The following is a 115,343-nucleotide window of genomic DNA, read 5'->3' on the forward strand; positions in this document are numbered from 1 at the left end:
TCCCTATTTAAGTCTAATATGATGACACCTATTATTTCATTTGTATCAATATTTAGTTATATAAACCTGAAACAATTACTATATGTTGCTAATAGTAAACACTATTTGGCTAGAATTCAATCTTTTTTTCAAATTTGTTGATTCTTTATTATGAAGCTACTTCTTTACTCAATAAAAAAAGGATTGCTCCTAAAGATTTACCAATCCTTTTGGACAACCCTTTTTTTGTACAATTAAAATGTCTGTGCTAAATCTTTTGCTCGTGCGATTGCATTTTCTTTAATCTCTTGAGCTTTATCAGGCATAGCTGCGTGACCTTCAACAAATAATCCTTCAAACGAAGGTACACCGTAGAATTGCATCATCACATTTAGATAACGATGCCCCATTTCCATTTCAGCAGCTGGCCCTTCAGAATAAATTCCACCACGTGCTTGAATGTGTAAAGCTTTCTTATCCGTTAATAAACCTACTGGACCTTGTTCTGTATATTTAAACGTTTTACCTGCTACAGAAACGGAGTCAATATAAGCTTTTAACACTGGCGGGAATGAGAAGTTCCATAATGGTGTAACAAACACATACTTATCTGCAGCAATAAACTGCTCACATAACTCAGAAAGACGGCCGACTTTTGCTTTCTCTTCGTTTGATAGCTCATCGAACCCTTTTCCAGATTGTAGCTTACCCCAACCGCTAAATACATCGACATCAATTTGCGGAATATGTTCTTGATATAAGTCAACGTTAATCACTTCATCATTCGGATTCGCTTCCTTATACGCTTCAATAAAAGCCTTCCCTGCTGCCATACTGAAGGATTGTGTTTCATCGTGTGGGTGTGCTGTAATATACAATACCTTTGCCATTTTTTAACCTTCCCTTTCTTTTCCTAAAATATTTTAGTGTTTTTCATAATAAACTAAATAATGTTTATTTACTTTAAATAATATAGTTCATTACCGAATTTATTTTACTCTAAACCATTTCTTTTTATCAACAATCTTGCTCAGTATAAACAAAAAAAAGAACTTGCCTTTAGTTTTAGACAAATTCCTTTTTTGATACATAAAACAAATCTCAAGAAAAAGCCAGTTACATAGCAACTGACTTTTCATCTTACCTTAGTCAACAATCGACTTTCCTTCTTTAGCAATGACTTGCCAGTTAACACCATTGTCTATTGTTCTGTAAAGGTCTCCTTTAAATGTTCCAACTGCAAATTCTCCTTCATTTACAGGATGAACCGCAATATGAGCGACAGCATCATCATCAAATTGTAAATTTAATGAGGTCCACGAGCTACCAAAATCTGTACTTTTCACTAACCCATTTTCGTTTTTCCCTTGAACGTAAGCAACAATGGTACCCTCTTGTTCATAGGCGGCTTTTGCACTAATCAACGTTTCCTCATCCGTAGCAAGTCCCCATGTCTCCCCACCATCGTCTGATTGATAAATACCGAATTTAGTACCTGCTAAAAGAGCGGAAGGCTGTCCAGGATTAGAGACTAAGGTATAGATATCCTGTGGATTCTCTGGTAATCCCTTTGCGCGAACAAGCTCCCAGTTATAACCAAAGTCCTCTGAACGATAAAAACCAGACATATCAATCCCATATAAAACACCGGACTGACTTGCATTGACTTCAAAGGTATGGAAGTCTACTTCGCCGTGAAGCGCAATTGGCTCCCACGTTTCCGCCTGATCTTTACTAATTATCACACCAATTGGATTTTTGAGATTTGATGCCTCACTTGGATGCCCACTCGAAATCATCGTCTCTTCATCTAGAAACGTAAACCCCATTACATCATGACGATGCTTATTGGTCCCCAACCATCTCCAGACATTATCGGGATTAATGCGAAAAACACCATGATGGGTACCTAGATGTAAATCATATGGTTCACTTAGCTCATAAGCAAGCCCGTGGACATGCTGGAACATCGTCTCTTTCTTCTCATGCTCATGCTGATGCTCTGTCTCTAAATCAACTTCAACCTCGGCATCATTTTCTACTTCACCAGTTTGCTCATTTTCAATTCCTTGTTCTTCCCCTTGAGCGCAAGCTGTCAATAATGACAACAATAATACAATAAGTAACATGTTTATGTTTCGTCTAAATAGCATGATTTAATTCCTCCAATAATTAATGACCACATTGTAATATAACGGGATAAAAATGAAAAACTAAAATGACCAATACGTCATCGTATCAAGAATCCCTAAAAAAATCATAACCCCTCCGGCAAATCGTTGAATAAACAGTCCAACTTTTCGACTTTTTTTCATAAGCGCACCACTTAATCCGAAATACCAGATGAGAAAAATGGCGATTAGAAAAGGAATCGCCGTACCGATTGCAAAAATACTCGGGAGTACGAAACCGTAGCTTGTTGAGAGAACCATCGGCATTAATAACATAAAAAACAAAAGAAACATCGTTGGACAAAATCCTAACGAGAAGCTACTCCCCAACAAAAAAGCTCCAAGCTTATTCCTTGGTTGACTCCTTTCTTTTATAAATCTAATTGTCCAAGAAAATCTAATGACACCCATTAAGTACAAACCAATAAAAATTAAAAGTGGTCCTAAAAATTTACGAACCCAAGGCAAGTAGCCTGTAAGCTCGCGCTGAAATTCTTCACCAAGTACCCATACAATCAACCCTAAACCTGAAAAGACAACGATCTTTCCTAATATATACGCAAATACTTCACCCCAAGGGATCTTATGTTGAAAAGAACGATTTCCATATAGTGTAATGGCACTTATATTTCCCGTAAATTGACACGGTGCAGCAGCACCTAATAGACCAATAATAAGGGCAGATAATAGAGGGATATGCTCTGTGCCATATGATAAATTCGTTAAAGGACCATAAAAAAATTGACTAATCGCATTAAAGAAATCATACATATTGTCCCCTCCTTTCATTCCCTTTTTACTGGACTAGTGTAACATTAAAATGTGTGCTAATTGTGAAGAAATGCTTTTCCAATAAAAACGAGGTTGTCCAAAAGGATCATTATGAACCTTTTGGTACAACCTACTACAATTAATATTCAGTTGTAATAATTGGTGTTCCAATCGTTACATCTACTGTTTCTTGTTCAGAAACTCTAAGTCCAACCTGTACATTCATCTCCTCAGACTGTCCAATTGGTACACTTATTGCCCAATTTGGATTATACGCTGATAGCGACACAAAGCCATCCTCTATTAGACCTTCCTTAATTTCTGCAGATAGTCCAGCAACAAGAAGCTGAGCTAGCTCTTCTAATTCTATTTTCCCTGTTTGTTTTTTGCTTCCTTTTACCGTGTAATAGATCGTTTCCCCCTTTAGGCTGGATGTAATTTTATTTAGTGTTTCATCTGTCCAACCCTTCCCATCTAGCTGATGAGTAACTGTAATATGATACAATCCATTACTTTCATATGTAGCAATCACGATTCGTTCACGAACACTCTGATCAGACTGATTTTTTACGCCAACTTCCTTTTGATAATGACCGTTCTTCGGAGTTTCATTGCTCCATTGATAACCGGTCTTCTCCGTTATTAATTCCTTCACTACTGCTTCAGCCTTTTGATGGTCCTCAGCATATACAGTGTCTTCCTTCATATATACTGACCATGACTCTATGCTAATATCTTGCGCTTCGGTCATATTTATAATATCCGTTAACTCATTTGGTTTTGCTGACTCACTATTCGCTTGATGAAATGTATATAAAGTAAAGAATAAACTCGCGACTATCATCATAGCTAGATTTTGTTTTCTCATCTCACTCACCTCCCTATTAATCATTACCAGATTGCTAGAAAGTATACAGTCTGCTTTAATTTAATTTTTTATACAGAAAAAAAGGATGTCATAAGAAAGGGCATTAAAAAAGGGTGCTTTTCCCTTTTTTAATGCCCTCTAAGCAATGCGCGAGCCGTTGCCATTACTGCTTCCTAGCGTGACTTTCAAGGGGTTTTTCAATGCCCTCGAAAACCAACCTTTTCAGTCGTCTTTCATCCACCTATTGTTGTACCTTTCGATCAGAACTCATCGTAAAGCGCATAGTGAACGAAGCGATTACACTTTTTTTGAATTTAAGCAGCTCTGTTTTTTTTAAAATGTTACATTGCTACGATAAATAATTGTGCAAAAACTATCCATAAATCATCTTCTAATTTTAAGTAATATTATTCCGACTCCTTTTAACCAGTCCTTTTCTAAACACAACAATCACAGCGAGTATTATTAAGCTAATAAACACAAAAATGGTTCCTGTCAGGCTATTGTCTTTACTAGTTCCAGCTTTGCTAGTAGTTAAATTGAGTACCTCACCAGTTTCTTCTACCACCTGAAATGTTGCTCGAATCCTTTCATCCCCTGTTTCAACGGGACCAATTCGAAGGGTATTGTTGTCATGATGATACAAATATAATGTTTCATCGTTATAAGCCTGAAAAGATACAGAATCGGAATCCCCGAGCCCTTCTACGACTTTAAAGGTTACTTCCTGTTCGAAGCGCTTAGTCCCGTCGTTCTTAACTAGTTGCGTGAATTCTCCACCTTGTTTCAAATAATATCCAGCTTTATTCTCTGCTTCAAATGAGATATATTCCGCTCGTTCATCAGCCAAGCCAGAAACTATATGCCACTTAAAATCGGCATTGTCTTCTTTTAACGGTCCGATTCGAACAGCATCACGTAAATGACGGATATAGTGCTGACTTGAAGTTTTAATCGAGTAGCGCTCCTCTGCTAGACCTGATGCAGTCGGAGTCACCTTATCAATCGTCCCATCGTCATTATGAACCAGCTTTTCTATTGACGTCGAACGTTTATAGTTCCCCCCTGTCGGTAAGGCTCCAGTGTGATAAATCAAATACCACTGCCCTTTGAACTCTAGAATTGCTTGATGGCTCGTCTCGGAATCTTCCATTTTATCTAATAGAACACCTTGATACTCCCACGGCCCCTCAGGTTGATCGCTCGTTGCATAAGCAGTTAGCTCTGGAAAGTTCATTGCAAATGACAGGTAATATGTTTCATTATGTTTATGCAAGTATGGTGCTTCCGTAAATGTTCCCGGCATATTGTCTATCGTTACTCGCTCGATATCCCCATCGATTTCAACCATATTGCCCTTAAGCTTCGCATAGTAAAGATGGGTGTTGCCCCAGTATAAATAGGCTTGACCGTCATCATCGATAAAGACGGTCGGATCAATATCATCCCACGTTTGATTTTTGTCCATAAATCCTGGAGCCTCTGTCATGTCACTGCTTATTAACGGTTTCCCTAATGCATCCTTAAAGCCTTCTGCTGGCTTATCGGATACGGCAACACCTATCGCATAGCCATTCTTTTCAGGATCGGAATCCTTATTTAATACAGTCACATACCAATAAAATTTCCCGTCACGTTCGATCGCTTGTGAGGCCCATGCAGTATCCTCTCTTGCCCACTCAAACTCTGTCCGAGACAACGTACCTTCTAGCTCCCAATTAATCATGTCGGAAGAAGAATAGACATTCCATTCCTTCAGAACGTAAAAATGGTCGATTTCTCCTGGCTCCCCTGCTTGATCCCTTCCAACGTATAAATACACCTTGTCATCATGAACGAGTGCAGCTGGGTCAGCGCTAAATCTTTCTTGAATAACTGGATTTCCCCCTAAAACACTCACAGGAAAATGAAGAAGCAAATATAAAAGAAATGCAACAGAAACAAGTTTATTCATCTTACTCTCCTCTCCTTTAACTTTTGGCAAAAATACAGCCGACTTGCTCAAATGAACAAATCGGCCGTATTGTTGTTTTACCAGAATAATTCTTCCATCGTTTCATCATTGTATTGATTAATCATATCTGTTAAGTTTTGAGAAATATCATGTGGATTAACTTCGCCATTAATAATCGCTTGCTCCACATTCCCATACTCTCCACCAAGATAGACTTCATCTAAGAACGTTTGGAAACCAGGTAATGAAGACCCACCAAGTGGAATTGGCTCCTTCGCTCTTTCTAAGAAATTAGTCACGTACTCATCTTGCGGAAGAAGTGCTCTAAGTCCATCCCAAATCTCTTGATCTTGTGTTAATGGAAGACCGTCTGGATGCTTGAAAACTAGTGAGCCATCTTCTGTTTTTAACGTTTCAAATGCTTGTAGTTTCGCTGACCAACCTTCTTTGCCCCATCCAAAGAACTTTAATAGCTCATATGCTTCACGTGGGTGCTCCGTTGCAGAAGATAACGCACCAAAGTCAATAAATGCAGGTTTATGCTGTGTTGAAGCATTATCTCCTTGTGGTACTGTATAAGGAACCCATTTAATTCCTTTGTCTACAAACTCAGGCTCTGCGAATAAGCCCATTGTCCACCAAGCATCTAATTGCATTGCTAGACGGCCAGAGCTTGCTGCCCATAACAATCTGTCACCAAATGCAGCTTCTGCTTCATCTGTATCAAAGAAAGGAGCATGAACGCCACTTCTAACAAACTGAGCATGTTGATTAATTGCATCTGCCCAATCCTTTGTTAAATCAAAGTTTTCGCCATCCCAGCCAAATTCGCCATAAGCATCTTGATTAACAATTGGTGCCATTGTTACTAATTGTGTGAACGTATTGTAGCCAAAAATACCTTGTTCAGGAACCGTCATTTCTTGCATTAAGTTAATCATTTCACTATATGTCCAATCAGCAGAAGGCATATCAACATTTAGTTTCTTAAATAGGTTTTCATCTAAATAAATCGTGAACGGATAGTAATTGGCAGGTGCAGCAAGCTTTTTCTCACCGTCAAAATATCCAGGCTCCTTCATTGTTGTTAAAATATTGTCAGACTCTGGGTCATTTTCAAAGTACTCGGTCATATCGCCTAACCAACCATTTTTAATCGGAACGTCTACATTTCCTAAATACCAAAATACATCAGGCAGTTGTCCTGTACTTGCTAGGTTTGTTAAATGGTCATTCCAGCCATCAAATTCTAACTCAACAAGCTCAACTGTAATGTTTGGATATTTCTCCATAAACTTTTCAGCCATAAACTTATTAAGCTCACCATTTGCCCAAGAAGCATACTTAAGCGTAATGTTCTCAGTTGTCATCGGTGGTAGTGCTGATTCTTCAACTGGAGCTTCACTATCATTTGTTTTAGGCTCATTTGTTTCTTCTGTTACACTATCATTGCTAGAACAAGCGACAAGCAGTAGAACCAAAAAGAACATCGTTAGTAAGCTAAATAAAGACTTCCTTTTCATTTGATTTCCCCCAATATTTTAATTTTTTTTATATTACGGTGATTATTCACCAGCAATACCAGTACGATCGACACTTTCAACGAAGTATCGTTGTAAAAAGAAGTACACAATTAACAATGGCAACACACTAATCATTGTTCCAGCCATTTTAATGCCCTCATTAATTTTGTTCGGGCTGTTTTCTGTTACTGGATAAATTGCTTCATAGTTTTGTTGAAACTGTTGCAATTGTAGCAATACTGTTGTGATATCAGTGGACTGGCTCGTTAAATAAAGTGTCGTTAAATACGTTTCGTTCCAGTACCACACAAACGAGAATAAAAATGAGATGATAAAGGCTGGTACCGCCATCGGAATCGCAATTTTAAAGAAACACGTAAATTGGCTAGCACCGTCTACCTCCGCAGCCTCATATAAAGATTGAGGCGTTTGCTTAAAGAACTGATAGAAAATCAAGATAAAAATTGTACTGTTTAACCCTTGACCTAAAGCCGCTGGTACGATAAAAGCATTTAAAGAACCTGTCAAATTCAATTGATTGAACAACTGATATGTTGGCATCATTAAAATTTGAGGAGGAATGATAAAGCTAAAGAGCATTAATCCAAAAAATAATTTTTTTAATGGGAAGTTATATCTCGCAAAACCATATCCAACTAGAGCCGAAACGACCACCTGGAAAAGAGTAGGTACAGTTGCGATTAATAAACTACCTGAAAGAGAATGCTTAATATTCATGACAGAGTAGGCTTGCTGATAGTTGTTACTATAAAAGCTTGAAGGAATCCAGCGAATCGAGCTATCAAGTAAATCCTCCAAAGATTTTATACTCGTAATAAACATGTATAGCATCGGGTATAAATACACAAAGCCAATACAAACTAGCAACGTATAGATAGAGAACTTCAATAAAAAGCCTTTTCGATTATTAAAACCAAATAAAAATCGAACTATTTTCCCTTTGGCTATACTAAATTTTTCTTTTGTGCTCAACCCGTCATCTTTCACAAATGTCACTAGGTTGTTCATTTTTGGAATTTCCATCGTCCCCCTCCTTTCTAAAGCGTTCGTTTAGGTCCCTTTTTCTCTCGGAACACTAAGAAAATAATGATTAACAAAATCGAGATAATGAGTGCATACATCCAGGCCATTGCTGAAGCAAACCCATATCCTCTAGTGGCCGAGAACATATTCATGTAAATCAGACGAATAATCTCGTTTTGATTACTGTTTGCTAATGAAACGAGCGTGTACACAAAGTTAATTAAAATAATCGGTTTAATGGTTGGTAACGTAATCTTCCAGAAGCATTCCCATCCCGAAGCACCATCAATTTTCGCCGCCTCGTACATCGATGAATCAATTTTCTGTAGCACTGCAAGGAAAATTAAGATTTGAACTCCTGAATACCATAGGATGATAATAATTTGGTTAAACAACCCTCCAACTACTTGCGCAAACCACATCGGGAACACTTGGGTTAATACTCCCATAATGATGCCTTGGTCAATCAAGGGGACGGTTGTTGCCCCTTGGCTAATCAATTGATCGATGACCGGTCCACTTGCCACGATAACTGGTAAGAAGAAAATCGTTCGAAATGTCCCTTGGAACTTCACTTTTTGATTCAGTAGCATGGCAATAATTAAAGCAAACACGACAATAACTGGTACTCTTAGTGCGATGTTTAGTGAGAACTGAAACAGCTCTTGCACAAAAAACATGTCTTTTAACCAAACATCTAGGTAATTGTTAAATCCCGCATATTTAAATTGAAGTCCTACTGGCGTAATTCTCATATTGTTTAAACTGAAATAAAACGATTGAATCATTGGCCATAAAACGAGCAATAAAAATCCGAACATCCAAGGCATGATAAATAAATAGCCGTACATACTATTTCTTTTCATTTTCAACGGTCTTGCACCACCTTATAAGACAAAGCGTTAATCGTCTGTCCATCAATCGAAACATCATAATCTCGATAATTCACGTAAATGATTGTTCCGTTTTCATACGTTACTTTTGTTACATTATTGGACCGTTCATATCCTACAATGATGGAACCGTTTGTTACGTCATGGACTTCCTTTAATTCCGTATAATATTCCCTAATTACGTCTTCGTAACGTTCAAATTTCGAACTGTAAATATGTGAAGAATTCGTATATAAAAGATTAGACGGATCTTCATGCGTGATATAGAATGATGGGTTTAAACCTTGTTCGACTAATTGCAAGAAAAACTCCACTTGGTTGGCTTGAAAATTAATATACTCGGAATACATTGGGACAATCCCTTTTAACGTTAGCGCAATAAAAGGAATATCTTCATCTGTAAAAACGTAATCCGATGAATTAGCAGGTAAATCAATAAAACTTGTTGTATTCTCCCATAAATAAGCAAATGGCTGTTCTAATAGTAGATTAAAGTTATCATGATAATCTGTAATAATCGATTCATAATAAGTTTTCGTTGAAATACGGTCGAACTCATTGCTTTTTTCACTATAAGAAAACAATTCATTTGAAATGCCGCTAATCATCACATTTTCAACATCATTCTTTGTATAGTTTTCTTTCATCCTTTCCATGATGTCTTCGGACGATTTAGGATTTAGATAATTAAAGGTACGGTATACTTTTCCGTAAACATCATCTGTATGAGTTCGTTTGTTAAACTTCCTCATCACTTTATATTTTGAATTCTTGAATTCATCCAAGTTCATTCTTAACGCATCATGATAGAGAAATAAATCGATGTTGCGTTCCTTACTTTCTTCTAACAAGCGATGAAGACTTTGCTCATTCTCTAGCACGGACGCTGGTTTAAAATCGTGAATCGGCAATCCACCATAATAGCCTTTATCCTGCCAGCCTTTATAAATAGATAATATTTCTTCAACACCGTTATCTTGTAGCTGCTGATAAATATGACTTGCTTGACTAAAAGTCGTCATCGGAATGTCCTTCTTAAAGATGAGCCCTTTTTCAACATCAGCACCAAACATATCAACACGGACTTTAAAATCGTCTTCTTTTTTCGTAATTAACTCATTATCAAGTAAATAGTTACGATACTTATCCGCAAGACCAAAATAAGTAGCATTATCCTCGGAAACGAACTCATATCTTACTCGAATATCAAAGTCGTTCATATTCTTCTGACGAATGACCATCGTTCCAGAATCTTGGCTTGTCGGTTGATTATATACTTGTCGGTAAATAAACTTTGAAGTAATCCAGTTATATGGAAGCACAGCACCACTAGGGTATGCTTCTATTTTCGCACTATATTGGCCTTCTTCAATAATACCGAGGTAGCCTATTTGCGTATCCGTTTGCACCATTCCGAATACCGGTGCTAATATATTTTCTGCGTCATTATAGGGATTCATTCGGTTAAAAAGCGATAACACATACGAATCGTCAATCCCGACATTGTCACCGTACACCATTTTCGAATAAGGCTGTCTGTAGCGACCATCATTATCCTTCAAATGAATTAACGCTCCAGATCCATCCGGGATAAACATATACCCTTCGCGTTCTCCAAGTTTTGAATATCCTAAAAACGGGTAAACATAAAAGCCGGACACTTTATAGCGATTGTTGTTTTCTTCAATTTTTTCTTTTGGAATTTCTGCTACAATTCCTGATTCTGTTAAAGTAACGTTTAGTTCATAAGAGATTTCAAGCTCTGGGTAACTTATTTTCGCATCAAACCCATCATTTCGATACGTTACCTCTTTGCTAGGATTGCCTGAATACATGTCAGCTCGATACGTTACAATATTCGTTCCAACAAGGTATTCCATCACAATCGATGATTTCATAAAATTCGTCCATTCTTCATTACTTTTCACAGGCTTCTCAATCGTAGAGTACATGACGGCACCCGTACGCTTATCTCTCATAATGACCGAGAGATTTTCTTCTTTTACATATAGCTCGTAGCGGCTGTTCTCTAGTAGAAAAGCATGACCATCGATTACTTCCTGTTTCGATTCAATGATTTGTCGCCGTTTCTCTAAACCATCATCCTCTAGCCCCATTGGCTCTGGCGGCGGTTCTACTAGTGGTTCACCTTCCACCACGGGTTCCTCAGCATCCGGAGCAGGCTCTTCTGGTACTGATTGAGGAACGGTCGGAGTGTTGATAAGCTCCTCTGCAACCTCAGAATCATCATTTAGAACAAGAATAAAGATGGTTGAGACGATGCATAAAAACAAGATGAGTTTAATAGTCGTTTTTAAATTAAATTTAAAATTAACCATTTTCAACTCGATACACCCCCTCATTAAAGATAGAAACAAAGAATGATAACATTTGGGTAATTAGAACATAGATGATAAAAATCAACAATACTCCTATTAATATCGTAAACAGTGTTAAGAAGATAACTTTAAACGTCTCTCTCATTGAATAATCATTGATTTCTTTAATCATCACGATAAGCAATATCGCAACCCACGCATGCGTGAAGAAATTTGCAAATTGCAGCAAATAAACCTCATTAAACGTTAAGACGTTACTTATTACAATGACGAAAGGTTTAATAATGAAGTAAGGAGCAAACGAATAAATAAAGCCACAATAAATATGCTTGAACTTACCTTCTCCATCATTAATCGTACTTACTAAGTAGTTCGAAACGATAACTAATAATAGAATTCCCGTGAAGACGAAGAAATCAGAAACGATAGCAAACTCGCCCTCTTCAACTGTCCTAAAAATGAACCCAGAATAATATTTTTCAAGAACATAAAGGATAAAGAAAACAAACATATATATTGTTGCTGATAGCACACTCGTTTTATTCTCATGCTTGATACTATAAAAGCTATCAATCGGATGACGAATAAAGTTTTTCAAGAAAACGAGGTCCTTTAGCAGCTTCAAATTATACCTTTCATCCATTTTCTTTTTAAATCTATACCAGTACTGATGCTTTCGTTCGAACCGACTCACTACCTTTTTCAATATGACGAAAATAATCACCAGGTAGAGGATGTTAATAATGTTCTCTCTCATCCACTTGTTTCGTAGTTCCCAAAAGGAATCTGAGTAGCCAGACTTATATTTTGCTAATCTAAATGACGCTAATGCATCTTCATAGCTTTCTTCTTTAAAGTACGCTTGACCTAATCCTAAATTAGCAAAGTCAAATAAACTATTTAGCCTGATTACCTCTTCCCAAGGCCCCTTACTCGCTGCATAGTCACCATTTTGATAAAGTGTTAATGCTTCATGAACGAGATTGGCAAATTCGGTTGGTTGGAATATTTGTATTTCATTCTTCTCTGGGTCAAGTGCATAAATTTGGTCATGTTGATCTAATGCAAGAGCGGAAATTTTATTAAAAAGACCGACACGTTGTCTTCCATTGTCTCTACCACCAAATACAAATAGTAAGTTTCCTTCACTTGTATATTCGTAAATGAATCCATTTTCACTAGCAACGAATATGTTATCCAATGATCCGATATCGATTGAAGCAGGGAAAGGATCATAAGCATTCATATCGATAATGTTTTGTCCGGCCATGTTTAACTTTTTTATCGTTTCAATTCGTTCCCCTTGGGTAACCGTGTAGACAAGTCCCTTCTGATCAATATTAAGATTAGAAGCAGTAGGAGGAACCATATTAATCATCCTACTCAGCTGTTCATCAGTGAAAATCGCCTTTCTAAATATCGTTAATGGCGTTACGACCGTTCGGTTAGGTGAAAAATAACCGATAAACTCTCCCGTATTTGCATTAATTTGAATAATCCCATTTGAGTTTCCTCGTGAAATAATGTAAAGATTATCTCTACGATCAACGACAACTTTTTCTGGTACAAACGTCGTTGCTTTTCCAAATAAAATGCTATCTGGTTTCCCAAACTCAGCTAATAATTCACCCTCTAGAGAAAAGACAAAGACTTTCGCTTCTACTTCATCAGCGACATATAATTTGTCATCTTCAGATATGAAGATTCCATTTGGTTTTGTTAAAACATCTTCGCCAATGATTCGAACTAACTCCCCGTTTCGATTACCAACGATAATTCTCTGGTTCCCTGTATCCGAAACATAAATGAGCCCATCTTTTCCTATTTTCAAATCGGATCCTTGCCTAAATAACTCGTCACCAAATTTAACAATTGTATGACTCACCGTGTATGCAGTCTGGGTTTCTACATAATTTCCATATCCATCTTCTGTATACGTTTTATAAGCCGTATTCGCTGAAACTGGCGTTAGTTCAGCAAAGAAAAAGATAGATAAACAAATTAATAGTGCTATAGTTTTCATCTTTTTTATCATTTTCACACCTACTTTAACCCAGAATGTGACATCGTGTTCATCACCATACTTTGTAAGATAATAAATAAAATTAAGTTCGGTACAAACATAATTAAGGACGCTACCGCTGCCATCCCTTGCCCAACGACGACGTTTGTATTTGCAACAAGTGTGTTCATGAAGAAGGCAAGCGTTCGCATATTTTCACTCGTCGTAAAGAGTACAGACGTCTCTAAATCATTCCATACCAGTTGGAAGGCTAATATCGCCGCTGTAGCAATCGCAGGCTTAATTAGCGGTAAAATGATTTTCCAATAGATTCTAAAATCACCTGCACCATCAATAACTGCAGCTTCAATTAAGGAATCAGGAATTTGGTCGATAAATTGCTTTAATAGAAACAATCCAACCGGCATAGCTAGTAACGGTAAAATATGCGCGAAGAATGTATCTTCAATCCCTAAATGAGAAACCGTTAAAAATCTTGGAATCATGACAGCGATTGGCACGAACATTAATGCAAGGTTGTTAATTTCAAAAAATGTCTGTTTCCCCTTAAACTTCTTTTTTGATAAAACGTATCCAGCCATTGATGAAATAAGGACGGATAAAAAGACAACAGCAGATGTAACGATGATACTGTTAAGCACATATCGACTTAACGGAATACCCGATGAATTTGCTAATTCAAACAAATTCCCAAAATTTTCAAATGTTGGTTTTGTTACAAAAAACTGTGGCGGAAACGCATATAACTCATCAAGTGGTTTAAATGCATGGTTAAAAATAAACACGATTGGTAGCATCATAAAAATCGCAAATGGGATTAAGAAAATATAAAACTTCAACTGACTTTTATGAAACCTTTTTGGGTTTGCACCATTAACTTTCAAAGCCATAAAATCTTCCTTTCTAGGATTCGCTAAACAGCTTTTTCGAAATGTAGGAGAACATATAAATAATCATTAACAGCACAACCGATAACGCTGCTGCATATCCCATTTCAAATCGAATAAATCCGTAATCTTCAATATGGTTTACAATTAATTGACCGGCATAGTTGGGCGTAGGGTTAGAGCCAGTTAACTGGACCCCAATCACTCCTGTCGCAAATGTGTTTACGATTGCCATAACTGCTCCAAACAGCATTTGAGGCTTCATAGACGGAATCGTAATATAGATAAGTTCTTGGAACCTGTTTTTAATACCATCAATTGCACCAGCTTCATAAAGAGATTCATCTACATTTAAAACCCCTGCCAGCATCGCCAAGAATCCAACACCCATACTACTCCATAGCGCTACAATAATCATAATTAACAAAATAAAGCGGGTGTCTTGTAGAAACACTATTGGCTCGGTAATCAATCCCCAATTTATTAATAGACTGTTCACGTATCCTGACTGGTTCCCACTAAATAGGACCGTCCAAACTACAGCCATCGCTACCCCTTGGGTCATAGATGGAGAATAGAAGATTAATGCGAGAATCATACGCGGCTTTGCTGTTATTTGAGCTAAACACCAAGCCAGGAGGAAGGCTAAAATATAGCCTCCTGGTCCAACAATAACTGCAAACAATACGGTATTCGGCAATACATATTGCATAAAGATTTCATCTTGCGTTAACAAATTAATGTAGTTTAAAAAACCTATAAAATCAGGGCTTTCTATCGTATTAAAATTTGTAAATGATAGATAGATTGCCATAATAATTGGAATGATGATAAAAAGTGTAAACATTAGAATATAGGGAAGCAAAAAGAGATATGGGGTCTTTTTGTCCCTTTTGGCTTTTTGCAAATTCCTTTCTGGCCTTTGCATACCGCCTTTCACCTCTACTAACGGCTCGCCCATTTTATCTACCTTTTGCATTAAATTGCCCCCTGTTACTCAATATTTAACTCTGGATTCGGATAGTGTTGAATCACTTCTCCATTTTCCATATACCTGAATTCCTCCAGCTTTCGGAACGTTTCTCGGTTAATACGTTTACTAGCTAAATCAATCGCTGTCCTTAGATTTTCTCCATCTAAAATAATCGAATTATAAGCGTTACTAATTTCCCGTTCTAGCATATAACTACCTGGAACACGCGGTACCTCTGTTAACCATTCTGTTTGTGCCAAAATGACTTTTTTATGATTTGTCTTCCAAGGCAACCCTTCGTATGCTTGGATATTTGCAGTGTTCCAAATATATTCCTCTCCATAAGTCGTTTGAAGAGTATTCCCAAACGTAATTTGAGCTTCCTTACTTGACCACCATTTCAAGAACTCCCATGCTTGCTCGGTCTTATCAGAATCTTTGAAAATGATGTTACTCTCTGCTCCTCCGGCAGACCATCTCTGAACTTCCCCTTCTCCATTTTCAATTCCCGGCATTAAGGCGATATCCCAAGAGTTTGCAATCTCAGGTGCTGCGTTCAAGATAAGGTTATACATGAAATAATCAGAGATTCCGATTGGCAACGAGCCATCTCTAAATTGCTGATAGAAACTCGGCACATCATACGGAGCATTGTAAATCGTAAACAGCTCTGTCAATTGTCTCATCCCTTCGATTGAAGGGTTTTCATTTAAGTTCGTTCTGCCAATCGTTTCCCCATAAAACTGTCCACCATTTTGATAAATAATTGGCATAGTTCCTTGGAAGAGCTTAAGACCGGGCATACCGGCTGTCGGATAAAAGAAATTCATGCCTTTTCTTTGCAATTCAGGCAGGTAGGTTCTTAGTTGGTCAACCGTTTCTGGAACTGGTAGACTTAAAGAATCCAAAATGTCTTTCCGATAAAATAACACCCAGAAATTCATCGTATCTGGCAAGGCATAAATCCCGTTCTCTACTGTCGCGGGAACATGTAGTCCTGCAGGAAATCTTGTTTTCACTTCCTCGAAATCCTCAAACTCAGTTAAATCCTGTAATGCTCCTCTTATTGCAATCTCAAAAGGAAGTGCATAATTCACACCTACTGCAACATCCGGGGCTTCATCGGCAGCATTCGCCAAAATCAATTTATTTTGATCAGGCATAATCGATAAGTCAACCTTGATACCCGTTTCAGGTGTAAATTGTTCATCAATCATCTGTTGAATGATTTCAATATATTGTCTAGGACGGTTTATCCACACTTGAACATGATCTGGATTTTTATTATCGACGGAATAATCTTGTTCACCGAAGGACCGGACTAAACGCTCTACTTTAGAATATTGTTTATAGAAAAAGCTTTTCTTACTAGGGATATCATCCGAATTTTGATAGAAATAAAATTCATCTAGTGCGACCCCATTATCATTTATATCTTGTAGTAAATTTCCTAAATAAGCTGTGATAGAGTTCGTTCCTGTTGATAATTCATTTTTTCTTACGATTAATTTATCCACATCACGAGCCAAGCTTCTTAGTTGCTTTTCAGCAATATCCAATGATGAAAACGCACCAATTCCATCCACCGTTGGATTAAATGTTTGCATATTTCCGTATAGTTCTCCCATCTCATCTGCCCATGCAAGTAACTGCTCGGTAACACCTGGAACAAACTCTTCAACATCAATATCTCGATTTCGGTCTACAATAGGCCCCGCCAAGTTGTTTAATTCAAGAGATAATAATTGAATTTCACTGATTAAGCGTTCTACCGCTTCTATCGTAGGTTTAATGTGGTCTAGACTAATCGCAAAGCTTATTGAATGCTTGCCCGCGTCTAAATAAATTGGAATGTTCTCTCCTGTTTCCGGATTCTGAATCGTCGTATTCGTAAAATCCGATACATAATCGAACGGATAATGCTTAAATTGTTTAAACGGGATCTCGTCATCTATTAATATATTCATAAAAACTGGGAAGTCGTCTTTAGCTTTTTGTCTATAATTCATTCCTAAATAATAATATCCATCTTCTTCAATCTCGAATTCATATGTGACCATGTGCCCAGGGTTTTTAAATGAATTATCGTCTAAATAATTCAGGACTCGCTTACTAGAGCTATATGGAGTCAAATCAACATTAAAGGAGGCACCAGCTCGAATGGATGAATCATTTCGGTAGGCAATATCTTCTCCCTGAACAAGCACAAATCTATTTCCTGAAACTTCTGAATTTTTATAGTCTTCTAAACTTTCAGGAGAGGAAATCAATAAGGATTGAATGACGATATTTCCTTCAATCACCTTAAGAGCTATCTCATTTTCACCTTTATCTAACTGAAGTAAGAATGGCTCACTTGAACGGTAGCTAGAATCTCCAATGAATTTATCTTGCCACTCAATCACTTTCATTGGCTGGGGAACGATTTCGTTTCCATACTTATCTTTCGGAATAATTTCTGGTGATCTCCATTTACTTTCAAAAACAAGATTTCTCAACTCATAAAAAGGGAATTGGCCATTTAGTTTCATTTCCATCTGTGTAGGTAGTACATTTTCATTATCACTTAAGTAGGTGACCCCTATATAATACAAAGCACTCTCGGGAGCATTGATTCGTAGTATCGCTTCCTCATTTTGCTCGATTCTAACAACACTTGTTCCATCATACTGATCTAAAAATGATGAATCCGTAACGAGGTCCCCTACGTTTTCTAAAACAATGTCATTCCCTGCGTACTGATTCATCTTTGCTTCCGTTATATACGTACTGTACTTTTCTGTTAAACTAGATGAAGGCTGTTCAGATGTACCTGAATCTTTTGCTGCTGTATCTTGATTTTTTAAATCTTCAGCACTTACATTTGAAATCAGGATTTGTGAATTTATCAAGATAGTAGCCAATATTATTAAAAACATTTTTCTTACCTTCATACGAATCAAAACAATCCCCCCAACCATTCACTCATTATGGCTCTTTCATTTTTAAAATAGTATTGTTTAATAATACAAGACTAAGTACGGAATCTTACCATTCTACCCAATTATCTAATCCAAAGCTCTTTACTTCAAAAACCATTATAAAGCGCTTACATTTAAGGTAAAAAAGAACGTTTGATTAAAGATTTAGATTCCAAAAACCTAAACATTAATAAATAGGTTTATTTATTAGTTATTATATTTATTAATGTTTGAAGTGTCAATAGAAATAATCACACCTCTATACATTTTTTTCCTCACTCTAATTTCCATGATATAGTCAAGTATTTCATTCGTAATGCTAGCTTTCATATCAGAATTCAACCGTTAATCAGTTTCGTTTTGCTATTTACCATACGTTTTAAAATCAGCTATCCCGATTACTAGATTTGTATATATATTAATATTTAAACTAATCATTTGTTTATATTATTTTAATGGCTACTATTTTATTTAACACTATATTTTATTAAAATAACACCCCCCATTTTAAGGATAAAAAAAATGCGCTTTTAAAGGGGAATATCACCTTTAAAAGCGCTCATTTAATTATAAAAACACGGTTATTATATTAGTTTATCTTTTGAAACTAATATACCATCTCGATCAATATAAGTATAATGATTCGGTACCCAGTCAACTCCAGCAAAATGAACTGGAATATCTTGCTCTCCTTTTCCTTCGTTCACACTTAAAATTGGATTCGTTCCAATAGCTAGGATTCCGATATCCATTTCATTAATTAGGGCTATATCACGAATACATCCATAGATTATAATTCCTGATACACCTCTCATGACGGCTGCCTCTACTAATTCCTTTCCAACTAAAGCAGAACGACGAGACCCCGAACCATGTACAACGACGACACTACCCTTTTCAGCAGTTTCAATCAGCTTTTTCACAAGGCCAATATCTTCATATACTTTAACCGTAACAATTGGACCTGAAAAGACCTTATGTTTTCCGTAGTACTCTAATAAAGAACCTTCAGCTACAACAATAGTTGATCCGTATTTATCACATAATGCAGAAGTAGTGAAACTCAAGCAAAGCCCCTCCTAATATCATTCATCCTATTTAAAAGAACGTTCATTATCCTTACACGAAGCCTATTCGCTCCATACCAATGATCAAAACACTACCTTAGTTAATCTTGCTTCCCCAAACTGCAACTCCATCTGTTGATAGCGTTGTAAATGTCAACACATATCGTTTTGAGCTTTCATCCCATTGGCGAACAAAGACACCATCATAGGTTACATCATCGATGACTAATTCCACCCTGTTTTCATCAATAAGCTTCCACTCGCCCACTGCTTCACCTGTAATCGTACGATCCTGTTCTAGTTGAATAACCGTTGATTCTTTTATGTCTGCTGAAATGTCTTTGCCATGATTAATGAATTTATAATCTCCAATGATATCTTGTTCCGAAATTTCTTCTAGAACCTCGCCCGCATAACGATACGGGGCCACCACCGGCCATCCTTCTTCGTTCATAAACATTTGATGAACTCGAATTTCATGCGTTTCTCCTCTTCCAGGGAAACGTGTATGGAAAATTAGGAATTGCTGTCCAGTCTCTTCATCGTAATAAGCTGAATTATGTCCTGGAGAAACATATCCTACCTCTCTACCTGTACCTTCTTCCTCTGCCTCACGCTTAAAGAGGAAATTCCCCATTAACTTCACACCATAAGGCTCAATTGAACGGTCATCAAATAGAGGTTTATTAGGATCAGCCTTTACGTTGATCATGTCATTCCCTTCCGAATCATAGTATGGTCCATCAGGGTTTTCTGAACGAACAACACGCATATTATAGCCACCTACCTTATCAAGACCACCATAAGACAGATGCATATAATAATAGTCAGTTTCTGGACTATAAATAACAAACGGCCCCTCAATTCTACTATGGTTACCACCTAATAGCTTCTTACCATAGCCTTGGTCCGGAAGCGGGAAACCTGTATCTTTATCCATTTCAAGGATGAAAATACCACCAGAATAAGAGCCATACATCATCCAAAGCTTTCCGTCCTTATCAAAAAACGTATGCGGATCCACTACATTTGGATGAATCGTAGCATCGTAAATTTTCCCATCTTCACTCGCTTCTCCCCACATTCCTGATTTCAAAAAGATCCCTAAGTCTTTATAAGGACCTTCAATATGGTCAGAAACAGCAACGCCAAGCGCCGAACGAGGTGAATCTCCACGGCAGGCATTATAATACATATAAAATTTACCATCCTCAAGCTGAACAACATCAGCTGCCCAAAGAGTATCACTTTCAGCCCATTCGAATGTTTCCTTCAATTCCTCAAGAGGATCTTCAATAAGCGGATTCGTTTTATTTACACCCGAAGCGACTTGATCCCACTGCATTAGATCAGCCGTTTTTGCTGCCGCTAAATGTGAACCAAAGACATAAAAGGTATCGTCTACTTTTATAACAGACGGATCATGAACGGATGCATCTCTAAACACTGGCTCTTCCCCTCGCGTTTCTACTTTCGATTCTTCAGAAACAATTTCTGTTTTTGTCAAGTAAACGATTGCAATAATAACTATGATAAAACTAATGACTAGTACCCATCGTTTACGCGTTAACGTTTTAACCAAAACTTTACTCATCCCCTTTTAAATAAACATATATATTAACTAGGTTAATAGAAAGTTAATTATATTGCAAATGTATGTTTGTTGAAATTAATAGAGAAACAACAGCAGCCATTAAATGCTTTCTACGAATTCAGACTCTAAAAACAATATCCAAAACATAAAATCCCCTTTTTCGTAACATAAAGTTTAACGAAAAAAGGGGGTTATTCCAAGGGCACTGAAAAAGGGTGGGTTTCCCTTTTTCAGTGCCTATGTCATGAAGAACGATTTTCTGGTGGCTCTTTCGAATAATATAGTCGGAAAACGATGTCATTATTGTAGTTACCAAAACCAGATCCAAAGATCGTAACACCGCCGACGTTCTTAGCATCTGCATCAACCGCTATTCGAAATACCCATTGCTTGTTCGCAATTTGAATATCATCAATCGTCACATCCGAAATTTTGTTTCCATCAATATAGGTACCATCCAATGTAACCCGTAAAAACTTCATAATCCCATACTGATTAATAACCCTAGGCCACCAATCAGGAGTATACTTACCAGGTGAATCTCCAAAGTCACCCGGACTCGTCCATGTGCCCAATGTTACATTGTTTAAAGTAAACGTAATATCCGAAGGCCAATTATCGTTCGTAAATGGCGCTTCCGAGGACAATTCAATCGAAATCTCAAGCTCCTCCGGAATCTCCGTAGCTAATAAAAAATTCGCTACCTTATACTCTATATACCCTTGACCAAACCAAAGGATTTTCGCATTTACCCGCTGAGGATCCAAAAAATACCGTGGTTCATCAAATTCACCTATAAACTTTTCAACTGTAGCTAAGCCACAGGTAGGTGTAACGAAGAAGTCCGTATAATGACCAACAGATACCTCTGTTTGATGAAATTCCTTCACTAACACTTGCTGAGATGGGAACGTAATTTCCAATTTGTCTCGACATAAGATACATAGCTTTTGAACACCAGCTCGACCTGGAATCATTTCAGTACGGATAATTCCTGCATTTTCGAGTTTCTTAATATGCTTAGTCATAATTGCACTACTTAACCCTGTTGCTTCAGCCAATTCTTTGATATTCATAGATTTAACCGCTAACAACTGAATAATGGTCAATCGTACCTTACTAGCAAGCGCCTCATATACAGGAAGGGAATCCTTGGAAATATCTAGTTGCATATACCACCTCCGTCAAGTATGTCATTAACCTTTATGTAAATGATATTACAATGTTATTAACTTTTTAACAAGTCTAAGTAATAAAAAATTATTCTTATATGCAAAACATTTATTAGACAGGACTTTTCTCTGATTTTTTAAAAATAGTAATTTATGATGAAGGAATTAACAACTAGACACTTCAGTTTTTGTCGAAAAATAACAAACCTTTTTACCTATCATTACAAATGAAATAGTGATACCGATTTTTTTAATAGGTCTAAATAACTTAGTGATTTAAGTTTTCGTTAATCGAGACCTCATAACACGTACGAAAATGGGATTTGCTACTTATGTGATAGGATTTTAGAATTGCTATAATTAATTGAAGTTATGAAAATATTGAAAATGGAGGATAAAACATGAAAGTCATTTATCTATTTTTAGCAATCATTCTTATACTACCCGTTTTTAGCAGTTCAGTTCACGCGAGAGAAAAGTACTCTGATATCAACAGCTCACATTGGGCATTTGCCGAAATTAATTATTTAAGTGCAAAAGGTATTATTAACGGACATAGCGACGGTTCATTTAAACCAAATAAATCAATTAATCGCATTGACGCAGCAAAAATGATTGCTCTTGCATTAGATTTAACTATAAAAAACAGACCAAACCCTAATTTTTCCGATATGAAGCCTGGTGATTATGGCTATGAATACGCCGCGACTCTTTCTGATGAGGGTATTATGACAGGAAGACGAGGAGAATTCAAACCACACGAGCCGTTAACTCGTGCTGAGATGGCGAAGATTATTACGATTGCTTTTAAACTTACCTTCTACCATGATGCTAAGTTTAAAGATGTACCTAATGACTACTGGGCTTTTGATTATATTAATATTCTAGCCGCAAACGATATAACCCTCGGCAAAGAGCGAAACATCTTCGCTCCTAATGATTTTACAACACGTGCAGAATTTTCTGTATTTATGGCTCGAGCTCTTGATGATAATTTCAAATAGAAAACATTAGTATCTTTCTCTAGACGAGCTAGCTTTCAGATGTCCCAGAAGCTCAAAACTTTTTGGGAGAAACGACTGAAAAAGTTAAAAATTAACCTTTTCAGCCTCTCGATTAAATAGCAATAACTCCGCACATTGCTTCGAGGGCATTGAAAAAAGGAAGCACCCTTTTTCAGTGCCCTCTTTCGGGACATTTAAAACAAAGACTTCCCCTTTTATTAACCTGCTTTCCGCCGTTGAACAATACGCAGTCGCACGAGAAAGCCTATTGCCGCACAAGTCAAACCGAGAGTTATCCCAACCCACAAACCAAACGGACCTAAGCTAGTAAACATCGCTAACCATATACCCACGGGTATTCCAATAATCCAATATGACGTAAAGGCCGTAATAAACGGAATCTTCACATCCTTATAGCCCCTTAACACTCCCTGCAACCCAGATTGGGCCGCGTCGGATAGTTGATATACAATCGCAATAAGAAAGAACTGCTTGGCCATCTCGACAACAGCTCGATCCTCTGTAAAAAGGTAAGCGACTCTCTCTCTAAAGAAATAAAGAAACACAGCCGCAACAGCTAATATCATCATCCCTCCCACAACACCTAGCCGTCCGTATTGTTTCGCATCACGTAGCTTCCCGCCACCAACTGAGAAACCGACGACAATCGTTAATGCCATGGAAATGCTTAACGGAATCATAAAAATGAGTGACGTAAAACTAAGTGCAATTTGATGGGCGGCAACCGTTACGGTTGTAAACATCGTCCCAATTAATAAAGTGACGACAGCAAAGATACTAGATTCGAAAAAAATCGAGAGTCCAATCGGTATACCAATCGCCAATTGCTCCTTCCATTCTCGCCAAGAAGGCCTCACCCATTTTACAAAAATTCGATAACGTCGAATAATCGTAATTCGAAACGTCATCCAAATACTCAAAAATAAGATAATCCAATACGTAAGCGCCGTTGCATAGCCTGCTCCAATTCCACCAAGAGCCGGAAAGCCAAACTTCCCGAAAATTAAACAGTAATTCAATATCACATTAAAAGGTACTGCCAAAATCGTAATCACCATCGTAATTCGTGTAAACCCTTGCCCATCGAAGAAATTCCTTAGGACATTAGCTAAAAATAAAGGAATTAGTCCAATTGATAAGCCCATTAAATAATGATAAGAAATATGATAAACACTTGCCTCTAGCTTCATTAAGTCTAATATCGGCTCAAGAAATACAAATCCACCAATAGCCACAACAATAGCAAGGAGGATCGATAAATAAATAGCTTGAGTGACAGAACTTGAAATTTTCTCGCGCTCATTCGCTCCGATTAACTGAGCGACAATCGGCGTAACCGCTAATAGAACTCCATTAATCCCTGTAAAAACCGGCATCCATAAACTAGAACCGATCGCAACACCTGCTAAATCATTCGTCCCTACCCGCCCCGACATCATCGTATCCACTAAATTCATCGCATATAAACTAATTTGAGTAATCATAATCGGCCATAAAATTGAGAGAAACAAGCGAACTTTTCCCCTCAACGTTTCTGCATAATACATATCGACACCCTCACTTATCTTTTCACAAAACAAAATGCCAGCCAATTCTATCAGGTATCCCCTTCACTTTCAATCGGCACAAGAATCCGCCTAAAAAAAGAGGATATCCCAAAAGCTCAAGGTGTGCATAAAGGCTGTGCCAAAAGATTTTAAAAAAACAACCTATCGGCACAGCCCCCCATTTTTCTTAAACTAACTACAAAACAGTTTACTCTTCCTAAAACTGAGTTTTTAACAACTCATAGTAGGATAATTCATTCCCACCATAATGTTTATCAATTAAATAGTTAAATCCAAGCCTCTCTATTACTTTTTTTGAATGCACGTTACTAACTTTCACCCTTGCCGTTAACTTGTTAACCTGGAGATTCTTAAAAGCATAGTAAATAGTGGCCATTGCTGCCTCTACTGCAAACCCATTACCCCAATATTCAGGTGATAATGCATAAAGAATTTCAACATCACCGTCTGGATCATCAACATACCGTAATCCACAATGACCCAGATATTCTTTGGTAGAATGATGAATGATTGCCCACACCCCAAAGTCATATCGAGTCCAATGTTGTAGAAATACATTTACATAGTCCGTTGTTTCGGTTAGTGACATCCCTTTACCTATCGCTAACCACATCCCTACTTCCTCATGCTTCACGACATTAAATACGTTCTGCACATCCATCAGCGTTAACTTTCTGAGTCTAAGTCGCCTCGTTATAATTTCTGCTTGATTATTCGTATTTATCTCTCCTAATCTTAATCTCAGCTCTTCTCTTCTCACCTTAACACACCTCTTTTTATTCCTTCATAAAAGCGTTGTTAACATCCTTATCAATTCGATTATGTTCTACATTCTTCATTACTCCCTACCATAACCTTTCGCAAAACGAAAGTACACCCTGAAACCCCGAAAGGAAAATACTGTATTTTATTATAAGTGAATCCAAAAACTTAGTGAAGGATAAAATTCCCAAAAAAAAGACTTGCTATATCCGGTACTCATATATAAAATAAAGTTATATTTGTTAGATAAAAAGAATATAGTTCACCAATAACAAAAACAGAAATAAAACTTTAATTAGTTTTTATTTCATAATAATTTGTAAGCGCTTAACCTACAATATTAATACTTTATATTCATAATAACCCTTTTTTATTTTCCTAGGACGACTTTTTTTGCGATTTGTTTTGTTAGTTTAGTTATTATTAAATCATAATAGATTTTTCGACAAAAAGTATGGATTGGTAATCAATAGTCGAATCGGTCCTTATTCCTTTTTTAGATGATTTTACTTTAACTACGAAACTAACGAACATCGTAAAGTCGAAATAAAGAAGATATTCACTAAGGAGGAGAAGTAATTGAAAAAAAGCGTGAGGTCATTACTTGTTACTGTTTTAACTGCATCATCGATTCTAGCCGCTTGTTCAAATGAAACAAGTAAAGAAACAGAAGACAAAACAAGCGACGAAACCGGTCCATTTGAAGTAAGTTTAGCACTTATGGGAGGACCCAAAACTCCTGATGCTTGGACAGAAACCGCACTTGAAGAGGATTTAAGTGCACACCTTGGTAGAGAAGTTAATGTCGAAAACGTGTTTTTACCTGGTTGGGAAGATGCAAAAACAAAAATTAACCTTCTGATGAGCGATAAAAAGTCAATGCCTGATGTTATGTGGCATTGGGATATGAATAAGGAATTCAATACTTGGGTTCAAGCTGGAGCTGTCCACGATTTAGTTCCGCATTTACAAGAAAACGGGAAAAATATTCTTAATTACTATTCGAAAGAAACACTATTCTTCCATTGGGATCCTAGCGGTAAAATATTCCGTATCCCTGGAGATGTTTCAGAGCCAGGGACGATGACGACGATTCTTCGAAAGGACTGGTTAGAAAACTTAAACCTAGAAGTGCCAACTACAGTCGAAGAATATATCGAAGTCCTTCGCGCCTTCACGAAAGAGGATCCAGACGGAAACGGCAAAGATGACACGTACGGCCTTTCAGGAGAAAACCTTTATCGGGCATTCGCACCATTCTTCTTAGCCTACGGAGTAGATCCGGATCAGTTCATGATTCAAGAAGACGGAACTGTAAAGTATGGCTCTACGATGCCGGAAGTTCGAGAAGTGCTAGAAATATTAGCAGGACTTTACGAAGAAGGAATTATTGACCCACGCATGCTTTCTCCAATCGAGCAAGCAAAGGTGGACGAAATTATGGCGAGTGGAAAAATCGGTTCTATTTATCGTTGGGTAGCCTTCTTTAACCCAGATTTCAATCACCACATGTCATTTAAAGCACTTAACCCAGATGGTGAATATATACCGATCGAACCAATTAAAGGACCTGACGGATTCGCTTCCGATCTTCCGGCAGATGAAATCGGTTGGAGCTATTTATCTGTGACTGCTGCCGCAGAGGAACCAGGCGAAGTCGTAAAAGTACTCGACCGAATTGCTTCTCCTGATACGTATAAGTTAATTACGTACGGTAAGGAAGGTGAGCATTATGAGATTGTTGAGGGCCAATACAAAAGCTTAATAGACCCTGACGAAATGAACAAATTAGGATTAGGAAATTACAACTGGTATGTTCAACGTAAGGATGAAGCAAATATCCAAAACACCCCTGAAGTCATTGAATTATTTAATAAACGAGCCGAAACAGCTATGCCTATTAGAGAAAAAACCGTATTTTTCAAATCATTATCACGTCCAGCTTGGTCTGAATACGGGACAGATGTGAATACGTTGCGGGACGAAACATTCTGGGGAATCATATCCGGAAATCTACCTATTACAGCGTTTGACGAGTTCGTCGAAAAATATCCCTCACTCGGTGGAACTGAAATCGATAAAGAAGCAAACGAACTATATACAAAACAAGCAACAGAATACGCTGAATTCGAAAAATGGTATTCCGAGAATATCGAGCCTTACAAATAAGATTGTTTAAGGAGGTGTCCCTAAAGGGTAGATTTTTACCTTTTTGGGGCACCTCTGAAGCAATGTAGAGGATTGGAGTGCAAAGGATGCAAACACAAAAACCGCTAAACGTTAACACGGATACTAGCTTATCCCCATTAGGAAAAAAGCCGATATTAAAGGATCTATTACGTGATAAATATTTATATTTGCTACTTCTCCCTGGTTTACTTTATCTCATTATTTTCAAATACGTCCCTATGTACGGCATCGTTATCGCTTTTAAAGATTACAACATCATTATGGGTATAAAGGAAAGTCCGTGGGTTGGGTTCGAGCAATTCCAAAGATTGTTTAGAACACCTGACTTTATGCAAATCTTTATGAACACATTGATTATTAGTAGCTTAAAATTATTATTCGGATTCCCTGCCCCTATCATTCTAGCTTTACTATTGAACGAGCTAAGACATATGGCATTCAAGAAATTTACGCAATCGGTTGTCTATTTGCCGCACTTTATATCTTGGGTCATCTTCTCTGGGATTATCATTATTTTCCTTAATCCTGTTGATGGATTGTTCAATTTTATCATTCAAGCCTTCGGTGGTCAGCCGATTAGTTTCTTAACAAGCCCAGAGCATTTCCGCGAGATTCTTGTTATCTCAGATATTTATAAAGAGATGGGCTGGGGAACAATTATCTATCTAGCTGCCATGACAGGAGTTAACCCTGATTTATATGAAGCCGCAAGAATGGACGGCGCCAATAAGTTTAAACAAATGTGGCATGTTACTTTGCCGTCGATACGACCAGTTATCCTAATCATGTTGATTTTAAGCCTAGGAAATATTCTGGAAGCTGGATTCCTACAAATTTACCTTCTATATAGCCCTCTCGTATACGATGTAGCTGACGTTATTGACACGTATGTATACCGTCGAGGCATTCAAGAAGCAAATTATAGCCTAGCGACAGCAGCCGGACTATTTAAATCACTCATTGCCCTTGTGCTCATTGTAACTGCTAATAAAATCGTTAAAAAATGCGGACAAGATGGATTATGGTAGGAGGGGAAATTTAATGGTAGGTATATCTCGAGGAGAGAAAATCTTTTTATATTGCAACTATTTCTTTATGTGTTTGCTCATTATTATCATGCTCTTCCCGTTCTGGTATTTAGTGATGGGTTCACTAAGTGATGCAAAATTAGCAGCTGGAGGAGGACTATTTTTACTTCCTGCCGGCTTTTCACTTGATGCTTACAAAGCCATTTTACAAAACGGATCTTTCTTAAGCAGCTTTAAGACAACAGTGATTGTAACGGTTGCCGGAACATTATTCGGAACCTTTTTCACAGCAACAACAGCTTATGCAATTTCAAAAAAGCGACTTCGCGGCGCTGGCTTTGTCTCCTTTTTAATTCTTTTTACGATGCTGTTTAACGGTGGATTAATTCCAAACTACCTATTAATTAAAGAGCTTGGTATGATGAATACACTATGGGCCCTCATCCTACCTAACATGATTAATGCATTTAATATCTTTGTGATGAGGAGCTTTTTTAAAGGCATTCCTGAAGAATTAGAGGAAGCCGCTAAAATTGATGGGGCCAATGATTTATTTATTTTCTTTAGAATTATATTACCACTTTCAAAGCCAGTACTCGCAACAATCGGATTATTTATCGCCGTCTTTTACTGGAATGACTTCTTCTCTACAATCTTATATATCACTGACAAAGATAAATGGCAGCTACAAGCCGTTTTACGTGACATGATTAGCAACACTGCGCAAATGATGAAAGCAACTGGAACAGGCATGGGAGCTCAACAAAGTATATCAGAATTCACCGTTAGAATGGCTTCGATTGTTGTTGCGACACTTCCCATTCTAGTCGTCTATCCATTCTTACAAAAGTATTTTGCAAAAGGGGCAATGATTGGCTCAATAAAAGGATAACCTAAAAAAGCGGCCTGTCTTATAAGCTTAAAGCGTGCATGAAGGCTGTGCCAAAGATTAAAAAACAACCTTTTGACACGAGGCGGCTGAAAAGGGTGGGTTTTCCTTTTTCAGTGCCCTTTATGTAATGTGCGGAGCCGTTGCCCGATTTTTAAAGCCTTGCTACGAGTGGCTTTCTCATAGCAGGGCGCGCAACGTGCGAAGCCATTACTTCTTCTTTGAGTTACAAGAAGTAGTAGTGGCCTCGCTATGAATGAGTTTCTCATAGCAAGGCTCGCAACGTGTGGAGCATTTGACACAGTCTCTTTTTCGTACTTCCTAGAACACTTAGCTACGTAACCGAATAGTTGATTCACGTAACATAATCGCCCCTGCCAACAATAGCTTTTCAAAAGGGGCATCATGTTGTTGAATCCGCCTAATTAACATCTCAACAGCCCTTATCCCAAGGTCCTGCTTCGCTACATCGACCGTTGTTAACGTCGGAGACATTGTGTAAGTAAATTCCATATTATCAAATCCAGCAATTGAGACATCACCAGGAACCCTATAGCCCGCATCCTCCAACGCCCTTGTAACGCTTTTTGCAATATCATCATTTGCACATACAAATGCAGTTGGTAGCGACTTTCGGTTAACCTTACTTAGCCAAAGATCCATTTGCTCTACCACATGCTCTGCTTCAACACCGACTAACACATCCTCCTTATTAAACGGTAGATTGTTACTCTCTAACGCACTCCTAAACCCTAAAAACCGATCGTAAAAACTACGTGAATATTGCACATCTCCGACAAATTGAATATTCGTGTGACCAAGCCCTATTAAATGATTCGTCAAATTCATACTACAATCGAAATTGTTATTAAAAATCGTATCACAAGGCAGTAAAGGGTCTTCATGATCAATCATCACTAAAGGGATCCCCATTCGATTCACTTCTAGCAAAAGAGCTGTTGAGACAACCCCAACACTAACAACCCCAATAAAACCTTTAGGGTTTAGAGCATGCGATAAATTCTCGACATTGTTTTCAGTGACAACAACCATGCCATATTTTAAGTTATCTAACGCAGAAGAAAGACCATCAAGAATTTTCCCCCAATAACGTGACTCTCTATTCTGAAACCGAATATTAGGCATAAGCACTAAGACGCTCTGCTTTTTATCCGTTCCGCGGTCGAAGCGCTTTTCACCTTGATCCAACTTAATTTGGTTTACTTTTTTGTTCTTTTGAGCAAAGTAGCCTAATTTTGAAGCTGCCTCAAATACCTTCTCACGTGTTGTCGCATTTACACCTTCTTTTCCAGATAGAGCTTTTGATACTACGAATTTTGACACACCTAAATAATCGGCAATCTGTTGCATCGTTACCTTTTTAGCCATCGATAATCACTCCATCAACATTAGAAAAACACGATATAAAAGCCAATGTAAACTTTTTCGATATCGTGTTTCCTCCCTATCAACTTATTATAGAATCGTCAAATTTACATTTTTCAACATAATTCTATCATACCAAAATAAGCTATCTGTTATAAAGAGAAATCACCATAAATGAAGTAATATTAAACACTACTTACTTGTTGTACTTCTTAACGACAATCTTTCTAGTTTCACCAGCAGATAAGTCAAAGTAACTACCACTAAAAAAGCAGCCTCCTCATCAAAGGAATGCTGCTCATACGCTATCATTTATGCTTTAATTTAATAACATCCTGCTCGTCGTTAAATTTAATAATTAGTTTGTATTCATCCTCAATGTAAGTCTCTTCATTGACCGTACCAACTAAAAATGAAATTGTGTTTCCTTCTATTCGATTCTCCATTTGCCCTATATTCCCCGTAATCAAACCATCACGGCTCTCTAACTCAATATCGATCTTGTTAACATCTAAATTTGATGACTCATCTTCTATATAGTCAATTTCAATCCAGTTCACGCCTTTTCCATTTTCTAAGTCAGGATTATAAATGTAAGTAGCATTCCAAAACTGTCCTTCCCCTTTAAAGAGTACCTCCTCTGTCACAACAGTTTGGGATGCGCATGCTGTTAAACAGCTGAAAACCATTAGATAATAAAGCATGCTAATCTTTATAGGAAACACCCTCTTTGCAGCTATTTTCTTGTTTTAATATCGACGTAATTTGAAAAGCGCCGGCCAAAAGAAGCATAATCCCCACGTTTCATCCTGCACCTCCCCTACTATCTTAACATATTATTCCAAAAAGTTGCCCGTAAGAATCATACATTAAAAAACGAGAAAAAAGGGATGTCCCAAGAGGTTCGTTCTTAACCGTTTGGGACATCCACGTAGCAATGTGCGGAATTCGCTACTTAACCTAATTTTCTGTACTACTCCAAGAAGTATACAATTCCGAGGGTCAATGAAAAAACCGTTAAAAAGATTTCGAGGAAGCGGTAATGGCTCCACACGTTGCGCGCCTAGCTATGAGAAACCCATTCATAGCGCGGGCACTGAAAAACCTTCTTAAGTAACTCAAAGAAGAAGTAATGGCTTCGCACGTTGCACGCCTAGCTACGAGAAAACCACTCGTAGCTAGGCTTTCAAAACCAGGCAACGGATACGTACATTACTTAAAGGCCGTTGAAAAAGAAAATCCCCCCTTTTTCAGCGGCCTCACAATTCCAGTTTTGTTAGTGTCGTGCCATCAAATTCATATGATTATGAAAGTACAAAATCCATAATCTCTAAAACTGTAAGAGCATGTGTTACCCATTACTTACCCTCGATGCTAGAAACTATGTTCGTTGATAACCTACATCTTAAGATGCTACTCCCTTAGAAAGTTTTTTCTCCTTCAATTTTTCAAACTGTGCCTTGCAAGAAATAGTGAGAGCAATGAAAAAAATAGCTATACCACTTATTGTTACTAATGACTGAACCTCGTTTACAACACCCAAATCAGTGAACAAAATCCGGTAAATTCCTTCAGCTACATATGTTGCCGGAAGAAACTCACTTAGTCCCTCGTAAAAATTTGTAAGAAATAGTTGCGGTACAAGTGTTCCTGATGTCACGAGCTGTGCTGATAACAAAAAGATGTTAAAAGCCATACCTAATTGACCAAATAGAACAACAAAAAAACTAGTAAGTAGCATAAAGGTTAGTAAAGTTATCGTCTGGAACATCCAAAAGGAAAAGAAACTAAAATCATTAATACTCAATTCACTAATTAATACGAGCAAACTAGAAACAAGCCCTATGAAGAGTGAACAAACGACATTAATAAGTAGCCAAGAAAGGTATAGCCTCCACTTACAACAATTTCTTGTTTTTAAATTTGTTACAGATTGGTTCATAAACATGGCCATAACCATTGACCCAGTGAAAGCAGCTAAAATCATCATCAATGGAATCATTTGCTCCGAAAATGTATTTATTTCGTTTAGTCTTGCCTCACTTGAATTTACTCCTTTTGTTATCACATTTACAATATTTCCTTTATTCTCATCTTGCACATTTAACTGTTCAACTACATAATTTGCATTACTAACTTTGACTAAATCATTGACTGTTGAAGTAAAAGTCGCCTCAATCCTATTCGTCACACTACTTACAATAAGTGGATTAGCATCGTTTACATAGTAATTAATAACAGGCGATTCTTGTGGATTCATTACGCTTTGTGCGAATTCATCTGTTAGATGTATTAATAAATAAATCTGTTTATCTTGAAGAGCTGCCGCAGCCAAATCTAGGTGTTCAAAACGTTGAATATTTAAATCCACTTGACTCTCAAAATCAATAACAGATTCCAACTGTTCATTTTCTATTACTACCCCTACAGGAAGATCAATCATCTTATCTTGCACTTGGCTATAACTAGTTAGCCAAACAATCCCAAAAACTAATTGAAAAATTAATAAACTACCTAATGCCATAAGTGACGTCTTTTGTTTAATTAGCTCAAATATAATTTTCATATAAACAACTCCAAACTAATTAGTAACTTCAGTTAAATTTAAATAATGATAGTTCTTAATAACTTCTTTAGAATCCTGAAGCCTCAAATCAAACGATATCGTATCTAGTTCCTTTACATATCCAATGTTCAATTGTTGCACCGATTTTTTTAGCCATACACTGTTTCCTATGAGGTGGAATTTAGGTATCACTTCCCTACCCTTAATCCCAATTCTATTCAGCATGTCATCGTATCTCTCCCATTTATAAATCATATCCATTTCTAAAGGTCGGTTACACAGAGATTGACAGTTTCCAACTTCAGAATCATATAGCCTCACCGCATGACAGGACCTCCCAATCGCCACTAATTGACCATTCATCACACCATTTAATCCAATGTTTTTTTCTCTAAAAAATTTTATCTGTTTTTCGTTTAATAGATATGGATTTACCTCTATTACATTCACATTATAGACTGCTAATAACTCAGACATATAATCAGCTTCCAAATTATTTTCCTGTGAAATTCTTTTTATTAATTCTTCCTCATCTTCAATTATTTTTTCCGACCAAGGTGAGCTCGAATATCCGAAATTTAGTAATTGTCCTAATATGATTTTAGTCGTATTAGTATAGCCTCGCTCATAAAATTCAAATAACGTGCCTAAATCATTAATAATAAACGAGGACACATTGTTTTCAACAATGAACGCCTCTACCATCCTAAATAGTGCCTTCATATGCTTCTGAAACACCACCGGGATTTCAACTATAAGTTTTACTTTTCGTTGGCTACAGTACTCAGACCAAAATTTAACGTCATCATGATTTGGTAGCTTATGAAAACAACTTGGGTTACCTATTACAATTTCATCCCAATGTACATTTAGAACACTATCATTTCGTAATGAGGAATTTGAAACTTTCAGCTGGCGTTTTTGCATATGGCTCCTCCATCATTAAATTAAACATAAGCTTTCGTTACTGGGGTCTCTAAATAAGAGCACCTCTTCTTCTCACAAAAGCGTGGCTTCCACATCATATTCCACATTAAATCCTCATGATCAAGTTCTTTAAAGATTTCAGCACTTGACCTACCCTGCTCTACTTGTGTTATCCATAGTTTGTAAATTTGGCACATTTTTGATGTAGTAATAGGATTAGGTACCTCTCTACCTATCAGTTTTATGTAACGAACTCCTGCATTTTTCAGTTCTGGAATACTACACAAACTACAATCCGTTGCTCCGTCTAAAGCTTGTGTAGTTTTCATAATTTGACCTTTAAAATCACTCACTTTATAACCACTTCTACACCCCTGACCTATATCTAGGTCTGTAGGACACTCGGATAGTCGACAATGACCACAAACATTCCCTCCACCAAAATTTCCGGTTACCACCAAATCTAATTTTGTATGTAAACTCAATTGTTGTATTTCATCTAATTGCATTCCTTGAGGTAGACCAATTCTTTCAACCCCTTGATTCTCAAGAAATTTATAATAGCCCAGATTCGTAGCAGCCATAAAAGAACCTACATCAATAGGCTTGTTAACTTGATGCTTTTTAAGCCAATGAATCGCATTCAAATTTGATACAGTAATCCGATCAATCCCAACTTCTACAGCTCTATTAATATGGGTAATAAAAGCCTCCTCAAAGGATTGTGGAATGTAATGACTATTAGCCATAAAGTTCACGATGACTCCGTTCTTGTGAGCTAATTTTACGATTTCAAGTAACTCCTCCTCTGTCTCAACTTGTGTAGGGATGTTATTTACCGTTTGGTACCGACTATCGAAGGATAAATTTGCAAAATTTAATGGTTTTAATCCTAAATGAACTTCATCTACATCTGCATCCAACATCTGTTTCATCATAAAAACTGAACGGACTGGTGCAATTAATTTTAATGTACTCATAATCATACCCCTTAAACTTTTTGAATAGATAGTTGACGAAGTTGCATTACAGTATGAATCAGAGTTTCAGCAGCATACAAGACCTCTGACTCTTCTGTTTGATAACCAAAGCTAATTCGAACTGAGCTTCTTATTTTCTCGTTTGATAATCCAAGTGCAGTTAGCACATGAGATTGTTTCGGAGAAGATGAACTACAAGCTGAACCTATCGAGATCGAAACATTATAAAAATTTAACATAGTTGCTAGAGCTTCCGCGCGAATATCATCAAATGCTATGTTTAGTGTAGATGGATAAACAAATTCCCCTCCTACATTCAACTCCCAGCCGTCAAGTTGTTCCTCTAGTTTTGACAGAAAAAGTTTTCTTAATTGAACGAAGTGTTCCTTAAGGAACTCATACCTTTCTTTTGCAAGTTTGGCTGCCTCACCTAAACCAACTATCCCAGCTACGTTTTCAGTACCAGAACGAAGCCCCTCTTCCTGTCCGCCTCCATGAATTAAAGGCATGATATCGCTTTTATTAAAAAGATAAAGTGCACCAATTCCTTTCGGTCCTCCAAATTTATGAGCAGATAAGGACAAGCTATCAATCTTTAGTTCTTCAACATCAATACCGACCTTTCCAACCGCTTGGACTGCATCACAATGAAAGTGAATACCGTTTCTTTTGCTTATTTCTCCTACGGAACGTATTGGTTGGATCGTTCCGAGTTCATTATTAATCATCATAATACTAATCATTACTGTATTATTACGAATTTCGTTTTCTAATTGGTTCAATTCGATAATTCCGTCTGAGTTGATGGGGAGATAAGTAATTGAGTAGTCATGTTCTTTTTCTAAAAATTCACATGCTTTTAAAATAGCTGGATGTTCAATCGAAGTTGTAATAATATGCCCTGCTTTTGGTGCTTTTCGGAGGCAGTATCCCATTATAATTGTTGAGTTCGCTTCTGAACCGCCCGAAGTAAAGATAATTTTATTATCTTTTGAGTTAATAAGGGAAGCGACTTCTTTCCTTGCAGCTTGTATGGCTAAATTAGCTTGCTTTCCTAAATCATATAGTGCTGAAGGATTCCCATAGGAATCCTTTAAAAAAGGTAACATTTTCAGCAAGACTTTCTCATGCATCGGAGTAGTAGCATTATTATCCAGGTAAGCAACTCTACACATTGCTCTCACCCTCTTCTACCAAGTATTCTCTGTGTATTCTAATGTTCTTCCAAGGCTCTGAACAATAACGTAATATATTCAAACCAATATCCACACAATGCTGATGTGCAGGCTCTAGTTCTCCAAGCAAAACTTTGACGTCTTCTCTCTCGTACTTACCTATATCTTCAAAGGTTGTTCCTTTTATGATTTCTGTCATTATACTGGCTGTCGCAATAGAACCTGTACATCCATATGCTTGAAAACGAATGTTTGTCACTTTATCATTTTCAACATCTAGATAAAGGTGAACGGTATCTCCACAAATGGGGTTACCTACCTCAACTACATATTTCGGGTTCTCGAGCACACCAATATTCCGTGGATTCATGAAATGATCGCATATCTTATCATTATACATGCTCCATCTCTCCTGCCTTTTCTGCAATTCTTTGTTCATTCTCTTCAATATACTTTTCTAGATTAATTGCACAGCACCCAACTTCCACTCCTGGTAACCTAGAAATATAGTGAAGCATTTGACCAGTACGTCCACACGAACAGTGATGATCGCTATAAATGTAACCAACATCTTCTGTCAGAATAAATCCTGGATACGATGTTGAGGTTGCATCATAAATAGCGATAACCCCTCTTTCTCCCGGCTTTACTTCTTCCAGCACATTTTTTGGATTTCGAATTGAAATATGAATCCAAGGCGGAATATGCTTTTTGTGGTGATTACATTCAATGCCTAACATATTCGTCTCCACCAATCCATACATATCACGGACATTTTCTTGCTTAACTCCAAGAAATTCTTCACATCTACGATTAAATTCTTCACGAGAAATCTGCTGGCCAGTGAACCTTTTCCAGCCCCCTAACGTAACAATGAAACTATTATTATCTAAACTCAACTTTAGATCGTTATCCATTAAATATTTTAATAAACGATGAATTAAGAATGGTGGTCCTACAATATGACGTGTATGCATGCCTTCCCAGCTAGTCAAACGTTCTACTGCTTCTTGGGGATTAAATGAGACCTTTTTAACAAGATTAACACTACCATCGAATAATCCAGCAAAGACGTTTAATACTTTTACCATTCCCATTTCAGGCATTTCTTCTGTTGGTGGAAATAAAAATAATCCCATTCCTCTTGAAATCTTGAAAAATTCACGGTACATTTTTATAATTCCATCAGTAGCATTATCCATCGTCTTGAAGTCTCTTCTAGAGACACTAGGAATCCCGCTTGTTCCGGTGCTTCTCATTTCAAATTCTATTTCATTCATCTTTGAGGTTAATAAGAGGTGAGAGTCACACTGTTTAAAAGTCCCGACAGGAATTAAAGGAATCTTGTGTAAATCGTTAAAGCCATTAACCTCTTCCGGGGACACACCTTTCTTTTCACATGCATCACGGTAAAAGTCATTTTTTTTATAATGCATTTTAAAATTTTCTGCGATTACTTCTCCTTTAAATTTACAAGCTATTTCATAAGGAAGTTGATACAATTCAGACGCACTCCCTATAAGTGTATTAACTGGTGATAATCCTAACTCATTTAAATTCTCAACGAAATTCATTTATAATTCCTCCTCCATGTTTTTATTAAGCAATCTGTGCTTCTTTGATTGTCGTTATGATTTGTCGAATCGTTTTAACATGTTCAAATACGGAATCGTCAATTCGAATCTTAAATTCCTCCTCAGCGGTCATCACTAACTCCAGAAGGTCTGCGGAATCAAGATTTAATTCATCTGTCAAATGACTATCTAGTTGTATATCTTCTCGTTTCAATGGTGTGTATGCTGTAAGGATATCCCTTATTTTTTCAATTAAAATCTCTTCATTCATATTTTCACCTCATTACTCTCGTTATATATTCAGCATCTTGACTAACACCAGTTATTAGTGCAGAGCCTCTCGTATGTTGCCAAGGTAATCCAACAAAATAAATCCCAGGGACCTTCGTGCATCCCCTTTCATGTATCGGTTTATTGTTTTTGTCTAGAATATTTTTTACATGAAGCCATGAATAATCAAATTCAAAACCAGTTGCCCATATAACATTATCAGCGATACACTCTTCCCCATTTTCGAATATGGCTCGATTATCGGAAAAACTCTTAAGTCTTCTCTTCAATTTTATTTTCCCAGATTTCACATATGGTTTATATTCCTTACCAATAATAGGATCATTTCTCTTTAGAACCTTTCCAATCGGACTTTTTACGGTCGCTTTTGAAAGTCCCAAAACATCAAACCACCAAAAGATACTTTTATTAAATATTTTATGAGGTAGATTCTTATTTTTTTTACCCACAGATAAATATACGTCGAACTCCTCACAAAGCTCAGTTGCAATTTGTACACCTGAATTTCCAGCCCCGACAATTAATGTTTTTCCAGGCTTTAATTGTGTTGAATTTTTATATTCGTCTGAATGTAGTTGCACTACTTCTTTGGAAAGTTTAGTTTGAATGTCTGGGATAGATGGTTTTTGAAAAGGTCCAGTAGCAATGACAATGTTTCTTGAAAGATATTCACCCTTATTTGTCACAACCATAAATTGATTCATTTTGACTTGTCTTACAGAAAGCACTTCTGTTTTCATTAATACTGGTAAAGAAAATGTCTCTACATAATTTTTCAAATAGTTTGCTATTTCATCTTTGTTTGGGTAACCATCTTTATCACCTGGTAAAGATATTTCGGGGAGGGAACTATATGCTCGTGGGGTAAAAAGTGTAAGCGAGTCATAACGCTTTGCCCATGAGTCGCCTATCTCCTTATTTTTATCTAAAATCAAAAAATGCTTATCCAACTTCCTTAAGTAGTATCCTGTCACAATACCAGCTTGCCCTGCTCCTATTACAATTACGTCGTACATGGACTATGTAACACCCCTATCCTCTTTTGCAGGTTCTTGATATAAAGTGTTGGTTCCAGGTGGCTGTTTAGCGACTTCTAATAGTTGATTCAAAACATGGATTCTTGTTTCCATGTCAAAAGGCTCTCCACATGGACGACCTAATCTAAACGGCACTTGGAGACTTCTTGGAATTTTTGCCTTTTCTACGATTCCAGGTATGAGGGTAATCATAACTGTAGCAACCTTTGATTCTTCTAAAGCCCGAGCATACAGCCCGAGTACATTATGACATTCACCTCAACCAGGTACTAAAATAGCTAAATCAACTTGATCTGTTTTTAAAATTTCTGCAACCTTAGGGGCCGTAATTTCTTCATGAGGCTTATGGTTGAGTGTCCCACCATTTAAACCAATATTAAAATTCGACACTTCCTTTATCCTGGTTCCTTCTAATGATTTTAGTTGTTCTAATGGGAAAACGATCGAAACATCAGCTTTTGAGTGCCGAGTGTCATAGTAGATATGTGTAACGGACAACTGATTATGCGCTGTTGTTGATGGTATGACTCGATATGAGTAATCCCCTTCTAGTGTTTCGACATTAAAAGGTTTATCTGTTGCTAAATGAACACCCGCACTTGTAATAAGGGCTACCTTGCAGTTATTTATCGGTTTTTGTAATGTAACACCGTTATAATTTTGGTGCTCTTTTGTATTACTTAAAGTAAACCTCTGGTATGACCTTGGAAACAGCTTTGACCAAGATATAGCAACAAACGACCTAATTTTGTAGTAAAGCTTCATTGGTTTTTATCACCTCCTTATGAAAATTCATTTCAAATAAAATATTATACTTCTAACCAACCTTGCATCAACATATTTTTCATAAAATACTAATAATTAACAAATACTTTACGTTTAATTTACCTAATTAGAAAAATGTAATTATGCCATTTTAACTACAAATAAAACAAAAAGACATTTTTGCAATTGTCTTTTATTGTAAAAATGTCTTTTTTGTCCTTTCCTTTTATAAATAGGTATAAATAGCTAATTGTAAAATGATTAAAAAACAGTTCTACATGCCGCGTTGTCCAACAAAATCTCCTTTATTTCAAAACTAATATTCAATTCAGATGACAAAACAGTAATTACTTTTACCTTTTAAAAATTTCTTATATCAGCTTGGATTTATCTATTGGAAAAATTAACAGATCGTTTCGCTAACAGTTCCTCTTTTCACTCACCTAATCTCAACCTTCTCTATCACCTCTGTGATCCCTGATCCCTATCCATAATTATTCCATTGGGAATAACGAATTTATTGTCGTTGGCGATAACTTACCTGCAATTGTTGAAATGTATGGATGGCGTGAAACGGAGGAAATTGTTAATACCTATGCTGAACGATACGCAAATGAACGAGGGATAACAGTAGATGAGTGGCTTTCATCACACGAAGACGCAGCCAATACATTTATGGCCAACGCTATAAAAGACGTGAAAGTAACCCTTGAACGAAACCAACCCTGTTTTTGCGGGGCGGGGAAAAAATTTAAAAAGTGCCATTTAAAACATAAATAAATCCACCATAGCAGCTGACAGCTTTTCGCTATGGTGGATCTTTGCTTATCAATCGTCCAAATCTAATTGGTTCTTGGCTTTGGTCTAACTACCAAAATGACGATGTTAAGTTGTCGTATTTTAATAAATCATGTTATTTATTGGTTCCAGCCGTTCATTGTTGTAAATTGCTCTCTTTGCTTTTTCATTTAAAAAAGGCTGATTTTATCCTAATTAGTTTACTTTATTATCCAAAAACGGAGATAACATAGGTTTTTATCCCGCTTAACCCTTTTTAAAAGGTTATTATCGTTTTATTTAAGTAGTATGCGGTAAAAAGGCTGATAGGGACTGTTAAAAAACATAAAAATATCATAATCCCCTGCCGGATAATACATGTAATAGTCATCATCCAGCTCAGACCATCCCTCACTAACCGGCTGTCCAAGTGTTTGTTTTATTACGGTTGGCGTTTCATTAGTAGCATTAGGATTAAATAATTCCATAGCAATTAATAGATCGTCTTGATTATAATCATCTTCTAAACCATATCCGCAATTTTCATAACCGTAATAATAGGCACCACCAAACCAATATTCACTTTGGGGTCCTCCGATATATTTGCGAATATCACCAGCTGTTACACCTTGATCTAGCATTAAATTACATCCTTGTAGGATACCATGTGATGCTGCCTTTAAAAAGTCCGGTGAAACTAAACGGTTTGGGTTTGTTTGTATAGTAATACGTAAAAGCTTATCCTGACTTTCAACAACAGCTTGTCTAGTTGATTTTTCCCATTTAACAGACTCTCCAAGAGATTCAGAAATGAATCGTAATGGAACTAACGTAGTTCCATTTCTTACAATCGGAGTAGTATCAATAGATTTTTGAACTCCATTCACTAGAACGTTACGAGAACCAATTGTTAGTTGAATGTTATTATCGCCTTTCGTCGCTTTCACCGTTTTGGCTTGCTGATTCCAGGTTACCGTTGCTCCCAGTTCTTCAAAGATCGCACGCATTGGAACAAGCACACGTCCATTATCGTTCATTCCCCCGTTAATAACGATTGTCATTCTTTCTTCTGCTGAAGGCTGATATCCAGGCACAAGTAACAGCAAAGTCAATATGGTGAAAATATAAAGCTTTAATTTCATCCTAGTAATCCCCTTTTTATATGTATTTACTACCTTATTATACCATTTCATTTCATTAATAATGTACTAATGTACTATTTTCATATTAAAAACTTAAACAGTATGTGGAACGGTCTTGACCTAATCCTTTTGTCTGAAACCCATCCTGGCATTGATATACCCTCTATACGCCGTTTGAGGGAAGTCGTTTGAGATGTCATACTCGCTCTGTAAATTATCATAGTGATATAGAAAAAAAGCTGCATGAATTATTATAGGCAGCTTTTTTTCTACAACTTAATCCAATTCACAAATGAGGGACTTCGCAATTTGCCGTTACTGGTTAGGTTTCTATATTTAACATTACTTGTAATTAATATTTTATTCCAGTCGTTATTGGTGGAGCGTTTGTCGACCCGATAAATGGAGTTTGGTCTCTTAATCACGATTCCCTCTTCATGTTGCTGTATTAAGTCAAAATAGGTTTCGCAATTCCCTTGTATGGATTGAATCAGGACAATTAATGGTTGTTTAGATGGGATAACCTTTTTTAAGATTATTTTTTCTTCCCCCCCTAAAAAAAAGACGAGGCACGTATAGGTAGTGGATTCGATTATAAAACAACAAAAAAGGTGATGATAATATGGTTGGAAACAGAGGTACATTAAATTCTGATAGTTCACCCAAAATGAATGACTCTGTTTGGGAGCATATTGTGACAGAAGCCCTCAAAACAGATATGACGGCAGACGAGTACATTGAGTTTATCAAATTCATAAAAAAACTCAGTGCTAATAAAAGAAACATAGATATGCCGATTACTCACTATTTCCAAGTGTTTCACTCAGGAACCAGTCACTAAATAGCACCGGTTCATATTGAATCTCCACAAGCTTACTACATTATGAGGTGTAAACGAGAGCCTTAACAATCTGGTTAATGTCGGTTTCATTTTTAAACATCATATATTGAAAAGGCTCCGCTTTACATATCAGTGATCATCCTTCAATTGAAAATCTTATTAAACCTAGAGCTGGTACGAGCTTATTCTCTTAGAACATTGCATCAAGCTCTAACCTTGTAACCCATTTAATATCAATTTAAAAACATCCCAACGTTCCATCCGGTCCCTCCCACTTCTACCACCTCCATAACATAGAAATCCACCTCATATGATATTATCCGTGTCATGTTTGTAAACCAAGGCAAAACAAAAAGCGACTGTCTCGAAAGACAATCCCTTTTCGTTAAACTTATTGTGGTAAATATTGTAGTAATGCACTGGCAATCGTGAAATAAATGAGCAACCCCATAATGTCATTTATCGTAGTAATAAATGGACCAGAGGCTACCGCTGGATCGATTTTTAATTTGTCGATGATTAATGGGATTGTCGCACCGACCATCGTTGAGAAGCTTAACGTTAAAAACAAGGAAACCCCAACAATTCCTGCTAACAGGATTCCACCATTAGGATATAAAAATGGAACGATCGCAACTAATGTGAGCATACATATGAGTCCGAGCATCATCCCAGTCCCAAATTCACGTTTAAGCATTTTAGTAACCGTGGCGCGATTCACTGGCCCAACTGCTAAGCCACGAACGACAACAGCAAGTGCTTGTGTACCTGTGTTTCCAGCTGAATCCATTATGAGTGGAATAAATACGGAAAGTAAAATCACTTTTTCTAATGTTTCCTCAAATTGACCAATCACCTCTGCTGTGACTAGCCCCAATACCATTAACATCATAATCCAGGGTGCGCGTTTTTTCGCTGCTGCAAAAGAGGAAACATTAGCATCTAATGAACCTCTTGCCGCGGAAATCTCACCGAAATCTTCATCAGTTTCTTCCTCAACAACGTCCATAATATCATCAACCGTGACGATTCCAATCAGAACCCCATCCTCCTTCACGACCGGTACGGCTAGAAAGTCATATTTTTTTATCACATTGGCTACTTTTTCTTGGTCATCGGCAACAGAGACAGAAACGATTCTTGTACTCATAATCTCTTCAATTTTTTCACTTGCTGGTGCTGTAATTAAGTCTCGGATCGAAACAACGCCAACAAGTGTATCATTGTCATCTATGACGTAAAGGTAATAAATCGTTTCCGCATCGGGGCCTTCTTCTCTTAGTTGCTCTAGAACCTTCATTGTTGTGCTAGAAGCCTTGATCGCAATAAATTCTTTCGTCATAATCGCACCTGCAGTTGCTGGCGGATATGCTAATAACTCCTTAACATTATTAGCTCCAACTCGGTCCATGGACGCTAATATTTTCTCTGCTTTCTCCTTACCAATTTTAGAAAGAAAGTCAGCGACATCGTCGGTATACATTTCATTAAACATTTTCGCTGCATACTGTTCATCTAATTCCAGCATACACTCCATTTGAGCTTCTACGTCAACGGACTGGAAAACCTCTGCGAACTCGGCTGGTAATAAAAAATCATAGATTCGGTTTTGCTTTTCTTGTTCTAAATCTAGGAAAATTTCCGCTTGGTCCGTTGGATGCAACTCTAAAAAGCTTTTACGAAAATAGTCTTTCTTCTTTGTATTTAATGCATGAAGTATTTGATTTTTGTATTCTTCTCGTGTTTGTTCTGTTAATCTCACCATCTGAATTCCTCCTCAGCAGGAACCCATTCGAATGATGTGGAATGGATTCCTATGGTTGATCTTGTTGTTAATTTGAATATAAACATTCGCTACCGAGCTAGGTTCAGGACTACTATCCATCCCACATCACCTCCATCACTTAAAAAATAAAAAAAACACCTTCTACGAATGAAGATGTTTACACATACGGAAATAAGTCGTCACGAAAAAAGAGCGCAACACTACTAATCCTACTACCTCCATTCGTAGAGCTTTAGCACTGTGCGGCATAGGACAAAGCCAGCTACATTAAAAACCACCTTATGTCGATGGTTTCTGTTGACCCATTGGCGTCTTTGGACATTTTTGGGCAGCAGCGTATCTCCAGCACAGGAGCCTCACCTAACGAGGTTTATAAAGTTTACATTTTTTAGGGTAACAAGGAAAGAAACGTTTTGTCAAGGCGTTAACGATTGACTCAGTTGTTATTACATACAAATCTATCATTTAATGGTAAAATACCCTTAATAAAGATCGATGGAGGCACACGATTGAACTATTTTATTAATTTTCTTCTCGCCATTTCTTTAACTGGTTTTTCTTATTTTTTCGGTGGTTTACTCATCGGTAAAGACTTAGCTATTTGGCAAGCCCTTATCATCGGCTTTGCTGTTGTTTCATTAGGTTCCCTAACGGAAAAGCTTAAAGCACCAATGTGGTTAATCATTCTCGTCCCGTTTCCCGTTGGTATGTTTTTGCTTTTCCTATTCTTGAATCAACCTATCACCATTTGGTTTACAACCTATCTTCTCACCTTAGTCATTTACACAGTATTCCATATGATCATGAGCTATTTCTTTCAGTTTCATTCTTTGATTCCAGCTTGGAAAATGAATAAAGCGATTAAGTAGCTGCACGCTCATAAGAACCAGGGCGACAATATCCACACAGTTAAAAGAGTTGAGGCACGTTCCCCAACTCTTACAGCACTTACTATTCCTTCGTAAACTCTTTTGTACTTCTTACCGTATCGATAGGACGTACGGAACTTTCAATTTCTTCACGCTTTTCTTCCAAAAATGGCGGTAACGATAGCTTTTCACCTAATGTCTCATAAGGCTCATCCCCCATGAATCCAGGACCATCTGTAGCAAACTCAAATAAAATTTGCGGAGCCACTCTTGCGTATAGTGACTCAAAGAAATAGCGATCTACATACCCTGATGTTTGGAAACCGAAACGTGGTAGACGTTCGATCCACTCTTCTAATACGGCTCGATCCTCTACACGAAACGCGGCATGGTGTACCGTTCCGAAGCCTTGACGAGCGTAAGGAAGAATCACATTATGTTCAACGATGACTTGAGCTCCATTTCCTCCTTTACCGACCTCAAACAAATGGAATGAGCCTTCTTTTGCCACCTCTTTAAAAAGCAATACCTTTTCAAGCATTTCTTTAAAATAATCAAATTCAGCAATTCGAATGAAAATCGGTCCTAAACCCGTAATCGCATACTCAATCGGGATCGGTCCTTTTTGCCACGGTGTCCCCGATGCGACACCTTGATTCTTTTCATCCGAAATCAGTTGGTACTGCTGGTCATCAAAATCGACAAACGATAACGTCTTTTTTCCAAATTGCTCTTTGATTCCTTCATGTTTCACTTCTAAACGTTCAAACCGTTCTACCCAATACGCTAACGCCTCATCACTCGGCACACGAAAGGAGGTTTTTGAAATTTCATTTGTTCCATGTTCTCCTTTTGGAATCCCCGGGAAGTCAAAGAACGTCATATCAGTGCCTGGACTACCTGTATCATCTGCAAAAAATAAATGATACGTTTGAATATCGTCCTGGTTCACCGTTTTCTTCACTAGCCGCATGCCTAAAACATAAGTAAAAAACTCATAGTTCTTTTCTGCACTACTAGTTATCGCTGTTACGTGGTGGATTCCTTTTAATTCATTCATGCTAATTCCTCCTAATCCGCTCTATTAACTAATCGAAAAATCAAATACATCCCTGTTTTTCTAACTATATCTCTTTACTATTCACCGGGCTCTAGTCAAAAACTGCTTCTATTTATTATTATTTGCGTTTTTTTGCTATTTACTTCCGGCCTTACTCCGGAATTTTATCTCGAATCCGAGATAAGTGTATCCTAATTTTCTTTCTCATGTCAACAACATCGCAGTTCTTCATTTGCTACATCTCATCATTTCAATTAAAATAATAAAAGTTTAAATCGAAACCATTACGTTTATAACTCATAAAGGGTAGGTGATTTTTTGAAGACAGATATTTTTATTTTAAGCGGTTTTCTAGGAAGTGGGAAAAGTACTTTACTAGCAAAATTATTAGAGTTTGAGAAGCAGCAAGGAAGACATGTCGGCGTTATTATGAATGAAATGGGACAAGTAAGTATAGATTCAGAGGCGATTCCGAGTGACGTTCCTTTAAAAGAACTTTTAAATGGTTGCATTTGCTGTCATTTGCAAGGAGACTTAAGTCTACAATTGAAAGCATTAACCGAGGAGTATGAACTTGATGCTATTTATATTGAATCAACCGGTGCAGCTCATTTAATTGAAGTGGTCGACGCATGCACCCACCCTTTATTAATTAATACGATAGAGATAAAAGGGATTATCACGTTAGTAAATGCTCAGCAGTGGCGTGATGGAAGGATGAGCATAAAATTAAAAAAGCTTTTACAGGAGCAAATAAAATATGCGAATATCATTATTTTAAATAAACTAGATACGATTGAAGAAGGGGAAGCAGACTCGTTACTAACTAGGATAAGAGAGATTAACCAAAACGGACATATTTTTCCGTCCACTTATGCAAGTATCGATCCAAAAATCATCTTGTCTAGTCAGGCGATTTCAATTGAGAACCGTTCAGCAGAGCAAAATAAAGAGGATCATGTTCACTTACACTTAGAAACCTTCTCCTATACGTTAAGCGCACCGATTGACCGAATTGAATTCGAAAAGGGATTAAACACATTTTCAGGACAATTATATAGAGTCAAAGGTTTTCTTAAGCTTACAGAAACTCCTGGTCTTTTTCTTTTTAATTATTCTTACGGTCTCCCGATGTTCGAGCGCTGCAAAACTAACGCTCCAACCACGCTCGTTTTTATCGGAGAAAATCTTGACCGTCCTAAAATTGAAGCAATGTTGTTAAAAATCCAAAGCAGTTAATCGTTGAAAGGGGATGTCCCTTTAAGTAATGTGCGGAGCCGTTGCCTAGTTTTGAAAGCCCTGCTTTGAGTGGTTTTCTCAAAGCAGGGCGCGCAACGTGCGAAGCCATTACTTCTTCTTTGAGTTACAAGAAGTAGTTTTTCAGTGGCCTCGCTATGAGTGGGTTTCTCAGTGGCCTTCATTCTTACCCTTTTTGGACATCCCCTAGTTCTTTTTTAAACGTTTACCTTCTTAGATATGAAATGCAACGGATTTTGAACATTTCCAAATTCAGATGCATGTGGACGATCATCGTCATCCTCATAGCCATAATCGAGCATTCTGTTCCGGTTTAAGCATAGCTTTGTATATGCTGGTTTAAGTAAATCAAACAAAAGAAATCTCTCTTTTAGTTCAGGAAACCGACTTTGGTACTGTAGGATTGTTTCTCTCAATAACAACCAAAACTTTTCCTCTTCATAGTTATAATAAGTATCCAAAATATCTGACAAATAACGAAAATGACAAATAAATAGCCCTGTAAAAATAAACTGACATAGTCCCTCTGCACCTTCACTCCGGAGCACAGGCTTAAGTTCCTCAGGTAAACATTGTAACTCTGGTAATGGCTCTTCGCTAACATTCACATCATCAACAAAGTCCTTCATCGCTAAACGATGTGGTACATCATTCTTTAACACTAGAACGGTATTTTGTCCATGTGGCGAAAACACCGTGCCATATTTATAAAGATAGTGTAATAGTGGTGGTAATATGATGTTAAAAAGCTTCTCGATCCACTTCTCAACTGTTAAACTGGAGCGTTCAATTAATGCGGCCACATATGGTTTACCTGCACTGTCGACATAAAGAAGAGAAGCTAATGTAATTGGTTGTTCTCCTTCCTCTAAAAATGAATAAATGCTCTCACGCCAAATACTCCCTAACATCTCAAGATATTGATAAGGTGCTCCTGCTAATTTTGAGTAATAAGGATGCTCATAATTTATACTTGCCACTTCCCCTGGCAGGATCATCCGGCACTCATCTCGTAAGAAGGAATCCTGATTACGAATGTTTTGAATATAGTTGGTAATAATCGGCGCAACCACCGTTCGTTCGCCTGGAAGGCCTCGGTATACTAACGTATTTAAAATACTCATCGGTAATTTAACGTGATGTTTGTTTTTATCACTTGTGTTAACAAACGTACGAATTGACTGCTGCGGTAAGTAGTCATCCTTTCCTTCTCCAAGAGGGACGATCATTTTTCGCGCGATATCCTCCGGGAAATATTGTATAATGCTATTACTCCACTGCCATTCATGCACGGGTAAAAAGAAATAAGCTGAAGGCTCTACCTGTGCTCTTCTTAACTGCTCAATAAAATATCCGAACACCTCATACCCTAATTCAGCCTCAATAAAGGTCTCGTAGTCTAATTCAGAAACGGAATGAAAAGTTGCGTAATCCTTATGAACGGCTACCCAAAAAAGCTTCACCTTCTTTTTTTGTTCCGGTGCATAAGAAAGATAATCCTGATAATCAAACCCAATTCTCCCTTTATTGTATGTAATCCATGGATGCCCCTCCATCTCACCCTCTAATTCTCCATAATCCAAATCAAGTAGCTGCTCAACACATTGCGTTTGTTTTTTCTTTAAAATATGGGCATCGGCTACTAACGTATTATTGTATTCCTTCATGAGATGTCCAGTCGTTACGGGGTTCATCCCAACTGTTTTCTGAATATCGAGTATAAATTGAAGTGGATTATAAGCTTGTTTCCATTCGCCATTTCTCTTGCAGCGAATCGTATCTGGATAAATACGATAGCTATCCATCAACCTTTTTTTCCCTTCAAATTGATAGCAAACCTCTTCCTCTCCTTCATTTAGTAAAAGTTGATAAACAGTACGTTCCGCTTTTTCCTCGATCATCGTAGGGTGAATAATCTCTTCATACATAAATTCTGAAATCATTTTTGTTAATAGCTTCAAGCTGACTTCATTCCAACACTCAAGCTGTAAGATTTCCTGTAACTTTTCCATAATTACACTCTCCCAATTATAAAATTACACCGCTCTTTTGTTGAGATCTTGATTCTGTCTCTTACTATGATGAAAAACAGTGAAACGTGCGACAAGCAAAGTCACGGCACTTATCACTCCCGCAAACACTAAGGGAGCTCCTAAGCTGTATGAATGAACCGATGATGATGCAAGCAATGGCGCAACTAGTAAGCCTGCATTTTGAAACGATGATGCAATCGTATAGTTCACGGATAACTGATTTTTACTTTTATGAAATAGGTAAAGCTCTAGTGCCGATTGTGCAAGTGCTAAAAAGAATCCGTAAACGACTCTGCTAATGCATAAAACCAGTAAGCTTGTAGCTAAGCCCTGTAACGTAAGACTGATCGCTAACACAGCTAAAGTGACGAAAAAAACGAATCGTAATTTTTCCGAGAAACCTACTTTTCGTATCACCGGGTAGGCGATGATAGCCATCACACTCGGAATCATAAACAAAATACTGCTTTCACCGACCGAAAGCTGAAAATCAGTTATCGTATACGTTGCAAAATAGGGACGAATCATATTGTTCGCTGTATGAAAGGCAAAAACAATAACCCCAATTGCAGCCAAAAAGCGAACTTGTTGTTTAGTTGAAGGAACGGTGGATTTATTTAACACAGCTCTTTTTTTAGATGAGAGCTTTCTTAAGACAAGAGAACTAAATAGCCAAAGAATCACCTCGACGAAGGCCAATCCATAAAATAAAAGCAAAGGCTGTTCAAGTCTGATTATCCATGCTCCTGATAACGTTCCTAGAATAATCGCGCCGTGAAAGATTGTATGGTACACACCTACAACGTTGGAGCGTTTTTCCTGCCCATTCAGTTCAATTAACAACGGATAAATAAGAAAAAAGCTACTTTTTCCAATAAGCAATAAGACTGTAAATAATAAAAATTGCTGTGCATGTTCTGATTCAGCCATTGCAACTAGCATTACAGCTGAAATCCATTGTCCCGCATACAACAAGTGCCTGACTTCGAAATAGTGAGAAAGAATCCCCCATATCGGAACCGCTATAACAACTGTTAGCCTAGCGATAAAGATATAAAAAGCTGTATAGCTTAAATCTGTAATACCAAATACCTTTTCAAAGAACTGAGGATAAAAAGGTGACAGTGCAACATCGGCATAGACGAAATAGAAAATTAATAGAAATAACACTGTCTGAATCGATTTATCGGACATCAAATTAAACTCCAAATTGCTGGAATACGTGGCGATTCCGCACTGGATAGACTTCCTTGTTACAAAGTTGATTTATGATCATTGAGTTGCGGTATGCACCTAACCCCAAGTCAGGTGCCCCGACCCCATGGGTGTGCATCTCACCATTTTGAATAAAAACTTGATTGGCTATTTCTTTTGTTAACTTAAGCTGATAGTTTTCCTCAACAATATATCTTCCTTTTTCATCCCACGCTATTAGCTGTTTCAGGTTCGAAACAAAGCCTGGAATTGGGTGTTGATAGCCAGTTGCAGCTATAACAATCTCACTTTCATGGCTAAAGGTCTGCTCTTGCTCCCATTGATTACATACCAACTGATATGTGCCTTGCTCCGTTTCTGTGACATTGACCACTTCTGTTTTGGCAAGTAAACGTACAGGGGGATGTGCACCTCCGACGGAATATTCATAAAGAACATCGTATATATCGGCAATAGTCGCTGCACTAATTCCTTTATATAAGAGATCCTGTTTCGGTAGCTGTTCATCCTTTTTTTCCTGGGGTAATTGATAAAAGTACTTCGTATAATCTGGAGAAAAATGCTCCAACCCAAGCTTCGAGTATTCCATTGGAAAGAAGCCCTTTGAGCGTGTAAACCAATCCAGTTGATAGCCATAAAGATGCTGTTCCTTTACGAGTTCAAGGAACACCTCCGCTGCACTTTGCCCTGAGCCTACTACGGTAATCGAATCCGCCTTACGTAACCGCTCACGATTTTGTAAAAATTGGGCCGAATGAAACATACCTTCTCCAGACTGATGGGACATACTATCTGGAATATAAGGAACACTACCGACACCAATAACAAGATGACGCGAATAATAGTAATTAACCATCCCTGTTTCGATATCGGTTGTTTCTATTTTGAAATAACCATTATCATCAGCTAATTCTCCTTCAAACCAACTTACTTCACTAAAATCAGCAGACCATTGCACCGCTGTTACACGCTTTCCAAAGCAACAATTTGTTACTTGTTTAGAAATCCATTGGCAATAATGGTTATATTCTCTTCTTGGAATATGAAACCGTTCAAGAAAGTAAAACTTATACAAGCGGTTATGCTCATATAAATAATTTAGAAAACTAAACCGGCTTTTCGGATCAGCCATTGTCACAGCATCCGCTAAAAATGGTACTTGAAGCGTTGTCTCATCAATTAGAAGCCCCCCATGCCACTCAAAATATGGCTTCTGGTCAAAAAATAGTGACTTCACGTCCTTCATTTCTTCTGTTAAAGCGGCTAAACCTAGATTAAACGGACCGATGCCGATGCCGATTACATCATACATCGTATTTTTGAATGGATTTGACATCCTTCCACCTCCTAAAAAATGCCTCACGCTCACAAAACATAAGTAACCCTCGCTTATCTGGTAACTCAATTTCCTTTTGTCGTTTAAATCCACATTTCTCAAAAATATGAATCATCTTCTCATTGCGAACATCCGGCTCCGCAACTAGTTTTGTTGTTGCCTCATGATTAAAAAGAATGGCAGACATTGCTCTAAGGAACGGCAGAGCCAGCCCTCTCCCTAAAAATGCTTCAGGTCCAAACAATAGGTGAATCCCTTGGTCATCGCTTTTGGCATCATAGTAATTTGCCAAAATGTCATCTTTCGCCCAGTAACACTCCCAATAGCTCATCGGTTCACCATTCACATGTCCTATATAGAGAGTTTGGTGCTTATCCTGTAATAGCTTTATTAAATGCGCCTTGTATTCTGGTAGAGAAAAATTTTGCTTCCAAAATGGAATCACATGCGCTTGATGATGCCACTGATGCAGCCTTTGTAAATCTTCCTCAAGCTCGACTTCACGAAAGGAGAGCTCATAGCCTATTTCTTTATCAAAAAGCTTCACTCGTCATCAGCTCCTTTTGTACTAAAGGATTATCAATCTCAACATAGACCGATTGCGTCTCAAGTGAACCCGTTAGCTCATCCATATCATGAAAACGAGTTAGTAAATTAGCCTTGCAAGGTAGCTTTTCGTATGTTAATAGACTTTTAACGAGGTTTGAAGGACTTGACTCTGGAACCTCCATTTGCGAGATTATATCCTTGAGTTCCTCTAGCAGCATTCTTTCATCAATAAGCTTTGCTACCCCAAATGCATTCACTAAGCCAAGCAAATGATTGTAGTAAAAGTAATAACGTAAACGCTCATCTGCAATGGCATCTGAACACACGGTATGGCTCTTCTCACTAATACCAGGTAATAGCTGGTTAAGCTGCTCATGATAGGATTGGCTATAATAATAGCCTTGATTATCTCGATAATAAAACTTACTAGGATAGCCATCTTTTAGCTGAATCACGCTATTTTGCTGATGAGCTTCAAGAGCAATTCCGTACGTTAAGAAAAGCCAGAAGATCGGCTGCAACGAAATTTCTAAATAGCGACTGAACCACTCCAAGCTCACGTCCTCCGTTGTTCGTCCTTCCTTTTCAGCTAAAAACGTGATAATCTCTGCTAGCCTTGATGTATGCCCATTAATAGAATCCTGGCATAGCGAAGCAATTGGCGTTGCATCATTAGCATGCTCTAAATAGAACGGGTTTTCTCTTAAAATCACTTCAAAGCCCGATTCTTTTTCACCCTCAAGATTCACAGTTAAAAAGGCTGGATCACATATAACCTGAAAATTCGGATGCTTCTTTCTCAAATCGCTTCCAATCTTGCCATCCAATAGTTTTTTAACTTCTACCCCTCGCTCAAGCTCCATTTTTTTATTAGCACGAACTGAATTCGTAATTTTTACATTTAACGAGAATTTGAACATATATTTTTCTTCCGGATGATAAACTGTTCGAACAGAAGACGTTGGATAGAATGCGCGTCCTAGTTTTCCGATTGTTTCGATTAAGCCAGATTTCATGAGTGCTTGTACGTTTGGTTTACGCATCAGGAACTCCGCCTGCCAAGGGTGGATTGGTAAAAGAGCATATTCATCATCATGACAATATTTCATTTTAAATTCGCTTGAAACTTTAGGATCTGCTTTTAGCTGGTTCTTTACAAGCTGGATAGCAGTCTCATCTAACGCCGATCCTTGTTCAACGATTGACGTATGTACACGGAAATAATGTAATTGAAACTGCCCCTTTAGCTCTGGTGAATAAAATGGCGCATCTAGTTCTGATATACCTTGACGACTTTTTGGGGTCGGGTGGAGAAGATGACCAAGTAGTAGTGCTTGCTCAGCTTCTATAAAACTTAAATCTAGACCATAGAGACGCTCACAATCTTCTTTTCGTGCTTGGATAAATCGTTCAATGTTTTGGCAGCTTAAAATCACACGCATCATTAGCTCATCTTGACTTCCGGTCTTATCAAAGCCCATGCCCGCCTTAAGATTTAACTCTTTAATCACAAGACTCGTTAATGTCACATAATCCAGCTCAAATAGCTCGCAGCTTTCTGTTGAAAGAGAATAATAAAGTGGAAATGAAAAAATATGTCTACCTGTTAACGACCAATATTTTAGTGGAATATACAGGTGCATACCTTGGTTTGCAAGTTTGCAATCGATAAGTTGCGTTATTTCTGGACGGTCTGAAAGTTTATCAGCTAGCTTTGTCGTATTCTTTTCTTTTACTGAGTACTCCGCGGTTTCCCTTAAATAACAATTGAGAAAGCTTTGAATGGTTACTTGTTCAGCAATATGTTTCGAATTCATTTTATCCACCCTTCCTATCTTTGCATTTCTAATTCCAGCGCTTTAATTTGCCTTACTATTGATCGCACATCTTCGACCGTTGTTCGTGGATTTAATAGCGTCAATTTCAAGTAAACAGATTCGTTAACTCGGGTTCGTGCCAATACAGCAGACCCATTTTCTAATAGTTTCGTACGAATTATCGTGTTGAGTTTATTAAGCCACTCTTTATCGTTTGATTTCTCCGTTCCTTGTGGACAATATCGAAATACGACTGCATTAAGTTCAGGCTCATTTAGCTTTTCGAAATCCGAGTCCTCATCAAGCAGGTCGGCCGTTTTTTGCGCTAACTCAATCGTATAGTCAATCATTTCGGCAAACACTTTTCTCCCTAAAGCATGAAAGGATATAAAGAGCTTTAATGCATCAAAGCGTCTCGTCGTTTGAATTGATTTTGTTACTAGGTTAGGAATACCTAGCTCCTCGTCATCCTCAGGGTTTAAATAATCCGCATTTAGTTTGATAAAATCAAAGCTCGATTGCTCCTTTACAAGAAAAGCACCGCAGCTAATCGGCTGATAAAACAGCTTATGAAAATCTACTGTGATTGAGTCAGCAAGGTCGATTCCACGTAACTTGTGTTTGTGTTGCTCACTCAAGATGAGTGCGCCCCCATAAGCAGCATCGACATGAAGCCACATTTGATAGCGGTTAGTGCGCTCAGCTAGCTCGATAATTGGATCGATACTACCGAAGTCTGTTGTCCCCGCAGTTGCTACTAACGCAAATGGCAGTAACCCCTGTTCGTTAATTTCACTTAAGCAACGATCCAGACTTTCAACACATATCCGATGATTCGCATCTGTCTCAATCGGAATAACAGCCTGCTCGCCTAAACCGAGTAAAAAGGCAGATTGACGAACAGTAAAATGAGCATCCTTTGAGCATAATATTCGCAGTTTACGAGCCTCTAAAGGCAAACCTTGCTTTTGGGAATCCCAGTTTAATCTTCTTTTCAAATAACGATCACGAGCCAGAAGTAAACCCATGAAATTAGATTGTGTCCCTCCACTTGTAAAGACCCCGTCTGACTCTTTTGTTTTAAAAAATAACTTACTTAGCCAATTAACCATCTTCTCTTCAAGGACGGTAGCAGAGGCACTTTGGTCCCATGAATCCATTGATTGATTCGTTCCACTAATCATCACTTCTGCAGCCAGTGCAGCACTTAAAGGCGGACAATGAAGATGAGCAAGGCACGTTGGGTTTGATACGACGATTGAATGCTTCAAAATCGTATCACCAATGTTTTTGAACAATAATTCTAGCGATGATTGACTCTCAGGCAAAACCTCATTAAATGTTTTAGAAAAAAGCTCCGTACATTCTTCGTAAGAGATGCCACTATATGTTTTATTAGAAGTAGCAAAATGGTCAATAACAGCATTTTGCGACCATTTCATTGCTTCCATATAGTAGTCAATACTTTCATCTTCCCTGTTTAAAAAGTAGCGTTCAAACGGTAGATTCTTCGTTTGCCTTTGTCTCGGTTCTAGCAGACCTAATTGATTATTGCTCATCCTTATACCTCCTGAGTTAAACGCCCTTGAATTGATATTTCAGCTTGCTTAACGGCATCTAAAAAGATTTGGCTTACCGTATCTATCTCCTCGGCTTTAATAATCAAAGGTGGCAAAAATCGAACAACACTACCATGACGTCCACCAAGCTCAATGATTAAGCCACGCTTGAAGCATTCCTGTTGAATGCGTTGTGCTAATTCAGGATAAGCTGATTCATTTCTAACACTGTTTCCGGCGTGTTTCTTATGAACGATTTCAACTCCTATCATCAGTCCACGTCCTCTAACATCACCGATGCAGCTTGTTTGGGCTTGGATATCTTGCAGCTGAGACATTAACCGAGAACCCATTTCAGCGGCATATTCAGACAAGCTTTGTTCTTTTATAAATTTCATTGTTGCTGTTCCAGCTGCAAAAGCCATCTGATTACCACGGAACGTTCCCGCATGTGCACCAGGATTCCACGTGTCTAAATCCTTATGATAAACAACAACTGCTAAAGGCAGTGATCCGCCGATAGCCTTAGAAAGGACGACAACATCCGGAATCACTCCTGAGTGCTCAAATGCAAATAGCTTTCCTGTTCGTCCTAACCCTGTTTGAATTTCATCGACAATGAGCGGAATGTCTTTTTCCTTTGTAATCCTCCTCATTTCCTGAACCCATGAATCTGGTGCAGGAATTGCTCCACCTTCACCTTGAACCATTTCCATAATCATTCCTGCTGGAGGTACGATTCCACTTTCCGGGTCATCTAACAGCTGTTCGATATAGGTACGACCAATTTCATGCCCTTCCTTCCCACCAACTCCAAAGGGGCAGCGATAGTCATACGGATACGGTAGAAAATGAACATCAGGCATTAAACCTGAAATGAGCTTTTTAGGTCCCAAATTCCCCATTAAACTTAACGAACCATGAGTCATTCCATGATAGCCGCCTTGAAAGGCCAACATACTTCTCTTTCCAGTTGCTGTTTTCACAAGCTTTAATGCAGCCTCTACAGCGTCTGAACCGGAAGGACCACAAAATTGAATCCGAGCGTTTCTTGCAAATGATTCCGGTAACGTCATAAATAATTCTTCAACAAATTCTTCTTTTATCGGGGTTGTTAAATCTAATGTATGTAATGGCAGCTTGTCATCCAAAACCTTTCTAATCGCTTCAATGATGACGGGATGATTATGTCCAAGTGCTAACGTCCCTGCTCCACCTAGGCAATCTATAAATTCTTTTCCTTCCACATCCTTTACATAGATGCCATTCGCTTCTCGGATGGCAATTGGAATTCGACGTGGATAAGAACGAGCATTCGATTCACGCCTAGCTTGTGCATCAAGAAATTGCTGATTTTTTAAATTCTGCTGCATTCAGGTCCCCACTTTCTTTTATTATGTGAATCGCTAAAATGATAATGATAACCATTATCAACAACTAAGTATTTTTTAAGGAGTATAGATTCCATTGCAATCCCACTCCTTGATTTAATACATATCTAGTTGCCACAAAACGAAAATGATAATCAATATCAATAACGTTTCTACTGTTTACATGTTATTTAAAATGATAATCATTGTCAATTACATTTTCCATTTTTGGTATATTCGTCCTAAGGAGGAGGTTTATACGAGCTACTAGATATTAAATCTATTATCATTACTACGTTTCATGACAAAGTACTTTAAAAAGAAAGCCTCTGAAAAGGTAAAACCAGAGGGCAGTGAAAAAAGGGGGGGTTCCCTTTTTCACTGCCCTTTAAGTAATGTGCGGAGCCGTTGCCTCGTTTTGAAAGCCCTGCTATGAGTGGTTTTCTCATAGCAGGGCTTTCAACGTCCGAAGTCATTGCTGTTTCCTAGCGTGACTTTCAATAGGTTTTTCAGTCCCTGATAAAAAGTGGATGTTTACGTGAAGGAAGTATTAGGCATAGAAGACTATGTAAACTTGCGACTTATAGGGGGCGTTCGACTAGCACAAAAAAAACTGAACACAGAAGATGCCAGCCTAACTCATTTAATATGATTCTTCAGTGTAGCTTAACTGCCACTTAATGCCGAATTTATCTGTTAACGTACCGTAGCACTTACTCCAGAAGGTTTCTTGCAATACTAAACCAACCGTACCTCCTTCTTGTAGTTGTTTAAAATAGGATTTAATATCGCCGATGTTTTCACTAATAACTGCTAAGCTGATATTGTTCCCCTCTACAAAAGGCGAGCCCGGAAACATATCAAAAAACATAGCCGTACTCCCATTAATCACAAGTCTCGCATACATCACTAAGTCCTTTGCCTCAGCTGGCAGCTCATACTTTGGATTTGGTGGAGCTTATTCATCTATAAAGAACAAACATAAAAACCGTTATTGAGCTATTAAATACTTTTCGACTGTTAGTGAAGATGGTCTGCTGTCTTCTGTTGCTGAATATTGAATATAGACAAGATCTCCAACTGAAGGTAAAGGGTGATAATCCTGATGGAAAAATGCAGTACCATAGCCGACAGTATCACTAATCATCTCTCCTACTTCTTCCATTTTTAAATCACCACTTATAAGTTGACTATTATCTCTAACGTCTTGATAAATACAACCAACAGAATTTGAACTTAGGACTCTAAACACCGTACACTCTAAGTGATAATCTCCTTCGTTAATCTTTCAAATTCACCAAGTGTTCCAAAACAAAACAGAAATAAATAGACTATTTGTTACTAACAATGTTATTTAAACCCCATATGTAAACAATTCAGTCAATCAAAAAGGCATAAGTCCGAAAATACATAATTCGAACTCATGCCAATTAACAATCTCGAAATAATAAAGTCACTAAAAAACTACTTCTTGTAACTCAAAGAAGAGTAATGGCTTCACACGTTGCACGCCTTGCTACGAAAAAACCACTCGTAGCAAGGCTTTCAAAACCAGGCAACGGCTCCACACATTACTACCAGCCGATGCCTTTGAAACTACAGTTGCCCAAGCTCTTCATTTACTGACATCTTAAAAAGTAGTGAGCCCGGGCCCTGTTAATTTGAAGCCAGAACCAATTACCTAAATTCTGGTGCTATTGTATCAAGCTTTCTCCAGAGTAGAATTCCAATTCAGCAATATTTCCATAACCACCATCTGGACTTAAGTATCGTATATAACGGTATGATTCCTCACTCGTTATTTCAATTGCATTCCATCCAGAATCGGGTTCCGAAGTTATCGTGTATAAATCAACAAACCCTTCAGTTGGCGACACATTGGATCCTTGAATTTTTCCTCCTGTCATTCTTTGAGTAAAACCTTTTCGTGGATAATATCTAACTTGAGTTAGAACGACTCCGTCTCCTTCACCAACATCGATTCCTATATAGCCACCAGCTGCTTCACTAAAATCATAAAAGGTCTCTATGTCCCCATCCAATGCTTTATCAAATTCTGATCCTGGTTTCCATGGTGGGTTTTTACCAAACGGAGTACCTGTCACTAAATTTAACTGGTTGGAAATATCAACAATCAGTTCCCCTACAGTACCGGATCCGTCCATTGACTCTGCAATAACCTTTACCTCACCATTCAAACCTTCCGTATTTCCTGATAACAATCCATCTGCAGTAATGGAAGCAATATCAGTATCTGAACCATCTAAATCAGTAACAGACCATTCCACGGATTGCATCGCATTTACAGGCATTACCTGTGAGAGTAGCTGCAATGTTCCACGATTCGTATCGATTGATTGCCCACCATTTTCTCCACTAATCGTAATCTCTGCAACGTCATCATATAAATCAATAGATTGGATCACATCCGCTACTGAAATAACGTCCTTACTGGTTGTTGAAAATGAAATATCCGTAAGAGTTATGTCTGTTGAAAATGCTTCCGTTTCTTTTGCTTTCATATTCACTTTAAACAAGTCAGGGTCATTGAAGAAGCTACTTGGCGCCCCTTCTACAACAAGGCTGACCTGACCTGGTTCACTAGACGTGTGAGTTATGTTTAACTTTTTAACTAAAGGTTCCACTGAAACAAATTCAACAAGCTCCGAGTCATAATGAAGGTTTATGTCAAGAGAGCTGACGTTATCCCCTTCACCCGTAATCGCATAGGTAAGACTAAATGAATCACCTACTTTTACAGAATCAGTCTCTTCTACAGATAAAGCAGGTTCTAACGTTTGAACATTCACCTGATCTGTTCCAACAAAGACCTCACCTGTTTTTGACGTGATACTCACTTTTACGTCAACATTCCCCGTTTGTCTATCAAGTGCACGAATAAATTCTCTACGATCCATTTTCACTTGATAACCTTTGTTAACGGTTGACACGTCGCCACTAACGATTTGCCCATTTATTGTAAGTTTAACAGAGCCATCCGCAAATTCAGCCGCATTAGCTGGAACTTGAACATTAATTGTCAGATCACCTTTTATTTTTCCAGTCAATGTATCAGGATTCACATCGACAGTGGACGGGACAATAAAGTCAGCATTCGGTTGTGGTGCTTCCTCCATACCATTTCCTAGGAAGTAGCTTGTGTGCGGTGGTTGGTTATAGCCGACATTTTGCCACGCTATTCCTAATCGATAAACTGGGTCATGCATCAAGGTATAGATTCTATGTTCAGTTATATCTGTTGTCGTATATAGACGAAGTTCAGTACTGTCAATATCTCTAACAATGATTTCTTCACGCCAGTCACCGATGATATCAGCTTGTAATGTAGGATTTCCTTTTGTACCATTGTTGGAAGATGTTCCTTCTATCTTTAAAAGATTGACAAGCTCATTGTTTTCATAATCCCATTTGTCTATTCTAGGTGTTCCAATTCCGATATCGTAATTGGTCCAGTCATGGTCTAGAAGCTCACGAGACAAATCGCCATCCCACCAGATAGCAAAGTTTGCTGTCGGAATGTCCTCACTTATTTTTTCTCCTGTGGCCGAATAGAGTCCGCCTTTACGATCGTTCCATGCGCCACCAACAGCCCATGCCTCTGCACCTGGATAGCGAGGATCAATGTCTGATGCTAAGCCTCTTCCAGTATCTGTTCCTGTATGCACACCCCAGATGATATCGCCTGTTTCACCGTCTCGGAACGATAAACCGTATGGTGAAGCTGAGCTTTCATGAACTTGAAATATTTCCATTCCTGGTCGATTAGGGTCCAAATCACTCACATGCATCGCATCCCCATGTCCCCACGTAGTTGAATGTAGACCTGTTCCATCATCATCAATAGCCATGGCACCATAGATAATTTCATCTTTACCATCGCCATCAACATCAGCAATACTTAAATTATGGTTGCCTTGACCTGCATATTCTTCATTACCAGGATCATCAGTATCAAACGACCACTGTTTAGTCAACTCGCCGTCTCTCCAATTATAAGCAACGATGACGGTTTTTCCATAAATACCTCTGGACTCAATTAGGCTAGGACGTTCTCCATCGAGATAGGCAATAGCCGCAAGATAACGGTTGACTCGATTACCGTAACAGTCCCCCCAGTCACATATATCGCCACGGTCAGGGAAGAGCGTCGAATCAAGCGCCTCTCCTGTTTTTCCATCAAAAATCGTGATATATTCTGGACCAGATATAATGTAACCGCCATCATAATTAAACGGATGCTCTGCATTTGGATCACCGATGACATTACCTAATCCGTCTATTGTGCCGTCTGACGTTTTTAATGCGACTTCGGCAACCCCGTCTCCATCCAGATCATAGACCATCAACTGGTTGTTTGCATGGTTATTAATCATGACATTTTCACCCAATTGAATCTCCCACAGTAAGGTGCCGTCGAATTCATAAGCCTGATAGATTTGCCCGGTAGAATGATTGGGTAACCATTTCAACACGAATTCTAGTTCGCCGTCACCGTCCAAGTCACCGACGCTGGCATCATTTGCATGATACGTATAGGTTTCACCGTCTGAAGTGGTAAGGTCCTCTGGTTTTTGGAGCGGTATCGAGTCATACGGTTTGCCCCAGACATTAACTTCAGTTGATTCGCCAACCTCTTCACCATTCAGGACAGGGCGAACACTATAATTTGAATCCACTGTTCCTTCTGTATCCAAATAGTTCGTACTTGATTCAATTAATTCTTTATTGATCTTTTGGCCATCCCTGTAAAGGTTAAAAGCAATATCTCTCGGGTCTGTTCCTAATAGACGCCAGCTTACAAAAACACCTTCATCTGTTTTAACAGCCACGACGCCACGCTCCAAATATTCCATTTGATATGACGTTGTTACCGCTTCTTCAGCAGCACTTGCAGATGGAAGGTTAGCTGTGCTAGCAATTGATACTGCCATTAAGGCTGCACTAAAAACAACAGCACTCTTTTTCAATTGTTTCCTTAAAGGTTTTATCATTAATTAATCCTCCCAAAGTATAGATTCATAATTTCATTGTTCTCGCTTTACAGTGTGTCGCTAGGTGTTATGTATGAACACTGTCACTGTTTCACCTCCTTCTAGGGAAACACTGCTAGAATATTACAATAGGTTATTATTGATAAGAACCTATAATACGTTTTAAAATATTGTAGTTTTGGGTGTTGTGATTTGTTAGTCTATTGGTGAGGGTTCACTCTTATCTAAGTTAATCATGAGGAGTATAAATATAAGAATTTGAAGTCCATTAATGTAGAAGCTTATTTCATGCTTTCTTGTTCAAAAACAATAGAGGATAAATTCTTCTTGATTTAAAAAATAAAGTCACTTAAAGGTACAGGATAAAATGGTATAACCAGTATTATTATACGCCTCGAAATAAGCGCTTTCATTTAGTTGTTAGTATCGTAACAACTAAATTTACTAAGAAAAGGTTTAGGAAATTACCAGAGGTTTATTGTTAGTCTATTACTTTCTTTTTCTAATTGATATAGCCTTCTATCCTATCTGCTTCTATTTAATTAGAAGCATTATGCAAATAAACTATCTCTTATTCATAATGCCTACATTGTTACTATTCCAATTTCGTTTTCGTTGTCATGCGATTTATCTCACCTCCACAGAACTAAACATATGGATTATTATAATTTCGATTCCCACTAATTTCAATTATAAGAAACAATTTATACCATTATATCAAGAAAATAGTTAAATAGTCGTAATTATTTTAGCGGTAGTGTAAATCATCCATACCCATATAATGACGTAAAGTTATAAATAAAATAGCATTGCAAAGGCTGTAAGGTTTAATTCTGCTCCTACTTTAACCTCACAAACATCTGTATATTTATTAATCACTAATTCCTTGATTCAATATTTCTTAACCCATTTTCATTTGCAATAAAAGAAGTTCCCGATTAATAGGCAGTTGCATAGGATATGTTAGATTTTTAATGGAGGTAATTTCATGGAAAACAACGTAGAGCAAATATTATCTTATTGGGGAGGAAAACCATTAGAAGGCGCTAGAACAATCATTCAAAAGTATGGTTACCCACACGAAGCAACAATGAGTCGTTTAATTTGGTATAACAACGGTCCATGGAAACGTACGATTGTTTATCGCGAATCAGTACCACACTATTTTCCGACACCACATCCGGATTTTTTAGAACAAACTATCGATTATAAGGTTCCGGTAAACTTATTTGATGATGTGGCTGCTTATGATGGCAGTGTCTATGTAGACCGGACGAAAGGTGAAGCCTCTGCCATGTGCCACAAAGAAGAAATGAACTTTTTGTCTCTCAATTTATTAAACGATATCGTTACAGGGCAACGGGATGTTCAAGGAGCTAAAAACTTTTATGCTCATACGGCTTATATGTTTAGTAAACATAACATATCTTCACCTTATACAGAAGGTCTTTTGTTTCCTAAACAATTTAATACCGCTGATCCAGGTATTATGTATTTTGAATAAAGCACCTGATTTCAGGTGCTTTATTTTCATTGATTGCGGTCCATTCTTTAGAACCCCCATACCTTATTCCCGTATGTCAAAGGTAACTAAGTCGTCTCTGCTTAATTGATTTATTGAATTCTTATGTAGAACTTGCAAGGATGCTTTTAGTTCTGAGATACAAGAGTTAAGGAAGTTAAACAAATCTTTGGCTCCTTCTTTAACATCAAACTCCTCTTTTAACTTTCCAGTGTAAAGTGTCAGCTGTGGCGGCGAATATTTTGGAAGGGCTTTGGTCATTTGACTTTGAAGGGTAGCCATAAGTGCAATAGAGCCAATATAAACGGCATCAGCACCTAAAGTAATGGCTTTTAAAAAATGACCTGGAGTCGTTAATTCTCTATTTTCCTATCTGTGCTCTCACTCCAACTTCCATAATGGCTCTTGGACCAGTAAAGTTCTGTTGAAGTCACATATATATTTATAAATACAGTAAAAAAAGAACCACCTGACCTATTGTGACTTGAATCATAATCTTGCCGACCTTTGAAGCATATCCTTGCCAATCATTGATACGACAGTATTTTTCATTATGATTTTTTATACTTATAGTAGTGACAGACACAGATAATATCTTTAAAATTTTCCTACATCATATCTTTTATAAACTATCGGCAACCTTATTCTTCAAAATTAAACTCTTGGCAAAATTATAGTTTTATATAATTTTTGGGAATTTCTAAAAAAACCCTCCTTAAAGTGAGGGTTGCAAGTGATTTATTATTGAACTTAGGTAACTCACTCATTTTTTATAACCTAATAATTCTAATTCCTTTTTCCATATCCTTCTAACCTCGGGTTCCATTAGCCAATTTGGATTGGTTAATTTTTTCCTCATAGATTTGTCACTTGGATAGATACCATTATTGTGTAATTCTAAAACAACTTGTTTTATTTCATTTTTAATGTTTTCAGCTCTAATCTTCTTCGCTTTCTTCACATAACTTCTGTGTCGAGTTATTAATTTCTTTGTGGATTCTGGACAATAATATTTCGCTTCATACTCAGGAATTCCAAACTCTTTGGAAAACTTATACAAACTTATCGAGGGTTCCATTAATAGCGCAATTAATAAGTCACGCTCAATTTCTGCTCTTTTTTGTTCTTTAATTACCTCTTTAAGTTTCAAATTTTTTTCATTAATTTCCTTACATAAATCAGGAAAGTACACTTTTGCAGTACTCATATCAAACCTCTTAGCTATGCATAGCTGTATTAGACTTTCATAGTTATTATTCAGTAATTCTCCTTTTAACTCGTTTTCAATTTCATTCAGAGTTAGTCTTTTTAGTTGCTTTGTCAAAGATTTTTCCAACCCTAAATCAAACTCATTCATTAATCCGCCACCAAAAATATCATTGATTGATAGATTTGTTTTTTGATAGATTTTAAAAAAAACATCAATAGAAGGCCTTTGTACATTTTTAATCCACGAGTATATTGATTGATAACTTAAACCAAACCAATTAGCAAATTCACGGGGACTCTTAAAGTCATTATCCTCTATTAGCCTATTTAACACATAGCCTACTTGTAGTCTAGTAGGTAAGGCGTTAAGTTTTGTTGCATTCATGATTAAATACCCGAATGATTCTAATAAGAAAACCTGGTATTCGTTTTTTTCAATGGTATTATGGCTTTCATACCCTAACCAAGTAAAACAGTACTGACAATGACCAACGATATAGTTGGCATGTAAGAAATTCAAGTTTCTTTCACATTTTGGACATCTATCTTCAAGGATTACATTATGTTTATCACATAACTGAATATCTTTTATATACCAAATAAGTGGTTCATAAACTTCAGTTCGATTGTTTTTTGCCTCATTCAAACAATTAGGGCACCATTTTCTTGATTTCCCTATTACATTTTTTGTAAGTAAACCACTCCATGAATTCATTGTTAAGTAAATTAAATCTTTTCTAGTGGTTAATTCCTCTAATGCAGAGACATACTCAAGACTAATTGGACTATTACCGTTTATATATTCCTTTTTGGGTCCCAAGCTCCCCTTTAAAAAAGAATTTATTCGAGATTCTGTTTTGATATAAGGAACAAATGTTTTACATACTAATCTATTTGGATTCAGGTTGTGGCATTCTGCTAACCTGGAAATATAACTCGTTAAACTCTCCACATAGGGAGTTCCTATACCAATTGGTTCTAAGTTATATAGGATACTTCTAGGAGGTATATTTATTTTATCTAATTCTAAGGTATCCAATGTAATATTCATAAATATCCCTCACTATTAGTTTTTTTATTCTATAACTACATTATTACTAAAAATTATTAGCTATAACTTTAAAACTCAGTACCCGTTTTATCACGCCCTGGTTTTCTTTCCCCCGGACGTTTATTAGTATTCCTTTTAATTTCTTCTTTTTCCTCTTGATGGTCTAGCCCTAACCAACTATCAAGTTTACTTTCCTTTTCTTCTCTTTTTTCCTTGAGTTGGGTCTCACCTCTTCTAATATCTTCAGCCATTAAAAAAGCTTGGTCAATGGTTGGCTCAAACTTTTTAAAATCGCTTAAGATTAGTGATTCTGTTTCCTCATTTTGCTTCATTTTGTAGTTAAAAGTATCATTTAACCAATCCTTCAGAGTACCTACACATCCAATTGTGTGTTTATAGAAATATTTCCACTCACTTAAAAGGTCAGGTTCTTCATGTAGTGGATAAGCCCTTTGAAAGTACAAAAGTATATATTTGAAAGCTTTAATTTCGTCCTCTAGTTTCGAGTTATATCTAGAAAAATGAACCTCTGTTGTCCTTCTACCCAATTGCCCGTTAATATTCCTAAAGCTTAATAACTCGTAAGTTCCAAATAGTATAATTGGTATTTCAAGTTTTGATGCTAAAGATTTGATAGCATCCATATGGTTTCTTAATCCTTTAGAGTTTCCAACCTTGGTCATATGCTGGGCCTCATCAATTAAGATAACTTTTACTTTTCTATATTTAACTGCATTCACCAAAGCATTTCTCAATTTTCTTTTGGTTTTATCTGTTGGAATTGTAACCCCTATCTCTGTTAGAGGTAATCTTTTATCCTCAATTAAAATCTCCTGTAAATTTCTGAGGGCTTCAAAATAAAAGTCAATCCAATCAAACTTCCCGTCCTCAGGAGCAAATGTCTCCATGGATAAAACCGGAATAAGGCCCTTATCCTCTGTCATTTCTTCATAGTATTTGTTAAAAAACTCACTCCTTACCTTTTTTAATAACGTAGATTTACCCACACCACTAGGACCATAAACCAATAAGACTTTCCCCTTACCACTCAGAGTTTCAAATTTCTCCATTAAATCTTCATACGATTTAACTAGCTTTGGGTGGCCCATTGTCCTATTTTCAAAATGCTTAATTCTATCCTCTATTGATTGAAATAATATTTCTTTCGGAAATCCTCTGTCCATTAGAAAAACTCCCCAAAGTCTTTAAATTCAGAAAAGTCTTCAAACTCCGTTGTAGACTTTTCCTTTTTCTTGGGCGTTACTTTCGTAGCATTAGCAACATCTTTATCATTCTTGATGGCTTTTTCATTAGTACTTTTCAGATTATCTTTACTTTTACCCCCATTAATCACCTTTAATGATTTTCTAAGGGCTTCGTCTTTCAGCCTTTGCATCTCTAAAAGCTCATGGGCTTCAGCACTAGATAAGAAACTAGCTATTTCTGATGCAGAAACACCATTATTTTTTTGTTTTTGGGTTTCTTTCTTCCTCTTTCTTATTTCCTCAGTAACAAGCTTAATTTCCTTCTCAGACCTTCCTTCAAATTCTAGTTCATACTGTGAATAAAGAGTTACCCAATATTTACCGACATATGCGTAAGCCTTACTATAATTAAATGGGTCATATCTTACAGGAACCTGTTTTCCCTCAATCTCAGGATTACTCAACTCGTATGAATTATAATAGCTATTGTTAATCTTAACCCCTTGTCCTGGTTGTACTTTTGCTTTTCCCTTTGGTGTCGTTGGAAAAGTAAGCATCTCAAAATTTTCATCATATTTAATATATGTTTGTTTTCTTTCACCAGTTATTTTTATCCTTTGCTGATATGCATCACGTGGGCTTTGATCCAGACCAGTATGAGTATCCTGGTCATAAATTTCATAGAACCACTTTGATAAATATTCGTTTAATATTTCTAATGTCCATATTGCAAGATTACTTGGGTCAAAATCTTTTGTCATTTGACGAACTAATTTTGATAATTGAGTGTTACCGGCTAAATTGTAAATAAACTTTGTATTAGTTGTGCCGAAGAGTCTCTCACAAACAGACCCAAACTTAGGTTTAGCACCAGGTCTTGTTTTTTTATGGCAATCGTTGCTTGCTAACAAAGTATCAAAATAAGTACTTTGAAAATCCTTTCCCCCATCTACAACTAGAGTCTTTGGAATTCGGGAGTACTTCTTCACGCATTCCCTAATCGTATTCATACAGGATCTATAAGATGGAGGATCGAAGGTTAAATAATATGCTAATACTCTTCGTGAATAGGCATCTATTAATAAAGTTAACCAAGGCTTACCTAGCTTTTTCTGAGTCTTTGAACATATAAGTCGAATGTCCAGTTCTGTATGATCTATGTGTGCAATCTCAAAAGGTCTAGCACCATGTCTAGGTGTCGTTAGCGACAATTCCCAATAAAAAGGTTCTTTATCATAAGCTGCTTTTGGTCCTCTACGTTTTTTATCTTGCTCATAGCTGGGACGATCCTCTATTGCCTTAAAGAAAGTTTTGTTACTTGGAGGATTATACCCTTTCTCTTTGCACTTAGCTTTAAACGCATTATAAACTGCAGACTTACTTCGTTGCTTTTTATCTTCATAAACTTCAGTAATATAATGATTCATTAATTTAATTACACCATCACTTAACCGATTAGTTGTATTCCCTTTTTTATAATTTTCTGGAATTAATCCATAAAAGCCACTCCCATATTTCACTTCAGCTTTCAAAACTTTCTGTTTCCAATATCTTAACGTCCTTGGCGAAACATCTACAATCTCGCCCTCCATATGTAATCTGTATTTATTGTATTTTTCGTTAGCTTCGGCTAGGGTTTCCGGCCTTGCTGTCCTTATAATATTTATTAATTCCGAGTCATCATAATCTTTTGATATTTCATTCGCAAAGGAACTAATACTCCCCATTTTAATTAACTCTTCAAAGGAGTTTATCGGTAATGGAATAATTCTCTCAGTTTCATCTAAAAGAGAAATTTCACTCTCCCCGATATTTACCACTGTCCATGGGTTTCCGTTCCAAAGTATTTCTTTACCAACCTCCACATTTATCTTGTTTTCAAAATTCCCATCTGCTTTCGTTATCTTTGCTTTTTCAGCATTCAGAATAGCTGTAGCCGTTTCTTTATTTAGAAACAAAGGAAATTTATCGAAATTTATAATAAGAAAGCGCTCGAGATCTACGTAAATTGCTCCAAGAACAATTAGTTTGTAAATATCATCAGCTGTAAATGCAGCATCTTTAACAGATAGCAAATCATTCAAAGTAATAGATGGAGTAGATTGAACATAGCTAAGAATAATGTTTCGATTGGTTAAAGAAACTGTCGGATTTTCTTCTAAAAGATAATCTTCTAAAAAACGAAGGTTATTTTGTAAGTTCCAGTCAATTTCTTTAGAACATCGAACCCTGAAGGAAAGCCCCTTACTCTTTGCAAATGCTTCAGCAGGTGGGCATCTCCACTCTCCATTTTCATCTAAAATATACATATGTGGTGATTCTTCAACTTTCTTAGACAGTTCTTTTTCCGTTTTCCACTCTTCCCAACCAACAAAGTCCTCAGAAATCACAAAAAAATCCGCTGTATATTTATGTCCTCTATTTTTACCATTTAATTTATAGTTGATGGTAAAACTTTCAGGTTGGTCATAATACTCATATACACTTTTATCGAACTCCATTAGATATATAGCACATAATTCAAGTTTGTGGCTTTCAAATTGAATAGTTAAACCCATCTTTTTACTTGAATAAAATCCAGGGACATTTCCCGCTCCACTCCGAACACGACGGGCTGGTTTTGCACTTCTAATACTATTGTTGATATATTTTTTATTTTCATCGCTAATCCCTTTTTGACAGCAAAATAAGTCAAAGTCTTCGATCATGATTCTCCCCCTAATTATCACCCATACACAAATTTAACCAATTATTATATAGACATCTAAAAGATAACTGAAAGCCTTTTCCAACTGCCATCTATAACTGCATATGCATCATTTATGTTTCTAGGGTCATATTTAATTGAAATCCTTTTGCCAATTAGAGTTGGTTTAGAAAAATCCATAGTCAAACAATAAATATAATTGATTATGACTCCCCTTTCTGGTAAAACTCGTTTAGTTATTTTTTTATAAGATAACTTGTTGAATCTTTCATCATATTTTATCGATGCTCGTCTAAACACTTTGTTAGAATTGTATATATTGAACGATTCTCCTGGTCTATTCCTATTATTAGAAATGCAAGTCATGGTCTCCCAATTTTTCTTTTGCTGACAAATTAGCGATGGAACCAGACAAGTATGTTCTATTTTCACATTGCAAAAAACAGTCTCTGTCCTTTAAATTATTTAATCCAGCAGTTAATACTCTATTCTTTTTGATATAATTGTTATTTTGCGTCATTATTCATACAACTCCCGTTTTAATTCATTCCAATGCATCTGAATAGCATTTTCTCTAAGGAATCCTGTACCTAGTACTTCTTCCAATCGTCTTCTACTCGGATATGTCCCTTGTTGTACCAAACTATAAAATGCTCCTTCTAATTTTCGAGCTTTTTTGTTCGTGTTCTCCTTCTTTTTTTCTTGTAAATGAAGATTGTAATTTTCCTTAATTTGATTGCATTCAACCACATATCTTTTTGAAAGTAGTTTACGATCGCATCCAATCAATTTAGCTGCACTACTTATTGATATAGGCTCTTGATTTTCAATTAGCTTATCTAAGGTAATTTTTATTTTTTCATGGTCATATCTTTCTCTTATTTCTTCTACTCTATCTGTAGAGTAAAAATCATTAACATATTGCTGCTTTTGGAGGAAGCCAATAATTGAAACTCCTAGTCCTTTGCACATTCTTACCAAATAATAAAAACCAGGTAAGTTCTCACCAGCCAGCCACATACTAAAAGTAGATTTAGGTATTTTGAAATATTTAGCAGCTTTAGTTGGTGAATTATCAAAACTTTTATTAACATAAAAGTTTAACGAATCAAACAGACTAGAATTAGTAATATCAAAATTGCTTTTGGCTAGAAGGTCTCCTATGATAAAAGCATCCGATAAATCGCCTTCTTTATTTTCTCTTAATGTATTTCTATTAATGGAAAGGGATCCTAGCCAACAATCACATCTCGGGCAATATCCCGGTATAGATTTTCTATTTATTACTGGTATTGGTCCATTACAGTATTCGCAAATATCCTTTAGGGGAATATTATGCTTTAAACAAGAGGCAACATGCTGAAAATTCCAAATTAACTGGTCATAAGCTACTTTCCCATTCACTTTAGAATCCTCATAACAAGCGGGGCACCAAGATTTATTTTTTTTAAACAAACCTCTATTTGATAATATGGAAGACCAATTTATTAAAGTTGTACTTCTTAAATCTGACCTTCCAGTAAAGGTATCAGTTAACTGGACAAACTCAACTGCTAATTTTCCAAATCCATTAATCCCAATTGCTGAGTCAAAAAAACCATTTCCCCCACGTTTTGTTATTTTTAATAGATACTCTTTTTTTAATAAAGGGGCATAGACTTTTGATATTATAGTTCCTGTATATATACAGTGTGCTTCTGCTAGTCTGGTTATGTAACTGGATAAAGACTCAACATAAGGTGTCCCTATTCCTATTGGTTCTAAATTGTATAAAATGCTTCTATCCATAATCAACCAACCCCTATTTTTGTGGGTAGTATTTGTAATAGATGCACACCTTATACAAATTATTTTTAAAGGCCCGTGATTAGGTTTGATCTCATGTGTTACTCACTGTAAAATCAACTATAACCTTCTCCACATCCTTTCTTCAAAAACAAAAAAAGCACCATTTAATAAACCTACATCCCTGTAGATTTAAATTAAACGGTGCTTCCGTATTATTGGTTATTAAATTTTAAAATTCAAATGTTAATATGAACAAAAAGGTATGTACATTAAATATCACTATAAATTATACCGCAAAAAAGGATTATGGACAAGGTTTATTACTAAACAGAATTATAATATCCTTTTATTGAATAGTATTGTTGTACTGCGTAGCAAAAGATCGTGTTATTAATTACAGGTTTTGTTCAACTAAAGCCCCCGTTACTTCAATAAAATCTGACTAAACTAATCAGAACTTTTTTTATTCCATTCATATGGTTTTTTTGTCCAATCCAAAAGGAAATAAAACAGAAAAGCCATAACTAAAATTGGAATATTGTCCATCCAGTGGACATTTTCCTTCAAAATTAAATCCTTGATTGTAAATCCAACATAATATAACAAAGCAATTAATAGGTTATTTTTAAACACATTGCTCACCCTTTGCTCTAAAACATTCCTGCACCATAATTTTAACATTAATTTCCTTTTCACTGACACAAAAAAGCACCCCTTGTTAAAGGAATGCTACCATAGTTGAAGTACAATTAGTTAATTGACTCTGCAATTTTAATAAGAACGTTCATATCAAAATTATCCTTATCGCTTCCGCCTAGGAAGTAACCAAATTCGTTCTTTGTTAGTGATAAGGTATGCCATTGACCAGGATTAACTCTATAATACGCTCTTTCTCCATTACTAAGCGTATACATTTTGTCTTTGGATGTAATAAACTTTTCAAGTTCTGATTCAGGCATTATATATAATATAAAATCTAGAGTTCTATATTTATCTAATTTCCCAAGCCTCATATAATGTAATTTAAGACGACCCTCGTTATCAATATGCCCAAACGCATGTGATGGCTCAAAAGGCAACTTTTTGGGGACGTTTACTTTTTTATTCTGTTTGTTTTCATATTGATTAATTGCCTCTTCTAGGGGAATATAGTTATTCCCTTTGATAAAGTTCTCTAGTTGCTTTTCCTCATGGGTCTTTCCTTCAACATCTTCTATACCAATCCCCATAACAAAATTAAAAATTACTGTAACCATCAATAACTTTACTAATATGACTTTCAATAGATGTTCCTCCATTCGCTTAAACAGTTAGTATTACTGTGTGCGGGTTCAACCCAAATATACCTGAATAGAGGAAGGAAACGCTGATTAAATTAAACTACTTCTGAATCTTTAGTAAAAAAGGAGTTATCCTTGACGACAACTCCCGCTATTCCTTTAAAGCCACCCGTTACTTTAATAAAGATTCTGCAGCTTTAATCCAACTCTTAATACCCTTTTCGTCATGAAGATAAGTTTTTGGTGATTCTAAAATGTCTATTCCACTATAATTACATTCTTGGGTCTCGACCAATAATTTTTTTACTTGATTTCTCTATATATACTCCAATAGGTCCCAATTTTGAATCTTGCTTTGTATGGAATAAAACTTTTACTACTTTTTGTTTTTTTTCTAATTTAATATATTGCGGTACATCAGCAGGACTAATCTCTGTGACTTCTGCTTTCCGCCAATCATCAATCACAGTTTCCTTTGAATTTTTTAATAAACTTTCCCAAGCTACATGTCGCAATTCCATGTACTCTTTTTCATTACCTTCACTAAAACTTTTTTCTTTTTCCTTAACCTCAGAAAAACTTTTCACTTCGTTTTCTATACTTTCAGTAGAACAAGCAACTAATGAAAAACAAAAAATAATAACGAATAGACTGGAATAAAATATTTTTTTCACCTAAACACCACCATATTATATTAGACGATTTTGTAACTACATCATAATATGCTTGTCCACTACTAATTAGAAGCTTATTTCCAAAAAAAGTTTAAGCCCTTCTTGTACTTATCCCTGCTTCGTTACTTTAAGAAGGAAAAGCCATACTCCTTCTTGAAGTATGGCATCCCGTTAGTTTAGTTATCTTCAATTTAATCCTCTTTACACTTTGACCAATCGAATTCTTTTCCCCATTTGATGTTTGTACCCTCCACTTCGTGTTTAAGTAAAACTACCCATATAGTTCCACTTGGGTCTTTGCTTATCTCTTTAAGAACATTATTTCCATCATTGCGTTTATATAAAAAGTATCCTTTATCTTCTTTATCATTTATAAAAAGCCTCATATCACCCTTACTTTTACCTACAAAAAGATGTTTCAACGACATAGCAGCTAAATTCTTTTTATCATCTTCCATTGTTATATCATCTATTTTAACTTCGTGAAAACCGTCTAAATTCAACTCATAAGTTTTAATCATATCATCTAAAACCCTTTGATTAAACCTTTTAGACCTCTCTTCATATTCATCTACACAAATACTCTTGGGTGGTTTTTCTGATGTCTCTGATGAACACCCAACTAAAAATAGAAAGATAATAAAAACCGATAAAAAAATACCTCTTTTTTCCATTATTACACCTCCTACAATAAAATATGGTAGGAGGGACGAGTTTATACTTAAATATCAGCTCTTTTCCACGATAAGCGTTCTTATTATCTTACAGAATCCTGCCCATAACACAATAAGAGCTGCCGCATTCGACAACCCCTTATTAATACAGATAGGTAAAGGTTTGAGATTATCGCCCCTTTTTCCCCCTGTTTACACTGTACGTGCGACTTTCACCGCATACAGCGTTCCAACTAATCCAATTCATTCAGTTCTATGTATAGTGAAATGAAGCTATTTATCCTAATTTGCGATTAAGTCATTTTTGCATTGTTTACGAAGTTCATTTACTTTTTGGATTTGTTTATTAGTCAGCTCTAACGTTTTGGTTAAAACTTTGATTTTCTCAATGTCTTTTAAATGTACCAGTCGGTGTACGGATTCATGTAGCACAGTCAAATTTGCATATGTATCATCGTTTGATAAATGATACGGATTTTTATGATGACAGTGCCAATCAGTTTTCCTAACTCGATATCTGTTACGGCACACTTTCCATATTGTGCAATAAACTTACTTATGCGGTTATCGTTATACTCAATCGTTCGATTTGGAATAAAGTTTCTCATGACATAAGCTAAAACATTTTTATCAATCGCTTTAAGGTTCTGATGTATTTTATTTCTACCTTTTACAGTATAGTTACAAATATCTTGAGAAAAACATAGATTTGTTTTGTGCTTTTGGGCATGAATAGGAACAAATACCATGTTCTTTATTTTGTATAGTCTTGATTTACATCCTTTATAACGTTCTTGTAATGTGCTAGTCATGTCAAAGAATGTTGCTTCTTTCCTAGAGTGCTTTAATCGATTATATAGCGTCTTATTTAAGTGGGAGGACAACTCACTTAGATTTTCCATGATATGAGTGGCTGGTGCGTAATAGTTCTGAATCCCCATTACAACTGTATTGTAGTGCCAGACTGTTTCAATACATGGTTTCTTTTGAATTGCTTTTATAGATTCCTTAATCTTTATGTGTGCGTTGGACTTCGCTTTCTTCGTCATATTAGATTTGGCTACATAACCAAACCTCGTTTTTCCTTTCCTTATTACACAAAAGGAGAATCCAAGGAACTCTGACGAATTCTTTTTTAAGTTAATAACTTTTGATTTTTCTTCACTTGTTTCAAGATGTAATCTCGTTTTAAGAAAATCCTTAACGGCATAGTTCATTTTAATTGCTTGTGAGCGAGTTCGGCATAATACCTTAAAATCATCTGCATATCTAATGATGTAACATTCTTTTAGATTTGATTTTTTGAGTGCTTTTACTTTACTTCCATTATGTTTATAATTATGATTGCTCTGAAAAGTTTCCCATTGATTACTTACCCACCAATCAAGTTCATTTAGGACAATATTCGATAAAAGCGGTGAAAGGATGCCACCTTGCGGAGTTCCTTTTGTTGGTACACCTTCTCCAACTATCTCTGCTTTTAATAGCTTTGAGATAATAGAAAGTAATGCCTTATCTTTTATTCCTAATGACCAGATTTGTTTGAGTAATTTACTGTGATGGACATTATCAAAAAACCCTTTAATATCTACATCGATACAATGATAAAGACCAACCATATTGATCAGTGATTCCAATCTCGCCTTCGCATGATGGGTGCTTCTGTTTGGTCTGAAACCGTAACTATGTTTATGAAATTTCGCCTCACAAATGGGTTCTAATATTTGTAAGATACATTGTTGAAAGATTCTGTCCCATATCGTTGGGATACCTAACGGTCTTACTTTCCCATTTGCTTTAGGAATAAAAACTCGTCGAACATTTTCAGGTTCATATACTTGAGCCATAGTTTGAACGTGTTCAATTACTTCTTCTACCGACAAGCGTTTAATATCATCAATCGTTAGATTGTTAGTCCCTGCTGTTTTACTCCCTGTATTTCTTTTAATATTTCGATAAGCAAGACGTATATTTCCATTGGAAATAATCAGTTTCATTAAGTCATAGAAATTTTGACCATTGTTTCATTGAGAGTAAGCCCTCCACGTTAACAGCTTACAACGTTGAATTATATCTATTATAGAAATGAACTTAGGTGCTTCCTGTAAGCCTGTTAGTATTCATACGCCTGTAACGTATCATGGATTTTCATATATGCTAGTCTTACTCACCCACATCTAACCTCACAATTTGGTGATATACACATTTCTATGTATTGTGCGTGTAGACCCGTACATTCAGAAGTTTGTCAGCTTAACCCTTTATTATAGGTTGTTTTGCATACTCACCATATTCAATCAACTCAAGCATCATGATTTACACCACCCCTTCGGGTAGGCTTTCGTCAGCTAACTTCACTGTTACGGTAAATTCTTACGCCTTTTTACCGAGCTTTTAACACTAGCATTCTTACTAACGCTAGTGCTAATCGATTTAGAGAGAACCCTTCGAGGCGTTACCCTTTCATTTGATTCTTCGATATAATCCTTCAATTCCAAAAGGAATTGTCTAGTTTTTACCAGAGTAATGTGACCATTCTCCCTTTAAACTAGAAACATTTCGCACAGCATTCGCACCCGATAGTTCAATAAAAAAATGCAATCATCTTTATTTGTAATCACATTCTTAACTTTAAACAATGGTGTTATTCTAATGGATTTTTCTTTTCGCTTGGATAATCAATTGAATTCGCTATTTCAACTAACATTTCAGGAGTGACTTTATCAGAAATTTTTTTACTGATACTAAGCATATATTGCCAATTATCTCTTTCAAAAACGAGGGCTTCAAAGGATTCTGATATGTTAATAAATTTTGCCTGCTTACCGTTCTTTAAGTTATAGAGTTTAACAACACGCTTGTCTTTGATTGGAATTTTATGCTTAATCGGTCGAACATATATTTTGTAGTTATTTTCTGGTGACTCATCACTTAAATATTTCATCTCAAAGGAGTCGTTTCTTTCGCCACTTGTATCATTAAACTTTGCAAAATGGTGAGTGAAGCTAACGGGAGGAACTCTTAAAGGTAGCTTTAAATCTTGATTGAAATGTTGTTCAAATTCTCTTACAGCTTCTTCGACAGTTTTGTACCCATTTTCAGGGAAAATTTCTTCAAACGGTCGAGGTTTATCCTTTGTATTAGCATATGTTGCCCCACTACTTAACGCTAAAAATAAAATACTAAAAACAAGCACCAACTGAGAGACACTTTTGTTCATTTAATTCACCCTTGAAATTTTATTTAGGTTTATTTTCCCCCAGTCATTCACATCTATGCTTATTAAAGTAAACTGCCCCTTTAGTTTAACATTAATTTCCTTTTTATTGACATAGGAAAAAGCATCCCTTGTTGAAGGAATGCTACCCGTTTGTTCAACAAGCGAAGCCGTTTTTTACGAACAACGTACGACTGCAAGGTCACTATCCTTCTCTTGAATTAAAACATTTTTATCTTTATCTACCCTATACTCAATACCTTCCGTATTTAGGCATTTGAAAAGATATTCTCTCAATTCATCATTCATATTTTCATTGTTAGCAAAAATAAAAAACACATTACCTTTATCATTTTGTTGATTACAACCCGAAATTAGAAATAACAAAAATATCGATACAAGAATCCGTCTATACTTATTCAAAATGTTCACCTCTATTCCTAAGGATGGATAATGTCCATGCTAACCTGCTCGTAAAAAGGCGACTGCTGCTTGTTCAGCAATCGCTACCCGTTAATGAAAAAGCATTTCAAGTTTTCAAAATAGATTTACTTTATTTCATCACATTTTCTTTTTTCTCTATAAAAATTACACGTTCAATCATTCGTTGATAAAAATAAATAACAACTGCAAGGAAAACAGATATTATAAAAAAATGATTAGGTCTCATTTTTTTAAATTCAAAAGTGCCAACCTTCGTAAAGAACTTAACTATATGAAATGTAAAAATATAGTCACCGATAATATTAGTCACTAAATATTTAATGAAATTTCCATATGTTAATTTAAAAAACCATATAGTTACAATGAAGAATAGACCATATAAATAAGAAACATCTAAAACGTACCCCCGAAATAAACCATTTTTTACTTTCCACAGTTTTTTCTTATCAGCCACTTCGCTGAATAATGCAAATATGTACCCAATAAAGGTTGCTGTTGGTAAAAAACGAACAAATGTATTTTTTCCTATAAATGGTGAAGTTAGCCAGGGAAGAATAAGTGTAAGAAAAGATAGTGTTTCCTTTGATTAAGCATAAAAGAGCCTCCAGAAATAGTTATTTCTTGTTAGTATCTGTTTTTTGTAGGGTTTTATGCTTTTTAAACTCTACTGCTTCGATAGTTTAAGTATATCACTTCACAATCGTTCGGTGCGGCGCTTGCACAAATGAAACAGGAACCTACAGAATAAAGCGAAGATCCGTTGAGTCCGTGGTTACTGTAGTTTTTTTATCGTTTGTAATATCATGTCTTTATTAATAATAACCTCTACTAATACCATAAATAGGGAGGTTTATTCTAATGCGTTTTACTATTACAATACTAATTGTTTTATTTGTAACAGTAATAACAGGTTGTCAAATTCAAGAGAAGAAAACTACATTAGACACAAGTAATTTAGAAGAAATCGAAGAGGAAATCAGTGGACTGTACAAAGCACCCTATTGCAAGTTGCTTTAGATGCTTTACCATTTAGTGTAGATTTACCTAAAGAGTTCCCTTTCGATGCAACTGAACTTAAAGTGAGATTTATCGAAGATTGGGGTATGAAAAAACGAATTCTCATTGATCTGTTAACTATGTCCACTCAAGAACCAACAAGAATTAATCTAAATCTTCGTATTTATAACTTTGATTCTTTTCATAAAACAGAAAATAAAGATTATAAAGAAATAAACCTAAATAAAAATATTACAGGTTATATTACAGAGGAAGAAAATTATTCCACAAAATTATTCTATAAAAAAGATAGATTAGTATATGAGTTTGATTACCACAATAAAAATATAGATAAAGAAACTCGTAAAGAACATTTAATTATGACAGTAAATTCTACGATTAATTAACAAGTGATTTCTTATTTTCAGGAAAACAAAAGCAACCTTACAGCTAGTATGCTGAAGAGGTTGCTTCTTTATCAAACTTAATTCAAAGCCACAAGCAAACAAATACTTTAACATTTAAAAACTCTTATTTACTTTAGGTTCACTAATTTATCATCTTAATCTGATTAGTAAATTTAGATTGACAAGGAATTGGCATTCTTTTATTATCATTTTCAATAAGCTCATATGGATTTTCTATTAAACAAACAAAAAACAAATTTCCTTCATTATCAATATTTTCAATATTATCCATTAGAAGAGGAAGATGCTGAACAAACTCATCACTTGTTTGACGAAAAAATATCTGTTCTAAATCAACTTGTTTATTGTTATGTAATGCAATAACAGCAAATTTATTATTAGTATCAATATCATTTGCAAAATTCAACCATAGTTTTTCAAATGGATAAGATACAGTTATTAGTGCATTTTTCATATTAGTTTCTGGAGAATATGATAAAAATGGATTCACAGGTAATTTGTTAGATATATTAGAAGTACTACTAATATCATGATAATTAATTGAAGGCTGCTGATTATGTTTATAAATTAGGGTACTTCTTCTAGCTAAATAAGTTTTTTGAGGTGGAATATATCTTTCAACACTTTTAAATTCATCAGGATTTCTAACAGCCATTACAAGAAAATCACTTCTACCTTCTCTAATCCCTGAAACTTCAATTTCAAAATTCCCATTAGAATATTCATCTAAATTTAGTTCTAAAAATGGTACTTCTTTTTTATTATATACAACATTAACTTGTTCATAATTCAAGAAAAAAAACAATCTAAAACTAGTTTTTTCGGGACTATCATTTGAAATAAATATATTTGGAGTAAATATATTTTCATCTAGTCTAAATAGTTAAATGTCTATTTGATTCGGAGTTCTCATCGTACATTCCCAATTTCATTCTATATTCAGTAACATTTGGTTTTTGCGAGCTTGACTCTAAACTTTCTCCTACGCAACCAGTACATATTATGTGAGTTGTAAACAACACTAAGAAAAATTTTATAATCTTCATATAATCACCTACACTAATTCAACTAAATCAATTTGAATAATAATAAAAATAAGAAGGGGGGATTCCCCTTCTTATTTTTATTATGTGACATCGGTCCAAACAGCTTCAGAAAGTCCCTAGTTTTCAACATAATGATAAGTCTCAGACTCAAAAGCTGCCAAATCATCTGGATAATTTTTTGTATCCGCTCTAACTGAAGTAGTATTAAAATCCTGTTCCATAGTCGAATCATATTCATTGTAATCTACAATGAAATAATTAGTAGCTTGTATTAAATCAACAGATGCATCACATTCAGTTGTACCATAAGCAGAAATACCAGCCCATCCATTATCTTCAATATAAGAAATACCTGTACATTCTGTGGGACTTCCGTATCCCGCAACTTCAAAAGTCTTAGGGGAACTTTGGTCTCCAGCTGCGGTAGCAGTTAAAGTAAATACACTAAAAGATAAAATAGTAGATACTAAAAGTAAAAATATCTTCCTCAAAGTAACCCCTCCCATTTTTGTATATATTATGTATTTCTATCAGGATTTTAAAATACCTTTCTTTTTTTAAAAATTTTTCTTTTTTTATACACTTTTTCGAATCAAGTATCAAATTCATGAACTCAATACATCGCAGCCTTTAGGCTTCTAAAATAAGCTGAAGCTTATTTAACTCTTAAAAACTTTTAGTTGAGATCTTTTTTTATTGCGTATATCGTATTTCTGGAAAGTCCCGTTTTCCTGTGAATATCCATTACACTTTCTTTTTTACTTAAAAGCCTAACGACCTCATCATAAATAACTTTATCTTTCCCTCTGGCATTAGCGTGATATTTTTTCTTACCGCCTTTGTATTTACCTTTAATCTTTGCAATTCTAATACCTTCTTCTTGAGCTGTTCTAATTCGATTTCTCTCTTCCTCTACCATCCACGATAACAAAGTAAAAACTAAATCTGATACCAATTGCCCGACACCTTCAAGTTCTTTGTACTTTCTTGTATCGAGAATTGGCATATTCAAAACAACAATATCAATCTCTTCATCAATTATTTTTTTCCACTCATTACGAATTTCATCTTTATTACGTCCAAATCGACTTAAATCATGAACAACCAGTACATCTCCAAAACGCATCTTTTTTCGCATTTCACGATAAGCTGGTCGAGAAAAATCTTTACCTGACTGTTTATCATAATAAATTTTATCGCAACCAAAACTTTCAAGTTCTTTTATTTGTCTGTCTAAATTCTGCTCTAATGAGCTAACCCTTGCATATGCACCTTTAGAGCATCGAGTTTCTTGAACCTGACTTAATTAGAGAAACTTCCCTTTTTGATTAACTAGAAGTAATCCAAAAACAATGAAAATCATACCTATAACTGTTATTAACTCTAGGGAATTCCCAAAAAAGAAATAATCTAAAAGAGCTGTAACTGGTGGAACCGAATAAAATAGGCTGGTTACATTCATAAGATTTCCTTTTTGAATCATTTGATAAAGAAGGAGAGTAGCCCCTACTGAAATAATGAGTACCATCCATGCGAGTGATAAAGTAAACATTGAAGTCCATTTAAATGATTGGTCAAATGTCAAAACCAATAATAAGAGAATGAATGTAGCCCCACTATACTGTATAGCCATGTTTGATGGTTGACTGATTTTTATGTTTTTTTGTAGAATCGTTCCGATGGTAATGCTAAAAAGTGATAAAAGAGCGCTAGAAATCCCCATGAAGTTAAAAGAGTTAATAATTATATTATCTGCAACTACAAGTATTAGACCGATAATTCCAAATATTAAACCTAACCATTGGGTCTTGCCACTATCTACTTTTATAAAAAAGGTTGTAATAATGGGTTGGATTCCGAGAAAAATTGCTAAGACTCCTGGAGAAATTTGATTATCAAGAGCTAGAAAATAAAAAATTTGATACCCGGCTTGCATGCATAATCCTGTTAATAAAATATATCCCCATTCTGTCGACTTAGTAGGGATCCCTGTGTTTAAGAAAAAAACAACCCCCCATAGAACCAATGTTGAAAACAGAAGTCTTAAAAAAAGGAATATAAAGGGATCTGCATATTTGAGTCCAAATGTAACAAAAATGGCCCCACTACTCCACATTAAAACAAAAGTATACGGAATCATCTTTTGTTTTAATTTTATTTGTGGTGAATCTAAATGTTTTACTTCAAAGTTGTTTTTCATTGTAAGTCCTCCTAATCAAGAGACCTTTGGTTTATACCAAAGGTCTCTGTTTAAATTATGCTTTTAAAGGGGTTGGCCATTGAGCCAGAGAAAAACGCTCTCTCAAATCACGCTTTTCTATTAAATACTTTCGTAATGCTATTGCTTTTTCATAAACAGCTTCATCTTGTGATGCTTCTGCAATGCTTACTAACATATCGTAGCAGGTTGTAATCGGTAGATTTTTATAAAAGTGAAGTTTTGATAACATAAATACAATATCTTTAAATGTATGTTGAGATATAATCTTAGATAAAGACTTAATTACACTTTCTTCAAAATCAGCTTCCACATCTTGTCTAGAAACGATAAAAGGAGAAAGTTCAGGGTTATAGTTACTTTTGTTCGCGAAAATGTCTTCTGGACTGTAATCACCAGGGAAAACATAATCTAAGCAAAGGAATATTCGGCTGTTGTTAAAAAAGTTAACAGCAGCATGAATAATTGCAGCATCTAAGAACCAAACCTCTCCTTTTCTCATTTTGAATACACTTTCTTCATCTGAATGAAAAGCTAATTCGTTGTCTTCTAACGGAACAAATACACGGAAATACTGTTGTTTTGGTTTATTTAGTTCTACAAAGTCTTTATGAGGAATAACCATTCCGTCAATCAGATTACGGGTTCTAACCATTTTTAAGTTATCAAATTTAAAGTTATTTTTAAGCAGCTCATCTACATATGTCAATTTCTTACCATACTCTGTTTGTTGAGCAGCATGGTCATAATCTCGGTACATGGTATCATTTTTATTATCTGTTGCATTCCAAAGGGAGCAATTTTGCCAAAAACCTGTTCCGAATTCATCATATTCTTCTGCAATCTTTGGGAAATTATCATGAATTTGTAGGTCTTTTTTTAGTTTGTCATTATCAATATCAATTTTTCCAATAATATAAGATGACATTATGTATCCCCCTAAAAAGTTAATAGTAAATGAGCGTACAATTTGCCGGCAGCTTGTTTAATACTTAAAAGTAAGAGAGGTCCTAGGTTTCCATCTTTTACCTGATTTAATTATATACAGTTGATATTGATTAATAAAATTGATATTTTAAATCAAAACAATCGAATTTATTGATTGGTAAGATTGGGGATGTCTTATGGAGATTAGACACTTGCAAACATTTAAAGCTATCGTAGATTTTGGTGGATTTACAAAAGCAGCAGAACAATTAGGGTATGCTCAATCAACAATAACATTTCATATTAAATGTATTGAAGAAGAGTTAGGAGAACCCGTCTTTGATCGTATTGGTAAAAAGGTGTTATTAACGGAAACAGGAAAATTCCTTATGGTTCATGCTATAAAAATGTTGAATATTTATAGAGATATAAAGGAGGTTTCATCTATTAGTGGGGAAATCAAAGGGAAATTAGTTATTTCAGCACCAGAAGCTTTATTGATTTATCGACTCCCCCCACTTATTAAGGAATTTAAAGAAAAATATCCTAAAGTAGACATTCAGCTAAAGCATTTGGATCCATTGAAATTACAGTCCGATTTATCTGAGGGGGAAGTAGACCTGGCCTTTATTATTGACACAGAAAGAAAGAACAAAGGTATTTACTTTGAGGAATTAGTGAATGAGCCTATGATGTTTATTTCTGCTGATTTTATTTCCTTGAAAGAAGTAGATTCCCTTCATAATCGGGTGTACTTATTTACTGAAGAAGGATGTATTTATCGAAGAACCTTTAAGGACTTACTTTCTGAAAAATTAGAATGTGAGGGTGAAAAACTAAATAGAAATTCGATTGAATTTTGGAGTATAGACGCTTTAAAAGAATGTGTTATTTGTGGCTTAGGTGTTGCCATATTACCCTATATTTCGGTTGAAAAAGATATTATACAGAATAAAATTTTTGCTCAAGAGGTTCAAACAGATAAAAAAATTTCAACGTATTTAGCTTATCATGAGGAAAAATGGTTATCTCCTTCGTTAAAGGCTTTCCTTGAAATAATAAGAAATTACGCAAATGAGTGGAGGACCGATGAGAAAACTAAGAGTAAAGAATTACAAGATGAATTTTTGTAACAGATCAATCCTTGAAGGTAACACTACAGCTTTTGTGCTATTCCCTTAATCGTCTCTCTGGGGTCACACCAATAAATTCCAATTTTTGCAGGTTCCCTAAAAAAGTTTGATCATTTTTTTGATAATTCTTTTAATAATTAGTGCCACCACAGTTTATACTATGGATTCAATACATCATTTTTATACGTATAAATAATCAATCCGTTTTCGAATTCTACAACTTCTTGACACAACAAATCAATTTTAACCCATAAGAAAATACTTGGAAATCATATATCAAACTCTACAAATTAGAATAAAAAAGCCGATGATTCCTTAGCGTAGGAAAAATCGGCTTTCTTCATGTCGAACTTTGCTTAGCGTATGTTTTCCGCGTTTTGTTGGCGGGACCCCTTTGTGAAGTATTGTACAATTTTTATAAAAAAGTTTGAGCATTTTCTTGACCGTTCTTCAACAAAAGCTCCCTTTAGAGTTTAAGTAATTTCTATCATAAAGTTTACCAATGGCCACTATTATTTCAATCAATGTTCCAATTTTTATCATAAGGTATAGAGGTGATGAGTCCAACTGAAGTATCTGTTTTCCCAACAAGCAAATAGTAATGACCATCTCTGATCACTAATGAACTAGGTGGTTGTTTCTTTTCTTCTTCCGTTAATTGTAATTCAGGTGCATACTCGATACGAATATCTTTAAACCTGTACATTTCTTTCCATCTTTCAAAGTTGATATTTTCTCTATTGGATATAGCTTCAATTATTTGTTCAGCATCCTGTAGTACAATTTCATAATTATACGGATAGAGCAATCGAATTTTTTCAAGTGACTTTCCTGTTTGGTCATTTCGATATAACTCATTGAATGCAATAGTTATTTGAAATGTTCTGTTTTCTAAAATATGATATATCGTCACTGCTGCAATATGCTTGCTATCATCTACTACCTTGTCAAAATTCCAGCCTTTATAAGTATTTTTAATTTTTTTCAATAAAAAAAGATTTGATATTGAACAATTAAATCCATCATTATCAAGGTGCTCAATTATATAATCCTTACCATATGCTTCTTTCCGCAATTCTTCCCCGAAATAATAATCAAATGAGATCTGATGGAATGATTTCTTATATTCATTTGAATATGGATATTTGTAATTTTCTTTAGCTTCCTCGGTTTCAGGAATTCTAAATCTTGCATTTCCGATTAAGTCATACATTTCAGGAGTGTCTACAAATGCTAGTTTCTTCATCCCAATAATGTTTATAGAGATTTTATCATTCCATACTTTTAATGTTACTTGGTCCTTTTTATCCATAAATTTTCACCTTTCAAGATTTATGCTTTTTGGTGTTCTATGAATTCACCTTTTTATTATGCCCTCCTATGGGAACCAACGATCCTTAAAGGAATGAAGCGTTTACTTCTTTTGAACAAAGCTTAATTATAACATTCTTTTTTAAAGTAACCTCCCTCAATAAACTAATCATAATCTCACGATTGCTCTAGTATTCTCAGGTTTACATAGTAAGATCATTAAACTGCGTTTCTACAACCTCAGTTTAAACCCTCAATTGAAGGGAATAATCAAAAAAATGTATACTAAACTAGCTAATTATAGGTAAAAATTGGTTATAGTGGTTATAATTGCACTTTTGGATGTCCACATGTCTCATGGAGGTCCACCCTCCCATGCCTTACAGAGTCAATGCTCTTACATTCCTTCGTTCAACCTTTCCATGAGGTGGATGCCGGTCATGCTGCCCCACAGGATCTATGTCCTCACGTTAGTTGCTTTGCCGACTAATCCGTGCTTCGCTTGTAAGAAAAACATTTAAAAATGTGACTTTGTAACCCTAAATTCTAAAAGCTTATGATTATGCGGCTGCTTTAGGCTCAACTAATGGAGCCATATGAGGGATATCCCTTAACATTTTTTCTTCTTGAAAGGTAAATTGTCTTTTGCCTATTGAAAATAGAATTCGAATCAATTTGTTACATAGGGCAATCAGAGATTGCATTTTCTTTAATGGGTTATCTGGACGGGTAGTATAATAGTTGTGAAGAGCCTTAAAGGCTTTATTCTTAGCTACAAGGATCATCGCTGCCCTGAATAAGAGTCCCCTTAGCTTCTTACGTCCCCGCTTAGTTATTTTGGTTTGTCCTTTGTGTTTTCCGGATGTGTTTTCTCTTAACCCTTCTAATTTTACAATCTGACGTGGGTGTTGATACTCATTTAAATCACCAACTTCAGCGAAAAAACCAGCTACTGTGTCTCGACCAATCCCTGTAACTTCTAACATCTGTGTCACACCTGGGATGTGTTGCAACAACTTATCTAATTGATGATCTAATTCTTCAAACTTCGTTTGTATAAACTCATACTTCTCTAACAAAGCCCGTAACTCTAATCTGGCCATTTCAGCTCCTTGGCGAATACCAATGGAACGACTGGCGGCTTCTTTTAACGCTTGAATTTTTTTCATACCAATACTTCTCTTTACCACTTGTCGCAAATACGTAAAAAGCTCTTCATCAGTGTATTGAATATACTCATGTGGTAAGCATTCTAGTTTTAAAAAGTGAATCGCTGCTTTACCTTCCCAACTCTTAAATACAGTCAAAAACTCTGGGAAATAGCGGTCAAGCCAATTATGAACTTGTCCTTGAACCATCTGTAAATCAACATTAAGAAGATCGCGTATTTTTTTAGCCACACGCAGTTCTGCATAAACTCCTTGTGGGATTGTTGGTTCGGCGTATCTTCCGTCTTTCACTAATTGAGCGATCACTTTTGCATCTTTAATATCGTTCTTCGTTGGTGAATTGTCGTCTAATTCCTTACTTCGTTTTACATGAAGTGGATTAACAGAAACAAACTTAATATTGTTCTCTTTAAGGATATGAGCTAGATTCAACCAATAGTGACCAGTGGGCTCCATGCCTACGATCACTTTGGTTAGCCGTGACTCTTGACTTAATTGGTTGATCCAATCTAAAAATGATTGAAAACCTTCTTTCGTATTTTCAAAGAAACACGTATTATCAAGTTCCATTCCTCTGAAATCTTGAGCCCTAGCGACATGACTGTGCTTTGCGATATCTACACCTATTATTAGCGTTTCAGGTGTGATTTGAGCGATTTTATGATTTTGGTTATAATTCATTAGAGGCCTCCTAGTAGATGTTTTGTCCTTTTAAGCGGGCCAGCTCAGGACAAATTCATCTTATCAAGAGGTCTTTTTTTATTCAAACTTGATTTTCAGTTATTACAGGAATGCTGCTTCTTTAGTTTAACATTAATTTCCTTTTAATGGACATAGAAAAAGCATCCCTTGTTAAGGAACGCTCCCGTTAATGGAATAAGACAAAGACCTTTTACGTTTAAGTTGAGTTAATAAGTTTTCAAATGTTTGTAATCAATTAACTGACCATCTGCACTTACTACAACTATATCTTCACCATAAGTTATATGAGCACGATAATATGGTTTAACCTTTAAAGTAATTTCATATGCTCCACCTACTCCATATAACTGCTTTATCTTTAAGATTTCTGTTTGATAAGAAGCCCAAGTAAGACTTTCTGGTGCATCCTTATCATCCTTATAAATCTTATGTATGGCTTTATCAATGGGCTCTCTAAGACTATTTATCAAGGCATATTTGACCGTATCACATAATTCTGTTTCAGCTTCATTTATCGTTTGTGCATACGTTGATGTATTATAACTAATTAAAAATATAGCCAACATAAATGTTATAGTCACTATTCTCATAATTGTCTCACCTCTATTTTAGTTTGTGAAACTATAATGGACTTATTCAATTATTCTGCACCGTTAGTCGAATAACTTCTGTTAAAAAACCGCTAACCTTTATTCAATCAACGCACCCTTTAATTTAAGTACATTTATTCACATACTTTGCATTAACTCTCCTCTTTTCAACTACTTGTAATAATGTCTATGTCAAAAAATTGTTCTTGAAAATGAATTACAGACTTTATTTCATCTATACTATATTTCTGATTAGCCACGACAAGTTTATCTTCATCGTCATTTTTTCTATTAACAATTGCAATTACTGTTCCTTCATAATTATATAAAGGCTTATTCTCTCCAAGAATATAGACATCTATCTCTTCCCCATCCTCTGCTTTTGTATTAGGGATGTAACCGTCATAGATACCTTTCTCTGTTTCAACTTTGATTTCTTGTATTTTAGGATTAATAATATGTCCAAAATAGTATGATATTCCGACTTCATCTGAACCTGATGCACCCCAAGTAAATTCATCATTTTGTTCGGGAGGATAATAAGTAGAAGCTAATGAACCTTCTCCTCCTAAATCATCTTTAAACTCCCAAAAACCCAACCAATTTTGTTCTAATCGACTGACTAAAACGGAATGACTATTTCTAAAAATAGTTAACCATTCCTCGTCTATTTTCCTAACCAAATAAACTTCCTCAGTTTTCGGAGACCAATCACCTGTAATTTTAAACACATCTTCTTTAGTTGGAAGTTGTTTGTGATTATATATTAGTAATATAGAAAAAAGGATTGTCATTACCGCAATACCAATTATTAACTTTCTCATCTCAACCTCCTAAAAAGTTATTAACTTAATCCTAACATTCTAGAAACCTGCCTTGTTAAGGCATCGCACCCTTTAGTGGAACAAATCTCTGTTTATTTTATAGCCAAAATTGTAAATTCCCAAGGTATATTTTCATCATTCCATCCACGATGTTCATCAAATTTATGTAATGTAAAACCAGTTTTAATAACTGAATTGATTATTTCACTTAATGTATAAGACCTTATTGATACATCAGGGAAATCTTGCTGTTCGGACTCTTCAAAAAATTGTTTATAAGCTACTTCACCATTATGTAATTCATTATCAAAATACTTGGGGATATATTTAAAGTCAGAGTCTATACACCTTTTGAATGGATGAAAGTCACTTAAAACCATTCTCCCACCACTTTTAAGAATTGAAAAAAGAATCGCCATAAATTTATCAATTTCATTAAAATAGTGTAATATTCCTCCTTCTAAATAAAGAATATCAAAGGAATCTTTATACTTTACCAAATCAATGTCGTAAATATCTCCTACTATATAATCAATAGACGTATTTGCATAATGAGCTAATTTTAAGGCATATCTCTTATTTTCCTCTGATATATCAAAAACAGTTACTTCTGCACCTAATAAAGACAAGGGAACAGCTTTTCTACCATTGGAACCGCATAAATTTGCAATTTTATTTCCACTGATTTTGTCAAAATACTGTTGATGTTTTTTTAGGCTTGCTTTTGGGTTTCCTACTATTTTCTTTGCCTTATCCATTGGAGTACCGTCTCGTTTATGCCAAAACTCATATGCCCGATATTCCCAAGCATTTTTATTGTTAATACTTTGTTCATTCATTTTCAACATCCTTTCTCACAAGAATGAAGTTTTTTATAACCTCTGACTTTTTATTCAACAGTAGAAGTAATGTCCTCTTAAACAATCCTGCTTCTTTACTTTAAGTGAAGATCTTCACAATATAACAAATCTCCATACTAAAATCATACCAGATGAAAACTAATTAGTGTTTATTTTTTCCATGATTATGACAATCGTTGCTGCGCAGTATAGGTCTAATACGAAAAAAAGATCACCCTATAAGAGTGATCGCCTGCATGACATGATTTTTTATATACAAGTATTGTTGTACTGCGCAGTAATGACTTTGTTTTGTTATTGTTCTTCTTGAAATAAGCGCCAGATAGTTGAACATCATTACCGCATGATATACAATTAACTTGTTCGTGCTCTGAGCTCAGCGTTACCCCTGGGCGTGGACGAGGAGCTAGGTGCAACTCCTGGGTTTGCAACGAAGTTAATTACTTGGACAATTATTCTTTTATTGGGGCTTTTTAGTTCAATTCTTTCACAGGGGGCGATAGGTATGAACTACTTTTTATTAATGGTGGATATTATAGCAAAGAGTTTTCAGGCTTATCTTATTAGCAAATTAGCAGGTACTCCTCTGATCTGAGAGCGCGAACAAATACTAGAAAACCCCTTGGAGTTGGAAAGAGCTTTCTAGGTTTATAGTTTTACTAATCTATTTACTACAAAGTTTTTTCTTTAATTGCTTTACCATTTTGTTACTCTAAATAAATACCATACACATAATTATTGAATATTAAGAATGATAATAATAATTTCTATAGACATAATAAAAACCAGTTAAAAATAGTATGTATAATTACAAGGCTATTTTTTAACTGGTTTTTATTTCTTCTACCCATTCATCCCTGTTGGACCATGGTAGTACCTTTATATCATAATTCTCAAGCGACTGAACAAATTTATCCGAAATAACTACATTGGAATCATTAGCCAATACATAAAATCCGTGATCACTTTTGGTTTCTTGTACATCTATAAAGGCTAACAATGGATCCTTATATGATTCTGAAGTAGGATTATTAATGGCTTTTATTAATTTTGGGTTCACCTTTTTCGTTCTCGGTAGAGCAAAATCAAATGTCTGACTTCTTCCCGATTTCCCTATAAAACTTGCGGACTCATTGAAAAACACATCATTATCTAAAAAGTATCGGGCTATATCCTCAGTAAAAAAGCTAATTACTCTATTTCGAGAGGTGAGAAGCATATCGGAAACTCTCATAATGCATTGAATGAGCCTTTGTTGTTTTTCTGGATATTCGTTTAAATTATTGAAGGTTACATACAGTTCTAAAGATGAACTATCGAAATTAATGCCAAAGATGTTTAATGTCATATTAAAAAATTGATTCCTTTTTGAAGATTTTTTCACATCAACACCTAAGTCAATTAATTCATCGATTATATATCCATCATCTGACAGCTTGTACCCATTTGATTCTTTTGAACAAAAGAGGCTTATATAGTCATGGTTCATATCAACAAACGGAGTAACAATTTCAACAAATCCATCATTTTTTTCAAATTTCAACTTCTGTTGTGTCCACTCTAAGTATTCCTGCTTTAATTGGTCTATCAATTTGGACACCTCCATTTCACAAAAGGGTTACTTGATAATTATAATTATATTCATTAATATTTCCAACATTACATCTTTCTAAAAATGACTTTAAAACTATTGCTAAATCTTCCAGTTCATCATCTGTTAAAAACATCTTAGCATAATTATGATTTAAAGGATATGCTATACTTTGTCCATAATTAGGGTCAGCAATATGTATATGGGGACAAGGAACTTCTTGATTCGCCAATGGAAAATTACCTGGTGGGTTTGGATGTGTTCTTCCTATTAAGTCCAATCTTAGTAAAGGATAATCTTTATGTTGTTGTTCTCTTAATTGAAATGTACATTTTGGTTTTTTATGACCACTTCTATTTAAATCGACTACAAACAAATAACTACTACTCTTTAATTCAATTTTGTCTTTATTACCCGGGTTTGGTATGACGATATCTTTCTCTTCATTTATAATCATTTTTAAAGAATTTATCAGTTCTTGAATTTGTTCAAATTCCACAAACGTTTTCCTCCTAATACCTTTATTAAATAGTCTACTAAAAAATAAATTAACAGTTTTTTGATTGATGTCCTTCTTCATATCACCAGGAGAATTTTCTCCAATTAACATATACGAATAAAAGTATTGCCACCTTCCGCCCTTCCATATTATACCTATATTTAATATTGAGGTCATCATTTTCTAGTATTATAGTTTTGAGAACTTGTTGATCTAAACATACTGCTCCAACATTTAAGAAAAATATAGAATGACAGATTTATCAAAATAATAATAATATTTTATCACAAATTGCTATTAACTTATACTTAGCTTTCCTCAACAACCTTTAAATAACAACTGCTTTTTACTTTGAATAATTCTTTCACAAATAGAAGTTATTTGTTGCGCAGTATAGGTCAAATACGAAAGGCGATTACTATGAAAGCAATCGTCTCTTTAGAGGGTTATTCATTTACCAGTATGGTTGTACTATGCAGCAAATGAAACTAACATTTCGTCTTTCTTATTAAACATAAGCCTCCGTTACTTCAAGAGTTATTTCATTTTATCAAGAGGAAGCTCAAACTGAGTCAAAATGAAAATTAAAACTATTCCTGATATAATCCAAGCTAATAGTGGCTTTTTATAATGAATGGGAAATATGATAAACATAAAAATAACAAATAAAACTGAATGCCACATATTCCAACTATTGTGATGAGAAATTAAACCGATGTAAAGATTGATATATTCAACTGAAAGGTATAACATTACCCAAAAAACAAAATAGAATATTCTTTTTTTCCATTTGTTTGTCTTAAAAAAATATCCAAGATAAATCAGAATGGTCACGGGGTAGCAAACAAACATAATAATTAACGAGATAGTTGTATGATTAAGAAATGGTAAAGGAAATACGTTTTCTTGAAAATGCCAAAATTGATGATTATAAGTTAAAAAATTATGTAGTAAGTCACTTAAAATAAAGAAGAGTATTGTAGGGTAATACTTCTCCCAATTTCTCCAATCACCCCAACGCCAACCACCCAATAAAAATAAAGCATTATAAATGATATGCACGTTATTTCATTCCTTATGTAATTTGTCATGTATATAGCACACAGTTGTAGTTTTTACATTATTTGCAATTTAAATTCTCTAATACATTAAAAAATTGTTCTCTTGAAGTAATCCTGCCCGTTAGCCATCTATGGAGCGCTGCTCCACCACAGAAAATGAGAGAACATATTTCATTCTCTCATGGTAGTTTAAGTGTACCACTTCACATACTTATATAAATTTTAACATAAATATCCAGTTAAAAACTTAGCATTTATTCAATAATCCTAATACATAAAAAGCCAACAGATCACTGTTGACTTCAACCCATTTTATTTTTAAAGCACCATTACTTAAAATACTATTTTGCGTTATTTACGCTTCCTCTAATGAACTTTGTAAACCAAAAAGAAATAAATACTATTACCACATCGATGAGGAAAAGGTAAATTTGATTCATCCCTTTATTAAATTCTAGCATTCCCAAATGGGCTTCTAAGCTTGCGAAGCCAAATGCAAACACTGCGCTTAATATTAGAGTATAGAAATAGAAGTTTTTCTTATTATTAGTACAATATTGATAAACAAGTAAGAAGCCTACTGGGAGTGCAGAGGCAGTCATATTTAGTGCCATCGGTAATACTGGTGTAAGAAAATATGTGTGAACAAAATAGCCATACCTTTCGAGCACAATATCAATATATGTCCAAAGCATATGAACCGTATATCCAAAGAAAAACAACTCAAACATTCTTTTTCTATCCACTGTAAAGTAGAGCAAGACTAAGGGAAGTAGCAATAAAGAAACTACGATCCAAAATTGCCATGTTCCCATGTTGGAGTAAGTACTCCAATAAGAAGATATTATCGAATTTAATTCATCACTCTTTTCATATATCTGTTCCCAATACTCCCTGTATTCCATAAATGCCCTCCTGAACCCATCGACAATTATATCTTATTATTAACATTTCCATAATTAGGACGTTAATACAGGGAATAATTTACTTTTTTCAAAAAAACCCTGCTTTCACAAAGTCACCGAAAGTAAAATGATTTTACTGCACAGTATGGGTCTTTTATTAAAAGTCAAGTAAATGATTAATACCTTTTATATTGTAATTAATTTATAAAATGTCTCACATTATAAAGGGCAAAAGAAGAAGGATAGGAGAGCAGTGAATACATCTGCTTTACCTATCCTTTTTTGTACTACAAATGACCTCATTTACCACAACAACAGAGTTGGATGTTGTTGAGCTAACGCTCCCGTTAACTGAATAAGAAACTAAATGTTAATGATACCTGAACCAAACAAACCATCCTTGTTCTTTACTTTTTGCGACAAAGATTTGCCCTTCTAAAGCACTTGCACTTATCCCTTCAAACTTTGGGAAATATAATCTTACTAGCCAAGATTTATTTGCAATTTCTTCTCCGCAAAAATTTTTTGCCATTCCATAATAACTCTCATCCTTAGCATTTCCCACAGTATTAGGAAATGGCACAGCAGTGATAACTTTCCACTGTGTATACATTTCAGCCAATTCTCCGGTTTCATAAGTAAGAGGGACTAAAGTTTCTAAAGCTTTAAGGATTTCATCTCTATCCTCAATATTGGTGTCCTCTAACTCATTTAAATTAGGACATTTTGCTGGTTGTGCATTTACAACCATTGGAACAAAAAGGAATAAACAAAAGAAAATTAGTATACAAAGTTTTCTCATAAGAACTTCACCTCTGTAACTAATTTTCACTAACTTTCAATAAATATTTATTTTTCTTGTTTAATTTTCCTGCACCGTTAGTCGAATAACTTCTGTAAAAAAACCGCTAACCTTTATTGAATCAACGCACCCTTTAGTTCAATTAGTATTTAAGATAATCTAAGACAATATCAACTCTTTCATTGACTGAATAATCCCCTTCAATTTTTAATATTGGACAAGATAAGTCTGCCATCCAATGCTCGTGTAAAGTTTTACTTCTAACTTCAATTCCCGCACTATCATATAAAGAAGCCCACTCTAAAAATGTTTTTGATTGTTCATATTTGCTACCACCAGCTAATATTTCATTTCCATAACGTTGAAATTCCCTTTGCTTTAGCCTTTTAAGCCTTATATCTTGTGGAATCCATAAGAATATAACAAGGTCAAAATAACTTTTAAAGTTATTACCCCAACCACACACTGCACCAGAAAGAATCCAGTTTTCATTATGTGATAAATCTTTTTCAAGCATCCTTCTTCTTTCAGGTACTTCTCTTTGTTTAGTAAACTTCGTTGTCCAAAAGTAATCATCGGTATCAAGATATGTATGAGGCAAAACATTTGATAATGAAGAACCAAGTGTTGAAGTTCCAGCCCCTGATGCTCCCATTATGTGAATTTTTTCTTTCATTGTTCTCCTCCTTGGGTACTTTTTCGTAACATAAAACACTGTGCTTCTCCCACTCTTCTGCCCGCTACTTGAATAATTGCACTTCAATTTTAACATTAATTTCCTTTTGTGTGTTCATACAAAAAGCCTCCCTGTTTCTTACAGGAAAGCTACCCGTTAGCACCATAAGAGATAATAGTCTTTGATTATTGTGAGATTAAATATTTTTCTTTGAAAATTGGACTCAGTTCACTCCATACATCAAACTTATTATTATCTAAGTCATAAAAAATAAAATTTCTGCCAGAGTGTCCTCTATTTTCAATGTCTCCAACTCTTATCTCATTCTCAATAAAATCCTTATGAACTGCTTCCAGAGCATCTAATCCATTCACTTCAAAAGTTAAAGAAAAACGTTCTTGACCATAAATATCTATGAAATTAGAACTTTGATTTTCATTTGATTTAACTAAAAAAATACTTTGGTTAGCAAGATTTAAAATCGCTTTGTCTTCATCTTTATAATTTAACTCCGCACCTAATTTATTTACATACCAATCAGATGAGATTTCTACATTGGTTACTGGAATATAAGTAGTTCCAATCCTCAATAATTTTTCACTCATATTTAAAACTCCTCCCAATTTTTGATAATTAAAAACAATTCTCTCTTTTTGGACATTTCTCCTTCTAACCTTCTATTTCTTATTCTGATTTATTTAAACTACTTCTTCTTGAAGTAAACTGCCCTTATATAGCAAAGCGATCAGCTGTAGCTGACCGCATCTTCTTGTTGTGCATTCGCCCCCGTTACTTTAAGTGGATTATTTCACAATATTAAATGGAAAAAAGGCGTGGCTATTTTTAGCTAAGCCAATGTTAACTGAAATATGTACCAATTACTAAATAACTACTTTATGCCAACGCGCATCTCCTAAGAAATGTTCACGAGTTACCGATTCATCCAAATACTGACGGTAAGAAGTAATTGTTCCATCGTGGGAAACAATATAAATCTTATCTTTGTTGAAGTTTCTGCACCAATCAATAAACTGTTTTGCCAAATCTGTAAATTCATCTTCGGAAATGGTATTAATACCTCGTTTCCAGTGGATTGCTTCAACATCTGCCATTTTTAGCTGGGGAAATTCTTGTTCAATATCTTCTTTGGATAATGTTTGGTCACAACCATAAGCCTTGTCTTGTGTTAATAACGGAAACATACGAGGGCCAACTAGTGGATGAACTACTCTTTGACATGGCACATCACTTGTCCAGATTAAGGCTGTTTGTATCGTACGTCGAAGGGGACTTATTATAAATAAGTCATCTGATGAAACTGGAAAGATTTCTTTCAGATTAGTCGCTTGCCATTTTCCAATATCGGTTAGTGAAGGGTCTTTTATTTGCAAACTCGCTGGTGGTCTTGAAACGTGTTCTCCCTGTGCGTGACGTAAAAAATATATCTCCATATCTTCATTACCACCCCTCAAAAAAAATAAGTAAATCAAAGGACATAACATATTTTATATAACTAATATGTTATGTCCTTTCCTGTTCAACTAATGCCCCCGTTACTTTAAGTACATTCTTTCACAAAGTTAGTTCATCGAGTGCTCAATATCGTTGTACTAAGCAGTAAAATCAACTTCTAATTTTACTAATTTTTGTTATAATTAAAATAAAAAAAGGGGCACAATGTCTAAACTATTTTTACATACATCGTTTTTTACACTAATCTATTTCATAATCTGGGTAGGAGTAGAATCTATACACATAAAAGTTGTTCTAAGTATTATTGGTCTAACTTTTATACCCCAGGTAAGAAAAAAACTTTACAAAACTCCACTCGTAATTAGAAAAAGTAAAGTTGCACTTTATACTTCTTTCTTTTTTACCTTTTTTTTGTTCATTCTGATCTTAATAACAAAATCTAATATTAATTCCACAGCTTTTACTGTCATTATTCTTATATTTTTGTATAGCCTGTTAGGAAGCTTGATTTATGGAATACCTGTTTCGTTATTCTCAGATTTAATAACAGCAAATGTTAAGAAATATCGTTTCTACCTTTCTTTTTTAGTTCATATTGGATTTGGATTGCTTTCTTTCTTTTTTCTTGGTTCACTAATGATTTTAGCTACTTTCATTGCATTATTATTTTTCCTTATAGATGAATTTATAAGAAAAAAAGAATATACCCATTTTAAAATGTAAATTAACTTTAAACTGCATTTCATGTGGTATTTTTTCGCAGTATGTGTCTTTCATTAAAAGTAAATATAATCTAAAATGTCAGACATTATGATGGGCAAAAGAATTAGGATAGGAGAGCAGTGAAAAAATCTGCTATACCTATCCTTATTTGTACAACAAATCCTTATTTACCACAACAACTTAGTTGGGTTTTGTTGAACTAACGCTCCCGTTAGTTTAATAAAGAAGCAGTATTAAGAGACGCGTTTAATTCATTTTCTAACTTTTGATAATCTAAACTCCAGTAATAACCATTGCTACCCTGAACAATGTTTTCTCCCATCGTAAATAGATTACCACCATAAGTAGTGTTATCTTTTGTTCGGATAAGAACTTTTGTGTAATCACCAGAAGTGTTTATTGAATAGGAGTCAGAAACCTCCACTTTTGAGTGTTTTTTCATTGTTGAAATTCCCTTCGCAATCGCTAACACAGTCTCTTTATCAGTAATCAAATAAGATGTATTTTCAGTTTGAACTATTACATCTTTAATGTCTTTTTTGGCGAGGTTAAATCCCCATATTGATATATGAGTTTGCTGGTAAAAAACAAATGATAAAATTACTATTAAACTGATAGAAATTAAAATACTCCAACCCTTTTTGTTCATGAACTCGACTCTCCTTTTTATAAATACGTCTTACATTATTTTAAACCCTCTTGTTCAACTCTTCTGCTCCGTTAGCATTCCTGTAGTGCGCTATTTTCAACTTTGAAAAAAATAGAGCTCCTCAGTAAGATATGAGTATAGATACCACTCTAAAACTCAAATCTAAGGAGGAACTCTTATATGAAGTTTAAAATGCAAGACAAACAAAATCAACTAATAGAAAGAATTTCCGATAAACATCTCGTTGTTGGTGTTGATATTGCCCAACAAACACATGTCGCCCGAGCTGTGAATTATCGTGGTATTGTGGTTGGTGATCCTTTACCTTTTGAAAATGACGAAGATGGTTTTGCCAGGTTACTAGATTGGATAATACAGCTTAAAAACACCAAAGGTCTTGATACAGAAATCGTTGGTATGGAACCTACAGGGCATTATTGGTTAAACTTATCAGAATGGCTTTACGAACAAGATATTGATGTTGTGACAGTTAATCCCCACCTTGTTAAAAAGAATAAAGAAAATAGAGATAATACTCAGTCCAAAAGTGATAAAAAAGACGCTCTAGTTATTGCTGATATGGTGAAGAATGGATACTATTCCTTTATTCGTCCAACTACAGAGGCTTTCGAAAAACTGAGAGTACTGATGTCTAATCGAGATACAGTAGTAAAACGATTTGTCAGTGCTGCGAACCAAATCAATCGTTGGGTTGATATTATTTTTCCTGAACTTAGACAAGTTTTTAAAGACGTGAAAGGCAAAGGAGCACTCGCTACTCTCCGTTTATTCCCTACACCGAAAGAATTACGTTCGATGGAAGCCATCGATATTGTTAATGAGTGGAGAACCGTGATGAAGCGTCAACCTGGTATTAAAAAAGCTCAAGCCCTCATTCAACTAGCCAAGAATTCTGTTGGTAATGATAAAGCACACGATGCATATAAATTGCACTTAAAACAATTACTTGAGGAATTTGATCTCGCTACAACCCAACTCGAAATAGTAGAAAAAGAAGTATCTGAAGCGCTTGAAAGCATTACTTTCACCGATAAACTGCTTGGTATTAAGGGGTTAACAGAAATAACGTTAGGTGGCATCTTAGGTGAAACCGGTGATTTAAGTCAGTTCTCACATGGCAATTCTCTGTTACGACATGCGGGTTTACATCTAGTCGAAGCAAGCTCCGGTAAATGGAAAGGACAAATTGTCCTGTCTAAGAGAGGAAGATCTCGTCTAAGGCGATTTTTGTACCTAGCGACATTGAGTCTGGTGATGAATAACCCTGAGTTTAAAGAACTTCATGCCCAGAATGTCAAAGTAAAAAAGATGAAAAAAATGAAATCTATTATGAAACTGATTGGCAAGTTTGCAAGAATGATAGTAGGAATTGCCCGACGTAATGAACCCTATAGTCCAGAAAAAGTACAACCCTTAACACCTTTAGCAGCCTAACTTAATTGCCTTAAAACTGAACAAATCAAACAGCAAGAGTTACTTTATTGAATGTTGGCCTATTCGTAGGATCTCAAAGAAAGCACGGAGTACTGGAATACTTAAACAAAAGGGCACAGACCCATTCCGTTAGCAAAACCGGCCTCCACCCCTTGGATAGGCATAACGAAGGAATGAGAGGGCATTAGACCCGTTGAGACATGGGAGGGATAGCCTCCAGGGGCGGCGTGGAGAATGCGCGCATCATATGGAAAAAAATGGAGTTTCTATTCACTCCTCTATTCCCACATGCCTTCATGTAGCCTTTATTATCAATACTCATTCCACTTACCCGTCTTTGTTCTTACAAGTGGTTTGAAATCCTGCGAATAAGCGAGTATTTAAGAGATATATTTATCTAACTGAGGGAGTTTAAGTGAAGAACTTCACAATAACACAAATAACCATACTAAAATCATACCAGATGATAACAAATTATTGTTCAGATTTCCCATAATTATGACAATTGTTGCTGCGCAGTAAGAGTCTACTGTTCAGCAAATAATCTGTTGTTCTCGTTTTTCTCTTTAAAATTATCTACCTTTATTAATATCAGTATGAACAGTAATAATAAATTAGTAATATGAACAATTTTTAAATTATAGATTCACAAGAAAAAAGTGAAAGGTTCCAAATCAATTTTCTCAAATTCGAATATTAAATAAAATCATTATAATTAGTGTACTAAGATCATTACTCTAAAAAAGATTTAAAATAAGCAAAAATAAAAATGCACACAATAACTTGTTTGCATTACTCCATTTAATAATTAAGTTATACGTTACTTTAAATACTAAAATCCAATTAAGTTTCAAGCATAAAATTTCATTAAGTATTTTCAAGCGTAAGCTTACGTTTTACGAAAACATATTGTTGAATTCACACACTTTTCTGCCTCCATAGCTTAAGCATATTCTCACAACAACAAAAAAGTACCTTCTCAGGTACCTTTATGTAATAAAATTTGAAGCATATTTTTGCCTAGAGTTTTTTGAAGCATATCGTTGCCAAAACGGCAAGTTTATGGTTCAAGTCACACCTATGCAGTCAGGTGGTTCACGGTGATTTTGGTGGAGACGGTGGGAATCGAACCCACGTCCAAAGATAACGATACTTACGCTTCTACGAGTGTAGTCACTGTATTAGCAATTCGCTAACACCTCGGCCCAGCGACAGGCTTCCGTGCAGCTAGTCTGATTGTTCTCTTCCTTCACCCTCAGACGGAGGGTAACCGGCGTAGCCCACTTAGAGTGAGTCCCAGTCCCTACCACATGGGCGATGGAGGGTGGAACCGCAAAGCGCTATTAAGCTGCTAGTGCGAAGTTTTGTTCTTGTTTGCCAGTTATAGGCTTTGGCGTTTTAACGAGGCCGACCCCCTCGACTCGCGACGTAAGCTCGACCTATCCCTGTCGAATCCAAAACGTCCCCGTATGAAATTAAAAAAGAAGCACCAGAGATATTCCACTCTGGACTTCTTATTATAGCACACTGAGTAGCAGATGCAACTGGTGGATTTATCCTTTCAGACGTTCCTTTAAAGCACGCTCGACTTCACGTTTGGCATCTTTCCGTTTCAAAGTCTCACGCTTATCAAAGTTCTTTTTCCCTTTGGCGAGCCCTATTAACACTTTCGCAAAGCCGTTTTTAATATAGACTTTTAACGGCACAAGTGCGTAGCCTTTTTGCTGTGTTTGGCCGATGAGTTGATTGATTTGCTTCTTATGCAGCAATAGCTTCCGTGCCCTGGTTGGGTCATGATTGTAACGATTTCCTTGCTCGTATTCGCTAATATGAGCGTTGTGCAGAAACACTTCGCCGTTTGATATTTTCGCAAAGGAATCTTTTAAATTCATGCGCCCAGCTCGCATTGATTTAATTTCCGTCCCCTTTAACATAATTCCCGCTTCATATGTTTCTTCTATAAAATAATCATGTCCTGCTTTTTTATTTTGTGCGATTACTTTCCCTTCAGTTCCAGCCATCGTCGACACCCTCTTGTATTGATCTATTCCTTAATCATAGCAAACTTACAAGGATAGCGTCAATTTACATCAAGCTGTTGTTGTCGTCGAATTGCGACATTTTCCTGCTGGTCAAAATGGCGTTTGTTAAAAATTAAACAGATAAGTGCGAGTGTGGATAATAAAAGGAAGCCAAGTAGATAGGTCCCAAACGTATCCTTAATAATCCCAAGGAAAATAGGTGGGAAGAAGCCACCAAGACCTCCCGCTGCACCTACAACACCCGTAACTGCACCAGTATTGACAGGGAACAATTGTGGAACAAGCTTAAACACAGCCCCGTTTCCAACCCCTGCAGAAGCTGCGACTAACATACAAGCCACTGTCATGACTACTATGTTATGCATTCCGAAACCTATCGCTAAGCCACCAAGTGAAATTCCGCTAAACACAAACGTTAACACTGTACCTGCACCAATTTTATCCCCTAAATAGCCACCGAGTGGACGAATTAACGTTGCTAACACGATAAAGCCCGCACTTCTTAGTCCTGCATCTACGGCATTTAGTTGAAATAAGTCCATTAATAATGTCGGTAAATAAATACCAAAGGCGACAAAGGCCCCGAACGTTACAAAGTAAAACAATGATAAAATCCAGCTATTTTTATATTTTAAAATTGAAAGAGCTGAGAATAAACTTTTCTTTTCACCAAACTCTGGTGAATCCGGCGTGAAGCTCCAAATTAAGATTGCCATTACGACCATGGGAATGATTAATAGTAAAAATGTTGCCTGCAGCCCTAGGAGAACAGCTAATGTCGGAAGAAGAAACCCAGCAACAGCTGTACCAATATTTCCTGTTGCATTAATGCCTAATGCCGTTCCTTGCTTTTCCTTCGCAGTCCATTTTGACACGAATGTAACCGAAGCCGCAAAAGACGTACCTGGAATCCCTAATAATAATGCCCATAACAGTAATGAAGGAAACGTGTTCGCCAAACTAATTCCTACAAGTGGAATCGTTGAAATGAGTAATAAAACAGTAAAAACTCTCCGACCGCCGAACCTGTCTGTTAAAATCCCTAAAGGAATCCGCAAAATCGCCCCTAACAAAACAGGAAGCGCGACGAGAATACTTTTTTCTGTTGACGATAAACCGTACAGTTTTTCAAAATGTGATATTAATGGCGATAAAGAAGCCCATGCCGTAAACGTAACAGCCATCGCTATCGTTGTCAAAATCAGGATTCGCCTACTTACTTTCTTATGATTCTCCATACTCTCCACCCCAAAGTTGTATTTTGTATATCGTTTTAGGTTAGAAAACCTATCTCAAAATACGCTACATCTTGTTTAGAATACCAAATGGTTGGAAATAGGAGGTGTATTGTGTCAACTATCCTAACACGGTTTTTCTAATAAAAGTAAAAAGAGAGGGCACTGAAAAAGGATGGGTTTCCCTTTTTCAGTACCCTTTAGGTAATGTGCGGAGCCGTTGCCTGGTTTTGAAAGCCCTGCCATGAGTGGTTTTCTCATAGCAGGGCGAGCAACATGTGGAGCCATTACTCCTTCTTTGAGTTACAAGAAGTAATTTTTCAGTGGCCTCACGATGAGTGGGTTTCCCATCGTAAGGCACTTTTAGAACCTTTTTTCGCTTATTTCTTCTTTTTACGGCCCTTTTTTCGTTTTGCACCTGGTGCATTTTCATAAAACGGCTTCTTCTTTTTCTTTTTACGGCCTTTATCAGGTCCGTCGCTTCTTGCACCATCTCTAGCGTTAACAGGTGCACCTTGCTTCGGCTTACGTTTCCCGCCTACAATAACGGTTGGACGACTCTTTCTTTCACGTGGCTTGCGCTCCTTCATGCCGACGATTTCAAAATCAATTGATGATTCTTCGACATTGACACTCACAACACGAACCTCGATTTCATCGCCAATACGGAACACATGACCTGTTCGCTCACCAATCATCGCATACTGCTTTTCATCAAAGTGATAGTAGTCATCGGTTAAATAGCTTACATGAACGAGACCTTCAATCGTGCTTTCTAGCTCAACGAAAAGGCCAAAGTTAGTGACACTACTAATGATTCCCGTAAAGGTTTCGCCAATCTTGTCTTCCATGTATTGTGCTTTCTTCACACTGTCTGTGTCACGCTCTGCTTCAACGGCACGGCGCTCCATTTCCGATGAATGCTGAGTTAACCCCGGCAGCTTTTCACGCCAATGCTCCTGAGTTTGCTCATCAACATTACCCTTGATTAAATACTCGCGAATTAAGCGATGCACAATTAAATCTGGATAACGTCGAATTGGTGACGTAAAATGCGTATAAAATTCCGTCGAAAGACCGAAGTGACCAAGACTATTCGGATCATATTTCGCTTGCTTCATCGAACGAAGCATAACAGTACTAATAACCGTTTCCTCAGGCTCCCCACGTACTTCTTCTAACAGCTTTTGTAAGGCACGTGGGTGAATAGTATTCGCTGTTCCACGCACGACATAGCCAAAGTTTGTAATGAATTCAAGGAACTTTGTCAGCTTTTCCACATCTGGGTCTTCATGAATCCGGTACACGAACGGTAGCTTTAACCAATGGAAATGCTCTGCAATCGTTTCATTAGCTGCTAGCATAAATTCCTCAATTAATTTTTCTGCTACAGAACGTGTGCGTAAAACGACATCGGTTGCTTTTCCTTCCTCATCAACGAGAACCTTAGCCTCTTTAAAATCAAAGTCAATCGCGCCACGGTCAAAGCGTTTTTTCCGTAAAATAGCGGCAAGCTCTTCCATGTCTTCAAAGAATGGGAGTAAGCCTTCATATTTCCCTCTCACTTCTTCATCCTTATCAACAAGAATTTTATTCACATCACTGTACGTCATTCGCTCTGTCGTCTTGATTACACTTTGGAAAATATCGTGCTTTACGACTTGTCCATTCGGATCAATTTCCATCACACATGAAAGCGTAAGACGGTCCACTTTCGGATTTAAACTACAAATCCCATTTGATAAACGGTGTGGAATCATCGGAATCACACGGTCAACTAAATACACACTAGTTGCACGCTCCGCTGCCTCTTTATCAATCGGGGAACCTTCTGTGACGTAATAACTCACGTCAGCAATATGTACCCCTAGCACATAATGACCGTTATTGAGTCGCTTAACATGAACGGCATCATCTAAGTCTTTCGCATCAGCACCGTCAATAGTAACAATCGTTTCATCACGTAGATCGCGGCGGTTTTTAATTTCTTCAGGGTTAATCGTATCGCCGACCGATTGCGCTTGCTCAAGAACCTCATCAGGAAACTCTAGCGGAATGCCATGCTTGTAGATGATTGATAAAATGTCCATACCTGGGTCGTTTTTATGCCCAAGAATTTTTATAACTTCCCCTTCGGCACTCATCCGGCCTTCTGGATATTTCACAATCCTAACGACCACTTTATGACCATCGGCAGCACCTTTGTCGGCAGTTTTCGGTATAAAAATTTCATTTGGAATCCGCTTATCGTCTGCCATCACAAAGCCATAGGACTCTTGATCATTATACGTTCCTACAACCTCGGTTACGCCGCGTTCAATAATTCGAACGACCTTCCCTTCAGGACGCGTTCCTGATGATTGCTGATGAATTCGAACGAGTACCGTATCTCCATTCATCGCACTTTCTAAATCAGCATGTGAGACGTAAACATCCTTATGCCCTTCTTCCTCAGGAATAATAAAAGCAAACCCTTTCGCATGCCCTTGCACACGTCCTCGAATAAGGTTCATTTTTTCAGGAACCCCATAACGGTCACTGCGCGTACGAACAATCAGCCCGCTGTTTTCTAATTCGTTTAACGATTTGACAAGCTCCTTGAACTCATCACTTCCGTCAATTTTAAAGGCTTCTTCTATTTCTGAAACAGAAAGTGGTTTATCTGTTTTTTCCCGAAAAAAGGTTAGTAATTCCTGTACTTTTTTCTCCATTGTATCGACTCCTTTCTATATTGGAACAGCCTTCAACTGGCCTTATACCGACCAATCGAGTTTCTCTAAAAATCGATACACATCCTCATGCAGCTGTTCCTTTTCTTTATCTAACGTAATTACATGTGTTGATTCCTCATACCACTTCAACACTTTTTGTTCAGATTCGATATTGTCGTGAATAATAGTAGCACTCTCAACATCGATCATTTGGTCATGTCTTGCTTGAGCAATAAAGACAGGGGCATAAATATGATCGAGGTGCTGCTGAACACCTTCGATTAGTTGCTGCAATGCCTTTAATGTTGTCATCGGCGTTTCCTTAAATCGTTCCATCTCCTCATCAATTTGTGTATCAGGCTTTCTCTCACGCTTTTTATATTCCTTCGCATAAGCTAAAATCCCTTTATACATAGCATCTTCTGTCTTCGGACGCATCGGTGCACACATCGGAACGATCCCCTTTATAGGTAAAGTGTAACCGATTTTTAATGAGAATACCCCTCCAAGCGATAAACCACAAACTGCAATTTCTTCATGTCCGCGATCTTTTAAAAATTGATACCCAGCTAAGACGTCTTCCCACCAGTCATTAGGGCCTGTATGTACTAGTTCTTCTGGAGGTACACCATGTCCTTTATAAAGAGGAGCATGACATGTGTATCCTTGTTTTTGTAAATATCGACCAATCATACGTACATCGGCCGTCGTTCCTGTAAATCCATGCAGGAGGAGGACAGCTCGCTCTCCCCCTTCAAAGGTAAATGGTTTAGGTGCCACCAATTTCATGTTGTATCTTTCCTTCCTTCCACGTCCTTACTTAAAAACGCGTCAATCTCATCTATTAAATCTTTTTGCTCAAAGCCATGGCAAATCATATGCTTAGCATGCTTTAGAAAAATCATTCTCTTTTCAACAGTACCGATGTTCTCAAATAAATAATGTGCGCTTTTTCTCGGAACTATACCGTCTCGTTCACCTTGAATGATCAATGTCGGAACATTCACATGGCGAAGATACGGTCGAATCCGCTTAACCGCCTGCATAAATTGAAAAACAGCAGCTAATGGCGTCTCGATTATTTTTTTACGGTAAAGCTGAAAATGGGTGTCCTCCTTCAACTGTCCTCGTACTTGTTTCCTTACGATGTCCTTTAATTCCTGCAAAAGCTGTTGAGGATTCAAATAATAGGCTGCGGTACTAAGTAAGACGAGCTTTGCAACTGGATATTTAGTCGCTAAATAACAAGCTAGCATACCTCCCATTGAAAAGCCAATGACATACACTTTTTCACATCGGTACAAAAGCTCTTTAAGCGCCACTTCCGCTACATACACCCATTGCTGATAGGTAACCTCGCGCAGATTCCCATTCGGTCCATGCCCCGGGAGTGTCGGCGTGTAGACGAGCCATTTTTTATTTAAAAAATGCTTTGCGACTGGCTCTACCTCCCACGGCTCACCAGTGAAACCATGCAAACATAGACATCCAATCATTTTCTCACCTACTTTTTGATTAATATATTGGCTTGTACTATTTGCCACCGGCTAAATGGTGCTAAAATTCTGGCTTAGATACGTTCGTCGGCTGCCGCCGCAAAACAAGTTTGCGGCTATGTAAAAAAGCAGTAGGTATGGACCTACTGCTTGTCTGTTACACGAAATATGCGAGTACAATCGTTAAAACGAAGAATAAAACAGCTAGTGTGACCGTCGCTTTACTTAAGACTGCATCAATCCCACGTGCTTTTTGCTTCCCCATTAATTGCTCTGCTCCACCAGAAATGGCTCCTGAAAGACCTGCACTACGACCTGATTGCAGAAGAACAACTGCGATTAATGCGATAGATACGATTACTAGTAATACGATTACAAGTGCTTGCAACTTTTACACCTCCAGGCACAATATGCGCTTATATTACTTTACCACAATTTCAGGTAGCTGGGCAATATTAAAAAATGATTAGACTGCTTTTCGTCAGTTATCAGCGATTTTTTGATTTTATCATCAAAAATGAAAAGTTATCATCATTTTTCTATGATTTATCATCAAAAATTGAGATTTATCATCAAATCTTAATAGCAGACAAAAAAGCCCCGCACAAAATCTGTGCAGGGCTCTGGTAAAAAGAATTACTTCTTTAAGTTGTAGAATGCGTCGATGCCGCCGTATTGAGCAACATTCGCAAGCTCGTCTTCGATACGAAGAAGTTGGTTGTACTTCGCAACACGGTCTGTACGTGAAGGAGCACCTGTTTTAATTTGACCAGCATTTGTTGCAACAGCGATGTCAGCGATTGTTGAATCTTCAGTTTCACCAGAACGGTGAGAGATTACTGCTGTGTAACCAGCGCGCTTCGCCATTTCAATTGCTTCAAATGTCTCAGTTAATGTACCGATTTGGTTAACTTTGATAAGGATTGAGTTAGAAATACCTTTTTCAATACCTTCTTTAAGCTTCGCAGTGTTTGTAACAAACAAGTCATCACCAACAAGCTGAACTTTGTTGCCAAGACGCTCTGTTAATAGCTTGTGGCCATCCCAGTCATTTTCATCTAAACCATCTTCAATTGAGATGATTGGATATTTTGAAACAAGCTCTTCGTAGAAATTAACCATTTCTTCAGAAGTGAATACTTTACCTTCACCAGAAAGGTGGTATTTACCGTCTTCTTTGTTGTAAAGCTCAGAAGAAGCTACGTCCATTGCAAGCTTTACTTCTTCACCAGGCTTGTAGCCAGCTTTTTCGATTGCTTCGATGATTGTTTGAAGCGCTTCTTCGTTGGAAGAAAGGTTTGGTGCGAAACCACCTTCATCACCTACAGCAGTATTGTAGCCTTTTGACTTAAGAACAGATTTAAGGTTGTGGAAAATTTCCGCACCCATGCGAAGTGCTTCACGGAAGTTTTCGGCACCAACTGGCATAACCATGAATTCTTGAATGTCTACGTTATTATCAGCATGCTCACCACCGTTGATGATGTTCATCATTGGTACCGGAAGTTGTTTCGCGCTGAATCCGCCAAGGTATACATATAAAGGTACACCTAGCGCTTCAGCAGCAGCATGAGCTACAGCCATAGAAACACCAAGAATTGCGTTAGCACCTAATTTTCCTTTATTGCTTGTACCATCAAGCTCGATCATTAATTGGTCGATTCCAAGTTGATCAAGTGCGTCAAAACCGATAAGCTCAGGAGCAATTACATCGTTTACGTTCTGAACAGCTTTAAGAACGCCTTTCCCCATATAACGCTCGCCACCATCACGTAGCTCAACTGCTTCGTATTCACCTGTTGAAGCACCACTTGGTACAAGGGCACGTCCCATTGCGCCAGACTCTAGATATACTTCTACTTCTACTGTTGGGTTACCACGTGAATCAAGTACTTCGCGTGCATAAATATCAGTAATTGTTGTCATTTTACGTCACTCCTTAATTTTTAACTGTATATTTTTCCATCATATAGTATAAACCATTTTTGTTAGAAAAGCGTTAAGATTTAATTAATGTTTTTCCTGTCATTTCCTCAGGCTGCTTTCCGCCTAACAGCGATAGCACTGTTGGAGCAAGATCCGCTAGAATTCCATCTTGACGAAGCGTTACATCCTCAGAAGTTACAATTACAGGGACACGATTTGTTGTATGAGCTGTCATCGGCTTGTCATCAACCGTAATAACTTCATCTGCATTTCCGTGGTCAGCTGTAATCACCGCTGCGCCACCCTTTGCAACAATCGCATCAACAACTTTTCCTAAACACTCATCCACTGCTTCAACTGCTTTAATTGTCGGTTCAAGCATACCAGAATGACCAACCATATCAGGGTTTGCAAAATTTAAAATAATTGCATCATGCTTATCTGCTTCAATGTCAGCTAAAAGTGCATCTGTTACTTCATACGCACTCATTTCTGGCTGAAGGTCATACGTCGCAACCTTTGGTGAATCAATTAAGATTCGCTCTTCACCAGGGAATGGCTCCTCACGACCACCACTAAAGAAAAACGTTACATGCGGGTATTTTTCCGTTTCCGCAATACGTAGCTGTTTGTAGTTTTGCTGTGACAGTACTTCACCTAACGTGTTATCAAGATTTGTCGGTTTAAATGCAACAAAGCCATTGACCGTCTCACTAAAATGCGTTAAACAAACATAGTGAAGGTTCGTCGGATGCTTATCTCCACGGTCAAAACCACGGAAATCTTCGTTCGTAAACACTTGAGACATTTGGATAGCACGGTCTGGACGGAAGTTAAAGAAAATAACTGCATCATTATCTTGAATCGTACCAACAGGCTGACCATCCTTCGTAATAACAGAAGGAATCACAAATTCATCATGAATTCCATTTTTATAGCTATCTTCTAGCACTTCTGTCGCGGATGTGTATGTTGGTCCATCGCCATAAACCATTGCGCGATATGATTTCTCCACACGATCCCAGCGCTTATCACGATCCATTGCATAATAACGACCATGTAAAGTAGCTAGCTCTGCATTACCAAGCTGTTCAAGCTTTTCTTCTAATGCTTTAATGTAGCTCTCGGCAGAAGTGGGACCGACATCACGTCCATCTAGGAAACCATGTACATACACTTTTTCAACATTTTCACGCTTTGCAAGGTCAAGTAAAGCAAAAAGGTGATTAATGTGACTATGGATTCCACCGTCAGATAGAAGACCATAAACGTGTAATGCACTCTTCTTTTCCTTAGCATGTGTCATCGCATCATGAAACGTTTGATTTTCAAAAAAATCTCCTTCACGAATCGATAAATTTACACGTGTTAAGCTTTGATACACGATACGCCCAGCACCAATATTTAAGTGCCCTACTTCAGAGTTCCCCATTTGTCCTTCAGGTAACCCTACCGCTTCACCAGCTGCTTCAAGTGTCGCATGCGGGAATTGATTCCAGTAACGATCGAAATTCGGCTTTTTCGCCTGAGCAACGGCATTTCCCTTGACCTCGTCTCTCATCGCGAAACCATCTAATATGATAAGAGCGACTGGCTTTTTACTCATTTTCCTGCCTCCAAAAGTCCAAGGAATGAACCTGGCTCTAAGCTTGCTCCACCAACTAAAGCACCATCAATATCCGGTTGAGCCATGTATTCTGCAATATTTGCAGGTTTTACACTCCCACCGTATTGAATACGAACAGCTTCAGCAGCTTCTGTTGAGAATGATTCAGCTACCACTTTACGGATGTATGCACAAACTTCATTTGCATCCGTAGCCGAAGAGGATTTACCTGTACCGATTGCCCAAATTGGTTCGTAAGCAATAACCGTTTTCTTTACTTGATCAGCTGTTAATCCAGCTAAGCCTTTTTCAACCTGGCCTTTTACGATATCATTCGTTTTACCTGCTTCACGCTCTTCGTCTGTTTCACCGCAGCACATAATTGGTACGAGGTTGTGCTTAAATGCAGCATGAACCTTTTTGTTTACTGTTTCATCTGTTTCAGCAAACATTTCACGACGCTCAGAGTGACCGATAATCACATAGTCAACGTTCATATCAGCAAGTGCAACTGGACTAATTTCACCTGTAAATGCACCGTTTTCTTCAAAGTGAACGTTTTGTGCACCTACTTTTAAGTCCGTTCCTTTCGTTGCACTTACAAGGCTTTCAAGAAATAAAGCCGGTGAACAAACGACTGAATCTACTTCGCTATTTGCTGGAATTTGCGCCTTTACTTCTTCCACGAATTGCTTCGCTTCTCCAAGTGTTTTGTTCATCTTCCAGTTTCCTGCAATAATAGGCTTTCTCATATAGAAAACTTCCTTTCTATTTTTGGATTAAAAGGATTGTTCAGCGGCCATGGCTCCGTTCGCTGTGCGCTTTGCGGGAAAACCGCCCACAAAGCTTTAAAACCGGACAGCGACTTCGCTCACTGCTTCGACAAATAAGTAAAAAGAAAACCGCTTTTTACTTATTTGTCTGTTAACGCTGCTACGCCTGGGAGTACTTTACCTTCCATGAATTCAAGGGATGCACCGCCGCCTGTTGAGATGTGACTCATTTGATCAGCTAGGCCGAATTTTTCAACCGCTGCTGCTGAGTCCCCACCACCGATAACAGAATACGTGCCCTTGCTATCTGCTAAAGCATTTGCTACCGCTTTTGTTCCTTCAGCAAATTTATTTAATTCGAATACACCCATTGGGCCGTTCCAAATCACTAGCTTCGATTCGCTGATTACCTTTGCATATGTATCACGCGTTTTCGGACCGATGTCAAGTGCTTCCCAGTCAGAAGGAATCGAATCAATATCCACTACTTGTGTATTAGCATCTTCTGAGAAATCGTCAGAAACAATTACATCTTGAGGCATGTAGAATTTAACACCATTCTTTTTCGCCTTTTCCATAAACGACTTTGCTAATTCAATCTTGTCTTCTTCAAGAAGTGATAGACCAACTTCATGACCTAACGCTTTAACGAACGTATACGCTAACCCTCCACCAATGATAAGGTTATCAACGTTGTCTAATAGGTTGTCAATAACACCAATTTTATCCTTAACCTTTGCTCCACCAACAATTGCCGTAAATGGACGTTCAGGATTTGAAAGTGCCTTACCTAACACATCTAGCTCTTTTTCCATTAAAAGACCCGCTGCTGCCGGTAATAAATGTGCAATTCCTTCAGTAGACGCATGAGCACGGTGGGCTGCACCGAATGCATCATTTACATACACATCTGCAAGTGCCGCAAAAGCCTTCGCTAATTCAGGATCGTTTTTCTCTTCGCCAGCATAGAAACGTACGTTTTCAAGTAATAAAACATCGCCATCTGCTAAACCGTTTGCTGCTTCTTCAGCAACAGGACCGTGTGCTTCATCAACCTTTTTAACATCTTTTCCCAAAAGCTCACCAAGTCTAGCTGCTACAGGTGTTAAACGAAGCTCTTCCACTGCTTCACCCTTTGGACGACCAAGGTGGCTTGCAAGGATGACACGTGCACCCTTTTCAATTAATAGCTCAATTGTAGGAATTGCTGCACGAATTCTCGTTTCATCTGTGATCTTACCGTCTTTCATTGGAACGTTAAAATCAACACGGCAAAAAACTTTTTTTCCTTTTAAATCAAGATCGCGAATCGTTAGTTTGTTCATCAAATTGGCCCCCTCTTGTATGTTTATGACTGCAGAATCTTGACAGCGGAAAGAGGAGTCAGAACTTGTCCTTCTTCCTCCTCTTCCCTGCTATCTTAGATTATAGTCCTTGCTTAGCAATGTAATCAACAAGGTCAACTACACGGTGTGAGTAACCAGATTCGTTGTCATACCAAGAAATGACTTTAACCATGTTGCCTTCCATAATCATTGTAGAAAGAGCATCAATAGTTGAAGAAGCAGGGTTACCATTGTAGTCACTAGATACTAATGGATCTTCACTGTATCCAAGGATTCCTTTTAATGGACCTTCAGCCGCTTCTTTTAAAGCTCCGTTTACTTCTTCAGCTGTTACTTCTTTATCAAGCTCAGCTACTAAGTCAACTAGAGAAACGTTAGGAGTTGGTACACGTAACGCTCCACCATTTAATTTACCTTTAAGTTCAGGAAGTACAAGAGCAACAGCCTTCGCAGCACCCGTAGTTGTTGGGATGATGTTTTCAGCAGCCGCACGAGCACGACGGTAATCTTTGTGTGGTAGGTCAAGAATTTGTTGGTCATTTGTGTAAGAGTGAACAGTTGTCATCATTCCACGCTTAAGACCAAACTTGTCGTTTAATACTTTAGCAAATGGAGCTAAACAGTTTGTTGTACAAGAAGCGTTTGAAATAACGTGGTGGCTTCCAGCGTCATACTTATCTTCGTTAACACCCATAACAACAGTGATATCTTCATCAGATGCAGGAGCAGAAATGATAACTTTCTTAGCGCCAGCTTCTAAGTGCTTCGCAGCATCTTCACGCTTTGTGAAGAAACCAGTTGATTCAACAACCACTTCAACACCACGATCGCCCCACTTAAGGTCAGCTGGGTTGCGCTCAGCAGATACATTAATTTCTTTTCCATCCACTACTAACGCATTGTCTTTTACTTCGATGCTTAGATCAAGGTTACCGTGTACAGTATCATACTTTAAAAGGTGAGCAAGCATGTTTGCATCTGTAAGATCATTGATAGCTACAACCTCTACGTTAGGGTTCTTAAGTGCTGCACGGAATACATTACGTCCAATACGACCAAAACCATTAATACCGATTTTCGTTGCCATAATCAAAATTCCTCCTAATAATTGTATAATTTTTATAATATATCAAAAAGGGCGCAAACCCTTTTATCTCAAGTTAAGTGCAGAAGCGATTTCGCCGCTGCTTCATCTGTAATTAACACATCACTCGGTCTGCAATTCATATAAGCAAAAATTGCTTCAGACTTTGAGTGACCACCAGCTACTGAAATGACCATTTTTTCATTTTCTAAATCATCAAGCTGAAGACCGATGGTTCGCTGTTTATGAATAACCTTACCATTTCGGTTAAAATAATAACCTAATGCCTCAGCGACTGCATGTTCTCGTTC

The 115,343-nt window shown here is 36.5% G+C and carries 94 protein-coding genes, 1 other RNA gene, 5 pseudogenes and 2 riboswitches (2 of these 102 only partly in view); of the genes and pseudogenes, 12 read left to right on the forward strand and 88 right to left on the reverse strand.

Annotation, left to right across the window (positions count from 1 at the left end; translation table 11 throughout):
• Positions 1–47: riboswitch (cobalamin riboswitch) on the reverse strand; it reaches 147 nt to the left of the window's first position.
• Positions 48–233: 186 nt separating this feature from the next.
• From B1R93_RS11270 to B1R93_RS11345, 16 genes are all read right to left on the reverse strand, one after another.
• A complete protein-coding gene (locus tag B1R93_RS11270) occupies positions 234–869 on the reverse strand; it encodes an FMN-dependent NADH-azoreductase (protein WP_088104063.1) in 636 nt (211 codons plus the stop codon).
• A gap of 255 nt (positions 870–1,124) precedes the next feature.
• Positions 1,125–2,132: a F510_1955 family glycosylhydrolase gene (locus tag B1R93_RS11275; protein ID WP_088104064.1), complete on the reverse strand. Its 1,008-nt coding sequence runs from the start codon at positions 2,130–2,132 to the stop codon at positions 1,125–1,127.
• A gap of 60 nt (positions 2,133–2,192) precedes the next feature.
• Complete coding sequence (locus B1R93_RS11280; RefSeq protein ID WP_088104065.1) at positions 2,193–2,921, reverse strand: urease accessory protein UreH domain-containing protein; 729 nt, start codon at positions 2,919–2,921, stop codon at positions 2,193–2,195.
• A gap of 139 nt (positions 2,922–3,060) precedes the next feature.
• Positions 3,061–3,789, reverse strand: coding sequence for a YwmB family TATA-box binding protein (locus tag B1R93_RS11285; RefSeq protein ID WP_165763788.1), 729 nt, complete (start codon positions 3,787–3,789; stop codon positions 3,061–3,063).
• A gap of 397 nt (positions 3,790–4,186) precedes the next feature.
• Positions 4,187–5,743 (reverse strand): family 43 glycosylhydrolase, encoded by a 1,557-nt coding sequence (locus B1R93_RS11290; RefSeq protein WP_088104067.1) that lies wholly within the window; start codon positions 5,741–5,743, stop codon positions 4,187–4,189.
• 77 nt (positions 5,744–5,820) lie between these two features.
• Complete coding sequence (locus B1R93_RS11295) at positions 5,821–7,266, reverse strand: ABC transporter substrate-binding protein (protein WP_088104068.1); 1,446 nt, start codon at positions 7,264–7,266, stop codon at positions 5,821–5,823.
• Between the two features lie 42 nt (positions 7,267–7,308).
• Complete coding sequence (locus tag B1R93_RS11300; protein WP_245308264.1) at positions 7,309–8,310, reverse strand: carbohydrate ABC transporter permease; 1,002 nt, start codon at positions 8,308–8,310, stop codon at positions 7,309–7,311.
• Between the two features lie 14 nt (positions 8,311–8,324).
• The gene (locus B1R93_RS11305; RefSeq protein WP_088104658.1) at positions 8,325–9,176 is read right to left on the reverse strand and encodes a carbohydrate ABC transporter permease; all 852 of its coding nucleotides are present in this window, start codon (positions 9,174–9,176) and stop codon (positions 8,325–8,327) included.
• A gap of 2 nt (positions 9,177–9,178) precedes the next feature.
• The gene (locus B1R93_RS11310) at positions 9,179–11,542 is read right to left on the reverse strand and encodes a DUF5696 domain-containing protein (RefSeq protein ID WP_245308294.1); all 2,364 of its coding nucleotides are present in this window, start codon (positions 11,540–11,542) and stop codon (positions 9,179–9,181) included.
• Positions 11,535–13,577: a YIP1 family protein gene (locus tag B1R93_RS11315; protein WP_088104070.1), complete on the reverse strand. Its 2,043-nt coding sequence runs from the start codon at positions 13,575–13,577 to the stop codon at positions 11,535–11,537. Before B1R93_RS11315 ends, B1R93_RS11310 begins: the two co-directional genes overlap by 8 nt.
• A gap of 8 nt (positions 13,578–13,585) precedes the next feature.
• Complete coding sequence (locus B1R93_RS11320; protein ID WP_088104071.1) at positions 13,586–14,455, reverse strand: carbohydrate ABC transporter permease; 870 nt, start codon at positions 14,453–14,455, stop codon at positions 13,586–13,588.
• 13 nt (positions 14,456–14,468) lie between these two features.
• Positions 14,469–15,431, reverse strand: a complete 963-nt coding sequence (locus B1R93_RS11325; protein ID WP_245308265.1) for a carbohydrate ABC transporter permease — start codon at positions 15,429–15,431, stop codon at positions 14,469–14,471.
• A 14-nt stretch (positions 15,432–15,445) separates the two neighbouring features.
• Positions 15,446–18,358, reverse strand: a complete 2,913-nt coding sequence (locus B1R93_RS11330; RefSeq protein WP_245308295.1) for an extracellular solute-binding protein — start codon at positions 18,356–18,358, stop codon at positions 15,446–15,448.
• A 611-nt stretch (positions 18,359–18,969) separates the two neighbouring features.
• Positions 18,970–19,452: a ribonuclease E activity regulator RraA gene (gene rraA / locus B1R93_RS11335; protein ID WP_088104073.1), complete on the reverse strand. Its 483-nt coding sequence runs from the start codon at positions 19,450–19,452 to the stop codon at positions 18,970–18,972.
• Between the two features lie 97 nt (positions 19,453–19,549).
• Positions 19,550–21,046 carry an arabinan endo-1,5-alpha-L-arabinosidase AbnB gene (gene abnB, locus B1R93_RS11340; RefSeq protein ID WP_088104074.1) on the reverse strand — a complete coding sequence of 499 codons (1,497 nt, stop codon included), beginning with the start codon at positions 21,044–21,046 and terminating at the stop codon, positions 19,550–19,552.
• 242 nt (positions 21,047–21,288) lie between these two features.
• The gene (locus tag B1R93_RS11345) at positions 21,289–22,218 is read right to left on the reverse strand and encodes an ArsR/SmtB family transcription factor (protein ID WP_088104075.1); all 930 of its coding nucleotides are present in this window, start codon (positions 22,216–22,218) and stop codon (positions 21,289–21,291) included.
• A 401-nt stretch (positions 22,219–22,619) separates the two neighbouring features.
• Here B1R93_RS11345 and B1R93_RS11350 point away from each other — a divergent pair, with 401 nt between their 5' ends.
• Entirely contained in the window at positions 22,620–23,222 is a 603-nt protein-coding gene (locus B1R93_RS11350; RefSeq protein ID WP_088104076.1) for an S-layer homology domain-containing protein, read from the forward strand.
• Positions 23,223–23,440: 218 nt separating this feature from the next.
• On the opposite strand, the gene B1R93_RS11355 is transcribed toward B1R93_RS11350, so the two are convergent.
• Entirely contained in the window at positions 23,441–24,790 is a 1,350-nt protein-coding gene (locus B1R93_RS11355) for an MATE family efflux transporter (protein ID WP_088104660.1), read from the reverse strand.
• Between the two features lie 217 nt (positions 24,791–25,007).
• A complete protein-coding gene (locus tag B1R93_RS11360; protein ID WP_245308266.1) occupies positions 25,008–25,571 on the reverse strand; it encodes a GNAT family N-acetyltransferase in 564 nt (187 codons plus the stop codon).
• A gap of 581 nt (positions 25,572–26,152) precedes the next feature.
• On the opposite strand from B1R93_RS11360, the gene B1R93_RS11365 reads away from it, so the two are divergent.
• The 3 genes from B1R93_RS11365 to B1R93_RS11375 all read left to right on the forward strand — a co-directional run bounded on the left by B1R93_RS11365 (position 26,153) and on the right by B1R93_RS11375 (position 29,683).
• Positions 26,153–27,742, forward strand: a complete 1,590-nt coding sequence (locus B1R93_RS11365) for a type 2 periplasmic-binding domain-containing protein (RefSeq protein WP_088104077.1) — start codon at positions 26,153–26,155, stop codon at positions 27,740–27,742.
• 86 nt (positions 27,743–27,828) lie between these two features.
• Entirely contained in the window at positions 27,829–28,791 is a 963-nt protein-coding gene (locus B1R93_RS11370) for an ABC transporter permease (RefSeq protein WP_088104078.1), read from the forward strand.
• Between the two features lie 13 nt (positions 28,792–28,804).
• The gene (locus tag B1R93_RS11375; protein ID WP_088104079.1) at positions 28,805–29,683 is read left to right on the forward strand and encodes a carbohydrate ABC transporter permease; all 879 of its coding nucleotides are present in this window, start codon (positions 28,805–28,807) and stop codon (positions 29,681–29,683) included.
• A gap of 327 nt (positions 29,684–30,010) precedes the next feature.
• On the opposite strand, the gene B1R93_RS11380 is transcribed toward B1R93_RS11375, so the two are convergent.
• From B1R93_RS11380 to B1R93_RS11435, 12 genes are all read right to left on the reverse strand, one after another.
• Positions 30,011–31,069: a LacI family DNA-binding transcriptional regulator gene (locus tag B1R93_RS11380; protein ID WP_088104080.1), complete on the reverse strand. Its 1,059-nt coding sequence runs from the start codon at positions 31,067–31,069 to the stop codon at positions 30,011–30,013.
• A gap of 305 nt (positions 31,070–31,374) precedes the next feature.
• On the reverse strand, positions 31,375–31,791 hold the full coding sequence (locus B1R93_RS11385; RefSeq protein WP_133058637.1) for a hypothetical protein: 417 nt from the start codon (positions 31,789–31,791) through the stop codon (positions 31,375–31,377).
• Positions 31,792–32,471: 680 nt separating this feature from the next.
• Entirely contained in the window at positions 32,472–33,632 is a 1,161-nt protein-coding gene (locus tag B1R93_RS11390) for a YhgE/Pip domain-containing protein (protein ID WP_088104082.1), read from the reverse strand.
• A gap of 15 nt (positions 33,633–33,647) precedes the next feature.
• Complete coding sequence (locus B1R93_RS11395; protein WP_088104083.1) at positions 33,648–34,559, reverse strand: hypothetical protein; 912 nt, start codon at positions 34,557–34,559, stop codon at positions 33,648–33,650.
• A gap of 20 nt (positions 34,560–34,579) precedes the next feature.
• Positions 34,580–35,539: a peptidase U32 family protein gene (locus tag B1R93_RS11400; protein WP_165763790.1), complete on the reverse strand. Its 960-nt coding sequence runs from the start codon at positions 35,537–35,539 to the stop codon at positions 34,580–34,582.
• An 11-nt stretch (positions 35,540–35,550) separates the two neighbouring features.
• On the reverse strand, positions 35,551–36,714 hold the full coding sequence (locus tag B1R93_RS11405; RefSeq protein ID WP_088104085.1) for a cysteine desulfurase family protein: 1,164 nt from the start codon (positions 36,712–36,714) through the stop codon (positions 35,551–35,553).
• On the reverse strand, positions 36,707–37,114 hold the full coding sequence (locus tag B1R93_RS11410) for an iron-sulfur cluster assembly scaffold protein (protein ID WP_088104086.1): 408 nt from the start codon (positions 37,112–37,114) through the stop codon (positions 36,707–36,709). Before B1R93_RS11410 ends, B1R93_RS11405 begins: the two co-directional genes overlap by 8 nt.
• On the reverse strand, positions 37,107–38,288 hold the full coding sequence (locus tag B1R93_RS11415) for a LuxE/PaaK family acyltransferase (RefSeq protein WP_088104087.1): 1,182 nt from the start codon (positions 38,286–38,288) through the stop codon (positions 37,107–37,109). Before B1R93_RS11415 ends, B1R93_RS11410 begins: the two co-directional genes overlap by 8 nt.
• A 25-nt stretch (positions 38,289–38,313) precedes the next feature.
• Positions 38,314–38,559, reverse strand: a complete 246-nt coding sequence (locus B1R93_RS11420; RefSeq protein WP_088104088.1) for an acyl carrier protein — start codon at positions 38,557–38,559, stop codon at positions 38,314–38,316.
• A 4-nt stretch (positions 38,560–38,563) separates the two neighbouring features.
• Entirely contained in the window at positions 38,564–39,595 is a 1,032-nt protein-coding gene (locus B1R93_RS11425; RefSeq protein ID WP_088104089.1) for a flavin-containing monooxygenase, read from the reverse strand.
• 3 nt (positions 39,596–39,598) lie between these two features.
• Positions 39,599–39,808 (reverse strand): hypothetical protein, encoded by a 210-nt coding sequence (locus B1R93_RS11430; RefSeq protein WP_088104090.1) that lies wholly within the window; start codon positions 39,806–39,808, stop codon positions 39,599–39,601.
• Between the two features lie 66 nt (positions 39,809–39,874).
• Positions 39,875–40,381 carry a glycine/sarcosine/betaine reductase selenoprotein B family protein gene (locus tag B1R93_RS11435; protein WP_088104091.1) on the reverse strand — a complete coding sequence of 169 codons (507 nt, stop codon included), beginning with the start codon at positions 40,379–40,381 and terminating at the stop codon, positions 39,875–39,877.
• 675 nt (positions 40,382–41,056) lie between these two features.
• Here B1R93_RS11435 and B1R93_RS23950 point away from each other — a divergent pair.
• Positions 41,057–41,161, forward strand: coding sequence for an SEC-C metal-binding domain-containing protein (locus tag B1R93_RS23950; protein ID WP_425348959.1), 105 nt, complete (start codon positions 41,057–41,059; stop codon positions 41,159–41,161).
• Between the two features lie 293 nt (positions 41,162–41,454).
• On the opposite strand, the gene B1R93_RS11445 is transcribed toward B1R93_RS23950, so the two are convergent.
• Positions 41,455–42,300: a stalk domain-containing protein gene (locus B1R93_RS11445; RefSeq protein ID WP_165763791.1), complete on the reverse strand. Its 846-nt coding sequence runs from the start codon at positions 42,298–42,300 to the stop codon at positions 41,455–41,457.
• A gap of 622 nt (positions 42,301–42,922) precedes the next feature.
• Between B1R93_RS11445 and B1R93_RS11450 the strand changes: the two genes are divergently transcribed.
• Positions 42,923–43,141: a hypothetical protein gene (locus B1R93_RS11450; protein ID WP_088104094.1), complete on the forward strand. Its 219-nt coding sequence runs from the start codon at positions 42,923–42,925 to the stop codon at positions 43,139–43,141.
• A gap of 391 nt (positions 43,142–43,532) precedes the next feature.
• Here B1R93_RS11450 and mgtE read toward each other — a convergent pair whose 3' ends face one another.
• Positions 43,533–44,906, reverse strand: coding sequence for a magnesium transporter (gene mgtE, locus B1R93_RS11455; protein ID WP_088104095.1), 1,374 nt, complete (start codon positions 44,904–44,906; stop codon positions 43,533–43,535).
• Positions 44,907–45,136: 230 nt separating this feature from the next.
• Positions 45,137–45,302: riboswitch (M-box (ykoK) riboswitch) on the reverse strand.
• A 134-nt stretch (positions 45,303–45,436) separates the two neighbouring features.
• Between mgtE and B1R93_RS11460 the strand changes: the two genes are divergently transcribed.
• Positions 45,437–45,796 carry a hypothetical protein gene (locus B1R93_RS11460; RefSeq protein WP_088104096.1) on the forward strand — a complete coding sequence of 120 codons (360 nt, stop codon included), beginning with the start codon at positions 45,437–45,439 and terminating at the stop codon, positions 45,794–45,796.
• Between the two features lie 82 nt (positions 45,797–45,878).
• On the opposite strand, the gene B1R93_RS11465 is transcribed toward B1R93_RS11460, so the two are convergent.
• The gene (locus tag B1R93_RS11465) at positions 45,879–46,856 is read right to left on the reverse strand and encodes a ring-cleaving dioxygenase (protein ID WP_088104097.1); all 978 of its coding nucleotides are present in this window, start codon (positions 46,854–46,856) and stop codon (positions 45,879–45,881) included.
• A 318-nt stretch (positions 46,857–47,174) separates the two neighbouring features.
• On the opposite strand from B1R93_RS11465, the gene B1R93_RS11470 reads away from it, so the two are divergent.
• On the forward strand, positions 47,175–48,095 hold the full coding sequence (locus B1R93_RS11470) for a CobW family GTP-binding protein (protein WP_088104098.1): 921 nt from the start codon (positions 47,175–47,177) through the stop codon (positions 48,093–48,095).
• Positions 48,096–48,310: 215 nt separating this feature from the next.
• Here the strand turns inward: B1R93_RS11470 and B1R93_RS11480 are convergent, their stop codons facing one another.
• The 11 genes and pseudogenes from B1R93_RS11480 to B1R93_RS24025 form a co-directional block, all read right to left on the reverse strand.
• Positions 48,311–50,125, reverse strand: a complete 1,815-nt coding sequence (locus B1R93_RS11480) for an IucA/IucC family protein (protein ID WP_088104100.1) — start codon at positions 50,123–50,125, stop codon at positions 48,311–48,313.
• Between the two features lie 24 nt (positions 50,126–50,149).
• On the reverse strand, positions 50,150–51,340 hold the full coding sequence (locus B1R93_RS11485) for an MFS transporter (RefSeq protein ID WP_088104101.1): 1,191 nt from the start codon (positions 51,338–51,340) through the stop codon (positions 50,150–50,152).
• Positions 51,341–51,344: 4 nt separating this feature from the next.
• Positions 51,345–52,697, reverse strand: a complete 1,353-nt coding sequence (locus B1R93_RS11490; protein WP_207634152.1) for a lysine N(6)-hydroxylase/L-ornithine N(5)-oxygenase family protein — start codon at positions 52,695–52,697, stop codon at positions 51,345–51,347.
• Entirely contained in the window at positions 52,666–53,244 is a 579-nt protein-coding gene (locus B1R93_RS11495) for a GNAT family N-acetyltransferase (protein ID WP_088104102.1), read from the reverse strand. Before B1R93_RS11495 ends, B1R93_RS11490 begins: the two co-directional genes overlap by 32 nt.
• Positions 53,231–55,063 (reverse strand): IucA/IucC family protein, encoded by a 1,833-nt coding sequence (locus tag B1R93_RS11500; RefSeq protein WP_088104103.1) that lies wholly within the window; start codon positions 55,061–55,063, stop codon positions 53,231–53,233. Before B1R93_RS11500 ends, B1R93_RS11495 begins: the two co-directional genes overlap by 14 nt.
• A gap of 14 nt (positions 55,064–55,077) precedes the next feature.
• Positions 55,078–56,622 (reverse strand): pyridoxal phosphate-dependent decarboxylase family protein, encoded by a 1,545-nt coding sequence (locus B1R93_RS11505; RefSeq protein ID WP_165763792.1) that lies wholly within the window; start codon positions 56,620–56,622, stop codon positions 55,078–55,080.
• Between the two features lie 2 nt (positions 56,623–56,624).
• Positions 56,625–57,995 carry an aspartate aminotransferase family protein gene (locus B1R93_RS11510; RefSeq protein ID WP_088104104.1) on the reverse strand — a complete coding sequence of 457 codons (1,371 nt, stop codon included), beginning with the start codon at positions 57,993–57,995 and terminating at the stop codon, positions 56,625–56,627.
• A gap of 640 nt (positions 57,996–58,635) precedes the next feature.
• Positions 58,636–58,950, reverse strand: a pseudogene (locus B1R93_RS11515) (VOC family protein); the annotation flags it as partial.
• Positions 58,951–58,983: 33 nt separating this feature from the next.
• The gene (locus B1R93_RS11520) at positions 58,984–59,244 is read right to left on the reverse strand and encodes a hypothetical protein (RefSeq protein ID WP_088104106.1); all 261 of its coding nucleotides are present in this window, start codon (positions 59,242–59,244) and stop codon (positions 58,984–58,986) included.
• A 442-nt stretch (positions 59,245–59,686) separates the two neighbouring features.
• Positions 59,687–61,129: a cohesin domain-containing protein gene (locus tag B1R93_RS24020; RefSeq protein WP_342587529.1), complete on the reverse strand. Its 1,443-nt coding sequence runs from the start codon at positions 61,127–61,129 to the stop codon at positions 59,687–59,689.
• Positions 61,106–62,866 (reverse strand): annotated as a pseudogene (locus B1R93_RS24025) (rhamnogalacturonan lyase); the annotation flags it as partial. The gene B1R93_RS24020 and the pseudogene B1R93_RS24025, both read right to left, overlap by 24 nt.
• Positions 62,867–63,992: 1,126 nt before the next feature.
• On the opposite strand from B1R93_RS24025, the gene B1R93_RS11530 reads away from it, so the two are divergent.
• Entirely contained in the window at positions 63,993–64,508 is a 516-nt protein-coding gene (locus tag B1R93_RS11530) for a hypothetical protein (protein WP_088104107.1), read from the forward strand.
• Between the two features lie 63 nt (positions 64,509–64,571).
• Here the strand turns inward: B1R93_RS11530 and B1R93_RS11535 are convergent.
• From B1R93_RS11535 to B1R93_RS11590, 11 genes and pseudogenes are all read right to left on the reverse strand, one after another.
• A pseudogene (locus B1R93_RS11535) lies at positions 64,572–64,871 on the reverse strand (glutamate synthase-related protein); the annotation flags it as partial.
• A gap of 418 nt (positions 64,872–65,289) precedes the next feature.
• Positions 65,290–66,786 carry a TniQ family protein gene (locus B1R93_RS11540; RefSeq protein WP_088104109.1) on the reverse strand — a complete coding sequence of 499 codons (1,497 nt, stop codon included), beginning with the start codon at positions 66,784–66,786 and terminating at the stop codon, positions 65,290–65,292.
• 68 nt (positions 66,787–66,854) lie between these two features.
• Positions 66,855–67,970, reverse strand: coding sequence for a TniB family NTP-binding protein (locus tag B1R93_RS11545; protein ID WP_088104110.1), 1,116 nt, complete (start codon positions 67,968–67,970; stop codon positions 66,855–66,857).
• The gene (locus tag B1R93_RS11550) at positions 67,970–70,699 is read right to left on the reverse strand and encodes a TnsA endonuclease N-terminal domain-containing protein (protein ID WP_245308267.1); all 2,730 of its coding nucleotides are present in this window, start codon (positions 70,697–70,699) and stop codon (positions 67,970–67,972) included. Before B1R93_RS11550 ends, B1R93_RS11545 begins: the two co-directional genes overlap by 1 nt.
• A 518-nt stretch (positions 70,700–71,217) precedes the next feature.
• On the reverse strand, positions 71,218–72,486 hold the full coding sequence (locus B1R93_RS11560; protein ID WP_088104112.1) for a TniQ family protein: 1,269 nt from the start codon (positions 72,484–72,486) through the stop codon (positions 71,218–71,220).
• A 447-nt stretch (positions 72,487–72,933) separates the two neighbouring features.
• Positions 72,934–73,188 (reverse strand): hypothetical protein, encoded by a 255-nt coding sequence (locus B1R93_RS11565; RefSeq protein ID WP_088104113.1) that lies wholly within the window; start codon positions 73,186–73,188, stop codon positions 72,934–72,936.
• Between the two features lie 47 nt (positions 73,189–73,235).
• Positions 73,236–73,769, reverse strand: a complete 534-nt coding sequence (locus tag B1R93_RS11570; RefSeq protein ID WP_245308268.1) for an autoinducer — start codon at positions 73,767–73,769, stop codon at positions 73,236–73,238.
• A gap of 269 nt (positions 73,770–74,038) precedes the next feature.
• Positions 74,039–74,440: a hypothetical protein gene (locus tag B1R93_RS11575; RefSeq protein WP_088104115.1), complete on the reverse strand. Its 402-nt coding sequence runs from the start codon at positions 74,438–74,440 to the stop codon at positions 74,039–74,041.
• Between the two features lie 191 nt (positions 74,441–74,631).
• Complete coding sequence (locus B1R93_RS11580; RefSeq protein WP_088104116.1) at positions 74,632–75,114, reverse strand: hypothetical protein; 483 nt, start codon at positions 75,112–75,114, stop codon at positions 74,632–74,634.
• A gap of 282 nt (positions 75,115–75,396) precedes the next feature.
• A pseudogene (gene ltrA, locus B1R93_RS11585) lies at positions 75,397–77,111 on the reverse strand (group II intron reverse transcriptase/maturase).
• A gap of 647 nt (positions 77,112–77,758) precedes the next feature.
• Complete coding sequence (locus tag B1R93_RS11590; RefSeq protein ID WP_088104117.1) at positions 77,759–78,334, reverse strand: hypothetical protein; 576 nt, start codon at positions 78,332–78,334, stop codon at positions 77,759–77,761.
• Between the two features lie 1,442 nt (positions 78,335–79,776).
• Here B1R93_RS11590 and B1R93_RS11605 point away from each other — a divergent pair.
• A complete protein-coding gene (locus B1R93_RS11605; RefSeq protein ID WP_088104120.1) occupies positions 79,777–80,178 on the forward strand; it encodes a hypothetical protein in 402 nt (133 codons plus the stop codon).
• 142 nt (positions 80,179–80,320) lie between these two features.
• Here the strand turns inward: B1R93_RS11605 and B1R93_RS11610 are convergent, their stop codons facing one another.
• The 6 genes and pseudogenes from B1R93_RS11610 to B1R93_RS11630 form a co-directional block, all read right to left on the reverse strand.
• Positions 80,321–80,992, reverse strand: coding sequence for a hypothetical protein (locus B1R93_RS11610; protein ID WP_088104121.1), 672 nt, complete (start codon positions 80,990–80,992; stop codon positions 80,321–80,323).
• 369 nt (positions 80,993–81,361) lie between these two features.
• On the reverse strand, positions 81,362–81,736 hold the full coding sequence (locus B1R93_RS11615; RefSeq protein ID WP_088104122.1) for a hypothetical protein: 375 nt from the start codon (positions 81,734–81,736) through the stop codon (positions 81,362–81,364).
• 185 nt (positions 81,737–81,921) lie between these two features.
• On the reverse strand, positions 81,922–82,116 hold the full coding sequence (locus B1R93_RS23665) for a helix-turn-helix domain-containing protein (protein ID WP_280949483.1): 195 nt from the start codon (positions 82,114–82,116) through the stop codon (positions 81,922–81,924).
• Positions 82,099–82,503, reverse strand: a pseudogene (locus tag B1R93_RS23670) (recombinase family protein); the annotation flags it as partial. The pseudogene B1R93_RS23670 and the gene B1R93_RS23665, both read right to left, overlap by 18 nt.
• Before the next feature lie 48 nt (positions 82,504–82,551).
• Positions 82,552–83,445: a DMT family transporter gene (locus B1R93_RS11625; RefSeq protein WP_088104124.1), complete on the reverse strand. Its 894-nt coding sequence runs from the start codon at positions 83,443–83,445 to the stop codon at positions 82,552–82,554.
• Between the two features lie 55 nt (positions 83,446–83,500).
• Positions 83,501–84,391 carry an aspartyl/asparaginyl beta-hydroxylase domain-containing protein gene (locus tag B1R93_RS11630; protein ID WP_088104125.1) on the reverse strand — a complete coding sequence of 297 codons (891 nt, stop codon included), beginning with the start codon at positions 84,389–84,391 and terminating at the stop codon, positions 83,501–83,503.
• A gap of 211 nt (positions 84,392–84,602) precedes the next feature.
• Between B1R93_RS11630 and B1R93_RS11635 the strand changes: the two genes are divergently transcribed.
• Positions 84,603–85,523, forward strand: coding sequence for a LysR family transcriptional regulator (locus B1R93_RS11635; RefSeq protein WP_245308269.1), 921 nt, complete (start codon positions 84,603–84,605; stop codon positions 85,521–85,523).
• Positions 85,524–86,040: 517 nt separating this feature from the next.
• Here the strand turns inward: B1R93_RS11635 and B1R93_RS11640 are convergent.
• From B1R93_RS11640 to B1R93_RS11710, 14 genes are all read right to left on the reverse strand, one after another.
• Positions 86,041–86,835, reverse strand: coding sequence for a hypothetical protein (locus B1R93_RS11640; RefSeq protein WP_088104127.1), 795 nt, complete (start codon positions 86,833–86,835; stop codon positions 86,041–86,043).
• 559 nt (positions 86,836–87,394) lie between these two features.
• A complete protein-coding gene (locus B1R93_RS11645; RefSeq protein ID WP_088104128.1) occupies positions 87,395–88,684 on the reverse strand; it encodes an IS110 family RNA-guided transposase in 1,290 nt (429 codons plus the stop codon).
• A 227-nt stretch (positions 88,685–88,911) separates the two neighbouring features.
• Positions 88,912–89,295 carry a DUF3888 domain-containing protein gene (locus tag B1R93_RS11650; RefSeq protein WP_088104129.1) on the reverse strand — a complete coding sequence of 128 codons (384 nt, stop codon included), beginning with the start codon at positions 89,293–89,295 and terminating at the stop codon, positions 88,912–88,914.
• Positions 89,296–89,462: 167 nt separating this feature from the next.
• Positions 89,463–90,119, reverse strand: coding sequence for a hypothetical protein (locus tag B1R93_RS11655; protein WP_088104130.1), 657 nt, complete (start codon positions 90,117–90,119; stop codon positions 89,463–89,465).
• A 92-nt stretch (positions 90,120–90,211) separates the two neighbouring features.
• Positions 90,212–90,958 (reverse strand): class I SAM-dependent methyltransferase, encoded by a 747-nt coding sequence (locus B1R93_RS11660; RefSeq protein WP_088104131.1) that lies wholly within the window; start codon positions 90,956–90,958, stop codon positions 90,212–90,214.
• 844 nt (positions 90,959–91,802) lie between these two features.
• On the reverse strand, positions 91,803–92,570 hold the full coding sequence (locus B1R93_RS11665) for a DUF1829 domain-containing protein (RefSeq protein ID WP_165763794.1): 768 nt from the start codon (positions 92,568–92,570) through the stop codon (positions 91,803–91,805).
• 16 nt (positions 92,571–92,586) lie between these two features.
• The gene (locus tag B1R93_RS11670) at positions 92,587–93,069 is read right to left on the reverse strand and encodes a DUF6978 family protein (RefSeq protein WP_133058638.1); all 483 of its coding nucleotides are present in this window, start codon (positions 93,067–93,069) and stop codon (positions 92,587–92,589) included.
• Between the two features lie 537 nt (positions 93,070–93,606).
• Positions 93,607–94,131 carry a CBO0543 family protein gene (locus B1R93_RS23675; RefSeq protein ID WP_088104134.1) on the reverse strand — a complete coding sequence of 175 codons (525 nt, stop codon included), beginning with the start codon at positions 94,129–94,131 and terminating at the stop codon, positions 93,607–93,609.
• 340 nt (positions 94,132–94,471) lie between these two features.
• Entirely contained in the window at positions 94,472–95,035 is a 564-nt protein-coding gene (locus tag B1R93_RS11680; RefSeq protein WP_088104135.1) for a hypothetical protein, read from the reverse strand.
• 370 nt (positions 95,036–95,405) lie between these two features.
• Entirely contained in the window at positions 95,406–95,837 is a 432-nt protein-coding gene (locus B1R93_RS11685; protein WP_088104136.1) for a hypothetical protein, read from the reverse strand.
• 142 nt (positions 95,838–95,979) lie between these two features.
• A complete protein-coding gene (locus tag B1R93_RS11690; protein ID WP_088104137.1) occupies positions 95,980–96,513 on the reverse strand; it encodes an ATP-binding protein in 534 nt (177 codons plus the stop codon).
• 185 nt (positions 96,514–96,698) lie between these two features.
• Positions 96,699–97,118 carry a VOC family protein gene (locus B1R93_RS11695; RefSeq protein ID WP_088104138.1) on the reverse strand — a complete coding sequence of 140 codons (420 nt, stop codon included), beginning with the start codon at positions 97,116–97,118 and terminating at the stop codon, positions 96,699–96,701.
• 276 nt (positions 97,119–97,394) lie between these two features.
• A complete protein-coding gene (locus B1R93_RS11700) occupies positions 97,395–97,964 on the reverse strand; it encodes a histidine phosphatase family protein (protein ID WP_165763795.1) in 570 nt (189 codons plus the stop codon).
• Between the two features lie 956 nt (positions 97,965–98,920).
• The gene (locus B1R93_RS11710; RefSeq protein ID WP_088104141.1) at positions 98,921–99,358 is read right to left on the reverse strand and encodes a hypothetical protein; all 438 of its coding nucleotides are present in this window, start codon (positions 99,356–99,358) and stop codon (positions 98,921–98,923) included.
• A gap of 180 nt (positions 99,359–99,538) precedes the next feature.
• Here B1R93_RS11710 and B1R93_RS11715 point away from each other — a divergent pair, with 180 nt between their 5' ends.
• Positions 99,539–100,813 carry an IS110 family RNA-guided transposase gene (locus B1R93_RS11715; protein ID WP_088104142.1) on the forward strand — a complete coding sequence of 425 codons (1,275 nt, stop codon included), beginning with the start codon at positions 99,539–99,541 and terminating at the stop codon, positions 100,811–100,813.
• A gap of 1,107 nt (positions 100,814–101,920) precedes the next feature.
• On the opposite strand, the gene ssrA is transcribed toward B1R93_RS11715, so the two are convergent.
• From ssrA to B1R93_RS11780, 13 genes are all read right to left on the reverse strand, one after another.
• Positions 101,921–102,280, reverse strand: a transfer-messenger RNA (tmRNA) gene (gene ssrA, locus B1R93_RS11720).
• 86 nt (positions 102,281–102,366) lie between these two features.
• Positions 102,367–102,834 (reverse strand): SsrA-binding protein SmpB, encoded by a 468-nt coding sequence (gene smpB, locus B1R93_RS11725; protein WP_088104143.1) that lies wholly within the window; start codon positions 102,832–102,834, stop codon positions 102,367–102,369.
• Positions 102,835–102,893: 59 nt separating this feature from the next.
• A complete protein-coding gene (locus B1R93_RS11730) occupies positions 102,894–104,093 on the reverse strand; it encodes an MFS transporter (protein WP_088104144.1) in 1,200 nt (399 codons plus the stop codon).
• A 377-nt stretch (positions 104,094–104,470) separates the two neighbouring features.
• On the reverse strand, positions 104,471–106,801 hold the full coding sequence (gene rnr / locus B1R93_RS11735; protein ID WP_088104145.1) for a ribonuclease R: 2,331 nt from the start codon (positions 106,799–106,801) through the stop codon (positions 104,471–104,473).
• Between the two features lie 42 nt (positions 106,802–106,843).
• Complete coding sequence (locus B1R93_RS11740; protein WP_088104146.1) at positions 106,844–107,590, reverse strand: alpha/beta hydrolase; 747 nt, start codon at positions 107,588–107,590, stop codon at positions 106,844–106,846.
• The gene (locus B1R93_RS11745; protein ID WP_088104147.1) at positions 107,587–108,297 is read right to left on the reverse strand and encodes an alpha/beta hydrolase; all 711 of its coding nucleotides are present in this window, start codon (positions 108,295–108,297) and stop codon (positions 107,587–107,589) included. The genes B1R93_RS11740 and B1R93_RS11745 overlap by 4 nt, the downstream gene beginning before the upstream one ends.
• Before the next feature lie 157 nt (positions 108,298–108,454).
• Complete coding sequence (gene secG / locus B1R93_RS11750) at positions 108,455–108,685, reverse strand: preprotein translocase subunit SecG (RefSeq protein ID WP_088104148.1); 231 nt, start codon at positions 108,683–108,685, stop codon at positions 108,455–108,457.
• Between the two features lie 248 nt (positions 108,686–108,933).
• The gene (gene eno, locus B1R93_RS11755; RefSeq protein WP_088104149.1) at positions 108,934–110,223 is read right to left on the reverse strand and encodes a phosphopyruvate hydratase; all 1,290 of its coding nucleotides are present in this window, start codon (positions 110,221–110,223) and stop codon (positions 108,934–108,936) included.
• Positions 110,224–110,296: 73 nt separating this feature from the next.
• A complete protein-coding gene (gene gpmI / locus B1R93_RS11760) occupies positions 110,297–111,829 on the reverse strand; it encodes a 2,3-bisphosphoglycerate-independent phosphoglycerate mutase (RefSeq protein ID WP_088104150.1) in 1,533 nt (510 codons plus the stop codon).
• A complete protein-coding gene (gene tpiA, locus B1R93_RS11765) occupies positions 111,826–112,581 on the reverse strand; it encodes a triose-phosphate isomerase (RefSeq protein WP_088104151.1) in 756 nt (251 codons plus the stop codon). Before tpiA ends, gpmI begins: the two co-directional genes overlap by 4 nt.
• A gap of 161 nt (positions 112,582–112,742) precedes the next feature.
• Positions 112,743–113,927 carry a phosphoglycerate kinase gene (locus B1R93_RS11770; RefSeq protein ID WP_088104152.1) on the reverse strand — a complete coding sequence of 395 codons (1,185 nt, stop codon included), beginning with the start codon at positions 113,925–113,927 and terminating at the stop codon, positions 112,743–112,745.
• Positions 113,928–114,027: 100 nt separating this feature from the next.
• The gene (gene gap / locus B1R93_RS11775) at positions 114,028–115,035 is read right to left on the reverse strand and encodes a type I glyceraldehyde-3-phosphate dehydrogenase (RefSeq protein ID WP_088104153.1); all 1,008 of its coding nucleotides are present in this window, start codon (positions 115,033–115,035) and stop codon (positions 114,028–114,030) included.
• 68 nt (positions 115,036–115,103) lie between these two features.
• Positions 115,104–115,343, reverse strand: the 3' end of a protein-coding gene (locus B1R93_RS11780; protein WP_088104154.1) for a sugar-binding transcriptional regulator. The gene runs 783 nt beyond the window's last position; 240 of the gene's 1,023 nt are visible here — the last part of the coding sequence; its start codon lies beyond the right edge, outside the window — the gene reads right to left on this strand; the stop codon is at positions 115,104–115,106.

Origin of the sequence: Halalkalibacter urbisdiaboli, from assembly GCF_002156385.1 — a bacterium.
GTDB classification, from domain to species: domain Bacteria; phylum Bacillota; class Bacilli; order Bacillales; family Bacillaceae_D; genus Halalkalibacter_A; species Halalkalibacter_A urbisdiaboli.

Excerpts from the sequence above, each read along its gene's own strand:
- B1R93_RS11270 (WP_088104063.1), bottom strand. The coding sequence starts at position 869 with ATGGCAAAGGTATTGTATATTACAGCACACCCACACGATGAAACACAA.
- B1R93_RS11275 (WP_088104064.1), bottom strand. The coding sequence starts at position 2,132 with ATGCTATTTAGACGAAACATAAACATGTTACTTATTGTATTATTGTTG.
- B1R93_RS11280 (WP_088104065.1), bottom strand. The coding sequence starts at position 2,921 with ATGTATGATTTCTTTAATGCGATTAGTCAATTTTTTTATGGTCCTTTA.
- B1R93_RS11285 (WP_165763788.1), bottom strand. The coding sequence starts at position 3,789 with ATGAGAAAACAAAATCTAGCTATGATGATAGTCGCGAGTTTATTCTTT.
- B1R93_RS11290 (WP_088104067.1), bottom strand. The coding sequence starts at position 5,743 with ATGAATAAACTTGTTTCTGTTGCATTTCTTTTATATTTGCTTCTTCAT.
- B1R93_RS11295 (WP_088104068.1), bottom strand. The coding sequence starts at position 7,266 with ATGAAAAGGAAGTCTTTATTTAGCTTACTAACGATGTTCTTTTTGGTT.
- B1R93_RS11300 (WP_245308264.1), bottom strand. The coding sequence starts at position 8,310 with ATGGAAATTCCAAAAATGAACAACCTAGTGACATTTGTGAAAGATGAC.
- B1R93_RS11305 (WP_088104658.1), bottom strand. The coding sequence starts at position 9,176 with ATGAAAAGAAATAGTATGTACGGCTATTTATTTATCATGCCTTGGATG.
- B1R93_RS11310 (WP_245308294.1), bottom strand. The coding sequence starts at position 11,542 with ATGGTTAATTTTAAATTTAATTTAAAAACGACTATTAAACTCATCTTG.
- B1R93_RS11315 (WP_088104070.1), bottom strand. The coding sequence starts at position 13,577 with ATGATAAAAAAGATGAAAACTATAGCACTATTAATTTGTTTATCTATC.
- B1R93_RS11320 (WP_088104071.1), bottom strand. The coding sequence starts at position 14,455 with ATGGCTTTGAAAGTTAATGGTGCAAACCCAAAAAGGTTTCATAAAAGT.
- B1R93_RS11325 (WP_245308265.1), bottom strand. The coding sequence starts at position 15,431 with ATGCAAAAGGTAGATAAAATGGGCGAGCCGTTAGTAGAGGTGAAAGGC.
- B1R93_RS11330 (WP_245308295.1), bottom strand. The coding sequence starts at position 18,358 with ATGAAGGTAAGAAAAATGTTTTTAATAATATTGGCTACTATCTTGATA.
- abnB (WP_088104074.1), bottom strand. The coding sequence starts at position 21,046 with ATGAGTAAAGTTTTGGTTAAAACGTTAACGCGTAAACGATGGGTACTA.
- B1R93_RS11345 (WP_088104075.1), bottom strand. The coding sequence starts at position 22,218 with ATGCAACTAGATATTTCCAAGGATTCCCTTCCTGTATATGAGGCGCTT.
- B1R93_RS11350 (WP_088104076.1), top strand. The coding sequence starts at position 22,620 with ATGAAAGTCATTTATCTATTTTTAGCAATCATTCTTATACTACCCGTT.
- B1R93_RS11355 (WP_088104660.1), bottom strand. The coding sequence starts at position 24,790 with ATGTATTATGCAGAAACGTTGAGGGGAAAAGTTCGCTTGTTTCTCTCA.
- B1R93_RS11370 (WP_088104078.1), top strand. The coding sequence starts at position 27,829 with ATGCAAACACAAAAACCGCTAAACGTTAACACGGATACTAGCTTATCC.
- B1R93_RS11375 (WP_088104079.1), top strand. The coding sequence starts at position 28,805 with ATGGTAGGTATATCTCGAGGAGAGAAAATCTTTTTATATTGCAACTAT.
- B1R93_RS11380 (WP_088104080.1), bottom strand. The coding sequence starts at position 31,069 with ATGGCTAAAAAGGTAACGATGCAACAGATTGCCGATTATTTAGGTGTG.
- B1R93_RS11390 (WP_088104082.1), bottom strand. The coding sequence starts at position 33,632 with ATGAAAATTATATTTGAGCTAATTAAACAAAAGACGTCACTTATGGCA.
- B1R93_RS11395 (WP_088104083.1), bottom strand. The coding sequence starts at position 34,559 with ATGCAAAAACGCCAGCTGAAAGTTTCAAATTCCTCATTACGAAATGAT.
- B1R93_RS11400 (WP_165763790.1), bottom strand. The coding sequence starts at position 35,539 with ATGAGTACATTAAAATTAATTGCACCAGTCCGTTCAGTTTTTATGATG.
- B1R93_RS11405 (WP_088104085.1), bottom strand. The coding sequence starts at position 36,714 with ATGTGTAGAGTTGCTTACCTGGATAATAATGCTACTACTCCGATGCAT.
- B1R93_RS11410 (WP_088104086.1), bottom strand. The coding sequence starts at position 37,114 with ATGTATAATGATAAGATATGCGATCATTTCATGAATCCACGGAATATT.
- B1R93_RS11415 (WP_088104087.1), bottom strand. The coding sequence starts at position 38,288 with ATGAATTTCGTTGAGAATTTAAATGAGTTAGGATTATCACCAGTTAAT.
- B1R93_RS11420 (WP_088104088.1), bottom strand. The coding sequence starts at position 38,559 with ATGAATGAAGAGATTTTAATTGAAAAAATAAGGGATATCCTTACAGCA.
- B1R93_RS11425 (WP_088104089.1), bottom strand. The coding sequence starts at position 39,595 with ATGTACGACGTAATTGTAATAGGAGCAGGGCAAGCTGGTATTGTGACA.
- B1R93_RS11430 (WP_088104090.1), bottom strand. The coding sequence starts at position 39,808 with ATGATTACCCTCATACCTGGAATCGTAGAAAAGGCAAAAATTCCAAGA.
- B1R93_RS11435 (WP_088104091.1), bottom strand. The coding sequence starts at position 40,381 with ATGAAGCTTTACTACAAAATTAGGTCGTTTGTTGCTATATCTTGGTCA.
- B1R93_RS23950 (WP_425348959.1), top strand. The coding sequence starts at position 41,057 with ATGGCCAACGCTATAAAAGACGTGAAAGTAACCCTTGAACGAAACCAA.
- B1R93_RS11445 (WP_165763791.1), bottom strand. The coding sequence starts at position 42,300 with ATGAAATTAAAGCTTTATATTTTCACCATATTGACTTTGCTGTTACTT.
- B1R93_RS11450 (WP_088104094.1), top strand. The coding sequence starts at position 42,923 with ATGGTTGGAAACAGAGGTACATTAAATTCTGATAGTTCACCCAAAATG.
- mgtE (WP_088104095.1), bottom strand. The coding sequence starts at position 44,906 with ATGGTGAGATTAACAGAACAAACACGAGAAGAATACAAAAATCAAATA.
- B1R93_RS11465 (WP_088104097.1), bottom strand. The coding sequence starts at position 46,856 with ATGAATGAATTAAAAGGAATCCACCACGTAACAGCGATAACTAGTAGT.
- B1R93_RS11480 (WP_088104100.1), bottom strand. The coding sequence starts at position 50,125 with ATGGAAAAGTTACAGGAAATCTTACAGCTTGAGTGTTGGAATGAAGTC.
- B1R93_RS11485 (WP_088104101.1), bottom strand. The coding sequence starts at position 51,340 with ATGTCCGATAAATCGATTCAGACAGTGTTATTTCTATTAATTTTCTAT.
- B1R93_RS11490 (WP_207634152.1), bottom strand. The coding sequence starts at position 52,697 with ATGTCAAATCCATTCAAAAATACGATGTATGATGTAATCGGCATCGGC.
- B1R93_RS11500 (WP_088104103.1), bottom strand. The coding sequence starts at position 55,063 with ATGAATTCGAAACATATTGCTGAACAAGTAACCATTCAAAGCTTTCTC.
- B1R93_RS11505 (WP_165763792.1), bottom strand. The coding sequence starts at position 56,622 with ATGAGCAATAATCAATTAGGTCTGCTAGAACCGAGACAAAGGCAAACG.
- B1R93_RS11510 (WP_088104104.1), bottom strand. The coding sequence starts at position 57,995 with ATGCAGCAGAATTTAAAAAATCAGCAATTTCTTGATGCACAAGCTAGG.
- B1R93_RS24020 (WP_342587529.1), bottom strand. The coding sequence starts at position 61,129 with ATGGAGGAAGCACCACAACCGAATGCTGACTTTATTGTCCCGTCCACT.
- B1R93_RS11530 (WP_088104107.1), top strand. The coding sequence starts at position 63,993 with ATGGAAAACAACGTAGAGCAAATATTATCTTATTGGGGAGGAAAACCA.
- B1R93_RS11540 (WP_088104109.1), bottom strand. The coding sequence starts at position 66,786 with ATGAATATTACATTGGATACCTTAGAATTAGATAAAATAAATATACCT.
- B1R93_RS11545 (WP_088104110.1), bottom strand. The coding sequence starts at position 67,970 with ATGGACAGAGGATTTCCGAAAGAAATATTATTTCAATCAATAGAGGAT.
- B1R93_RS11550 (WP_245308267.1), bottom strand. The coding sequence starts at position 70,699 with ATGATCGAAGACTTTGACTTATTTTGCTGTCAAAAAGGGATTAGCGAT.
- B1R93_RS11560 (WP_088104112.1), bottom strand. The coding sequence starts at position 72,486 with ATGGATAGAAGCATTTTATACAATTTAGAACCAATAGGAATAGGGACA.
- B1R93_RS11580 (WP_088104116.1), bottom strand. The coding sequence starts at position 75,114 with ATGGAAAAAAGAGGTATTTTTTTATCGGTTTTTATTATCTTTCTATTT.
- B1R93_RS11590 (WP_088104117.1), bottom strand. The coding sequence starts at position 78,334 with ATGAACAAAAGTGTCTCTCAGTTGGTGCTTGTTTTTAGTATTTTATTT.
- B1R93_RS11625 (WP_088104124.1), bottom strand. The coding sequence starts at position 83,445 with ATGAAAAACAACTTTGAAGTAAAACATTTAGATTCACCACAAATAAAA.
- B1R93_RS11630 (WP_088104125.1), bottom strand. The coding sequence starts at position 84,391 with ATGTCATCTTATATTATTGGAAAAATTGATATTGATAATGACAAACTA.
- B1R93_RS11640 (WP_088104127.1), bottom strand. The coding sequence starts at position 86,835 with ATGGATAAAAAGGACCAAGTAACATTAAAAGTATGGAATGATAAAATC.
- B1R93_RS11645 (WP_088104128.1), bottom strand. The coding sequence starts at position 88,684 with ATGAATTATAACCAAAATCATAAAATCGCTCAAATCACACCTGAAACG.
- B1R93_RS11650 (WP_088104129.1), bottom strand. The coding sequence starts at position 89,295 with ATGAGAATAGTGACTATAACATTTATGTTGGCTATATTTTTAATTAGT.
- B1R93_RS11655 (WP_088104130.1), bottom strand. The coding sequence starts at position 90,119 with ATGAGAAAGTTAATAATTGGTATTGCGGTAATGACAATCCTTTTTTCT.
- B1R93_RS11660 (WP_088104131.1), bottom strand. The coding sequence starts at position 90,958 with ATGAATGAACAAAGTATTAACAATAAAAATGCTTGGGAATATCGGGCA.
- B1R93_RS11680 (WP_088104135.1), bottom strand. The coding sequence starts at position 95,035 with ATGGAATACAGGGAGTATTGGGAACAGATATATGAAAAGAGTGATGAA.
- B1R93_RS11685 (WP_088104136.1), bottom strand. The coding sequence starts at position 95,837 with ATGAGAAAACTTTGTATACTAATTTTCTTTTGTTTATTCCTTTTTGTT.
- B1R93_RS11690 (WP_088104137.1), bottom strand. The coding sequence starts at position 96,513 with ATGAAAGAAAAAATTCACATAATGGGAGCATCAGGGGCTGGAACTTCA.
- B1R93_RS11695 (WP_088104138.1), bottom strand. The coding sequence starts at position 97,118 with ATGAGTGAAAAATTATTGAGGATTGGAACTACTTATATTCCAGTAACC.
- B1R93_RS11700 (WP_165763795.1), bottom strand. The coding sequence starts at position 97,964 with ATGGAGATATATTTTTTACGTCACGCACAGGGAGAACACGTTTCAAGA.
- B1R93_RS11710 (WP_088104141.1), bottom strand. The coding sequence starts at position 99,358 with ATGAACAAAAAGGGTTGGAGTATTTTAATTTCTATCAGTTTAATAGTA.
- B1R93_RS11715 (WP_088104142.1), top strand. The coding sequence starts at position 99,539 with ATGAAGTTTAAAATGCAAGACAAACAAAATCAACTAATAGAAAGAATT.
- smpB (WP_088104143.1), bottom strand. The coding sequence starts at position 102,834 with ATGGCTGGAACTGAAGGGAAAGTAATCGCACAAAATAAAAAAGCAGGA.
- B1R93_RS11730 (WP_088104144.1), bottom strand. The coding sequence starts at position 104,093 with ATGGAGAATCATAAGAAAGTAAGTAGGCGAATCCTGATTTTGACAACG.
- rnr (WP_088104145.1), bottom strand. The coding sequence starts at position 106,801 with ATGGAGAAAAAAGTACAGGAATTACTAACCTTTTTTCGGGAAAAAACA.
- B1R93_RS11740 (WP_088104146.1), bottom strand. The coding sequence starts at position 107,590 with ATGAAATTGGTGGCACCTAAACCATTTACCTTTGAAGGGGGAGAGCGA.
- B1R93_RS11745 (WP_088104147.1), bottom strand. The coding sequence starts at position 108,297 with ATGATTGGATGTCTATGTTTGCATGGTTTCACTGGTGAGCCGTGGGAG.
- eno (WP_088104149.1), bottom strand. The coding sequence starts at position 110,223 with ATGACAACAATTACTGATATTTATGCACGCGAAGTACTTGATTCACGT.
- gpmI (WP_088104150.1), bottom strand. The coding sequence starts at position 111,829 with ATGAGTAAAAAGCCAGTCGCTCTTATCATATTAGATGGTTTCGCGATG.
- tpiA (WP_088104151.1), bottom strand. The coding sequence starts at position 112,581 with ATGAGAAAGCCTATTATTGCAGGAAACTGGAAGATGAACAAAACACTT.
- B1R93_RS11770 (WP_088104152.1), bottom strand. The coding sequence starts at position 113,927 with ATGAACAAACTAACGATTCGCGATCTTGATTTAAAAGGAAAAAAAGTT.
- gap (WP_088104153.1), bottom strand. The coding sequence starts at position 115,035 with ATGGCAACGAAAATCGGTATTAATGGTTTTGGTCGTATTGGACGTAAT.